We start from the raw sequence: 115,343 nt of genomic DNA on the forward strand, positions 1-115,343 counted from the left end.
CGGCCTTTGGCTATGTGGCGCTGTGGCCTTTGGGGACGGCATTCTTCTTTGCCTTCTACATGCTGGTGACGCGGGCGATGGCGGCCTACATGCACCCGGTGACGATGCAGATGCACACGTCGCTGGCGGGCGTGGTGATCTGCGTGCCGCTGATGTTCCTGTTCGACGGCACGGGATGGGCGCAGCTGGATCCGGTAATGCCGGGCGGGTGGAACTGGCTGTGGCTGGTCGGCGTGGGGTTCTGGGCCGGGGTCAGCCACATGTGCATGACCTATGCGCTGAAATTCGCGCCCTCGGCCACGCTGGCGCCGCTGCATTACACCGAGATCGTGGCGGCGGTGGCGCTGGGCTATCTGATCTTTGGCGATTTCCCCAACCCGCTGACATGGGCGGGGATCGCGGTGATCGTATCGTCGGGGCTGTACATCATCCACCGCGAGCGCATCAGCGCGCGGGCGAAGCGGCAAGCGGCTGCCAATCCGGCCCCAGAAGCGATCTGAGCGCGGCGTCGAGGCGCGCGCGCGGCAGGATGACCAGCATCCCGGGACCATCCATCGCGAGTGTGACCTGCGCGGCGGTGACGCGGTTCGAGGTGCCGATGATCCCGGCGGGGGTGAAGGCGAGCCCGTCGATCGGCCATTCGAGCCCGGTGCTGCGCCCGGTGACGGGGGCCATGGGAAAGAGCGACAGCCGGTCGCCGGGGCGCAGCGCCAGCGTCAGGCGGGCGGGCGCGTGGAAGATCACGTCGCGGGGGCCCAAGACGAGGCAGGGCCGGTCGGCATGACGGACGAGGCTGTTGAACACCGCCAGCCCGTGATCCACCCGCGCGCCGGTGAAGCCCAGCGCAAGGGTGAAGGGCGCCGCGACCGAGCGCAGCGCCTTGTCGAAATCGGTGGTCATCTGTTCGCGAATCGGGAACAGTCTTTCTGGCCCGAGGGCCGCCTGCGCGCGGGCTGAAATCGAATCGAAATCGCCCACCGCCGCCTCAGGCATGTAGCCTGCGGCGAGGGCGCGGTCGGCACCGCCATCGGCGGCAAGAATCCTTGGGGCGCGGGCGATTGCGAGGCGAAACTCGGCCTGCGACACAGGGCCGCCGCCCACGAGCGTGACCCCCGTGATGGATTGGACAATGGGGCCATTCATGGCGATACTGTTTTCCGAATTGAGGCAGTTCGAGCGTTCGTGGGCCATAATCAATCCTTCAAATTACCCCTATCTGTCCATCAAAACGATCAGGAACAGGGTAGATTGGCGGTATCGAACTGGCGGAAAGCGAGCATCCGATGAATGGTGCGAGTAAGATTCTCACGGTCTCCTATGGGACCTTCTCCTGTACCCTCGAGGGTTTCGACGATCCCTTCAACACGATGAAGGCGATTGCCGAGTATTTCCGCGATCTTGCGGCAGGGGACCGATACTTCGGGGCAGAGCCGCCCACGCCGGATGCCGCGATGCTGCATCAGATTGCCGAGCGCGAGATCCAGCGCCGGGTCGAGGCAAAGATTCAGGAAAACGGCGTGGTTCTGCGGGCCTCGGAGCAGGGGGCCGATATGCCTGCGCCGCAGGTTGCCGCGCCAGCCGTAGCCGAGCCGCCAGCGCCGCGGGTGACAATTCCGGCCGTGGTGGCAGAGGTGCCGGTGGCACCGGCGTCGACGGTTGCGCCGACGGTGGCGCCTGCTGTGGCCGCGGTGGCGGCGCCGGCAGCGGAATCGGTGGTGGAAAAGCTGTCGCGCCTGCGGTCGGAGATTGCCGCCCAGCCGGTTGTCGCCCCGGCGCAGACCGTGCCTGTGGTGAGCCTTGCGCTGCCCGCATATGGCGAGGATCAGGAGGCCGATACACTGGATGCGGGGGCGCTGGCCGATTTTCTGCCGGAGGATATGGGCGTGGGTTCGGCTGACCTGCGCGACGAGGCGGGTTATGCCGCAGCAGAGGCCGCAGACGATCTTTACGACGTGCCGGTGGTTGAGGATGCCCCTGTCGCCCAGATGCTGACCGAGGTGCCGATGGCGGCCGAGGAAGAGGCGATCCTTCTGGCCACGGTCGAAGATGCCGTGGCACCGCTGCCGATGGAGACGGCGGCGGATGAGGCTGCGGATGAGGCGGAAATCGACCTTTCCGCCGTGCTGGAAGGCGTGGCGGCCGAGGCCCCCGCTGCCCTGCTGGAGGATGCGGCCGAGGAGGCTGCGGTCGAGGATCTGTCCGAGACGTTGCGCGCCGCGCTGGCAGAAGGGCCAGCGTCCGAAGTGGTGCCCGAGGGGATGCCCGGGATGGCCACCGACGCCGAAGTGGCGCTGTCGGAGGCGCTTGCGGTGGATGCCTATGCGGCGCCCTATGAGGATGCACCCGCCGAGGGGATCGACACCGAGGCGCTACTGGCGCGGGTGACGCTTGCAGATGAGACACCTGCCCCGGCTGCGGCCGAGCTTACACCGGATGCGGACGACGTTTCGATCTGGGCCGAGACCGAGCTTGCCGATGCCGTGGAGATTGACCCGGCCCAAGGCGGCGCGGCGTCTGATGCGCCCGGGATGGACGAGGTGGCCGAGGCGGCCCCTGCCCCGGAGGCGGCGGTTGCCGAGCCTGTGCCCGGCATCGAGTTGCGCCCCGGCGCGGCAGAGAAGTTGCAGCGGGCGCGGGCGCGCGTGATCCGTATCCGCAGGGGTGATGATGCCGCCGTGGCGCTGGAACAGGCCGCCACGCGCAAGGATGAGAGCGCGGCGTCGGTGGCAGAGCCTGCCGCGATGGACGGGACGGCCCCCGAAATGTCTGCGGCGATGGTGGTGCCAGAGAAGGCGGTTGATCCGCTTGACCCCGCCGAAACCGCAGCGACGGCGCCGCTTCTGTCGCCCGAGGATGAGGCGGAACTGCAGCGCGAGCTTGCCGCCCTGCGCCGCAGCGAGGAAGAGCGCGATGCCGCAGAAGCGGCGGCGCTGGCCTATCAATCGGAAGGGCGGCGGGTGTTTGACGGCCCCTCTGCCGACGAGGCGCTGGGGCGGCTGATGCAGCAGACCGCGAGCGAGATGGAAGGCACCGAAACCAAGCGGCGCCAATCGGCGATCCAGCATCTGAAGGCGGCGGTGGCGGCGACGGTCGCTGACCGCAAGGTGACGGGCGAGAAGGCTGGCGAAACCGAGACGGTGTCGCGGCTGGCACGGTATCGCAACGATCTGGCGATGGCTGTGAAGGCCGCGCTGCCGGGGCGTGGTGCCGCAGCCGCGCCGCAGGGCGAGCGTCCGGCCCCGCTGGTTCTGGTATCCGAACAGCGGATCGACCGGCCGCGTCCGGCCGCTGCGCCGACCGCGACCGCCACGCCGATCCGCCCCCGGCGGGTGACACCGGCCGGGTTGGGCATGACGGCGGCAGCGGCGGGGATGGACCTGTCGGATGAAGATGAGGATGACGAGGACCTGTCGAACGTGTTCGATGACAGCAAGGGCTTTGTCGAATTCGTGGAACGTGTCGGCGCCACCGGGTTTGAGCAGATCCTCGAGGCTTCGGCGGCCTATATCGCGGGCATCGAGGGGCGTGCGCATTTCAGCCGCCCGCAGCTGATGCGGCATCTGACGGCGGTCATCCCGCCGGGATCGTTCCAGCGCGAGGATGGGTTGCGCAGCTTTGGCACGCTCCTGCGGGACGGCCGCATCGCCAAGGTGCGGCGCGGGCAGTTCACGCTGACCGAGGAATCGGCCTATCTGGCCGAGGCGCGCAAGCTGGCGCAGTAAGGGATAGAGGGCCGAGAGCTGCCACTCAGGCCCTAAAGGAAAGGCGGACCGGCAACGGTCCGCCTTTTTCTTTATCGGCGATCATTCGGGGCGGTCGGCGGATGGATCGTCCGGGTCGGGCTGGCCCACGCCGCGGAAGATGGCGCGGAAGGGCAGCGCCCAGAGGATGCCGAGGCCGATATAGACCAGAAGCTCCAGCCAGATGGGCGGGCGGTCGAACAGGCCCACCACGGTGACGGCCGCCACGATGTAGAGCGGCAGGCCGATCACGAGGATCAGCAGGGACAGGCGGCGGCGGGTCTTGTAGGCAAGCGCCATGCGGGGCCTTTCGTCAATCGGCGAAGGGGTCCGTCACGAGGATCGTGTCGTCCCGTTCGGGCGATGTGGAAAGTAGGGCGACCGGGCATTGGATCAATTCCTCGATCCGGCGCACATATTTGATGGCCGCCCCCGGCAGGTCGGCCCAGGACCGCGCGCCGGCGGTGGATTGGGACCAGCCTTCCATCTCTTCGTAGATCGGGGTCACGCGGGCCTGAAGGTTGGCGGCGGTGGGCAGGTAGTCGAGCCGTTCGCCATCCAGTTCATAGCCCGTGCAGATGCGCAGGGTTTCGAACCCGTCGAGCACGTCAAGTTTCGTGAGTGCGATGCCCGAGACGCCCGAGGTGGCGCAGGTCTGGCGCACGAGGACCGCGTCGAACCACCCGCAGCGGCGTTTGCGCCCGGTGACGGTGCCAAATTCGTGGCCGCGTTGCCCCAGGCGTTCTCCATCGGCATCGAAGAGTTCGGTCGGAAAGGGGCCTTCGCCCACGCGGGTGGTATAGGCCTTGACGATGCCCAGGACGAAATCCACCGCCGTCGGGCCAAGCCCGGTGCCGGTGGCGGCCATGCCCGCCAGCGTGTTGGAAGAGGTGACATAGGGGTAGGTGCCGAAATCCACATCAAGGAGCGAGCCCTGCGCGCCTTCGAAGAGGATGCGCTTGCCCGCGCGGCGGGCGTCGGTCAGCACCTTCCAGACGGGTTTGGCATAGGGCAGGATCTTCGGCGCGACTTCCATCAGTTGTGCCTTGAGGGCGCCTGCGTCGATCGCATCAAGGCCAAGTCCTGCGCGCAGCGCGTTGTGATGGGTGAGCAGGCGGCCGATGCGCAGATCGAGCGTCGCCTCATCGGCGAGGTCTGCCACGCGGATGCTGCGGCGGCCGACCTTGTCTTCATAGGCGGGGCCGATGCCGCGGCCGGTGGTGCCGATCTTGGCCACGCCCACCTGTCCTTCGCGGGCGCGGTCCAATTCGCCATGGACGGGCAGGATGAGGGGGGTGTTCTCGGCGATCAGCAGGTTGTCGGGGGTCACATCGACGCCCTGACCGCGCAGCTTTTCGATTTCGGACAGAAGCGCCCAAGGGTCGAGCACCACGCCGTTGCCGATGACCGACAGCTTGCCGCCGCGCACGATGCCCGAGGGCAGGAGCGACAGCTTATACACATTGCCGTCGATGACGAGGGTATGGCCCGCGTTGTGACCGCCCTGAAAGCGGGCGACGATATCGGCGCGCTCGGACAGCCAATCGACGATCTTGCCCTTGCCTTCGTCGCCCCATTGGGCGCCCACGACCACCACGTTTGCCATCGGGACTGTCCTTTTCGGTCCGGTGAAACCGTGCGTCCTATAGCGGGGTGTGGCGGGGATGGGAACGGGGAAATGGTCGTGCGGACTGTGGGGCGGCTCAAATTCGTTCGAACGAATTTGCAAATTTCTTCCAAGAATTTTGTGCCTTGCGGCAGGGCGCGCGGGGCGGCAGGGTGCGGGCATGTTCCTCTACATCACCCTTGGCACGAATGATCTGGCCCGCGCGATGCGCTTTTACGACCCAGTGCTGGGGGCGCTTGGGCTGTCGCGCCTGCGCACGCTGGAGGATGAGATCGGCTATGCCGCGCCGGGCGACAGCCGCTGCCGGCTGTGGGTGACGCGGCCCTTTGACGGGCGGCCCGCCACCGTGGGCAACGGGTCGATGCCCGCGCTGGTGGCCGCCACGCGGGCGGCGGTGGATGCCTTTCACCGCGCCGCGCTGGCCCATGGCGGGACGGATGAGGGTGCGCCGGGGCTGCGCCCCTTTGGCCCCTCTTTCTATGCCTGCTATGTGCGCGATCCCGACGGCAACAAGCTTTCGGCGGTTTGCGAGCGGCCGGAGCTCGCGTGACGCGCCTACTTGCGCCCTATCCGGCTTGCGCCTAGATAGGCGCGTCAGCCGAAGGAAGCGCCTGAATGGAAAATGTCGTCCTTACCGTCCACCTGATCCTTGCGCTTCTGCTGGTGGGTATCGTCCTGCTGCAGCGGTCCGAAGGCGGTGGTCTTGGCATGGGGGGCGGCAATTCCACTATGTCGGGCCGTGGGGCGACGACGGCGATGCAAAAGCTGACCTGGCTTCTGGCGGCGGCCTTCATCGTGACCTCGCTCACGCTGACGATCCTTGCCGCGCGGGGTGCGGATTCTGGTTCGGTGATTGATCAGATCGGGGCCGAACAGCCCGCCACGGACGCGCCGGGCGATCTGGCGCCGGGGGCGGACCTGCTGCCGCCCGCGCCCGCCGATGCGCCGCTGACGCCGCCGCCTGCGGATGCCCCGGCGACGCCGCCCGCCGCGAGCGAATAACCACCAGTAATTGTTAAAAGGGCAACGGAACCGGCTGCATCTTGCGGTGCCGTTGCATGGGTGGCCAAGCTGCGTTAAGGCTTGGGTCCCGTGATGATGCGATTCCCTACGGGCGAATCGTGTTGAAAGTGAACAGCACAATCGCGGGAGGTCCCCCATGGCGCGCTATATCTTTATCACCGGCGGCGTGGTGTCATCCCTTGGCAAGGGGCTGGCCTCGGCGGCGCTGGGGGCGCTGTTGCAGGCGCGCGGTTACACGGTGCGGTTGCGCAAGCTGGACCCCTATCTGAACGTCGATCCCGGCACGATGTCGCCCTTTGAACATGGCGAGGTTTTCGTCACCGATGACGGGGCCGAGACCGACCTTGACCTTGGCCATTATGAGCGGTTCACCGGCGTCAGCGCGCGGACGACCGACAGCATCTCATCGGGGCGCATCTATTCCAACGTGCTGGAGAAGGAGCGGCGGGGGGATTATCTGGGCAAGACCATTCAGGTCATTCCCCACGTCACCAACGAGATCAAGGATTTCCTGCGCATCGGCGATGCCGAGGTGGATTTCATGCTGTGCGAGATCGGCGGCACGGTGGGGGATATCGAAGGCCTGCCCTTCTTTGAGGCGATCCGCCAGTTCATCCATGAACGCCCGCGCGGGCAGTCGATCCTGATGCATCTGACGCTGCTGCCCTATCTGGCGGCGAGCGGGGAGTTGAAGACAAAGCCCACGCAACATTCGGTGAAGGAGTTGCAGTCGATCGGTCTGGCCCCCGATGTGCTGGTCTGCCGGTCGGAACATCCGATCCCGGAAAAGGAGCGCGAGAAGATCGCGCTGTTCTGCAATGTGCGGAAAGAGGCGGTGATCCCCGCCTATGACCTGCGGACGATCTATGAGGCGCCGCTTGCCTATCACCGGGCGGGGCTGGATCAGGCGGTGCTCGATGCCTTTGGCATCACGCCTGCGCCCAAGCCCAACCTCGCGCGGTGGGAGGATGTGATGGACCGCATCACCCATCCGGAGGGTGAGGTGCGGGTAGCCATCGTGGGCAAATACACGCAGCTTGAAGACGCCTATAAGTCGATCGCCGAGGCGCTGACGCATGGGGGGATGGCCAACCGCACCAAGGTGCGGGCGGAGTGGATCGACGCGGAGATTTTCGAGAGGGAGGACCCGGCGCCGTGGCTGGAGAATTTCCACGCGATCCTCGTGCCCGGCGGGTTTGGGGAACGGGGGACGGAAGGCAAGATCAAGGCCGCGCAATTCGCACGCGAGAAGAAGATCCCCTATCTGGGCATCTGTCTGGGGATGCAGATGGCGGTGATCGAGGCGGCGCGGAATCTGGTCGGGCTGGCCAATGCCGGGTCAGAGGAGTTTGACCATGAGGCGGGGGCCAAGCGCTTTACCCCGGTCGTGTATCACCTGAAGGAATGGGTGCAGGGCAACCATGTCGTCGCGCGCAAGGTGACGGATGACAAGGGCGGCACGATGCGGCTGGGGGCCTACACGGCGCATCTGAAGGACGGTTCGCGGGTCGCCTCGGTCTATGGCGAGGCGGTGATCGAAGAGCGGCACCGCCACCGCTATGAGGTGGACATCCAGTATCGCGACCAGCTTGAAAAGTGCGGGCTGATCTTTTCGGGCATGTCGCCCGATGGGCGGCTGCCCGAGATCGTGGAGGTGAAGAATCACCCCTGGTTCATCGGGGTGCAGTTCCACCCGGAATTGAAGTCCAAACCCTTTGCGCCCCATCCGCTCTTTGCCGATTTCGTGCGGGCGGCGGTTGAGGTGAGCCGGCTGGTGTAAGGCCGGGCGAAATCTGACGCAGATTTCGCGTCGTTTTCTGCACGCAGAAAACTCTGTCGGTCGGGTGGGATCCGGAATTTGCGTCAAGTTCCGTTGCGTTTTCTGTGTCAGAGAACGCCTTCCCAACGGCGGCGTTGCACAAGGGCGGGGTTCCGGGTTAGGCGGGGGGATGCTTTCCTATCAGCACAGCTATCACGCGGGGAATCTGGCCGATGTGCAGAAGCACGTGCTTCTGGCCTGGATGCTGGACTACCTGACGCAGAAGGACAAACCGCTGTCCTATGTCGAAACCCATTCGGGGCGCGGCCTTTACGATCTGGCGGGGCCAGAGGCGGAAAAGACCGGCGAGGCCGCGCAGGGCATCGCGCGGCTGGAGGCGGGGTTGCCCGCCGATCATCCCTACTGCCGGTCGCTGGCCGGGGTGCGGGCGCGCCATGGCGATCACGCCTATCCCGGGTCGCCCCTGCTGGCGGCGATGGGCCTGCGCGAAGGCGATGTGATGCATCTGGCCGAGCTTCACCCGCAGGAACATGCCGCGCTGACGGACCTGCTGGCGCCTTGGGGGGCGCATATCCAGAAGCGGGACGGGTTCGAGATGGCGCTTGCCGTCACACCGCCCACACCGCGCCGGGGGCTGATGCTGATTGATCCGTCCTATGAGGTGAAGGCGGATTACCAGACCATCCCCAAATTCATCGGGCAGGTGGCACGCAAGTGGAACGTGGGCATCATCGCGCTGTGGTATCCGATCCTGACCGATGCGCCCCATCGCCCGATGCTGGACGCGCTGATGGCCGCCCATCCCGGCGCGCTGCGGCACGAGGTGCGGTTTCCGCCCGTGCGGGCGGGCCATCGCATGGTGGGCAGCGGGTTCTGGGTGCTGAACCCGCCTTTCGGGATGGACGCGGAATCTGCGCGGCTGGATGCGCTTTTCAAGGGAGGCGCGGATGCTTGAGTTCCGGACGCTGGACGTGTTCACGACGCGGCCGTTCACGGGCAACCCGCTGGCGGTTGTGTTGGGGGCGGACGGCCTGACCACCGCGCAGATGCAGACCATCGCGCGGGAGTTCAACCTTTCGGAAACCATCTTCGTGATGGCCCCGCGCGATGCGGCCCACAGGGCGCGGGTGCGCATCTTCTTTCCCACGGCCGAAATTCCCTTTGCCGGACATCCGACCATCGGGTGCGCCTGCCTGTTGGCGGCGATGGATGCGGGCGCTGGGGATGCAGGGGCGGGAGACGCAGGGGCGGGGGATTTCGAGCGGCATCTGGTGCTGGAAGAGGAGGCCGGGCTGGTGCCGGTCACCGCCTGGCGCAGGGCGGGGGTGATGGAGGCGGAGTTCACCGCGCCGGTCATTCCGCATGCGGCGGAGGGTGCGGTGGCGGGGGACCTGCTGGCGCCCGCGCTGGGGCTGGCGCCGGGCGAGATCGGCTTTGGCGCGCATGGGCCGGGGGTCTGGCAGGGGGGACCGCGGTTCCTTTATGTGCCTGTCGCATCGCGGGCGGCACTGGCGCGGGCGCGACCGATCCAGCCGCATTGGGATGCGGTCATGGCGGCGGGAGGCGTGGACAGCGCCTATCTCTATACCCCCGGGGCGGGGTGCGATTATCAGGCGCGGATGTTTTCGCCCACCGCCGGGATCCCCGAGGACCCCGCCACGGGGTCTGCCACGGCGATCCTTGCGGCGCAGCTTCTGGTCAGCGGCGCGTTGGGCGAAGGCACGACGCGGCTGCATCTGCGCCAGGGGGTGGAGATGGGACGGCCGTCTGACCTGTTCCTGTCGGTCGATGCGGGCGGCGGGGTCATTTCGGCAGTGCGCATCCGTGGCGCGGCGGTGCCCCTGTCCGAGGGGCGGATCGCGGTGCCGGAGGCGTGACAGGCGGGCGGCTTGCCGACCGGCGCCATCCTGCCTATCCTCACCAGTATGTTGCAAGCGATCCTGCGCGCGCTGAGCGCCCCCGAACCCGCCCGTCTGCCTGAACCCGATGCCCGGCTTGCGCTGGCGGCCTTGCTGGTGCGGGTGGCAAAGACCGATGGCCTGTACTCCGCCGAAGAGGTGGAGCGGATCGACAGGGTGTTGATGTCGCATCACGGGATCGGACCTTTCGAGGTGAGCAAGCTGCGCGCCCAAGCGGAAGAATTCGAAACGCTGGCCCCCGATACGGTGCGCTTCACGCGCGCGCTGAAGGCGGCGACGGCGCTGGAGGATCGCGCCGCGCTGATGCAGGCGCTGTGGGCGGTGGCGCTGGCCGACGGGGTGCGGGACGCCGAGGAAGACCGCCTGCTGCGGATGGTGGCGTCGCTTTTGGGGCTGACGGATGTGGAGAACGGTCTGGCGCGGCAGCGGGCTGAGCGGGGCTGATCTGGCGAAGCTGATCGGGCGTTGATGCCGGGGGGGCGCGCGCCTGCGGCTTGACGGGCGCGGGCGGGGATGGTTTGGCAACGGCAACAGTCGTTTGCAGCATGGCGGATCCGCGATGACAGCTTTTTCCCCTTCTGGTGCGGCCATGCCCCTTGCCTCGTTGCCGATGTATGACCGGCCGGAGTTGCACGGGGCGACGGATCGCTATTGGGCGCTGATCCGGGAGGGGCTGGTCGCGCGGGGGATCGCCGCGCCGGCAGCGCTGTTGCGGAGTGACGCCCCCCTGATGACGCACTGGGAAAGCGCGGGGCTGATCCTGTCGCAGACCTGCGGGTTTCCCTATCGGGCGCGGCTGCATGGGCGGGTGCAACTGGTGGGAACGCCGGACTTCGGGAATGAGGGCTGCGCGCCGGGGTATTACCGTTCGGTTCTGATCGCGCGGGCGGATGATCCGCGCGGGGATTTCGCGGATTTCGACGGGGCGGCGCTGGCCTATAATGACGGGCTGTCGCAATCGGGCTGGGCGGCCGCGATCAATCAGGCGGCCGCACAGGGCATCCGGCTGCGTCCGGGGCCGGAGACGGGGGCGCATCGCGCCTCGATCCGGGCGGTGGCGGAGGGGCGGGCAGATCTGGCGGCGATCGACGCGCTGACCTGGGCCTTGGTGTCGGAATTCGAGGATGTGTCGGGCCTGCGCGTGATCGGGGCGACCGATCCCACCCCTGCCCTGCCCTATATCACGGCGCCCGGTCAGGATGCCGATGCCATTTTTGACGCCGTGGCCGGGGCCATCGCGGCGCTTGCCCCGGAGGATCGGGCGGCGCTGCGGCTGCGCGGGATCGTGCGGATCCCGGCTTCGGCCTATCTCGCTGTGCCTATCCCGCCCGCACCTGCGCAGATCGGGCAGGAAAACTGATCGAAACGGTGGCGACCCTGCGGAAAGCGCCCCGAAAGGCCGTTGCATTGCCCCGAATGATACGCATTACTCGCTGACCAACGCCCACCAGCACACCGAGCGCCGTGACCGCACCCAGCCCAGATACGCCCGTCATCCGCATCCGCAACCTGCACAAGAGCTATGGTCCGCTCGAAGTGCTGAAGGGGGTGGATCTGACCGCGCCGCGCGGGCATGTCGTATCGCTGATCGGGTCTTCGGGATCGGGGAAGTCCACGCTTTTGCGCTGCTGCAACATGCTGGAGGAAAGCCAGGACGGCGAGATCGAGTTCGAGGGCGAGGCCGTGCGCTGGAAGGGCACGGGCCATAACCGCCACCCCGCCGACAAGGCGCAGGTGATGCGGATGCGGACGAACCTTTCCATGGTGTTCCAGCAGTTCAACCTGTGGTCCCACATGACCATCCTGCAGAACGTGATGGAGGCGCCGGTGACGGTGTTGCATCGCGATCCGAAAGAGGTGGAGGAAAAGGCGCGCGCCTATCTGGCCAAGGTGGGGATCGTGGAGAAATGCGACGCATGGCCTGCGCAATTGTCGGGCGGGCAGCAGCAGCGCGCGGCGATTGCGCGCGCGCTGTGCATGGAGCCGCGCGCCCTGTTGTTCGATGAGCCGACCTCGGCGCTGGACCCGGAGCTGGAGCAGGAAGTGGTGAAGGTCATCAAGGCGCTGGCCGATGAGGGGCGCACGATGATCCTTGTCACGCATGACATGAAGCTTGCGGCGGATGTGTCCGATCACGTCATCTTTCTGCACAAGGGAAAGATCGAGGAAGAAGGCCCGCCGGACCGGCTGTTCGGAAACCCGCAGACCGAACGGCTGCGCGGATTCCTGTCTGCCACCGCCTGAGGCGGCACGAAAAAGATCAAACCATCCAACCAAGGGAGCTACGGATGAAGAAGATGATGCTTGCCACCGCGCTGATGGCGCTGACTGCGGGCGGCGCGCTGGCGCAGGACGTGGTGCGGATCGGCACCGAGGGCGCGTACGAGCCCTATAACTATATTGATCAGGCCACCGGCGAACTGACCGGCTATGAGATCGAGCTGGGCAACGAGCTGTGCAAGCGCGCCGGTCTGACCTGCGAATTCGTGCAGAATGCGTGGGATTCGATCATCCCCAACCTGCAGTCGGGCAACTACGACCTGATCATGGCGGGCATGTCGATCACGGATGAGCGTGACGAGGTGATCGACTTCACGCAGAACTACATCCCCCCGGCATCGTCGGCCTATCTGGCGCTGACGGCGGATGTGGCCGTGGGTGAAGGCGCGGTGGTTGCGGCGCAGACCGGCACCATTCAGGCGGGCTATGTGGCGGAGTCGGGCGCGACGCTGCTGGAATTCGCGACGCCGGATGAAACCGTGGCCGCCGTGCGCAACGGCGAGGCGGATGCGGTGTTCGCCGACAAGGACTATCTCGCCCCGATCGCGGCGGATTCGAATGGCGAACTGGTGCTTCTGGCCAATGAGGTGCAGCTGGGCGGCGGCGTGGGCATCGGCCTGCGGGAGACCGATACCGAGCTGAAGGAAAAGCTGAACGCGGCCATCCAGTCGATGAAGGATGACGGCACGCTGAACACCATGATCACCAAGTGGTTCGGCGACGAAGCCACCCTGTTCTGATCAGGCAGGGGCGGCCCGGTCGGGCCGCCCCGTTCCCCGATGTTTGAATATTGCGCCGATCCTTCGCAACTGTCGGGCCTGACCTGGCTGAGCTGCTACCTGACCACGGGGACGCATTTCAATTTCTACTGGTCTTTCGTGACCGTCCTGATGCTTTTGGCGATCACGGCGCCCGTCGCGCTGGCCTTCGGCTTTGGCGGCGCGATGGCGGCGCGGTCGCCCTTTCTGCCGGTATCACTGCTGGGGCGCGGCTATATCGCTGCGGTGCGGGGCGTGCCGGATATCGTGTATTTCCTGTTTTTCGTGATCGCGCTGGATCAGGGGCTGGAATGGGCCAAGCATCTGTTTGTCTGCGATGATCTGGGCCAGCCTGTCTGGAACGGCACCGAGTTCCGGGTCTGTCCGGCGGCGAAGGTGCCTTTGGCGACATCCTCGGCCATCTGGCATTCTGCCTATGCCTTTGCGGTGGCGGTCTTTACCTTTGCGCTGGTCTTCGGGGCCTTTGCGGCCAATGTCCTGTATGGCGCCATGCAGGCGGTGCCGCGCGCGCAGCTGGAGACGGCGGAGGCCTATGGCATGACGCCCCGGCAGGTGTTCCGCCGGGTGCTGGTGCCGCAGATGTGGGTCTATGCGCTGCCCGGCCTGTCGAACCTGTGGCTGATCCTGATCAAGGCGACGCCCTTGCTGTTCCTGCTGGGGATACAGGATATCGTCTATTGGGCGCGCGAATTGGGCAGCGCCAAGACGAGCGGGAACAACCCCTATCCGCATGGCGATTGGCGGGTGTTCTACTTCCTTGCGCTGCTGGTCTTCTACCTTGCTTTCACGCGGGTGTCCGAGGTGGTGCTGGCGCGGCTGACGCGGCGGCTGTCGCATGGGCAGGCGACGCTGGGCGGGGAACAGTTGCGGAAGGCCGGGGCATGACGATGACCTGTCTGGAAACCATTCAGGCCTATGGCTTGCGGTCGCTGGGGATCGGCGAGCGGTTGCTGCCGCGCGAGGATTTCACGCTGTGCCAGCATTTCACCCTGATCGGATCGGGGATGATCTGGAACATCTATTTCGGCGTGCTGGCGCTCTTCTTCGGCTTTTTCCTTGCCAATGCGCTGGCGCTGGCGAAGGCCAGCCGCAGCCCTTGGCTGCGCAAGCCTGCGGAATGGTTCATCTTCGTGTTCCGCGGATCGCCCTTGTTCATCCAGTTCTTTCTGGCCTACGAAATGCTGGTGCTGCTGCCCAAGGCGGGGATCAACGTCCTTGGCATCACCATCGAGACGGCCTGGACGACGCGCGCCTGGGCGGGCGCGCTGTTTGTGCTGTTCCTGAACACGGCGGCCTATTCGGCGGAGATCTTCTATGGCGCGCTGAAATCGGTGCCCAAGGGGGATGTGGAGGCGGCCGATGCCTATGGCATCACTGGATGGGCGCGGTTCCGGCGCGTGCTGTGGCCCACCATGCTGCGGCTGGGCTGGCCCGCCTATACGAATGAGGCGATCTTTCTGTTCCACGCGACGACGCTGGTGTTCTTTTCGGGCTTTCCGGCGTTCCAGCAGAAGGGTGATGCGCTGTATTACGCGAATTTCTTTGCCGACAAGACCTTCAACCCGTTCATCCCCTATCCGATCGTGGGGTTCTACTTCATCTGCCTGACTCTGCTGTTGATCTGGGTGTTCAACCGCATCAACCGGCATCTGAACCGGCATCTGCCATCGAACATCCGTGGCAGAATCCGCTTGCGCCCGCAGGTGATCAGATAGTAGCCTAGATTTGATCAAATTCCCCGGCACAAGGCCGGGTCCGCGAAAGACGCGGCGCGGGGCATGGGGCCCGGCGGACATGGGATCGAACACAGGGGAAGGACCGGGGCCGGGCATCTGCTCCCCCGCCTGAAAAAATGATGATGAAGGATTGGCTGAGAAAGCATCCGGACGTGCGCACCATCCGTGTCGCGGCGGCGGACCTCAATGGGCAGGCGCGGGGCAAGCGTGTGCCTGCGCGATTTGCCGAGAATGTCACGAAGAACGGGACGCGGTTTCCGTTTTCGGTGCTCAACCTCGACATCTGGGGGGAGGATATCGACGACAGCCCGCTGGTGTTCGAGCAGGGCGATCAGGATGGCGTGCTGAAACCCACCGAGCGCGGCTTCATGCCGATGCCGTGGCTAGAGGCGCCGACGGCGCTGCTGCCCATCTGGATGTTCCGCGAGAACGGCCAGCCCTATGAGGGCGATCCGCGCCATGCGCTGCGCCATGTGGTGGAGAAGTTCAAGGAACGCGGCCTGACGCCCGTGGTGGCGATGGAGTTGGAGTTCTTCCTGATCGACGACAGCGGCAAGACGCTGCAGGTGCCGCCGAGCCCCCGTTCGGGCAAGCGGCGGAAGGCGGCGGAGACACTGTCGATCCGGGCGCTGGATGCCTTTGATACCTTCTTCACCGATCTTTATGACGCCTGCGAGGCAATGGACATTCCGGCCGACACAACCACGTCGGAGACGGGCCTTGGCCAGTTCGAAGTGAACCTGATGCATTGCGATGATCCGCTGCGGGCGGCGGATGACGCGTGGCTGTTCAAGATGCTGGTGAAGGGGCTGGCGCGGCGGCACGGCTTTGCGGCAAGTTTCATGGCCAAGCCCTATCCGGAGTATTCCGGATCCGGTCTGCACACGCATTTCAGCCTGCTGGATGAAGACGGGCGGAACGTGTTCGATTCGGGCGGCCCCAATGGGACGGCGACGCTGAAGTCGGCGGTGGCGGGCTGCCTGAACGCGATGCACGATTCCACGCTGATCTTTGCGCCGCATCAGAACAGCTATGAACGGCTAGTCCCGGGCAAGCATGCGCCCACATCGATCTGCTGGGGGTATGAGAACCGCACGGGCGCGATCCGCATCCCGGCGGGCAATCCCGCATCGCGCCGGATCGAACATCGCGTGGCAGGGGGCGACGTGAACCCCTATCTGATGCTGGCCGCGATCCTTGGTGCGGCGCTGGACGGGATCACGCAGGCGATGGAGCCGCCGCCGCCGATCACCGGCAATGCCTATGCGATGGAGAACCTGCCGCAGATCCCGGCGACGTGGGAGGGCGCAATCGAAGCACTGGAGAAAAGCGCGATCGTGCCGCGTTTCATCCATCCGGAACTGATACGCAACCTGATCCAGACCAAGCGGCAGGAGTTGCATTACATCGGCGAGTTGAGCGACAGCGAACGGGTGGAACTGTACCTCGACACGGTCTGATCCGGGCGGGGCCTGAATTTTCGTAGGAAATTCGTAGGCCCCGCACTGGAAAGGGGGCAACAATTTTCCTGCGAAAAATCAGCCCCCTTGCCGAACGCGATCCTGCGGCACTAACCTTGACCACGGCAGAACAGGCGAACCACGATGCTGATCGGCATTCTACAGACAGGCCTCGCACCCGATGCCCTTGCCCCCGATATGGGGGATTACCCCGACATGTTCGCGCGCCTGCTGGACGGGCATGGATTTACCTTTCGGACCTGGAAGGTGGTGGAGGGCGCGTTTCCCCCGTCTGTCGATGCGGCGGATGGGTGGCTGATCACGGGATCGCGGCACGGCGTATACGAGGATCACCCGTGGATCCCGCCGCTGGAGGAGTTCATCCGTGCGGCCTTTGCCGCGCGGGTGCCGGTGGTGGGCATCTGCTTTGGCCATCAGATCGTGGCGCAGGCCATGGGTGGCAAGGTGGAGCGCTATGCCGGTGGCTGGGCCGTGGGGGCGACCGACTATGATTTCGGCGGCGAGACGTTGCGCCTGAATGCCTGGCATCGCGATCAGGTGGTGGAGGCGCCCGAAGGGGCGACGGTGATCGCGTCGAATGATTTCTGCGCCAACGCGGCCCTTCTTTACGATGACCGCGCCTTGACGGTGCAGGCCCATCCCGAATTTCGCCCCGAATTCGTCGATGGGTTGATGAAGACGCGGGGCAAGGGCGTGGTGCCGGACGCGGTGATGGCCGAGGCCGCCACCCGGCTGAGCCTGCCCCTGCAGGACAAGACGATGGCGGCCCGGATTGCCGCCTTTTTCAAGAAGCCGCGCGCCTGATGGCAGGGCGTGCGGGCAACCGCAAATCATAGTGTGACCCATGTCCAAATGGACCGAGAAACTGCCCGAAGCTGCGCGTGATTTCATTGGCGGCCGCCGGGTCGACGAAGTGGAATGCATCATCGCCGATATCGCGGGCGTGGCCCGGGGCAAGGCGATGCCGGCCTCGAAATTCGCCAAGCAGGCCAGCTATTTCCTGCCCAATTCCATCTTCCTGCAGACGATCACGGGGGAATGGGCCGACAATCCGTCGGGCGCCTTCACCGAGCCCGACATGATCCTTGTGCCGGATTTCAGCACGGCGACTGCGGCGCCATGGACGGCGGATGTGACGCTGCAGGTGATCCATGACGCGCAGGATCAGGCGGGCAATCCCGTGCCCACCGCGCCGCGCAACGTGCTGAAGCGGATCGTACAGCTTTACAACGCCGAAGGCTGGCAGCCCATTGTCGCGCCCGAGATGGAATTCTTCCTGGTCGCGCGCAACATCGACCCGAACATGCCGATCATCCCGCCGATGGGCCGGTCGGGCCGCCGCGCGGCGGGCAAGCAGGCCTATTCCATGAGCGCGGTGGATGAATACGGCAGGGTGATCGACGACATCTATGATTTCGCCGAAGCGCAGGGGTTCGAGATCGACGGCATCCTGCAGGAAGGCGGCGCCGGGCAGGTGGAGATCAACCTCGCCCATGGCGACCCGGTCAAGCTGGCCGACGAGATCTTTTTCTTCAAGCGGCTGATCCGCGAGGCGGCGCTGCGGCATGACTGCTTCGCCACCTTCATGGCCAAGCCCATCGAGGGGGAACCCGGATCGGCCATGCATATCCACCATTCGGTGGTGGACATGAAGACCGGCAAGAACATCTTTTCCGACAAGAAAGGTGGCGAGACGCCGGAATTCTTGCATTTCATCGCCGGGATGCAGACCCATCTGCCGGGCGCGGTGGCGCTGCTGGCGCCTTACGTCAACAGCTATCGCCGCTATGTCCCGGATTTCGCCGCGCCCATCAATCTGGAATGGGGCCGCGACAACCGTACCACAGGCCTGCGGGTGCCGATTTCGGGGCCGGAGGCGCGGCGGCTGGAAAACCGGCTGGCGGGCATGGATTGCAACCCCTATCTCGGGATCGCGGCGAGCCTTGCCTGCGGGTATCTGGGCCTGAAGGCGGGCAAGATGCCCCGCCCGGAATGTACGCAGGACGCCTATAACATGGAGACGGACCTGCCCTACAATCTGGGCGATGCGCTGGATCTGCTGGAGGAGGATGCCGCCCTGCGCGAGGCGCTGGGGGTGGAATTCTGCAATGTCTATGACAGCGTAAAGCGCAATGAATACAAAGAGTTTCTGCAGGTCATCAGCCCGTGGGAGCGTGAGCATCTGCTGCTGAACGTCTGATGCGGCTGAATCTTCTGCATGCCAATGACCGGGCGGGGGAGTATCCCCCGTCCTTTTATGCCGCCACGCGCGCCGAGTTCGCCCCCCTGCCCCCGCTACAGGGCGAGGTGCGGGCGGATGTCTGCGTCGTGGGGGCGGGCTATACCGGGCTGTCGGCGGCGCTGCATCTGGCGCAGCGCGGGTATCGGGTGGTGGTGCTTGAGGCGCATCGCGTGGGGTTCGGTGCCTCTGGCCGCAATGGCGGGCAGGTGGGCAGCGGGCAGCGGCTGGATCAGGAGGCGCTTGAGGCGACGGTCGGGCGGGATGACGCGCGGCGCCTCTGGGCGCTGGCGGAAGAGGCCAAGGGCATGGTGCGCGACCTGATCGCCACGCATGACATGCCGGTGCGCTATCATCCCGGCATCGCCCATGCCTGCTGGACGGCGGGCGAGGCGCGCGCCGCAGAGGCCTATGCCGAAAAGCTGCACCGCGATTATGGCTATGATCAGGTGCAGTCCCTGTCGCGTGACGAGATGGCGGCGCTGATCCCGTCGGGCGTGTTTGCCGGGGGCGAGGTGGACCGGGGCGCGGGGCATGTGCACCCGCTGAACTATGCTATCGGTCTGGCGCGGGCGGCGCAGGCGGCGGGGGCGGTGATCCATGAACGGTCAGAAGTGACGCAGATCACCCATGGGGCGCGGCCTGTGGTGCAGACGGCGGCAGGCCGGGTGACATGCGATCACCTGATCCTTGCCTGCAATGGCTATATGGGCGGGCTGGAGCCGCAGGTGGCGGCGCGGGTCATGCCCATCAACAATTTCATCCTGGCGACGGAACCCTTGGGCGACCGGGCGCGCGAGGTGCTAGCCGAACCCGTGGCGGTGGCGGATACCAAGTTCGTGGTGAATTACTGGCGCCTGTCCGAGGACAACCGCCTGCTGTTCGGCGGCGGCGAAAGCTATGGCTACCGCTTCCCCGACATCGTGAAGACGGTGAAGAAGCCGATGCTGGACATCTATCCCGGGCTGCGGGATGTGCGGATCGACTATGCCTGGGGCGGGACGCTGGCCATCACCATGACACGCAACCCCTGTTTCCTGCGGGTGGCGCCGAATGTCCTGTCGGCCTCGGGCTATTCGGGGCATGGGGTGGCGCTGGCCACGCTGGCCGGGCGGTTGCTTGCGGAAACGGTGGCGGGTCAATCGGAGCGGTTCGATCTGATGGGCCGTCTGCCCACCCCGCGCTTTCCCGGCGGGGCGCTGCTGCGCTGGCCGATACTGGTGCTTGCGATGACGTGGTTCTCGCTCCGCGACAGGTTGGGGTTCTAGGCGTTTCCTTTCGGCGAAATCCTGCGGATTGCAGGGGAAAACGTCACTGTCGTGAAGTTGTCACTGGAAATGTGGTCAGCGTCTCTTTACAGAAAAAGAGAAGAAGAGTTTCAGGAAAGGTGCAGGATGGCCCCGGACGGACAGACGCTCGCCCCCAATGTCTATGATGCGGAAGCGATCCCCGAGGCGGCCCGGATCGAGATTGACCGACTGCTGCGCAGTGGCGATCTGTTCCGCTACACCGCGCCCGAAAATGCCCCTGTCGCGCTGCTGGAAGCGGAGTTCGCCGCCCTACTGGGGGCACGCTACGCGCTGGCGGTTTCGTCCTGTTCGGCGGCGCTGTTCCTGTCGCTGAAGGCGCTGGATATGCCGCGCGGGGCGAAGGTTCTGATCCCGGCCTTCACCTTTGCCGCCGTGCCGTCATCGGTGGTTCATGCCGACTGCGTGCCGGTATTGGTGGAGGTCGGCGCGAATTACCGCGTGGACATGGCGGATTTCGAGGCGAAGCTGGATGATGCGCAGGCGGTGATGATCAGCCACATGCGCGGTCACACCTCTGACATGGATGCGATCATGGCCCTGTGCGAAGCGCGCGGCATCCCGGTGATCGAGGATGCGGCCCATTCGCTGGGGACCACTTGGAACGGGCGCAACATCGGCACGATCGGCAAGGTCGGCTGCTTCAGTTTCCAGTCCTACAAGCTGGTGAACGCGGGCGAAGGCGGGATCCTTGTGACCGACGATCCCGAACTGGCAGCGCGGGCGATCATCATGTCGGGCGCCTATGAGGAAAACTGGAAAAAGCATCCGGGCCTGTCGAACAGCTGCGCGCATTGGCAGAACAAGCTGCCGCTGTACAATCTGCGCATGCAGAACCTGTCGGCCGCGGTGATCCGGCCGCAACTGCCCGAAGTGGCCCGCCGCGTGACGCAGGGGCGGGCCAATCACGATTGGGTGGCGGCGCGGCTGAACACCAGCGCATGGATGCAGGTGCCCCCGGCCCTGCCGCAGGAACAGCGGGCGCCGGATTCGATCCAGTTCAACCTGACGGGCGACTGGACGGATGACGAGGCGCGGGCCTTCCAGAAGGCTGCGAAGCGGCGCGGCATTTCGGTCCAGGTGTTCGGCCTGTCGGAGGGCAATGCCCGGGCGTTCTGGAACTGGCAGTTCCTTGGCGAGCCGCCGGAACTGCCGCAGACGCGGGCCATGCTGATGCGCGCCTGCGACGTGCGCCTGCCCGCACGGTTGACCGAGCCGGAACTGGATTACATCGCCAGTGCGATCCTTGACGCCGCGCAAGAGGTGAAGGGCTGAGGCGAAGAATTTTCGACGAAAATTCTTCGGTGCGATCTTTCGCAGAAAGATCGGAAAATCCTTCTGCGAAGGATTTTCGGGCGGGGCAATTTTTTCCAGTGGAAAAAATTGGGGGCGCTAAAGGACCTTGAGCGTGTCGCCCAACCAGGGCCATGCCTGTTGGGCAGGGGTGACCACCTGCGCCTGCAGAAGCAGGCGGAGGCGGGCCGCCACCTCGGCCGGCATGTCGCGCAGCACCCCGGCCCGCGCATGCAGCGACAGCGTGCGTCCCAGCGGTTCGAAGGGAAGCGGGCGCAAGTCCACGGCATCCCGAAAGCGCGCGGCTTGGTGCAGGGCCAGCGGGGTGAGGATCGTCCACCCTGCCCCGCCTGCGACCATGGCGAGGATCGGGGCATAACTGTCGAGTTCGAAGCGCGTGCCGATGCGGATGTTCTGCCGCGCCAGATGCGCGGCAATCTGGCGCCCCATCAGGTGGCGGCTGGTGTAGTGGATCAGCGGCAGGCCGGCCAGTTCGCCTGCGCCCTTCGGCGCGATGGCGAGAAAGGGTTCGGCCAGCAGGGGATGCACCTCGCGCCAGCCTTCGGACAGATCCTGCGTGGCGTCGGCCGCCACCACGATATCCAGCGCGCGGGTGGAAAGACGCTCCAGCAGGTGATGGCTTGCCCCGGTTTCCAAGAGGAAGCGGCAGCCTTTCAGTTCCTCGGCCAGTTCCACCAGCAAGCGGGGCGTCACTTCGGCATCCAGATCCTCGATCATGCCCAGCCGCAGCGTGGTGAGACCGGAGAGATCGGACAACGCCAGTTCCGCCCGCGCCTCGGCCTCGGCGTTCAGGATGACCTGCGCGTGGCGCAGGAACATGGTTCCTGCGGGTGTCATGGTCATGGGGCGGGCACTGCGATCCAGAAGCGTGGTGCCAAGCGCGGTTTCCAGCGACGACAGTTGCTGGCTGATGGCGGAGGGGCTGACGCCGAGGCGCCGGGCGGCGGCGCTGATCGCGCCTTCCTCGGCTGCGGCGAGAAAGACCTCGATCCCCCAGAGCGTGACGCGACCCTGGACTTCGGTCATAGGTCGCGCCCCCTGCCCGTGTCAGAGGCGCGACAGCTTCTTCTGAAGCTCGGCCAGTTGCGACTTGATCTGGGCGAGTTCATCGTCCTTTGAGGCGGATTGGCCGTCGGCGCTGTCCTTTCCGGGGCCGGAGGCGCCCCAGCCGGGGATGCCGCCCATGAAGGCCTGAAGGAAGGCTTCCTGCTGCTTGCGCATCGCCTCGAACCCCGGCATCGCGGCCATGGGATTGGGGATGGCGGAGAGGTTTTCCAGCATCTTGGATTGCCCGTCGCGCAGCATCTCGAACGAGGCGGCGAGGAACTGCGGCACGACGGATTGCATCTCGGTCGTGTAGGAGCGGACCAGATCCGTCAGCACGTTAATGGGAAGGACATTCTCGCCCTTGGATTCGTGTTCGGCCACAATCTGCAAGAGATATTGGCGGGTCAGGTCGTCGCCAGATTTCAGATCGACGATCTGCACCTCGCGCCCGGCACGGATGAAGCCTGCGATGTCTTCCAGCGTGACGTAATCCGACGTCTCGGTGTTATAGAGTCGGCGGCTCGCGTAGCGCTTGATCAAGAGCGGCTTGTCACTGTCGGCCATGGGCCCCCTCCCCTTGCGTTTGCAGCCGCAGTGGCCGCAGTGCAGAGAAGCTTAGGCCATGAATTTTCAAAAAGAAAGGGCGGGCACAGGGCCCGCCCGATGGCGCCGATCCGACAGGGAGGAGGTAGAACGGCGCGCGAACCTTGCGGATTACTTCGCAGCCGCAGCAGCGGCCTTTTTCGCGGCCGTGGTCACCTCGGTGGTGGCCTTCTTGACGGCTGCGGTCGCGTCTTCCGAGAAGTCCTTGCCAGCGGCCAGCATCAGTTCGACCGTTTCCATCTGGACCTTCTTCGCCACTTCAGCAAAGGCGGCCATGTTCTCAGCGGCCATTTCGGCATAGGCCGAGGCGAAATCCGTCACGGATTTGGTGTATTCGGTCGGCTCGGTCTTGGCCTTGGACACATCGCCCAGCTTGGCGAGGGTGTCTTTGGTCCATTTTGCGGTGATCTCGGTCGATTTCTCAGCGGCTTCCAGAGCCACTTTCGACAGCTTTTCCGTCATCGCGGCCTGGGTCTTGAAGGCGTTCTGCATGGCCGACGAGTCGACGGGGAAAGAAGCCATCATGTCCTGCATGACTTTGGTGAAATCGGGGGTCTTGGTCATTTCCATCGCTCCTAGCGCTCCGGGCCGAAACCCGCTTTCGTGATGCAGCAGATATACATGCTGCAGCGCAGCATTTCAAGTATTTTTCTGCGGTGCAGCATGACGCGTGGGCAAGTTTTGGCGCAACCGGGAATTGCGCCGCAGATCAAGCGCTTGGCGTGGACAGCACGTAGGTGCCGGGGGCTGGGGCAAGGATTTCCGCGCCCGAATCGCCCGGAACCCGCGCCTTGATCTTCTTGCCGGATCGCTGCGCCAGCCAGTCTGCCCAGACCGGCCACCAGCTGCCCTTGGTGAAGCTGGCCCCGGCTTTCCAGTCTTCGGGCGCGCCTGCAAGGGGCGCGTCGCTGGTGTAGTGGCCGTACTTGTCCTTGGAGGGCGGGTTGATGATCCCCGCGATATGGCCGCTTTCGGCGAGGATGAAGGTCTTGTCCTTTGACCCCATCTGCTTCACCCCGTTAAAGCTGCCGCGCCAGTGGGCGATGTGGTCGGTCTCGCAGGCGACGGCGCAGAGCGGCACCTTGACATCCGACAGGTGGACCGGGCGGCCAAAGACGGGAAAGCCCGTGGTGGCGAAGCGGTCGCTCTGGCACAGGCCGCGCAGATATTCGACGGCCATCTTGGCGGGCAGGTTGGTGCCATCGCCATTCCAGTAGAGCAGATCAAAGGCGGGCGGCGCCTCGCCCATCATGTAGCTTTTGATGGCGGGCTGATAGATCAGGTCGTTCGATCGCAGGAAGCTGAAGGTGCGCGACATGAAAAAGCGCGACAGGATCCCGTCCTGCCCCGACTGCCGTTCGATCCCGTCGACGAAGTCGTCGTTGAGAAAGACCCCCACCTCGCCGGGGTCGGAAAAATCGGTGAGCGTGGTGAAAAGCGTGGCGGATTTTACGGATGCGTCGCCCGCCTTTTGCAGATGCGCCACAGAGAGCGACAGGGTGGTGCCGCCGATGCAGTAGCCCACGCAATTGACCTGCGCCTCGCCGGTGATGCGGCGCGTCTCGGCCATCGCGCGGAGGTATCCGTCGCGGATATAGTCATCCAGCCCCACGTCGCGATAGGTGGCATCGGGGTTGACCCAGGACACGACAAAGACGGTAAAGCCCTGATCCACCATCCATTTTATCAGGCTGTTGGCGGGTTTCAGATCGAGGATGTAGAACTTGTTGATCCAGGGCGGAAAGAACAGCAGCGGCGTCTGATAAACCTTGGCCGTGCTGGGCGTGTATTGGATCAGTTCGAACATGCGGTTGCGGTAGACCACCGCGCCGGGCGTGGTGGCGAGGTTCTGGCCCACCTGAAACGCCTCTTTGTCGGCCAGTGTCACCACCAGATCGCCGGAATTCGCCTCGATGTCGTGGACGAGGTTTTCAAGCCCCTTCACAAGGCTTTCGCCATCGGTTTCCACCGCCTTTTCCAGCGCATCGGGGTTCGTGCCGAGGAAATTGGTGGGCGAGAACATATCGACGATCTGGCGGGTGAAATATTCCACCCTGCGCCGGTCGGCGGGGTCGAGACTGTCCATGTCGCCCACCGCTTCGGTGATGGCGGCGGCGTTCATCAGGTATTGCTGTTTGAGGTAGTTGAAGAAGGGGTGGGTCTGCCACAGCGGATTGGCGAAGCGGCGGTCGGCGGGGGTGGGGTCTGGCGGGGCCTTCAATTCGCCCTTGGCCAGCACCTGCTGCGCCTCGACGTAATGCTTGAGGCTTTTGCCCCAGTAGTTGATCTGGTGTTCGAGGATCTTGGCCGGGTTCTGCATCATCTCGGCCAGATAGGCGGCGGCGGCTTTGACATAGACCTCTGACGAGGGGCCGTGCAGCGCGTTGTCCACCTGCCTGCGCTTGGCCATGGCGGCGACGAGACGCTGGGAAAGCGCTTCGACCTTGGCGAGGTTCTCGTTCAGCCTAACGAGACGTTCGCCCGTGCCGTTGTCTTCCGTTGTCATACGCCTAATTCCCCCCTATCCTCGCCGCTGTGCAGCATAGCCTTGCCGACCCGAGGGGGAAAGCTGCGAAATCGGGAGCAGGCCCCTTCCGGGCAAGGAGACGCACGTGCGGTACATGTTCACCTACGATATGATGGAAACGGCGCGCAACACCAACGAGTGGTTGGGCGCGACCGCACGGGCGATGGCCTCCTATCCCGCCTTCGCCCTGTCGATGAACCCGGTGCTGCCCCTTATGGCCGCCTGGGGCGAGGTGACGGAGCGGTCCTTCGGGCGGATGGTGGCCAAGCCCGACTGGGGCATCCGGTCGATCGTCGGGCCGGATGGGACGGATCATCTGGTCGATGTGAAGACGGTGGTCGAAAAGCCCTTCGGCAATCTGGTGCAGTTCTTCGTGCGCCGCCGGGCGCCGATGGCGCGCAAGATCATGCTGGTGGCGCCCATGTCGGGCCATTATGCCACGCTGCTGCGGTCCACGGTGGCATCGCTGCTTCCGGATGCGGATGTCTATGTCACCGACTGGCACAATGCGCGCGACATCCCCGTGTCGGCGGGCAAGTTCGATATCGAGGATTATACCCTTTACCTTGTGGATTTCATGCGGGCGCTGGGGCCCGAGGTGAACGTGATCGCCATCTGCCAACCCGCGCCGCTAACGCTGGCGGCGACGGCCTATCTGGCGGCCGAGGAACCGGCGGCGCAGCCGCGCAGCCTGACGCTGATCGGCGGGCCGATTGACCCGGATGCCGCCGCGACCGAGGTGACGGATTTCGGGCGCCGCGTGACCATGGGGCAGTTGGAGCAGACGGTGATCCAGCGCGTGGGGTTCAAGTACAAGGGTGCGGGGCGGCTGGTCTATCCCGGGCTGATGCAGCTGCAAAGCTTCATGTCGATGAACGCCGAGCGCCATTCCAAGGCCTTTGCCGAACAGATCATGCGCGTAGCGCGGGGCGAGGCATCGGATCACGATGCGCATAACCGCTTCTATGACGAATACCTCGCCGTGATGGACATGACGGCAGAGTTCTACCTGTCCACCGTCGAGCGCATCTTCAAGAACCGCGAGATCGCGAAGAACGAATTCACCGTTGCGGGCAAGGCTGTGGATATCGGGGCGATCACGCAGGTGGCGGTGATGACGGTGGAAGGCGCGAATGACGATATCAGCGCGCCGGGGCAATGCGTGGCGGCGTTGTCGCTGCTGACCGGGCTGCCCGATGCCAAGAAGGGCCAGCATCTGGAGCCGGGCGCGGGCCATTACGGGATCTTCGCGGGCAAGAGCTGGCGGTTGAACATCCGCCCCCTGGTGCTGAGCTTCATCGACGCCAACGCGGATGGCGCCAAGGCGCGCAAGCCCAAGGTCAGCTTGGCTTCTTCGCAGTAACGCGCAGCATCATCGGGCCGGCAAGGAACGTCTCGATCGCGGCGGTCACGGCTTCGGGCTGTTCCAGCGTGGGCAGGTGGCCTGCCCCTTGGATCACCGAAAGCTTGGCGAAGGGGGCCATCTGGGCGGCGAAATCCTGCCGCCGCGGGGGGACGAGGCGATCTTCGGCCCCGGCGATGACGAGGATGGGCAGATTGGCGCGGCGGAGCGTCTTTTGCTGATCGGGGCGGCGCTGCAGGGCGCGGGACTGGCGCAGGAAGACCCCTTCGCCCAAGGTCAGCGCCATGTCGCGCAGCAGCGCCATGATGTCGTCCCGCCATTCGCTGGGGGCGAGCGTGTCTTCGGGATATTCCTGCGCGACGACGGCCTTCAGGCGGCCTGCCTTGGCGGCCACGATGCGCGCCTCACGCGCGGCGGCGGTGGCCGGGGGTTCGGCGAGGGGGTCGGTGCTGATCAGCACGGCGCGGCTGGCGCGGCCCCGGTCCTGCCCAAGATCGCGGCGCAGGATATCCAGCGCCACATCGCCGCCAAGGCCATGCCCGATCAGGATGAACTTGGGCGGCGCGGCGGCGAGGATCGCATCGGACATCTGTTCCACCGTCTCGCCCTGCGTGGGCAGAGCGATGTGCAGGGGGTGGCGCGCGCCCAGATGCACGATCTGCGGCAGGAACATGCGCGCATCGCACAGAAGGCCCGGCAGGAAGAGGATGGGTTCGGTCACAGGCCGCGCGCCCAATCGGTGATAAGTGCGATGACCGGCTCTGTCTGGCCGGGGCTGAGGATGTCGCCTGCGATGACATGGGCGAAGGGATCGTCATCGCCCTGCATCGCGCGCGTCTCGGCGCGGGCGGGGCCGCCCCATGCGGCGATGACGGGCGGGATGCGGGCGGGGTCGATTACCCGATCCTCAGGGGCGTAGAGGAACAGCGCGGGCGTCTTGGCCTGCGACCAGTCGGTCGCGCGTGCGGCGCGGACGAGGCGAGCCATGGGGTAAAGCGCGGCGGTGGGATATTCGGTCGTCCAGTGCCGGGCCTGTTCGGCGTTGATCGGGGTGAAGGCGCGGCTCTCGCCCACCACGGCGGTGGCCCAGTGTTCGACGAAGGGCGCATCCAGCACCCATTGCGCCGGGGCGTGGATGCCGAAATTGGGCGAGATCAGCACCGTCCCGGCGAGCCCCCCGTTCAATTGCGGATCGGTCGCGGCGAGGGCCGCCAGCGTGGCGCCGGTGGAGGTACCGATCACGATCACCCGGTCGCCCAGACGGCGGCCGATGGCCATCGCCTCGGCCATGTCGAACAGCCAATCTTCGGCGCTGGCCATCCCCATGGCCGCGCCATCGCGCCCATGCCCGGCAAGGCGGGTGAAGAAGAGATTGGCCCCGAGGGCGCGCGCAACTTCCTCGGGCACAGGGCGGATTTCGGCGGGGCTGGCGGAAAAGCCGTGGACGTAGACGATGGCGAGGGGCGTCTTTTCCCCGGCCGCGCCCGCCCAGAGGATGCGTTTGCCATTACCGGGGCGGATGTCGGAAAACTGTTGTTCCCGGGTGGTGATCCAGCCTTCGACATCGGCGGGTATGTCGGCTTCGGAAAAGGCGATCGTGCGATCGACGCCCGTGCGCGGCGCAAGGGCCCACATTAGGCCGAGCCCGAGCAGAAGTGCCAGCAATCCCCGCCCGAGCCACTTTCCGAAGGACCGCATCACGCCGCACCGCTGACCTGTTCCACCGCCGCCGCGATCATGGCAAGGCATTGGGGCGTTGAAAAGCGGTGATCGGCCCCCTTGACCAGCGTGAGATGCAGGTCCGGGCTATCGGCGTGATCCATCAGGCGCAGGGCGACGGCGGGCGGCACGTCGGTATCGGCCGTGCCTTGCAGGATGCGCAGCGGAAACGGCAGCAAGAGCGGCGCGCGCAGGACAAGGTGGCGGCGGCCATCCTCGATCAGGCGGCGTGTGATCGGATAGCCCTGCGGGGAATAGTCGGACGGGATGGTGATCTGCCCGTCGCGCAGCAACGCGGCGCGCTGATCCGCAGTGAAGCCTTGCCACATGCTGTCTTCGGCAAAATCCGGGGCAGGGGCGATACCCACCATGCCGCGCACCCGTTCAGGCATCGCCCGCGCCACCAGAAGCGCGATCCAGCCCCCCATGGAGGAGCCGACCAGAACCTGCGGCCCGGTCGTCAGGTGGGTGATCGCGGCCATCGCATCTTCGGCCCAGTCGCCGATGCACCCCTCTTCGAACCGGCCGGAGGATTGTCCGTGGCCGGAATAGTCGAACCGCAGGAAGGGGCGATCCATGCGTTCGGCCCAGTCTTGCAGGTATTGCGCCTTGGTTCCGGTCATGTCGGACATGAAGCCGCCCAGAAACACCACGCCCGGCCCTGCCGCCCCCGCCCGGCGGTGATGGGCGATGCGGCGGCCCTGCGGGGTGGTCAAGAATTCGGTCATCGAGATCCTCCTGCGTCGGCCCCTTTCTTATCAGCGACAGGTCCGTGCCAGAAGCCCGCCCCCTGCCCGGCCCGCGCAACAGCGCGTGAGGCCAACCCTGTGCCATGGTTGACAAAGCCGCCCGCCCCGCGCAGGAAGGCGCGACATAACCCGCAACCGGGCGTTCCGTGGGCGCCAAACCGACGAGGGAGCCGCATATGGCCCAGATTTCCCTGACATTCCCCGATGGCAATATCCGCCAGTTCGACGCCGGCGTGACGCCCGCGCAGGTGGCCGCATCCATCGCGCCATCGCTGGCAAAGGCCGCGATTTCCGCGCAGGTCGATGGCCAGCATTGGGATCTGCAATGGCCGATCCATCAGGATGCCCGCCTGTCGATCAACACGATGAAGGATGACGGGCCGGCGCTGGAACTGATCCGGCATGATCTGGCCCATATCATGGCCCGCGCGGTGCAGGAGATCTGGCCCGATGTGAAGGTCACCATCGGCCCGGTCCGCGATCATGGCTGGTTCTATGACTTTGACCGGGCAGAGCCCTTCACGCCCGATGACCTTGGCCAGATCGAGGCCAAGATGAAACAGATCATCAACGCCCGCGATCCCGTGCGCACCGAAATCTGGAGCCGCGCCGATGCGCTGGCCTATTACGAGGAACGGGGCGAGCCCTATAAGGTGGAACTGGTCCACAAGATCCCCGAGGATCAGGACCTGCGGATGTACTGGCATGGCGATTGGCAGGACCTCTGCCGTGGCCCGCATTTCCAGCATACCGGGCAGGTTCCGGCAGATGCGTTCAAGCTGACGCATGTGGCGGGGGCCTATTGGCTGGGCGATGCCAGCCGCCCGATGCTGCAGCGCATCTATGGCGTGGCCTTCAAGAACCGCGACGATCTGAAGGCCCATATGACCATGCTGGAAGAGGCCGCCAAGCGCGACCACCGCAAGCTGGGCCGCGAGATGAACCTTTTCCACATGCAGGAAGAGGCTCCGGGCCAGATCTTCTGGCACCCCAATGGCTGGACCATCTACACCACGCTGCAGGATTACATGCGCCGCCAGCAGCGGCGGGATGGCTATGTCGAGGTGAACACGCCGCAGGTGGTGAACCGCAAGCTGTGGGAAGCCTCGGGTCATTGGGAGAACTACCGCGAGAACATGTTCATCGTGGAGGTGGACGAGGATGGCGCGCGGGAGAAGGTCGTCAACGCGCTGAAACCCATGAACTGCCCCTGCCATGTGCAGATCTTCAACGTGGGCCTGAAATCCTATCGCGATCTGCCGATCCGCATGGCGGAATTCGGATCCTGCGCGCGCTATGAACCGTCGGGCGCGCTACACGGGATCATGCGGGTGCGCGGCTTCACGCAGGATGACGCGCATATCTTCTGCCGTCTGGATCAGGTGGAGGCGGAGTCGAAGAAATTCATCGACTTCCTTGCCCGGGTCTATGCCGATCTGGGCTTTGACAAGTGGCGGATCAAGCTGTCCACGCGGCCGGAAAAGCGGGTGGGATCGGATGAGATCTGGGACAAGATGGAAGCCGCGCTGGCCAATGCGGTGACGGCGGCGGGCTATTCCTATGAACTGTTCCCGGGCGAAGGCGCGTTCTATGCGCCGAAGCTGGAGTTTGTGCTGACCGATGCCATCGGGCGGGATTGGCAGTGCGGGACGCTGCAGCTTGACCCCAACCTGCCCGAGCGTCTGGATGCCAGCTACATCGGCGAGGATGGCGCGAAGCACCGCCCCTTCATGCTGCACCGCGCCTGCCTTGGATCGTTCGAGCGGTTCATCGGCATCCTGATCGAGAACCATGCCGGGAAACTGCCCTTCTGGCTGGCGCCGCGGCAGGTGGTGGTGGCCTCCATCGTGTCGGATGCAGATCCTTTCGTGGAGGAAGTGGTGACGGCGCTGACCCTTGCCGGGGTGCGGGCCGAGGCGGACATGCGCAACGAGAAGATCAACTACAAGGTGCGCGAACATTCCGTGGGCAAGGTGCCCGTCATCCTTGCCATCGGGATGAAGGAGGTGGAGGAGCGCACGGTTTCCGTCCGCCGTCTGGGCGAGACACGGACCGAGACGATGCCGCTGGAGGCCATCGTGGCGGAACTGGCGGCCGACGCCCTGCCGCCCGATCTGCGCTGAACGGCGCGCGGCCCGCGCTGCAAGGGGGAAGATTTCCCCTTGCAGCGGTGATTCGCCCTGCGGCCACCCCCGGGCGTGAGAGGCAATTTCGCCCTTGTTTCATTGACTTGCCGCCCGAGTCGCGCGCCGGGATTCGGGCTTGATTTTAAATTGGGGTTTGGCATCATTTTCCGCAGTGACGACAGACTTTCGACCGCCTCCTGCGCAGAACAGGCAGCCGGACCTAGGAAGACCTGGCTGCACGGCCTGACGGCAATGACGCCGCGGGGAGGTAGTGAAAGGAGAATGCGGAATGCCGACAGGCACCGTGAAGTGGTTCAACACGACGAAGGGCTATGGGTTCATTGCGCCGGATGACGGTGGCAAGGATGTGTTCGTGCATATCTCGGCGGTCGAGCGGGCGGGGTTGAAGGGTCTGAACGACAACCAGAAGATCGGCTATGAACTGCAATCGGGCCGCGACGGGCGCGCCTCTGCCAGCGACCTGCGGCTGCTGTAACCCGATCAAGCCCCTGATATCGCAAGCGTTTCACAAGGCCCGCCAAGCGCGGGCCTTGTGCATGGACACGTGCATTACAGCAGTTTGGCCTGCACCGTTTCATCCCAGCCGAGATGCCAGTCGGCCCCGTTGCGGATCACCGGGCGCTTCATCACGGTGGGCTGGGCGGCGATCTGGGCCTCGGGGTCGGAGGCCTTGAGGAAATCGGTGAAGGAGCGGTAGGTGGTGGAGGATCTGTTGATCACCCGATCCCCGAATTCGGTAACGATTTCATCTATTTCCTGCGCAGTCAGGGGCGTGGCCCGGATGTCGCGGAAAGTCACGTCATGGCCTGCTGCCTGCAGCGCCTTGAGCGCCTTCTTGCAGGTGTCGCAGGTGGGAATACCGTAAAGGATCATGTTTTCGCCTGTTCCGTGAAGGTTGCAGCCGCGGGTGCAGCCGCGCAGTGCAGCAAAGTGTGCAGACGCACGGCCTGTTCGCCAAGTGTTAACCTGCGGTGGCGCGCGTGATGGCGACACCGGCCCAAGCCGACAGCGCCGTGAGAGCCGTGCCCCAGAGCGTATCGGTCAGCACCATCTGCCAGTGCCAGTCGCGCATGATGGCGTAGGAGGTGAATTCATAGGTGCCATAGGCCATGGCCCCGATGATCGCCGCGGGGATCAACACCGGCGCCCCCGTCTTCAGCGCGGGGAGCGAGACGAGGTAGACCAGCCCCGCCACATAGGCGAGGTAGAACAGCGCGGCCGGGACGATGCGGATGTTTTCCAGCATCAGGGGGCCGATGTGGCGGCTGAAGAGCGGCTTCATCACGAGGGTCAGCATGATCGCGTCGAGGATCAGGAAAACGGCGGCGGTGGAGAGATAGAGGGTAGCGATCTGCATGTCTGGGCGCTCCTGTTCGGACCACAGGTAGTGCGGGCGGGGGTGGGGGAAAGGGAAGATTAAGGTCAAGACCCAAGCATCCCGGGCGCGGGGTGTGCGCCGCCCCACCCGACAGGATGAAGGCGCGCAGGTCCCCCTCGGCCATCGCCTTGGCAGCAACCGCAACGGTCTGGCCATGCGGCGAGAACGGCCGATGCCAGCGGAAGGATGAATTTCCGCGACAGCCCGTGCGGCGGAGATTGGCGCCACGTTTGGCAGACCATCTTGGCGCGCGGCACCGTGGGGGGCGCCCCGGCGGGCTGAGACCATCCGCCACCCCTGAGTCCCGCCCGCCACACATCGCGCCCCCTGCATATGGGGCCGCAAAATCCCCCCTAGCCGAAACCTCGCCCCCGCCCCTATAGTTTGGGCCGAACCGGGGGAAACACCCCGGCATGAGGCAGGCGTAACCAACAACAAGCAAGGAGGGGGCCATGCGCTGCCCATTCTGCGGCAATATCGACACCCAGGTGAAGGACAGCCGTCCCGCCGAAGATCATGTCTCCATCCGCCGCCGGCGTTTCTGCCCGGCCTGCGGGGGGCGCTTCACCACCTATGAACGCGTGCAGCTGCGCGACCTTGTGGTGATCAAATCGAGCGGCAAGCGCGAGGATTTCGACCGCTCGAAACTCGAACGCTCCATCCGCATCGCGATGCAGAAGCGCCCCATCGACCCCGAGCGCATCGACCAGATGATTTCCGGCATCGTCCGCAGGCTGGAATCCCTCGGCGAGACCGACATCTCGTCCAAGGTGATCGGCGAGATCGTGATGGAAAGCCTCGCCCGGATCGACACCGTGGCCTATGTGCGCTTCGCCAGCGTTTACAAGAACTTCCAGGCGGCAGACGATTTCGACAAGTTCGTGAGCGAACTGCGCCCCGGCAGCGGGCCGGAAGAGTGACAGGCCGCATGTGACCGAGGATGAGGTCCATATGTCCCACGCCCTCGCGCTGGCGGGGCGGGGGCTGGGCCGCACATGGCCGAACCCGGCCGTGGGCTGCGTGATCGTGGCCGGGGGCCGTGTGGTCGGCCGTGGCTGGACCCAGCCGGGCGGCCGCCCCCATGCCGAACGCATGGCGCTGGCACAGGCGGGCGCGGCTGCCCGGGGCGCCACGGCCTATGTGTCGCTGGAACCCTGCGCCCATCATGGCCGCACCACACCCTGCGCCGAAGCGCTGATCACGGCGGGCGTGGCGCGGGTGGTGACCGCACAGACCGACCCGGATCCCCGCGTCTCGGGCCGTGGTCATGCCCTTTTGCGCGCGGCGGGCATTCCCGTCACCGAAGGCGTGCTGGAAACCCGGGCGCGGCAGCTTCAGGCGGGGTTCCTCAAGCGCATCACGCAAGGCCTGCCCTTCGTGACGCTGAAACTCGCCGCGACGCTGGATGGCCGCATCGCCACCGCCACGGGCGAAAGCCGCTGGATCACCGGGCCAGAGGCCCGCCGACGGGTGCATTTGATGCGGATGACGCATGACGCGGTGCTGACGTCTTCTGCCACCGCGCTGGCCGATGACCCGGAACTGACGGCGCGCGACATCGGCGCCACGCATCAGCCGCTGCGCCTGCTGGCCGACAGCGGCCTGAAAACCCCGGCCCACAGCCGCCTCGGCCGCAGCGCGCGCGATTGGCCCGTCTGGGTCATCCACGGCCCTGCGGCCCCGCACCCCGCCCGCACTGGCTGGGCCGCCACCGGCGCGCGGCTGATCGAAGCGCCCGCTGATGGCCGCCACCTGAACCTGACAGAGACCTTCCGCCTCCTCGCCGCAGAAGGGCTGACCCGCATCCTGATCGAAGCGGGCGGCCAATTCGCCGCCGCCCTGATCCGCGCGCGGCTGGTGGATGAGCTTGCCCTGTTTCAGGCGGGCTGCCTGATGGGGGGCGACGGGACCCCCGTTCTCGGTCCGCTCGGCCTTGAGGCCCTTGCCGATGCCCCGCGGCCCAGACGGATCGAATCCGCGACCCTCGGCCCCGATACCTTCACGCGCTGGTCCTTCTGACCTGCCGTTTCACCTTGGCCCAAATACCCATGCCCGGATTCCCATCCCCGGCCACAGGCCGCAAGACCGGGCGCGGAGGGGGGTGCGGGGGGACGGCTGTCCCCCCGCCCCGCGTCAGCCGCCAGCGCTCGGCGTCACCAATGGCCGGTGCTGGCCATGCTCTTCCACGGCTCCACCGGTTCCAGCGCGCCGCCCTTCTGGAGCAGTTCGATCGAGATGTTGTCGGGGCTGCGCACAAAGGCCATCCGCCCGTCCCGCGGCGGGCGGTTGATCACCACGCCATTGGCCTGCAGATGGGCGCAGGTGGCATGGATGTCGTCCACCTCATAGGCGAGATGCCCGAAATGGCGGCTGTCGGAGGGCAGACCGTCATCGCCATCCCAGTTATAGGTCAGTTCCACGGGACATTCGGGCTGGCGCGGAGGCGCCATGAAGACCAGCGTGAAGCGGCCCCCTTCATTGTCATAGCGCCGCGTCTCTTCCAGACCCAGAAGCCTGTAGAAGGCGATCGATTTTTCCAGATCCAGAACCCTGACCATCGTATGCAGATACCTGATGCCCATCGCATCCTCCTTTTCTTTCTGCCACAGTACACAGCCCGTCGCCCCGGGCGCCACCGCAAGATATAGTGCTGTGCGACTCATGAACCACGATCAGGCCCATGCAGCAATATCACGACGCGCTTCGCACCGTCCTTGCCCACGGCATCCCCTCCTCGGACCGGACGGGAACCGGCACGATCAGCCATTTCGGGCTGCAATCGCGCTACAGCCTTGCGGACGGCTTCCCCCTTGTGACCACCAAGAAGCTGCACATCAAGTCGATCATCCATGAACTGCTGTGGTTCCTGAAGGGTGACACCAATATCCGTTACCTCAACGACAACGGGGTGACGATCTGGGATGAATGGGCGGATGAGAGCGGCGATCTCGGCCCGGTCTATGGCCGGCAATGGCGCGATTTCGGGGGGGTGGACCAGATCGAGACGCTGATCGACATGATCCGCCGCAGCCCGGATTCGCGCCGTCTGATCGTCTCGGCCTGGAACCCGCCCGACGTGCCGCAAATGGCGCTGCCACCCTGCCATACGATGTGGCAGGTGCGTATCCTGGGCGGCAAGCTGCATCTGCAGCTTTACCAGCGCAGCGCGGACATGTTCCTCGGCGTGCCGTTCAACATCGCCTCCTATGCGCTGCTCCTTGTGATGCTGGCCCATGTCACGGGGTATGAGCCGGGGGATTTCGTCCATTCCATCGGCGATGCGCATATCTATTCCAACCATATGGAACAGGTGCAAACGCAGCTTTCCCGCGATCTCCGCCCCCTGCCCCGCCTGCGGATCACGCGGAAGGTGACCTCGCTTTTCGATTTCCGGTACGAGGATTTCGAGGTCACGGGTTATGACCCGCATCCCGCCATTAAGGCGCCGGTGGCAGTATGATCACCCTGATCGTCGCCCGCGCCCGCAACGGGGCCATCGGCCGGGGCAACACCATCCCGTGGCACGCGCCCGAAGACCTGGCCGCGTTTCAGCGCGAAACGACGGGGGGCGCGCTGATCATGGGGCGGCGGACGTGGGAAAGCCTGCCGTTACGCCCGCTCAAGAACCGGCTCAACATCGTGGTGACGTCCGACCCCGATCTGTGGGAAACCACCGCCCCCAGCCCGGAGGCCGCCATCGCCATGGCGCAGGCGGCGGGGCATACCCGGCTTTACGGCATCGGGGGCAGTGCGATCTATGCCGCGCTGCTGCCGCTGGCCCATCGTCTTTTGGTGACAGAGGTGGCGCTGGACATCCCGGATGCGGATGCCTTTTTCCCGGCCTTCGACGAAGGCGAATGGCGGGTCATTTTCGAGCGGCGGTTGCGGGACGACGGGCCTGCCTGCGTGCTGCGGGAATGGATGAGGTGACGCCCGGGGTCCGTTTGTCATGCGGGGCGAGACGCTGGAAATAGTCCTGCGGCGCAAGTGTTTGCAGGCGGTGCATGTAGCCCGTCATGTGCGGCAGCACATCAGCTTGGACCGGTTCCCGGAGCGGGCCGGAAGCCGGTTTCGTGACGCGCCGCCGGGTTGAGGTGGCGGTCGCCTTGTCCAGAGTGACGCGGGCGGCATCGCGTTCGGCCTTGATCTCTTCGAGCGGTCTTGACCGCTTCGGGGCAGCAGGACGCGGGGTCCCGCTGCCAATGAGGCGCGTCCACCTAGACGTGGATCAAGCCTTACTGATCGAGGAAGCTGCGCAGTTTGCGGCTTCTGCTTGGATGCTTAAGCTTGCGCAGCGCCTTTGCCTCGATCTGCCGGATCCGTTCCCGCGTCACGCTGAACTGCTGGCCCACCTCTTCCAGCGTGTGGTCGGTGTTCATCCCGATGCCGAAGCGCATCCGCAGGACGCGTTCCTCGCGCGGGGTGAGGGAGGCGAGGACGCGCGTCGTGGTTTCCTTCAGGTTTTCCTGAATGGCGCTGTCCAAAGGCAGGATGGCGTTCTTGTCTTCGATGAAATCGCCAAGCTGGCTGTCTTCCTCGTCCCCGATGGGGGTCTCGAGCGAGATGGGTTCCTTGGCGATCTTCATCACCTTGCGGACCTTCTCGAGCGGCATCTGCAGCTTTTCGGCCAGTTCCTCGGGCGTGGGTTCGCGGCCGATCTCGTGCAGCATCTGGCGGCCCGTCCGCACCAGCTTGTTGATCGTCTCGATCATGTGGACGGGGATGCGGATCGTGCGGGCCTGGTCGGCGATGGAGCGGGTGATGGCCTGGCGGATCCACCAGGTGGCGTAGGTCGAGAACTTGTAGCCGCGGCGGTATTCGAACTTGTCGACGGCCTTCATCAGGCCGATGTTGCCTTCCTGGATCAGGTCGAGGAATTGCAGGCCGCGGTTGGTGTACTTCTTGGCGATGGAGATGACGAGGCGGAGGTTCGCCTCGACCATTTCCTTCTTGGCCTGACGGGCCTCTTTCTCGCCCTTCTGGACCTGGTTCACGATGCGGCGGAATTCGGAGATGTCCACGCCGATATACTGGCCGACCTGCGCCATCTCGGCGCGCAGTTCTTCGACCTTGTCGCGCGATTTCTCCATCAGGGCCTGCCAGCCGCGGCCCGCCTTGGCGGCCATGCGGTCAAGCCAGGTGGGATCAAGCTCGTAGCCCTGATATTCGTCGATGAATTCGCGGCGGTTGATGCGGGCGGCATCGGCCAGCTTCACCATGCTGGAATTGATCGCCATGATCTTGCGGTTGATGCCGTAGAGCTGGTCGATCAGCGCCTCGATCCGGTTGTTGTGCAGATGCAGCGCGTTCACCAGCGTGACGATTTCGGACCGAAGCTTCTGATAGGCGGCCTCGTCGGCGGCGGAATAGCTGGTCTTTTCCGACAGGGTGGCCGACATGCGTCGATCCTGCATTTCGGCCAGCTTGGCGTAATCGCGGGCGATGATTTCCAGCGTTTCCAGAACCTTGGGTTTCAGCGCGGCTTCCATCGCGGCCAGCGACATGGCGCTGGCTTCGTCATCGTCATCCTCTTCCTCGGCGCGCAGGATGGGGTTGCCGTCGGCATCCAGTTCCGGCTCGGCGCTGCCGCCGCCGCTGCTGCGGCGCGGGGCGGCGGCGGCCATGTCCACCTCATCAAGCGCGGGGCCGTCCATTTCGTCATCGCCATCGAGCGAGCGGCCGAAAGTGGCCTCAAGGTCGATCACGTCGCGCAGAAGGATGTCTTCGTTCAGAAGTTCGTCACGCCAGATGGTGATGGCCTGGAATGTCAGCGGGCTTTCGCAAAGCCCGGCGATCATGGTGTTGCGGCCGGCCTCGATCCGCTTGGCGATGGCGATCTCGCCCTCGCGCGACAGAAGTTCGACAGACCCCATCTCGCGCAGATACATGCGGACCGGATCATCGGTGCGGTCGAGCGTTTCGGTCGTGGCGCCAACCACCGCGACTTCGCGCGAGGTGGAGGTTTCGACCAATTCGCCCGCAACCTCGCCTTCCTCAGCCTCGTCATCCTCGATGACGTTGATCCCCATTTCCGACAGCATCGACATCACGTCTTCGATCTGTTCGGAGGAGACCTGTTCCGGCGGAAGCACGGTGTTGAGCTGTTCATAAGTGATGTAGCCACGCTCGCGCGCGTCGGCGATCATCTTCTTGACCGCGGCCTGGCTCATGTCGAGCGAGACATCGGCTTCCTGCTCTTCGGGCTTCGCGTCGTCAGTGTCTTTGAGTGCCATGGGTGCTCCTCGGGCGCGGGGCGGATGCGAATCGTTCCGGATGCTTCGAATCAATAACGCGAATCACGGTGGGTGAAAGGGTGCGAACGGTGATTCTTTCGCAATCCTTGGGGATAGTCCGGGTCAGTTGCGGCGCGAGGGGCGATCGAAGCGGATGCTGTCGAACACTTTTCGCGCCTCTTCCAGTTCCTCCTTGTCAAGCGCAACGCCGTTGGCCGAGATGACCGCCTCGCCCGTCTTGGCCTGCGGGCCGCGATGCGCCTCGGCCCGGGCCTCGTTGGCCTTGGCGATGCGCCATGTCAGGCCTTCATCGACGACGCCTTCGATATCTTGCGCGGCCTCCTCGATCTCGCGCCGCCGTCCGCGTTCGGCCTGCAGGATGAAGAAATCCTGCGCGAGGGCAAACTCGGCGCGTTCACGATCGGCGGGGTCCAAGAGGGCGGGCGCATTACGCACATGGGGATGGGCGAGCAGCGCGTCAAGCGGGGCGGGCGCGGCGGCGGCGATCCGGGCGCGGGGATCGGGGTCATCGACATGGGCCAGCAGCAGATCGCGGAGAAGGGCGTGGCCGTCGCCGGTGCAGTCCAGCGTTTCCAGCGCGGTCTCAAAGCGGTGGATCAGCGCGGGATGGGCGATCAGCGTGGCGAGGATGACCGCCTCGCGCAGCGCCTCTTCCACGGCGGTGGCGGTGGTGGCGGCGGTGGCCAGCAGCGACTGGCGCGTGCTTGGCAGGGGCGCCACGGGCTGGAAGGCCATGCTGCGACCCCCTGCCGGACCTGCGCCCGGCTGGCGGGGTGTGTAAGGACGGAAGGGCTGGGCGTTCTGGCCAAACAGGTCCAGCCGGAGGCGTTTGATATCCTCGCCATAATGGGCGCGGATGGAGGGATCGGTGATGCGGCCCAGCGCGGCGCGCAGGGTCTTGTCGAGCGCGGCCTTGCGTTCGGGGCTGTCGAAGACCTTTCCCTCGGTCTCGCGCCGCCAGAGCAGGTTGACCATGGGCTGGGCGGCGTCGATCACCTTTTGCATCGCGGGCGCGCCCTGGGCGCGGATCAGATCGTCGGGGTCAAGCCCCTGGGGCAGGATGGCGAAGCGCAGGCCCTTGCCCGCCTCCAGCAGCGGCAGGGCAAGGTCGATCACCCGCAGCGCCGCGCGGATGCCCGCGGCATCACCATCCAGCGCGATGATCGGCTCGTCATGGATGCGCCACAGCAGGCGGAGCTGATCCTCGGTCACGGCGGTGCCAAGGGGGGCCACGGTGGCGCGAAAGCCCGCCTCGGACAGGGCGATCACGTCCATGTAGCCCTCGGCCACGATCAGGGGCTGGCCCTTGCCGGCCGCCTCGCGCGCGGGACCCTGATTGTAGAGGTTGCGCCCCTTGTCGAAGAGGTCGGTTTCCGGACCGTTGAGGTATTTGGCCCGCGCATTGGGATCCATCGCCCGCCCGCCCAGGCTGATGGCGCGGCCGCGCGCATCGCGGATGGGAAAGATGATGCGATCGCGGAAGCGGTCATAGGGCGCCCCACCCCGGCGCCCCGTGCCATCGTCATCGGGGCGGGCGCAAAGGCCCGCATCGACGATCAGATCGGGGGCGATGCCCTTTTGCGTCAGCGCCTGGAACAGGCCCTGACGGGCGTCGGGGGCGAAGCCGATCTCCCAGCGGTCCTGCGCGGCGGGGGGCAGGCCGCGACGATCCAGATAGGCGCGGGCGGCGGCGGCGGCCGAGGTCTTCAGCTGCAGGCGGAACCATTTCACCGCCTCTTCCATCACCTGCGCCAGCTGGGTGCGGCGGTCGGCCTTCTCAGCCGCCTTCGGGTCGCGCGCGGGCATCTGCATCCCGGCCTCGCGGGCGAGGATTTCCACCGCCTCCATGAAGCCGACATTGTCGTTTTCCTTGATGAAGGTGACCGCGTCGCCCTTCGCATGGCAGCCGAAGCAGTAATAGAAGCCCTTCCTGTCATCGACATGGAAGCTGGCCGATTTTTCCTGATGGAAGGGGCAAGGGGCCCACCAGTCGCCCTTGGCCATGTTGGACTTGCGCATGTCCCACGTGACCTTGCGCCCCACGACCTGCGAGAGCGAGACACGGGTGCGGAGTTCGTCGAGGAATCCGGGCGGCAGGGACATGATCCCTATATCGGGCGCGGGGCGGCGGCTGTCCAGTGATCAAGCGGGCGGCGCATCGGCGCAGGGGCCTTTTCCCGCCCGCGCTGCGGGGCCGGTTCAGGGGTCATTCCGCGCGCGTGAGGCTGCCCCTCCGGGCACGGAGGGCACTCGTTCCCAAGATCAAGTAGCCGGTCTTCATCTTGGCCCAAATACCCTGGGGTCCGGGGTGAAACCCCGGGGGCTGGTCCGGGGCGCAGGTGTCAGGCGGTCTGCGCCCGGGCGGCCAGAACCTCCAGCGCTTCGGTCAGTTCACCCCACGCCGTGCGCGCCATGGAGCGGAAGACCATGATCTCGAACGCGTCGGGCGCGGTGCGGGTGAGGATCGCCTGCATGTGGTTGAGCGGTGCGCGCACGGTCCGCAGGGGCGGAAAGGCCCCCAGCCGCAGGTCGAGCGGCACAGGGCGCATCAGGGTCGCTTCCGCCACAGGTCCGGTCAGGGTGAGGATGGCCCAGCCATCCGTCTGATCGGTGAGCGCCGCGTGATCGGCCAGCCCGTCCGGCGCAGGGGCGCCGATCAGGAAGGCCTGATCGCGCCCGGTCCAGATCAGGCGGGCCGCGCCTTGCCGCGTCTGGCCGTTCGGGGCCGGGAAGGCCAGACCCAAGGGCGCAAGCGCCGCGTTGACCCGGTCCATCCGCCCCGGATAGGGCGCGACGGATGTGATCGGCGCGGCGCTGCCTTCGGCGAGTGTGGTCTGCAGCCGCGTCACGGGGGCGTGGCCCGCAAGGGCCGACTTGGCAATGAGTTCAGGCACGGAGCTTTGCCCCCTCTTTGTCGTGGAACACCGGATCGGTGATCTCGGCCAGCACGTCGATCTTGCGCAGGTGATCGACCACACGGATCCGCGTGCCATGCCGTGCGCGGCCATCCTTGACGAAGGCCAGCGCCAGATGGGCCGACAGTGTGGGCGACCAGCAGACCGAGGTGATGTAACCCTGATCGGTTTCGCGATGAACCTTGTCACCGGGCGTGAAGAGATGGGCGCCCGCCGTCATCGCGGAACTGGCGCGCAGGCCGACGAGTTGCTCCCTGTCCGGCCCGATCATGCCGGGGCGGGCGGCCGCGGCCTTGCCGATGCAGTCTTTCTTGGCGCTCACCATCTTTTCCATGCCGATGTCGAAGGCGGTGGTGCGCCCGTGAATTTCGGCATGGGTGATGAAGCCCTTCTCGATCCGCAGGACGTTGAGCGCCTCCATCCCGTAGGGGCCGCCCCCCATGGTTTCCGCCCGCGCCACCAGATCGCGGAACAGCGCCTCGCCATAGCGGGTGGGGACGGCCAGTTCATAGCCCTCTTCCCCGCTGAAGGAGATGCGGAACAGCCGCGCGGGCGTGGACCCGAGGCTGACATCGGTGACCCCCATGAAGGGCAGGTCCGGCGCGGCACCCAGGAGCGTGGCAAGAAGGTCGCGCGCGCGCGGCCCGGCGATGGCGAATTGCGCCCAGGCTTCGGTGACAGAGAGGAAGCGCACATCCCAATCGGCGCAGAAGGCCTGATGCACGAAGTCGAGATGCCGCATCACAAGGCCCGCCGCGGCGGTGGTCGTCGTCATCAGGTAGCGATGCTCAGCCAGCCGGGCGGTGGTGCCGTCATCCAGCACATGGCCATCTTCGCGCAGCATCAGGCCATAGCGCACCCGGCCCACGGGCAGGGTGGAGAAGGTGTTGGTATAGACCAGATCGAGGAAGCGGGCAGCGTCGCGGCCCTGAATGTCGATCTTGCCGAGGGTGGACACATCGCTGACGCCCACGCTTTCGCGCACCATGGTGACTTCGCGGTTGCAGGCCTCGAGCCAGGTCTTCTCGCCGGGTTTGGGGAAATAGCTTGGCCTGTACCACAGCCCCGCCTCGATCATCGGCGCGCCGCGGTCACGGCTGGCCTGATCGGAGGTGAGGAAACGCTGTGGCGCAAAGCCAGCCCCCCGCCCGCCTGCCCCCATCGCGGCGATGGAGGTGGGCACGAAGGGCGGGCGGAAGGTCGTGGTCCCGGTCTGCGGGATGCCCCGCCCGGTGGCATCGGCCAGCACGGCCAGCGCGGCCACGTTGGAATTCTTGCCCTGATCGGGGGCCATGCCTTGGGTCGTGTAGCGCTTCATGTGTTCGACCGAACGGAAGTTTTCCTGCGCGGAGAGCTTCACATCCTTGGTCGTGACGTCATTGGCGAAATCGAGCCATTGGCGCCCCTCAACCCCCGGCGTCTGCCAGAAGGGGGTGATCGTATAGGGGGCATCCTCCGCCATGGGGAGCGCCATGTCCGGCGCCGGTCTGCCCAGCGCGGCCAGCGCTGTATGGGCAGCGGCCAGCCCGTCGCGGAAGGCGCCTGCGGTGGAGAAGGTGCCGTTGCAGGCCCCGGCCGGGGTGAGGCGCGGCACCGCGCCCTCGGCCGGGATGAAGGCCGCGATATCCTCGCGCCAGAGGGGGCGGCCGTTCATGTGGCAGGTCAGGTGGACAGTGGGGTTCCAGCCGCCCGACATGGCAAGGCAGTCGGTCTCGAGCGTGGCCGTGCCGCCAGCATGTCGGAAGGTGATCGCGGTCAGGCCAAGGTGGCCTGCCGTCCCGGTGATCTGGGCGTTCAGATAGACCGGGCAATCTTCCAGAGCGGTGGCATCGGGCCGGGTGTCGAGGATCGCCACCACCTTGACGCCCGCCGCCATCAGATCGCGGGCGGTGGCGCGGGCGGCATCGTTGTTGGCGATCAGGGTGATGCGGTTACCCGGCACCACGCCGTAGCGGTGCAGGTAGCTGCGCAGGGCGGAGGCCAGCATGATGCCCGGGCGGTCATTGTCGGGGAAGGCGATGGGGCGTTCCAGCGCGCCTGCGGCAAGCACCGTCTGCCCGGCCACGATCCGCCAGAAACATTCGCGCGGCAGGTGCGGGGCGGGGGCGCGGTGCAGGCCCACGCGTTCGAGCGCGCCATAGGTGCCGTCGTCATAGGCGCCGGTCACGGTGGTGCGGGGCATCAGGCGGACGTTGGGCATGGCCTTGAGATCGTCGAGCAGGGCCTCCACCCAGTCCGCGCCGGGCTGACCATCGACGCGGAGGTTGTCCGACACCAGCCGCCCGCCCATGCGGGCGTCTTCCTCGGCAAGGATGACGTCGGCACCGGCCTGTGCCGCCGTCCAGGCCGCCATCAGGCCCGCCGGACCCGAGCCGATCACCAAGAGGTCGCAAAAGGCCCAGGCCTTTTCATACTGCGCCTCGTCATGCCGGCCCGACAGGCTGCCCAAGCCCGCCGCGCGGCGGATGAGCGGCTCGTAGAGCTTTTCCCAGAACGGGCGCGGCCACATGAAGGTCTTGTAATAGAACCCCGCCGACAGGAAGGGGGCGGCCAGATTGTTGATGCCCAGAAGATCGAACTTCAGCGACGGAAACCGGTTCTGGCTGCGCGCCTGCAGGCCGTCGAACACCTCTTGCACGGTGGCGCGGACATTGGGCGTCTGCTGGTTGCCCTCGAGGATTTCCACCATCGCGTTCGGTTCTTCGGATCCTGCGGTCAGGATGCCGCGCGGGCGGTGGTACTTGAAGCTGCGCCCGACAAGGCGGACGTCGTTGGCCAGCAGGGCCGAGGCGAGCGTGTCGCCGCGATAGCCCTGATAGCTGCGCCCGTCGAAGGTGAAGGTGACGGGCGTGCTGCGGTCGATCAGACCCTTTCCCGCGAGCCTCATGCCGCACCGCCTTTGCGGTCGGCCACCGCTTCGACGGCGAGAATATCATGCGTCACCGTGTTGCGGGTGACGACCAGCCAGCTTGAACATCCCATGTCGTGATACCACAGATCGCGCGTCACCCCGGCAGGGTTGTCGCGGTTGTGCAGATAGTCATCCCAGGCCTGCGGGGCGGCGTCCGGCGCGGGGCGGTTCAGGTAATCCTCCGACCCGTAGTAATAGAATTCGCGGCGGTCGCGTTCGCCACACAGCGGACAGGTCAGGCGCATGGGCAGGTCTTTCCTTGCAGGCGGTGGTCGCAGGCGTCGCGGGCGCAAAGGGGCGCTGCCCCTCGGCCTTCAGCCTCACCCCGGGGTATTTGGGCCAAGATGAAGGGGGCAGGCTTCATCTTGGCAAAAATACCCCCGCCGGAGGCGCAGTTGGATGCGGGGCGCTGGCGACGGAATGGAAGCATGATCAGTGTAGGTTATGCTGGCTGCCCGTGCCTTCCTCGTCGAGGATATGGCCCGTGGCGAAGCGGTTGAGCTTGAAGCGCGCGGCGACGGGATGGCTTTCGCCGGTCGCCATGAGATGGGCCATGCACCAGCCCGAGGCGGGCACGGCCTTGAAGCCGCCGTAGTTCCAGCCGCAGTCGATGAACAGGCCATCGACATGGGTCTTGTCGATGATGGGCGATCCGTCGGGCGACATGTCCATGATGCCGCCCCAAGAGCGCAGCACCTTGGCCCGCCCGATCATGGGCATGAGCGTCATGCCCGCCTCCATCACATGCTCCACCATGGGCAGGTTCCCGCGGCTGGCATAGGAGGCGTAGAAATCGAGGTCACCGCCAAAGACGAGGCCGCCCTTGTCGGACTGGCTGATGTAGAAATGCCCCATGCCGAAGCTGACGACATGGTCGATCACGGGTTTGAGCCCTTCGGTGACGAAGGCCTGCAGGATGTGGGATTCAATCGGCAGGCGCATCCCGGCCATGGCGGCGACCTGGGATGACCGACCTGCGACCACGATCCCCACCTTCCGGGCCTTGATCGCGCCGCGCGTCGTCTGCACGCCCGTGACGCGGCCATTCTCGATGTCGACCCCCGTCACTTCGCAATTCTGGATCAGGTCCACGCCGCGCTTGTCGGCCGCCCGCGCATAGCCCCAGGCCACGGCATCGTGCCGCGCCGTACCGCCGCGCGGGTGGTAGAGCCCGCCATAGATCGGAAAGCGCGTCTGTTCGAAATCGAGATAGGGCAGCATCTCGCGCACGCCTTCGCGGTCCAGCAGGATCGCGTCATCGCCCTGATTGATCATGGAATTGCCGCGCCGGACGAAGGCATCGCGCTGGCCGTCGGAATGGAACAGGTTGATGAGGCCGCGCTGCGAGTGCATCACGTTGTAGTTGAGGTCGATCTCCAGCCCTTCCCAGAGCTTCATCGAATGGCTGTAGAATTCCGAATTGCCCTGCAGGAAATAGTTGGCGCGCACGATCGTGGTGTTGCGACCGATATTGCCAGAGCCGAGATAGCCCTTTTCCAGCACGGCGATGTTGGTCAGCCCGTGGTTCTTGGCGAGGTAATAGGCGGTGGACAGGCCATGGCCGCCGCCGCCGATGATGATGGCGTCATATTCGGCCTTGGGCGCCGGATCGCGCCATGCGGGTTTCCAGCCCTTGTTGCCGAAAAGCCCTTCGGTGATGACCTTTAGCCCGGAGTAGCGCATCCCACCTGTCCCGTTCGCGAAGCGCGCCCAGCAAAGCGCCGCGGGGCGGAGGATGCAACCCCCGCCCTGCGAAGCCATTGCCGCAGCCGACACCATCATGTCGCTTTTCGGACAGGCGGCCAGCGCCTTGTCAGAGCGCGAAACCGTGGCACAAGGTGGGGACACAGGGTGAGGCGTAGGGTGGGTGGTTCCGCGCCGCCCCGGCGCGGGTTCACCCACCGCCCCCCCGGATCACAGCCCCTTGGAGCGGTAGGTCTGGGCCACGCGACCAATCGACACGATATAGGCGGCCATGCGCAGGTCTTCGACATCCGGGCGGCTGTGCCAGACCTCGCGCATGGCCTGATAGGCGGTGCGCATCGTATCGTCGAGGCCGGAGCGGACAAGCTCCAGCTCCCCTGCCCCGCGCAGGTAGCTTTCCTTGAAGCCCGGCGACAGGGTCCAGCCCAGCCCCTTGTCGGCGGACAGCCGTTCCAGTTCGTCCACCAGCAGGTGGTGACGCGCCTCTTCGGCGCGGCGCTGCATGCGGCCAAAGCGGATGTGGGACAGGTTCTTGACCCATTCGAAATAGCTGACCGTCACGCCGCCTGCATTGGCATACATGTCGGGGATGATGACGGCGCCCTTGGCGCGCAGGATTTCATCGGCGCCGAAGGTGACGGGGCCATTCGCGGCCTCGACGATCAGGGGGGCCTGGATCCGGGGGGCGTTGCCCTTGTGGATCACGCCTTCTATGGCGGCGGGGATCAGGATGTCACAGGCCTGTTCCAGCACCGCGGCGCCGTCTTCGACATATTGCGCGCCCGCAAAACCCTTGAGCCCGCCGGTGGTGGAGAGGTGCTGGCGCACCGCTTCGACATCGAGCCCCGCATCGGCAAGCAGCGCGCCATCGCGTTCGATGATGGCGGTGATGCGGACGCCGTCCTCTTCCGACAGGAACTTGGCGGCGTGATAGCCCACATTGCCCAGGCCCTGCACGATCACGCGCTTGCCGTCGAGCTTGCCCGCAAGGCCCGCCTTGGCCACATCGGCCGGGTGGCGGAAGAATTCGCGCAGCGCGTATTGCACGCCCCGCCCCGTCGCCTCTACCCGGCCCTGGATGCCGCCGGCATGGGGCGGCTTGCCGGTGACGCAGGCCTTGGCGTTGATGTCGGTGGTGTTCATGCGGGCGTATTGATCGGCGATCCAGGCCATTTCGCGTTCGCCCGTGCCCATGTCGGGGGCGGGCACGTTCTGCGCCGGATGGATCAGATCGCGCTTGATGAGTTCATAGGCGAAGCGGCGGGTGATCTGTTCCAGTTCATGTTCGTCCCATTGCCGCGGGTCGATGCACAGGCCGCCTTTCGATCCGCCGAAGGGGGTTTCGACGAGCGCGCATTTGTAGGTCATGAGCGCGGCCAGCGCCTCGACCTCGTCCTGGCTGACGGAGAGGGCGTAGCGGATGCCGCCCTTGACGGGTTCCATATGTTCGGAATGGACCGAGCGGTAGCCGGTGAAGGTTTCGATCTTGCCGCGCAGGCGCACCCCGAACCGGACGGTGTAGGTCGAGTTGCAGACGCGGATCTTCTGCTCCAGCCCGGGGCTGAGATCCATCAGCCGCACCGCACGGTTGAACATCAGATCGACGGATTCCCGAAAGCTCGGTTCACCAGAATGTAGCATGCCTTCCTCCCTATCGCGCCGAAGAGGGGGGCGCGTCCCCAAGATCACGCTAGCACGGACCGGCAGGGTGCGCGCCAGAGGCAGAAACTACTCTGCCCTGTCCTTGACTACGGCCATGTGAAGCAAAGGGGCCGGTTCGCCCCGATCCTTGCGAAATTCAAGAATAATCGCGCCAATCTTTCCCAATCCTGCCGCAATCCTGCCCAGCCGGATGGTTAAGAAATGCCAACTTGGGGCGATGTCCAATCCGTTTGGATGGCCCCGGAAAGGGCGGCAAATGACGAAGCATCATATCCAGCGCCGGACCAGCGCCATTCTGGCAAGGGCAGCGGCCTGCGAATCAGCGGGCGGTGCGCTGCGCAGTGCGCGGAAAGCACTGTCTGCGGGATCGCCACAATCATGGCGGGATTTGGCCGAGTGTTTCGGCGGAATACCGCTCATACCGCCGAAAGTTAACGCTTCCTTGCAGGAAGTCGGGGCTTCCCGCACACCAAAGCGGGGGCAAGACGGAACGGCTGACCGGGCGACCGGACAGACGTGCAACGATAATGGGATCGGGTTTCATGCGTAGGATTGTCCTCTCACTTCTTGGTCGAACCCTGCTTCGGTTCCGCCGTGGCGAGGACGGCTCGCTGCTCGTCTTCGGTCTGTTCCTTTTTGCGACCTTCTTTTTGATGAGCGGCATGGCCGTCGATCTGATGCGGACGGAGAACCGCCGCACGGCGCTGTCGCAATCGCTGGACCGCTGCGCGCTGAATGCGGCCGCCCTGCGCCAGACGCTGGATCCGGCGACCGTGGTGCGCGATTGCGTGGATCGCGACGGCCTGCTGCCGCATCTGACCGAGGTGAAGGTCACCAACAGCGCCGGTCAGCGGTCGGTGGAGGTGAAGGGCGAAATCTCGCTTGAGACCATGTTCATGCATGCATCAGGCGTCGATGTGATCGACGTGAACGCCCGGTCCGTCGCCGAACAGCGCGCGACGAATATCGAGATCGTGCTGGTGCTGGACGTGTCGGGCTCGATGGAGGGCAGCAAGCTTTCATCGCTCAAGACTTCGGCGAAGAACTTTGTCAGCACGGTTCTGGCCAACAATACGAACCGCATCTCGATCGCGATCGTGCCGTATAACGGGCAGGTGAACCTTGGTTCGTCGCTGCGCACGAAGTTCAACGTGACCCATGCGTCGGGCCTGACAACCACCGTCAACGGTGACATGCGGACGGTGAACTGCGTCGACATGCCGTCGTCGGTTTACAACAACACCGGGATTTCCCGCACCCTGGCGATGCCCGCCACGGGATGGGCGGATGCGTTCACCTCGCTGAGCAGTTTCCCCACCACCCATTCCACGAATGGCCGCACACCCAACCAGGGCAACGTGTGGTGTCCGCCGTCTTCGGTGAACGTGGTGCGCCTGCAGGATGACAGCATTTCTGCCATGCATACCTATATCGACAACCTGGTCGCGATCGGTGCGACATCGATCAACGCGGGCATGAAATGGGGTGGTGCGCTGCTGGACCCGCAGTTCCGCACCGTAGTGAATGAATATGTCGATGCCGGCACGATCCCGCCGGAGTTCCGTGACCGCCCGTTCGACTATACCAAGCGGGACGCGCTGAAGATCGTCGTGCTGATGACCGACGGCGAAAACTTTGGCGATGTGCGGCTGAACGATGCGTACCGTGTGGGTGACTCGCCCATCTTCAAGGGGACGGATGGCAACTATTCCATCCAGTTCACCTCGGGTCGGCCTGCATCGGCCGGGGCCAACCAATTCTGGGTGCCGCATACCAATGATGGCGCGGGCCAGTGGCGTTCGACCGCGTGGAGCAGTGGCACGCGGATGACCTGGCAACAGGTCTGGCAGGAATTGAACGTCAGCTGGACGGCGTGGCATATGTATGCCCGGGCTCTTGGCACCAGCAGCTCCACCCGCAGCAGCCAGTACTCTACCTGGTACGGCAACTTCCGCACGCAGCGCGGTGATGACAAATCGACCCCTGCGATGGATGCCGAACTGCAGCAGATCTGCACCTTGACCAAGCAACAGGGTGTGCTGATCTACGGGATCGCCTTCTCGGCGCCCACGCGCGGCATCAATGCGGTGAAGGGCTGTGCCTCGTCGGACGGACATTTCTTCAACTCGACCAGCACGAACCAGCTTAACGCCGCCTTCCAGGCGATCGCCACGAACATCACGCAGCTGAGGCTTGTGAACTGATGCGCATGTCAAAGCTTTTCCATCGCTACAAGCGGGACGAGGACGGAACGTCTACCGTCGAATTCGTGATCCTGGTGCCGTTGCTGTTTTCGATCTTCGTGGCAACGCTGGAGATCGGCATGATGATGTCGCGCTGGTCGAGCATCGACCGCGCCGCCGACATGGTGATCCGGTCGCTGCGACTGGGCCAGTATGCGAACCCCAATGCCGAACTGCTGCGCCGCGAAATCTGCAACCGTGTCTTCCTGGTAGAGAACTGCTTTGAGAACACGGCCGTGGACATCCGCGAGATCAACCGCGCGACATTCGTCATGCCCGATGAGGACGAACCCTGCGTGACCCGCGATGACGAGGTGATCCAGCCGGTTACGCAGATCACGCCGGGCCAGCAGAACGACCTGATGCTGATCCGCGTCTGCGTGACGGTGGATGCGATGTTCCCGACCTCAAGCTCGGCCCTGCCGATCCAGCTTGATGCGCAGGGCGGTTATGCGCTGTCCATCGCGTCTGTCTATGTGAACGAACCGAGCTGAGGAGGGCAGAACCATGAAGATGTTGTTGTCTTCCGCGAAGGAAAGCATCAAGGGCGCGCTGCGCCGTTTCGGGACGGATACATCGGGCACGCTGCTGGCGGAGACGATGTTCATCGTGCCGGTGATGGCCATGGGGATGACGGGCTTTTTCGCTTTCTGGGACGCCTATCAGACCCAGAACCGCGTGCAGAAGGGCGCCTATGCCGTATCGGACATGCTGTCGCGCGAGATGATCCCCGCGACGCCGGCCTTCCTGACGGGTCTGGAACGGACGCTGGAATATCTGATCGGCGAAGATGCCCGGATCCGCGTGACCAGCATCCGGCGGGTGTCGGACGGTCCTTTGGGATTGAAGGGGCTGGATGTGCTGTGGTCCTTTTCGCCGGCCAATGTGATGCCGCCGCTGACCGAGACCGCGCTAAACCAGATCGAGGGTGATATCCCCATGATGGCCATAGGGTCGAACATGGTGGTCTTCGAGGTTGTGGTCCCCTACAGCCCGGTCACCGAAATCCTTGAGATCGACACGATCAACGAGACGGTGGCGATGCGCCCGCGCTTCCTGCCGACGCTCTGCCTGACAGGGGTGTCCTGCTGAGGCGCGGGGGACGCCGTTCTTCGAAAGACGCACATAGGTTCTGCGAGGGGCGGCGTTGTCCGCCCCTTTTGCATGCCCTACCTTCCATGTGTCCGTGTAGCAGGAGGCCCGAATGTCCATCCGTCCCGTCGTTCAGGAAGACCGCGCCCAGCCGACCTATGAGGGGGCGGGGGTGCATCTGCACCGCGCCTTCGGCTTTGGCGACCCAAGCCGGATGGACCCGTTCCTTCTGTTCGACGACTTCCGCAACGAAGACCCGCGCGATTACATGCGCGGCTTTCCCTGGCACCCTCACCGGGGGATCGAGACGATCACCTATGTGCTGGCGGGTGCCGTGGAGCATGGCGACAGTCTGGGCAATCACGGCCTGCTGAAGGGCGGCGATGTGCAATGGATGACCGCAGGGTCGGGTATCCTGCATCAGGAGATGCCGCGCGGAAATGCGAAGGGGCAGATGCACGGGTTCCAGCTGTGGGCGAACCTTCCGTCCAGCCTGAAGATGACGGCGCCGCGCTATCAGGACGTGAAAGGCAAGGACATCCCAGAAATCATGGATGATGACGGCACCGTGGTGAAGGTGATCGTCGGGTCCTTCTGGGGCAAGACCGGCCCCGTGGACGGGATCGCCGCTGATCCGCAATATCTGGATATCTACGTCCCGCCCCATCGGAAGAAGACCTTCAAGGTCGATACCTATCGCCACGCCTTCGCCTATGTCTTCGAGGGGAAGGGCGATTTCCGCGATGCCAGCCGCCCGCGCGGCGTGCTGTTGGAGAAAGAGGTGATGGGTCAGGAGGTGAACATCCGCGACATGTCGGGTGACCGCACGCTGATCCAGTTCGGCACAGGCGACGAGGTGACGGTGCAGGCCGGGCCGGATGGCATCCGCTTCCTGCTGATTTCCGGCGCGCCGATCCAGGAACCCGTGGCCTGGCACGGGCCGATCGTGATGAACACGCAGGCCGAGATCCGGCAGGCGATGGCCGATCTGAAGAACGGCACCTTCATCCGGCCCGCGCATTGAACGGGGGGCGGGCGCGGGCCTTGGCTTCCGCGCCCGGACGGGGATAGGATATGGCCTGCCGTCTGGAGCCTGATGTGATGCGCCACCGCCCTGCCCTAAGCCTTGCCCGCCCCGCGCTCTGCGCGGTGGCGCTTGCCGCGCTCGCAGGATGCACGGAGCCGGGCTTTCTGCGGCAGGCCGAACCCGCGCCGACGCCCGCGCTTCTGCCCATCGAAGAGCTGCTGACAGGCGACAGCGCGCGGCTTGACGCCGAAGCGGCGGCCGCGCTTTCGGCGCGCGGGGCGGCCCTGCGGACACGGGCGCAGGCCACACCGTGACGCTGCCCGGCAGCGGCGCGTTGCAAGCCCGTGCCTGACAGGCTAAGGGGCAGGATGCCCGACAGCTTTATGGAGAACCCCATGCCCGCGCCCCTTCGCCTTGGTCTTGCCGGTCTGGGAACCGTGGGCATCGGCGTGGTGAAGATCGTGCAGAAACATGCCGATCTGATCGCCCTGCGCGCGGGCCGCCCGGTGGTGATCACCGCCGTTTCGGCCCGGGACCGCGGCCGCAACCGGGATGCTGATCTGTCCGGCTATGCGTGGGAAAACGATCCCGTTGCACTGGCGCGGCGCGACGATGTGGATGTGTTCGTCGAGGTGATGGGGGGCCATGAGGGCCCGGCCAAGGCCGCGACCGAGGCCGCGATCGCGGCGGGCAAGGATGTGGTTACGGCCAACAAGGCCCTGTTGGCCCATCACGGGCAGGCCCTCGCCCTTGCAGCGGAAGCGGCGGGCCGGGTGATCCGCTTCGAGGCCGCCGTCGCCGGTGGAATCCCGGTGATCAAGGCCCTGACCGAGGGGCTGGCCGGAAACCGGATGCGCCGCGTGATGGGCGTGATGAACGGGACGTGCAACTACATCCTGACCCGGATGCAGAACGCCGGTCTGCCCTATGAGACGGTGTTCGAAGAAGCGCGGCAGCTGGGTTATCTGGAGGCCGACCCGAACCTCGATGTGGGCGGCATCGACGCGGGCCACAAGCTTTCGCTGCTGGCCGCCATCGCCTTTGGCACCAAGGTCAGCTTTGACCATGTCGAACTGGAGGGGATCGGCAACGTGTCGATCGAAGATATCCGGATGGCCGACGACATGGGCTATCACATCAAGCTTCTGGGCGTGGCGCAGATGACGGGGCGGGGGCTGGAGCAGCGGATGACGCCCTGCCTCGTGCCGGCCGACAGCCCGCTGGGGCAGTTGCAGGGCGGCACCAACATGGTCGTTCTGGAAGGCGACAGCGTGGGCCAGATCGTGCTGCGCGGCCCTGGCGCGGGCGAGGGACCGACCGCCAGCGCGGTGATGGGCGACGTGATCGACATCGCGCGCGGTCTGCGGCTTTCGACTTTCGGACAGCCGGCGGCAACGCTGGTCGATCCGGTCCCGGCCAAGGCGGCGACACCGGCCCCTTACTACCTGCGGATGACGCTGCTCGACAAACCCGGCGCTCTGGCCAAGGTGGCCACCTGTCTGGGCGAGGCCGGCATCTCGATTGACCAGATGCGCCAGATCAATCAGGCTGGCGAGGCCGATGACAAGGCGATCGTCCTGATCGTGACGCACAAGGCCGCCCCTGCCGACATCGCCTATGCCCTTTCGCGCTTTGCAGAGACAGGCGTGGTGATGGGCGCGCCGGTCGCGATCCGCATCGAGGAAGTCTGACGCCGGGCAGAAAACTTTTCGACGAATAGTTTTCCCAAGCTGCAAATTTTCCGGCGGAAAATTTGCCCACTGGCCCCGTCGGGGGCCAGTGTTGAGAAAATTCTTCGTCGAAGAATTTTCGTCCCGTCAGCTGACCCGACGGAGGCGCATCCCATGAAGAGGCCCGTTGTTAGCGTGACCATGCTTGCCCCGGCCTGCCCCCTTCGATAACCAAAGCGCAAGGGGACAGCCGCAGGGAGCGCAAGAGCATGGCCGACAAGCAGGAATTCGAGGATCGCCTCCTCTCGCTCGGGCTCGCCCGGGTGTCGGAGGCGGCGGCTCTGGCCAGTGCGCAGCTGATCGGACGGGGCGATGAGAAGGCAGCTGATCAGGCCGCCGTTAACGCGATGCGCGACCAGCTGAACCTGCTTGAAATCGCAGGCGTTGTCGTGATCGGCGAGGGCGAGCGGGACGAGGCGCCGATGCTCTATATCGGCGAAAAGGTCGGCACGGGGAACGGCCCCGCTGTCGACATCGCACTGGACCCTCTGGAAGGCACGACGCTGACGGCGAAGGACATGCCGAACGCGCTGACGGTGATCGCCATGGCCCCGCGCGGCACGCTGCTGCATGCGCCGGATGTCTACATGGAAAAGCTGGCCATCGGCCCTGGCTACAAGCCCGGCACCGTCACCATGTCGATGAGTCCGGGCGAGCGCGTCTCGGCCCTGGCTGCTGCGAAGGGTTGTTCGACCGAGGACATCACCGTCTGCGTGCTGGAACGCCCGCGGCATGAGGAGATGATCAAGGAAATCCGTGCAACCGGCGCGTCGATCCGGCTGATCACTGATGGCGACGTGGCGGGGGTGATGCATTGTGCAGAACCCGAGGTGACGGGCATCGACATGTATATGGGATCGGGCGGCGCGCCCGAGGGGGTGCTGGCGGCGGCGGCGCTGAAATGCATGGGCGGGCAGTTCTTTGGCAAGCTCCTGTTCCGCAACGAGGATGAGCGCGCACGCGCGAAGAAGGCCGGGATCACCAATTTCGACCGTGTCTATACGCGCGATGATCTGGTGCGGGGCGATGTGATCTTTGCCGCGACCGGGGTGACGAGCGGATCGCTTCTGGCGGGGATCAAGCGTGAGCCGGGCTGGGTGACGACCGAGACGATCCTGATGCGGTCCAAGACCGGATCGGTCCGCCGGGTGAGCTATCGCAGCCCGGTGAAGTGACCGGGCTTTCAGCTTGGCGCGCGGGACTTGCGGCCTTGCCGGCTTTGCGACAGGTAAGGCGGAATGATGCAACGCGCCTTTCTGAATGTCGAAACCTCGCTGACCGGGCGGCGGTGGATTGGCCCCACCGCCGACGAAGATCGTCTGGCCGAGGCCATGGCGCAGGTGACGCGCCTGCCGCTTGCCCTTTGCCACACGCTGGTGAAGCGCGGGGTCGCGCCTGAGGATTGCGCGGCCTATCTTGATCCGCTGGTGCGTGACCTGCTGCCCGATCCCCTGTCCTTGCGTGACATGGGGCCTGCCGCCGCGCGGTTCCTGCGGGCGCTGAAGGGGCGCGAACGGATCGCGGTCTTTGCCGATTACGATGTGGATGGGGGGTCTTCGGCGGCCCTGCTCATGGTCTGGCTGCGGGCGATGGGACATGGCGCCACGCTTTATATCCCCGACCGGATCGACGAAGGCTATGGGCCGAATGTGCCTGCCATGGCGACCCTGGCAGAAGGCCACCGTCTGATCGTCTGCGTCGATTGCGGGACCCTGTCGCATGAGCCCATCGCGGCGGCAGTTGCGAAGGGCGCGGATGTCGTGGTGCTGGATCACCATCTGGGGGGCGAAGTGCTGCCGCCCGCGCTGGCAGTGGTCAATCCCAACCGGCAGGATGAGGACGGCACGCTGGGCCATCTCTGCGCGGCGGCGGTGGTGTTCCTGATGCTGGTCGAAGCGAACCGGCAGCTGCGCGCCGAAGGCGTGCAGGGGCCGAACCTGATCGACCTGCTGGATCTGGTGGCGCTGGCGACGGTGGCGGATGTGGCGCCGCTGATCGGGGTGAACCGGGCGCTGGTGCGGCAGGGGCTGCGGGTGATGGCCCGGCGCGAGCGGGTGGGTCTGCGCGCGCTGGCCGATATCGCGCGGATGGATGCGGCCCCCAACACCTATGCGCTGGGCTTCCTGCTGGGGCCGCGGGTCAATGCGGGAGGGCGGATCGGCGCGGCGGATCTGGGGGCGCGGCTTCTGTTCACCGAGGATGAGGCCGAGGCGCAGGCGCTGGCGGCGCGGCTGGACGAGCTGAATACCGAGCGGCGCGAGATCGAGATGCGCGTGCGTGACGCGGCGCTGGCGCAGGCCGAGGCGCGCGGTCTGGATGCGCCGCTGGTCTGGGCGGCAGGCGAAGGATGGCATCCGGGCGTGGTGGGCATCGTGGCCAGCCGGTTGAAGGAGGCGACGAACCGCCCTGCGGTGGTCATCGGGCTGGATGGCGGGGTTGGCAAGGGATCGGGGCGGTCGATTTCGGGCGTTGATCTGGGGGCTTCGGTGCATCGGCTGGCGGCGGAGGGGCTGTTGATCAAGGGCGGCGGGCATCGCATGGCGGCCGGGCTGACCGTGGCCGAGGACCGGCTGGAAGAGGCGATGGCGCGGCTGTCCGATCTGCTGGCGCGGCAGGGCGCGGGAACGGCCGGCCCGGCGGACCTGCGGCTGGATGGTCTGCTGATGCCCGGCGCCGCCGACCGCGATCTGGTGGACCGGCTGGAAGAGGCCGGGCCCTTCGGCGCGGCCTCGCCCGCGCCGCGCTTTGCCTTTGCCGGGATGGCCGTGAGCGCGCGGCGGATCGGGGAAAATCACCTGCGGGTCACCTTTGGGGACGGATCGGGGGTAAAGCTGGATGGCGTCGCCTTCGGGGCCTTTGACGGCCCGCTCGGCCCGGCGCTGCTGGAAGGGGGGCATCAGCGGTTCCATCTGGCGGGGCGGCTGGAGTTGAACCAGTGGAACGGCAAGACCAAGGTGCAGTTGCGACTGGAAGACGCGGCGCGGGCCTGACCGGGCCTGCGTGGATGAGAGTGACGGGCAAGGACAATTTTCCCCTTGCGAGTCACCCTGCCCGGCTTTAGACAGCCGCCCACCGACAGTGGCCCGTTCGTCTATCGGTTAGGACACCAGGTTTTCAACCTGGGAAGAGGGGTTCGACTCCCCTACGGGCTGCCACTTTCCCAAAAGATGAACAGGGTTGATCGCGGGCGTCGCCCCATACGGTTTGCCGTCGGCGTCCACCAAGGCCCCGTTCCGCCCTGTTTTGCGGCGCGCGGCAGAGACATGTGAGCGGTTGCACAACAGGTTTCACACGAAACGGCGCTTTACTTGGTCGATTATGCCGGCGAGTTCCCCTATCTCCCGCAGCAAGGCCCCGTCGATGGGGCGGCATGAGATGGACAGGAGCGGGTCAGATGACCGAACCGGACGGCAAGGTATTTCGCGATGCGATGCGTGGCTTTGTGGGCCATTGCAGCCTTATCACTGTGGGCGAGGGGGACGAGGCGACGGGGCTTGTCGTGACATCGGCCACGTCGCTTTCGGCGGAGCCGCCGCTGCTTTTGGCCTGCGTGAACCGATCCGCGTCGAGCCATCCGCTGTTCGCCCGCTATGGCCATTTCGGGTGGAGTGCGCTGGGCGCCGTGCATCAGCCGGTGGCGGAACGCTTTTCGGGCTTTGGCGGTGTGCGCGGCCCGGCGCGGTATGAAGGGGCGGAGTGGGAAACCGCGGTGACGGGGGCGCGGCTGTTGAAAGGGGCGCCTGCGGCCTTTGATTGCACCTTGGAAGAGATGATCGACCGGGCCACCCATTCCATCCTAATCGGGCGGGTGCGGGCGATCCGCACCACCGCCGGTGCCGGGGCGCTGCTGTACTGGAACGGGGCCTATCGGGTGATGGAAAGCTGAGATACGACGGCGGCCCCCCCTGCCCCGGCGCCGTGCCCCGAACCAGCCGTGGCAATTGGGTATTTGGGCCAAGATGAAGCGGTAGCCGGATCCCGGGGAGGGGCAGGTCAGGGCGGGGTGTGACCCATGCGTTGGGCAAGGCCCGCGGCGCGGACTATATCGGCCACCTGCATCAGCGGCTTGGACAGGGGCGAGGTGCGGCGCCAGACCATGCCGATCCGGCGCGAGGGTTGGGTGCCGTTGAAGCGGGCGATGGCGACATGGGCCGATCGGGTTTCCACGGCCACGGCCATTTCGGGGATCAGCGTGACGCCGATTCCTGCGCCCACCATCTGCACCAGCGTGGAGAGCGAACTGCCATCCAGCAATTCGCGGGGCGCGGCCTGCCCGGCATAGCAGAAGGAAAGGGCCTGATCGCGGAAGCAATGCCCCTCTTCCAGCAGCAAAAGCCGCATCTCGCGCAGGGTTTCGGGATTGGGGACCGGCTTTTCGGCATCCGCACCGGGGCGGACGAGGACGAAATCCTCGGCGAAAAGGTCAACCTCGGTCAGGGCGGGTTCCGAGACGGGAAGGGCCACGATGGCGGTGTCGAGCCGCCCCTCTTCGAGTTCGCGGATCAGTTTCGGCGTGACGGTTTCGCGCAGGTGGATGTCGAGATCGGGGTTGGCTTCGGTCAGCCGCGCGATGATGGCCGGCAGGAGATAGGGCGCGATCGTCGGGATCACCCCGATGCGCAGGCGCCCCGACAGGCTGCCGCGCGCCGCGCGCGCCATGTCGGACAGTTCATCGACACTGCGCAGGATGTCGCGGGCGCGATGCAGCACCTCTTCGCCAAAATTGGTGAGCCGGACCTGCCGCGCGCCGCGTTCCACGAGATCGGAGCCCAGCACCTCTTCCATCTCGCGGATCTGCATCGACAGGGCGGGTTGCGAAATGGAACAGGCCTCGGCGGCGCGGCCGAAATGGCCGTGGCGGGCAAGGGCATCGAAATAGCGCAACTGGCGGAGCGTCAGGTTTATCATAACGTGAACTTATCATGACAATCAGAAAATCCAACTTAAACTAATCAGGCAGGAGTGTTAGAACGATTCCATTCCGGCAGGTTCCCTTGCGGCCCATGGGTCATCCCGTGGGGCAGCCGCACCTGCCTCCAGCTGCAACGAGATGGAGAGCGAAATGGACGGAAACGACGTTGGCAAATGCCCCGTGGTGCACGGCGGCCAGACGACCACCGGCAAGACGGTGATGGATTGGTGGCCCAAGGCGCTGAACCTCGACATCCTGCATCAGCATGACACGAAGTCCAATCCTCTCAAGGGTTTCAGCTATCGTGACGAGGTCAAGAAGCTGGATTTCGACGCGATCAAGCGCGATGTGCACGCGCTGATGACTGACAGCCAGGACTGGTGGCCGGCGGATTGGGGCCATTACGGCGGCCTGATGATCCGCATGGCGTGGCATTCGGCCGGCACCTACCGCGTGGCCGATGGCCGGGGCGGCGCGGGCACGGGCAACCATCGTTTTGCGCCCCTGAACAGCTGGCCGGACAACGCCAACCTCGACAAGGCCCGCCGCCTGCTGTGGCCGATCAAGAAGAAATACGGCAACCGCATCAGCTGGGCCGACCTGATGATCCTTGCGGGCACGGTCGCCTATGAGAGCATGGGGTTGAAGACCTATGGCTTCGCCTTTGGACGCGAGGATATCTGGGCGCCCGAGAAGGACGTCTACTGGGGGTCGGAGACCGAGTGGCTGGCGCCGTCGGAGAACCGCTATGCCGACCTGAACGATCCCAGCACGCTGGAGAACCCGCTGGCCGCCGTTCACATGGGCCTGATCTATGTGAACCCCGAAGGCGTGAACGGCCAGCCGGACCCGATGAAGACGGCGGGGATGATCCGCGAAACCTTTGCCCGGATGGCGATGAATGACGAGGAAACCGTCGCGCTGACCGCCGGGGGCCATACCGTGGGCAAGGCCCATGGCAATGGGCGTGCCGAAAACCTTGGCCCGTCGCCGGAAGGGGCGGATATCGCCGAAGCGGGCCTGGGCTGGATGAACCACACCACCCGCAGCGTGGGCCGCGACACCGTGACATCGGGCATCGAAGGCGCATGGACCACCCATCCGACGCAGTGGGACAACGGCTATTTCCACCTGCTTTTGAACCATGACTGGAAGCTGGTGAAATCGCCGGCCGGTGCGTGGCAGTATGAACCCGTCGGGATCAAGGAAGAGGACAAGCCGGTGGATGTGGAAGATCCGTCCATCCGCCGAATGCCGATGATGACCGATGCCGATATGGCGATGAAGGTCGATCCGGCCTATCGCGCGATCTCGGAGAAGTTCTATGCCGATCCGGCCTATTTTTCGGAAACCTTTGCGCGGGCGTGGTTCAAGCTGACCCATCGCGACATGGGGCCGCGGGTGCGCTACATCGGGCCGGATGTACCGAAGGAAGATCTGATCTGGCAGGATCCGGTGCCGACAGGCAACGCCGCCTATGACGTGGCGGCGGTGAAGGCCAAGATCGCGGCGGCGGGTCTGTCGGTGGCCGACATGGTTGCCACCGCATGGGACAGCGCCCGCACCTTCCGCCAGTCCGACTATCGGGGCGGCGCGAATGGCGCGCGCATCCGGCTTGCGCCGCAGAAGGATTGGGAAGGCAACGAGCCTGCCCGTCTGGCGCGCGTGCTGGCGGTGCTGGAGCCGATCGCGGCCGCCACCGGCGCGTCGCTGGCCGATGTGATCGTGCTGGCGGGCAATCTGGGCATCGAGCAGGCCGCCAAGGCAGCGGGTGTTTCGGTGACGGTGCCTTTCGCGCCGGGCCGGGGCGATGCGTCGCAGGAGATGACGGATGTCGAGGCCTTTGCCGTGCTGGAGCCTGTCGCCGACGGCTTCCGCAACTGGGTGAAGAAGGACTTTGCCGTTCAGCCGGAAGAGCTGCTTCTGGACCGCGCACAGCTGATGGGCCTGACCGCGCCGGAGATGACGGTCCTTCTGGGCGGCCTGCGGGTGATCGGTGCCAACGCCGGCGGCAGCGCCCATGGCGTGTTCACCGACCGTCCGGGTGCGTTGACGAATGACTTCTTCGTCACGCTGACCGACATGGCCTACAAGTGGGTGCCGACGGGGCGGAACAGCTATAACATCGTGGACCGGGCGACGGGTGCGGTAAAGCACACCGCCACGCGGGTCGATCTGGTGTTCGGGTCCAACTCGGTGCTGCGCGCCTATGCCGAGGTCTATGCGCAAGACGACAACCGCGACAAGTTCGTGCAGGACTTCGTTGCCGCCTGGACCAAGGTGATGAACGCCGATCGCTACGATCTGGCGGCCTGATCGGCATCCGCTGATGAGCCAAGGCGCCCCGGGTCATGCCGGGGCGCCTTTTTCAATCCATGGCTGTAGTCACATTGCCGGTTTGCAGGCCGATGCCAGCGGCAAGACGGCGGGGGGCCTGTTCGAACACCATCACCCAGCGCGCCGGATTGTCGGGGTTCTGCATGGAGATGAAGGTGTATCCGGTGCGCGCCCAAGGCAGGATCCGATCGGTTACATTATCCAGCACGTAATCGCCTGCCTCGGTCCGCAGGATCAGGACGGCGTGGGGGCTGTCGCGCCGGTCAAGAACGACGGCGATGAGCAGGCTGCGTGCCGGAACGCCCGCCGCGATCAGCGCCTGCTTCTTGTAGAGGACATAATCTTCGCAATCGCCGCCAAGATCGCCGGGCAGGGACCAATGCTCGGCCCGGCCATATTGCGCCTGATCCGATATGGCCGGGATGGTGGCGTTGGCCTTTCGGTTGATGTCGGCCGCCACGTCCAGAAGCGCGCCCTCGGTGGCGTTGGCGGCCAGTTTGCCCGCGCAGGCCCAGGGGTAGGTCTGGCAAAGCTTTGCCGCACCGTCGGGGGCGGGTGCTGTCTGCTTGGCGGGGAGGAAGGGCGGAACACCCCCTTCGCTTGCAGCGGAAGGCGCGCCGGTGGCAAGCACAAGGCACAAGGCTGCAGACGCGGTGCAGAGCAGGCGCATGGCAAAAGATCCCCGAGCAGGAGGTGGCGTGTTCGATGCCCCGGTGGCGTATCCCGCACGCATCGTTTCCAAACCATGTCACAATGGCGGCAAGCCTGTCCCGTTGCTGCGGAATTGGTGGCGAATATCCGCCCGCGCGCAACGCCGCGGGGCGTTGATCCTGCGCGGGGTGGTTCGGCCATGATCCGGCGCCGTCATTCCACCGCCATGTCCGGCCCCCAGAGAAAGGCCCGCCCGCGCCCGGCGCGCTTTGCCACGTAAAGCGCCGCATCGGCCTGCGCCAGAAGCCGTGTCATATCCGCGCCGTCGGCCGTGGAGGACAGGACAACCCCGGCGCTGGCCCCGATCCGGGCCTGCGCATCGGCATAGTCGATCGGTTCGGACAGGCGGGCGATGATCCGCTCCACCCGCGTCAGGGCGGCGGCGGGATCGGTCAGTCCCGGCATCAGGATCACGAACTCATCCCCGCCGATGCGCGCGACGGTATCGCCTTTGCGGCTTTCCTCGCGCAGGATCCGGGCGACGACGAGCAGCACATGATCACCCGCGGCATGGCCCATCTCGTCATTCACCTGCTTGAACAGGTCGAGGTCCAGATGCACCAGCGCGAAATCGGGGTCAGCCACCACCTCGGCGGCAAGGTCCAATCCGCGCCGGTTGCGCAGGCCTGTCAGCGCATCGGTCAGGGCCTGCTCTTCGGCCACCACCTTGTCGCCCTGAAGCCGGGCGTTCAGCGCGCGCAACTCATCCAGCACGGCGGTTTTCGCCTCATACAGGTAGAGCAGTTCGACGGTGAGATCGGTCGGCGCGAAATCCGCCTCGGTCAAGGCGAAGCGACGGACGGCTTCGACCACGCCGATCCCGAAGGACAGGTTGACCAGCGCCCCCTCCCCCGGCCCCATCGGCACGGCCAGACCTCGAAAGGCCAGATCGGCCCGACCGCGCGCACCCAGTTGCAGACGCGCCCCGCTTGTGGCGAGAAGGCCGGGAACCGTGGCAGCCCCGGCCTCGTGTCGGAGATCGAAGTGATCTGCAAAGCGCGCACCGACAAGCCCCCCTTCGCCCATCAAACGGTTCAGCGTGGCCCCGGCCGACAGGATCAGCCCGTCGTGATCAAGGGCAAGGTGCATGGGCATCAGCCGCAGCAGGGCTTCGGGGCAGAGTTCGAACGGAAAGGTCGTCACAGCGCCCCCAGCACGAAAGCGCGCCCTTCGCCATGGGTGGCGTCGAGCAGCCGGATTGTCAGAACGGCCGCGCCATCGGTATCCATCCCCTCCGGCTCCAGCAGGACGAGTGCGCCGTAATCGTCGGCCATCGCCCGCAACAGACCCAGCGCGACCGGCCCGGCCCCGATGAAACCGGGCGCGATGGACAGGCGGAAAAGGTCTGCCGCCGGGTGTTCCAGCCGCAGGTCCGGCAAGGCCAGTTCCGGCAGGGCGAGGCGCGCGCGGGCAGGCAGATCTTCGAGCGACTGGAGAAAATCGTGGAAACTGATGCCGCCAAAGCGCAGAAGCCGCCGCACGGCGGCACGGGAGGGGTGCGATACGAGATAGGTTCCCAGATCTTCCAGCAGGTCGTCGCGCCCGCGGTTCAGCCGGACCGATGCCGCCGCCAGCAGGTGATGCGTCAGGTCGGCCGGATAGTCGAGCAGGGGTTCGAACCCGCGCGGCGACAGTCCGGCCGCCCGCGCGACATCGCACCAGACGCCCATGCCCCAGACATCCCGCAAGAAACACTGGATCGCCCTGTTGATCAGTACGTTCATCGCCCATCCGGCCCCGACCTGTTCCGCCTAGGGACTATCGCCGAATCGTATCAACAAACCCTTACGGCAGCAGCAAAAGGCCCCCCGCGGCCCCCAGCATGTTCAGAGGGGTGGGCGCGACTGGGGCCGGCGCGTCCTGCAGGGCGGCGATCAGCGCCTCGCCCTCGGCCTGATCGGGCAGGAGGCCCGACATCGCCGCGACTGACCGGCGCTGCACTTCGCCCGCGCGCATCCCCAGCCCTTCATAGCGGATGAAACCCGACGCCTCGCGCAGCAGCACCAGCGCCTCTTCGCCCGGTTCATCCGGCCAGAGGTCGGCCACCACGAAGACGCAGCCCGGCCGATCCCATCCCGGCAGATCGGTGCGGCAGGCATCAATCCAGCTTTGCAATTCCATGGCCGGGATGGCCGCAAGCAGCATGTCCCGCGTGGCGGTGGCGGTGGCGGGTTGCAGGGGCATGACCTGACGCAGGTCGGCCAGCAGCGCCTCGGCCTGTTGGGTGGCGACGGCGGGATCGCCGCTCTCGACGCGCCCGGCGGCATGCGCGGCGAGACGGTCTGCCAATGCGGTCTGCTCCGGTTCCAGCGCCAGCGTGGCCAGCCTGTCCAGCGCCACAGCGCCCGGGCGCCCCCACGCCTCGAGCGCGGCGAGATCGAGTTCAGGCACAGGCAGGCGGCCGGATTCGAAGCGCGCCATCTGCGAACGGGTGGAAATCGCCTCGGCGTTCAGCGCGGGCGTCAGCCACAGCGCGGCAAAGGCCATCCCCGCCGCGGCCATGGCCACATTCGCGCGGCGCACCTGATGCCGCCAGCGCGCGCCCGACAAGGCGGCGCGCAGGTACAAAAGCGCATAACCCGCCGCCAGAACAACGAGCAACGCCCCGAACAGCCGCCCGGGCGTCCAGCCATGCTGATCGACGCGCAGCCACAATGCCCAGCCCGCCAGGGCCACCGGCAGCGGCAGAAGAACGGCCATCACCCGCGCGGCGCGCGGGATCACCGCGCCGATGGGTGCGGTGGCGTCGTCCCGTTCGACCACTGCGCTGATCAGCGTGACCGCCCCTGCCGCCAGAACGAGCAGCGTGACGGTGGCAGAAATCCCTTCGGGAAGGGCGGACAGGCCCTGAACGGGCAGCGCCACGAGGAAGACCGCCATGACAATCAGCAGGGGCAGCGCCAGAAGGCGCAAAAGGCGCAAGACCAGATCCGGCGAGAGGAGATCGACATTTTCGGTGGCCACGGCGATGCCCACCCCCAGTGCGACGCCTGTCACGATCCCAGGCAGCGGCCCACCTTCGGCCATCAGCCAATCCAGAACCCCAAGCCCGACAAGCCCCAAGAGCGCATCGGCCAGCCAGATCAGCCCCCAGATCAACCCGGCGAAGAGCCAGCCCAGCATCACGCGGACCACGATCAGCCAGCTTTCGGTGAACAGCGCCGCGTAGTTCCGCCACCCCGGCCCCGCCGCCACGATCAGGAAGGGCAAGGCCAAGGCAGACAAGACAAAGGCCGCGACGAAAGAGAGCGCCGCGAACTGGAATTCGGCCACGCCAGCGTAGCGCAGCGATGCGAGAAGCAGAAGCATCGCCACGGCCGCCGCCAGTGGCGCGGCCCCAGCCATGGCCCTGCGCAGTGTGAGAGGCCCCGCCATCGCCAGCGTCCCCCCGAAGAAGACCACCGCGAGCGCGCTGAGGAAGAAGATCACACGGTCGGGCAGATCCCCGCGCAGGCCCAATTGGCCAAGAAGCCATAGCGAGAGCCCCGCCACGGCCCCGATCAGCGCCAGCCGACCGCGCCTTTGCATCTGATCTTCCATCCACCCGACCCCTCTGGAGGGCGACCCGACTCCGCAGGTCTTCCCGGTATCAGGCTAACCTGCGGGCATCCGTGGGAAAAGGGCAAAGCGATCACCGGGGTGGGCAGTCGTTGCCGGGCGCGTGTCCGAAGGGCGCGTGTCTGGTGGATCAGAAATCCGTGGGCGCGCCGCCCTCTTGCTTGCGGCGGGCGACGAAGCGGCGCAGTTCCTCTTGCGCGGTGGCGTCCATGGCGGGTGCCTCGAATTCATCAAGGATCTGCTTGTAGATCCGGTGGGCGCGTTCGGGTGTCCAGACCGAACCATCCTGCTGCCACGCCTCGTAGTTGCGCCAGTCGCTGACGAAGGGCGCGTAGAAGGCCGTGGAATAGCGTTCCTGCGTGTGCTGGCAGCCGAAGTAATGCCCGCCTGCGCCCACTTCGCGGATTGCATCGAAGGCCAGATCATCCTCGTCCGTGGCGAAGGTCACCTCTTCGAAATAGCGCTGGATCATCTGCAGCACTTCGCAATCCATCACGAATTTCTCGGGGCTGGCGATCAGGCCGCCTTCCAGCCATCCGGCGGCGTGATAGACCATGTTCGTGCGGCTTTGCACGGCGGCCCAGAGGCTGTTTGACGTCTCCCACATCGCCTGCCCGTCCGGGATGTTTGCCGCGCAGACGCCCGACGACCGCAGGGGCAGCTTGTAAAAGCGCACCAGTTGCCCGGTCATCTGCGTGGCGCGCATGTATTCCGGCGTGCCGAAGGCGGGCGCGCCGGATTTCATATCGACGTTCGAGGTGAAGGTGCCGATCGCCACGGGGCAGCCGGGCGCGATGTATTGCAGAAGGGCGATGGCGGCCAGCGCCTCGGCCAGCGACAGGGCCACGGCGCCCGCCATCGTCACCGGGGCCATCGCGCCCGCAAGCGTGAAGGGCGTGACCACCACGGGCTGCCCCCGCTTGGCCAGACGCATCGCGCCATCGAGCATCGGGAAATCGTGCTTGAGCGGGCTGACCGAGTTGATGTTGGTATACATCCGCGGCTTGGCGCGGAATTCCTCTTCCGTCAGGCCGCCCGCGATGCGCGTCATCTCCATCACGTCTTCCACCCGCTCTGCCCCGAGCGAATAGGCGTGGACGACCTTGTCGGTCAGTGTGAGCTTTTCATAAAGGCAGTCGAGGTGACGCACCGACGGGTGGATGTCGATGGGTTCGACAGGATAGCCGCCCGCGATGTGGATGCAGTTGAAATACTGCGTCAGCTTCATGAATTCCTTGAACGTCTCGAAATCGCCCGAGCGTTTGCCACGCTCCAGATCCCACGCGTTGGGGGGAGAGGAGACGTTGACGAAGACCATGTGCTTGCCGCCGATGATCAGCTCGCGGTCGGGATTGCGCGGGGTGATGGTGAATTCGGACGGCGCATGCGACAGCATCTCCATCACGAAGGGTTCGTCCATCCGCACGTTGGTGCCATCGACCTTGCAGCCCGCACGCTTCAGATGCGCCACGGCATCGGGATTCAGGAATTCGATCCCGATGTCCCTGAGGATGCGCATCGCCGTCTTGTGGATGCGCTGCACGCCATCGGCATCCAGCGGTTCCACCGGCGCGTCGGGGTTGACGGGGATGCGCCACGGCATCTGGTCGATGACCGCCGTTCCGGCCCGCTGCTTGTTGCCTGCACGTCCCCCGGCGCGGCGTTTGCGTGGCTCTTCGTTCATGGCACCCTCCGTCGGGCGAACCGGCCCGCTTTTCGCCAACATGACGAAGCGGCGCGGCAAAGGACACTCTGCCGACGACGCGGTTATGTCGTTTTTTGCAGGCGCCCTGCGGCGCGCTGTGACGAAAGGGCGGTGGGCGCCGCCGCAGCGGCGCGCAAATCAGGCGGACAGACCGTCGATCCACGCCGCGAGATGGCCGATGTCGGGCAGCACGGCATCGGCATGGGGGGCAAGGTCTGCCGCGCCGGCAATGCCGGTGAGCACGGCCACGACCCGCATGCCGGCGGCGCGACCGGCTTCCAGATCGTGGCGGCTGTCACCCACCATCACCACCCGCTCCGGCGCAAGCCCAAGCTGGCGCGCGAAGGCCGCGCACATGCCCGGGCCCGGCTTTGGCCCGTGGCCGCTGTCGTAGCCCGCCACATAGTCAAACAGGGCAGAGATGCCATGCGCGGCCAGATGGGCGTGTGCGGTCACCTCGACGTCGTTGGTGGCCAACCCGATCTTGAGCCCGCGGTTGCGCAGATCGCCCAGAACGGCAGGCAGGTCCACCGCGGGCAGCATGGGCGCGCCTTCGGCCATGCGGTTCATGCGATCTTCCAGATCCTTGGCCTGCGACCCCGGCACCTGTGCAGCCAAGGCTGCGGCGATTTCGGCCGAAGTTCCTGCGATCACAACGCTGTCCGGCGCGAAACGCTGGGCGACAGGATCAAAGCCGATGGCCGCCCCCAGTTGCGCGGCGGGAAGCCCCGTTTCCTTGGCCAAGACCTCGACCAGCCGCAGCGCCCAGGCGCCCCAGCTGGCGCGGAAATCGAACAGGGTTCCGTCCTTGTCGAAGATCACGCCGTCAATCACGCCCCGCACTCCCTGCCCTGTTGCCGTTCCGCCCGCCATCCATGCCCGCCTTCGCGGGCGCTGGCAATCATGTCCAATGCAGCGCCTGCCCGCCGGGCAGGGCCGCGCGCGCCTGCATCGGCATGGCATAGGCGAGCCCCGCCGCATCGCAGAAGGCGATGATGCGCGCATCCTCTTGCAGCAGGAAATCCAGCACGGCGGCCAGGAATTCGGGCCGTCCCGCCGCCTCGGCCACCGCGACGGGCGTGGCACCCGTGGCGCCAAGAAAAGCGCCGAACATGTCGTCTTGACCCGCCAGCCAGCCCAGCGCCTGCAGGGCCAGAGTTTCCGCCGCCTCGACCTTCATCGCCGCTCCTTCCAGTTTTCTTCAACTTGCATCCGCTTTGGAAAGATTCCGTTAACACCTTGGTAACGGTTCCTGAACCACACTGCACCGCAGCGTAGCAGGGACCGACCGTCAAGACACGCCATGGCAGGCAAGATATTGATCGTAGATGACGTGGCGACGAACCGCATCGTTCTGAAGGTGCGGCTCGGGGCTGTGTTTCATGAAACCTTCATCGCTGCTGACGGCGCAGGCGCCTTGCGGCAGGTGCGGGAGCGGCGGCCCGATCTTCTGCTTCTTGATCTTGAACTGCCGGACATGGACGGGATCGCCGTGCTGCACGCCCTGCGCGCCGATCCGACCAGCCGCGACCTGCCCGTGATCGTCCATACCGCGACGACCAATCCCGAGGCGCGGCTGGCCGCGCTGCGCGCCGGGGCCGATGACGTGATCGCAAAACCCGCCGATGACCAGCTTTTGCTGGCGCGCATCCGCAGTTTGTTGCGGCGGCGCGATCCGACCGAGGCCGGGCAAGGGCCGCTCTTGACCCTGCAGGAACAGGCGGCGCCTTTCGATTGGCCCGGCATTGTTGCGCTGACGGCCTTTCGGCCCGAGGCCGGCCCGCGCCTGCGCCGCGCCCTTACCCCGCTGGTGCCGCATCGGCTTACGCTGTTCGGGCGGGCGGCTGCACTGGGCGGTGACGCCGCTGCAGGCGGCGGTGATGCGGGTCTGTCCGGGCAGCCGGATGCCTATCTGATCGACGGGACCGGCGACAGCGCCGGTGCCGCCTTTGGCATGCTGTCAGAGCTTCGCGCCGATCCCGACAGCCGCCATGCGGGGATCGCCCTCTTGACCGACGGGGCGGCGGGCGCGGCCATGGCCTTTGATCTGGGCGCGGATGATGCCATCAGCCCGGATGTGCCGGATGCCGAACTTGCCCTGCGGCTGAGCGTTCTGGTGGCACGGACGCGGGCCGAGGCGAACCGCCGCGCGTCACTGCGTGACAATATCCGCCTTGCGATGACCGATCCCCTGACCGGGCTATTCAACCGCCGCTACGCCCTGCGGCGCATGGGCGAGATGTCGGTGCTGGCGGTGGACAGCGGCGCCGGGCCCGCAGTGATGGTCATTGATATCGACCGTTTCAAAGAGGTGAATGACCGCCACGGCCATGCCGCGGGCGACGCTGTTCTGGTGGAGGTGGCGGCCCGGCTGTCGGCCGGGCTGGCGCCGGGCGACCTGATCGCCCGGATCGGGGGGGAAGAGTTCCTGATCGCCCTGCCGAACCGGGACATTCGCGAAGCGCAGGCGCAGGCGCATGCCCTGTGCGCGGCGATCCATGACCGGCCCATCCCGCTGCCCGGCGGGGATCAGGTCGGGCTTACGATTTCGATCGGGCTGGCCATGGCCCGACCGGGTAGCCTGCCGGACGAGGCGATCGACCGCGCGGACCGGGCGCTGCTGGCGGCCAAGATGCAGGGCCGCAATCGCGTGATCGTCGGTCGGTCCGCCGCGTGATCGGTCAGGGCGCGTCCGCGCCATTGGCCGGTCGTCCCTGACCTCCGCCCCGGCGCAGGCGCTGTTCCAGACGATCGGCAAAGGCTGCGCGTTCCTCTGGCGACATCATGGCCAGACGTTCGATCAGGAGTTCGCGGCCGATCTCGATCCGGCGCGCCATGCGGCCCTGCTGGCTGTCCATCACCGCCTGAAGCGTGGCCGCGTCGAAGGGTTCGCGCCTGAGCACCCCGAGCAGGGTTTCCAAATCCGCCCGGATCTCTTGGCGGATTTCGCGCATCTCGGGCGCACGGGCCACGAATTCGCGGCGCAGCGCCTCGCGGTCACGGGGTGAGAGTGCCTCGGTGAAGGGGCCGAAATCCAGGTCGCGCACCACCCGCCCCCGGGGATCACCATCGCGCAGAAGCGCCCCGGCCACGACGCCCACCACCAGCAGGTTGAGGGCAACCGACAGCGCCAGCGCGATGCGCAGGCCCTTGCCAGACCGGGCGGGCGGGGAGGCGGGCGGGGGTGCGGCTGGGGTGGAAGTCGTCTGTGTCATGTCGCTCATGGTTCAGTTCCCGACGAGAAAGCCGTCAACACTGGGGACAAGTTCCACCGTCTCCAGCGGGGAGCCCAGCATCGCATCCTCCAGCGTTGCAAGGTTGCTGGGCTGGGCAAAGCCGATGAGCAGGCCCGCTGCCGCCGCCGTTCCCATGCCCGCCAAGGCCCCTGCCCCGCCGAACAGCGCTGCCAGCCGCGACCACAGCCCCCCCGCCGCCGCGGCAGGCGGGCGCATCAGGGGTGCAGTGTGCGGGCGTGGCTGCGCATCCAGACCATCGGCCAGAACCCGATCCAGCAGCGCCGCCGAGGGGCGCACCGGCATGTGGCGGGCCGTGGCAAAGAGATCTTCGAGATCATCTTGCGCGCGCATCGGATCAATCCTCGTCTTCATAGCCCAACTCCTCGCGCCGTCCGGCCAGAATGGCCGACAGCGCCCGTTTTCCGCGGGCGGTCAGACTTTCGACCGCCTCCACGCCAATGTCCATCACCGCCGCGATTTCGGGGTTGGTGAGGCCCTCGATATGGCGCAGCACGACCGCCTGTCGCTGCCGGTCGGGCAGCGCATCTAGCGCGGCCTGCAGCGCGGCCATGCGGTCGGCCTCGATCATCCCGGCCACGGCGCCGGGGCCGCCATCGGCCATCTCGGGCGCGGCCTCGAGCGCGGTCACGGGGCGGCGCTTGCGGCTGCGCAGCCGATCGGTGCACAGATTGGTGACCACACGGTAGAGCCATGTTGTCACCTGCGCCTCGCCGCTGCGCCAGCCCGGGGCGGCACGCCAAAGCCGCAGCATCGCCTCCTGCGCCACATCCTCGGCCTCGGCCGCGTCGCCCAGAAGCCGCGCCGCATAGCCAAGCGCGCGCGGCACCAGACGCAGCGTGAGAGCCCGCGCCGCTGCCGGATCGCCCGCAGCGTAACGGTCCAGCAGGGCCGCATCGGTGTGTTGCGCCAGTTGCTCCAGCTGCATGTCGCGGGGCATGTCCATCCTGCATCGGGCCTGCATCGGATCCCGGATCGGGATTATCGCGTCCGATCCTGTCCTGCAAACCCCGCGCGCCCTTGGGACAAGGCGCGCGGGGTGCGGTGTCATCAATCGCGCGGGAACCAGCCGCCGTGATCGCCGCGGCCATGGCCGTGACCGCGGCCCTTGCCGTGGTTTTCGCGCATCTCGGCCATGCGTTCGCGGGCTGCCTGCACCTCGGCCTCGGTCAGCGCACCGTCGCCATCGGTATCGGCGCGACCGAAGAGCCGTTCGGGACCCGGCGGCGTTGCCAGTTCCGCCACGGTCAACAGCCCGTCCCCATCCGCATCATGACGCTCGATCATGCGGGTGGCCATCCTGTCGGCCCGCGCCTGCATCCGTGCCATATGCATCGCCGACAGTTCCGCCGCCGACAGCTTGCCATCCTGATCGGTATCGACGCCGGTCACGCGAGCGGCGCGGAAGGCCTCCATCTCGGCGGCGGTGATCTTGCCGTCCTTGTCGGCATCGAGCGTGGCGAAATCAAATCCGCCGATATCCATATCGGGGGCCATCTCTGCCTGATCGGCGGCCGGGGCTTCGGCCTCTTGTGCCCGCACGGCGGTGGACAGGGCCGCGCCCGTCACGGCCACGACCGCGAGAATAGACAGCATGCTGCGTGTCATCATCATCTTGTTCGGCATTTCACCGGTCTCCTGGTGATTGGGGGCAGGCCAATCCTGCCGCCCTTCTGATCCTTCAAACGCTGGAAGGCGCGGTTTCCGTCGCGGGGCGCGAGACAAACCTTGCGCGGATTTCCGCGGCCGCCCCGGTCTGTGGCGATCTGTCCCCTCCCACCGCGCGGTTCGGAAGAGTAGGAACAGACGTCCCGCGCAGCCCCGCGCGGGATCGCCCCACCGCTCAATCCACAGGATCGCCAGATGCCCGACGGACAGTTTCCGAAAGATGACCTGCGCGACGACCTGCCGGAGGAGCGCCCGCTGCGCCCGGCCGTGATGCGCGGCTGGCGGCGGCGCTGCCCCTGCTGCGGATCCGGGCCGCTGCTGCGCGGGTATCTGACCGTGCGGGAAAGCTGCCCTGTCTGTGGCGAGGCGTTGCATCACCAGCGCGCCGATGACGGCCCGGCCTATCTGACGATCCTGATCGTGGGGCATGTGCTGGGGCCGCTGATGCTGTGGGTCTTTACGCGGTGGCGGCCCGATCCGCTGGTGCTGGCCAGCATCTTCTCGGTTGGCACGGTGGCGATGTCGCTTTACCTTCTGCCCCGGCTGAAGGGGGCCTTGGTGGCGCTGCAATGGGCGAAACGGATGCACGGGTTCGGGGGCAAGGCGTGACAGGACCGGGGCCGGACGCGGAACCGATCCGCCCGGCCGCGACGACCGTGCTGCTGCGCCGCACCGACACGGGGCCGCAGGTCCTGATGGGGCAGCGCGGTGCGGGGGCGGTGTTCATGCCGTCCAAATACGTCTTTCCCGGCGGCGGGGTAGACCCCGCCGATCATCAGGCCCTGACGCCTGGCCTTTTGGGGGAACCCTGCCTGTCGCGGCTGGCGCAGCACCTGCCCGATGGCGCGCCCCCGCCCGCGGCATTGGCCGCGGCCGCCCTGCGCGAACTGTCCGAAGAGACGGGGCTATCCCTTGCCCCGACCGCCGAACCGGCACTGCGCTTCATATTCCGCGCCATCACGCCGCCGGGCCGGTCGCGCCGGTTCGATGCGCGCTTCTTCCTGATCGAGGCCAGCCGCATCGCAGGCGATCCCGAGGATTTCAGCGCCGCCTCGGACGAGCTGTCGCATCTGCACTGGATCGGAACCGATGCGGCGCGCGCGCTCGACCTGCCCTTCATCACCGAGGTGGTGCTGGCCGAGATCGGCGCATTGGCCGCCGGCCGCCCGGATCAGGGTGTGCCCTTCTTCGACAATTCCGGCCCCGTTCCGACCTTTCGCAGGCTGGCCTGAGCGCAGGGCTTACACCGCCACCGGCTCCAGCAGCGCCGCATCATCGCTGCGCCGCAGATGCCATGCGGCGGGCGGGGCGATGCGCGCCCGTTCGCGCGTCAGATGCCAGACCTGGCCCGGGTCCTTCTGCAGCGTCGATGGCGCAGGCAGGGGGCGCATCCGCCAGCGGCTTTCCACCCCGGGCGCGCCCCCCTCGCCCGCCGTCAGCAGGATGCCCAAAGGCGCGGTGCCATGGCCTGAATGATGCGTCACCTCTGCCCCCGCTTCGGCGGCCAGATGCAGCCGCCGCACCGGCGTGAGCGCGGGCAGGGTGGGCAGTTCGGCCACCACCAGCGGCACCGCACCGCAGCGCAGCGCCTCTTCCATCGCCCAGAGCGCCTCTTCCACCCGCCGCACCCGGACCGCGATGATCCGCCCCGGATCGGCAAAACGCGCCACCCCGTCGGGAAACAGCCGCTCCATCTGCCAGCTGGGGCTGATCCAGATCACCGGCCCCGTCCCTGCCCCCATCACCTGAACCGCCAGTGCCACCCGCGCCGGACCGCAGAATTCATGCACCCGTCCGCGTGCAATCCCGATGCCCGCCGCCGCCCCGCCGGGCATCGGCTGCATCCCCCGCGGGCGCGGGCCATGGCTGGACAGGATCGGCAGACTCATGCTTCACAAGCTACCTTGTTCACCATATGTTCTCAAGCCCGCCCCTTGCCCCTGCCGGTCACAGGGCTAGGCTTCCCCGGCGCGACCAGAAGGAAGAGATGATGCAAACGACCCGCCTCGGCACCAGTGACCTGACCGTATCCCGGCTCTGCCTCGGCACCATGACATGGGGCAGCCAGAACAGCGAAGCCGAAGGTCATGCCCAGATGGATATGGCGCTCGATCATGGCTGCACCTTCTGGGACACGGCCGAGATGTACCCCGTGAACCCCGTCAGCGCCGAAACCGCCGGCCGCACGGAAGAGATCATGGGCACATGGTTGGCCTCGCGCGGCGGGCGCGACCGGCTGGTGATCGCGACCAAGATCACCGGCGAGGGGCAAAAGGCCGTGCGCGATGGCGCCCCCATCACCGGCGCCAGCTTCCGCGCCGCCGTGGAAGGGTCGCTCCGCCGCCTGCAGACGGATGTGATCGACCTCTATCAGCTGCACTGGCCCAACCGGGGCAGCTATCACTTCCGCCAGATCTGGGGCTATGATCCCCGCCCGCTCGACCGGGCCGAGGTCACCGATCACATGCTCGACATCCTGCGCACCGCCGATGACCTGATCCGTGCGGGCAAGTTGCGCCACATCGCGCTGTCCAATGAATCCGTCTGGGGCACGGCGCGCTGGCTGCATCTGGCCGAGCTTCACAACCTGCCGCGCGTGATCAGCGTGCAGAACGAATACTCGCTTCTCTGCCGCCAGTTCGACAGCGACTGGGCCGAACTCTCGGTGGCCGAAAACCTGCCGCTTCTGGCCTTCTCGCCGCTCGCCACGGGCCTGCTGACGGGGAAATATGCCGGCGACGTGATCCCCGAAGGATCGCGCCGCAGCGTGAACCCGCAATTGGGCGGCCGCATCACGCCGCGCGTCTTCCCGGCTGTCGCCGCCTATATGGGCATCGCCACGCGGCACGGGCTGGACCCGGCACAGATGGCCATTGCCTTCTGCCTGCAGCGGCCATTCCCCTGCATCCCGATCTTCGGGGCCACCACACTCGACCAGCTGCGCGTGGCCCTTGGCGCCGCCGAGGTGACCCTGTCCGACGCGGTGCTGGCCGAGATCGACCTCGCGCATCGCGACCATCCCCAGCCCTATTGACGCGCCCGCCCTGCGGCGATTCCCCGCAAGCCACAGCGGCCCGGCAAGGCGGAAGGGGGATGGGGCCTTTCTCGCTGCCCCCTTCATCTTGGCAAAAAATACCCCGGGGGTCCGGGGGCTGGCCCCCGGTCGCGGTCTGCCGATTGTGACCCGGGCAAAGGGATGCGGGCTTGCAACCACGCGCGGCTTCTGCCCTTCTGCCGCCATGCCATCGCAGGATCCCTGATGCGCCGTGCCATGCTCACCTTCCTCCTCGCCCTGCCCTTGCTGGCGGCCTGTCAGTTGTCGCTGCCGGGAAGCGATCGCCGCGCGGCGCCCACGGCAGATGTGACGGGCGGCACGATCACGACGACATCGCTCGATGCCGCCCCTGCGCCGTCGGATCTGGATCCTTCCGCGCCGGATCCCGCCATCGCGACGGAGCGCCCGGCCGCGGCAGAGGCAGAGGTCACAGCGGATGCGCCCCCGGGCGAACCGCCCGCAGACGCGGCCGGGGCGCCGCCCGGGGATGCGGTGCCACCCGCACCCGTGGTGACCAAATCACCCAGCCAGATCGCCTGCGAAGACGATGACGGCATCTGGGCGCGGGCCGGATCGGGGGGTGGCATGGCCTGCGTGCGGACCACCCGCGATGCGGGCCGGCAATGCAGCAGCAAGACCGACTGCCAAGGGGAATGTCTGGCACGATCGCGCACCTGTGCGCCGGTCCAGCCCCTGTTCGGCTGCAACGCGGTGTTGATGGACAACGGGGCGGAGGTCAATCTGTGCATCGAATGATCCTGCCCCCGATCCTGGTGCTGATCCTGCTGCCGATCCTGCTGCTGGCGGCTTGCGCACCACAGGCAACGCGGATCGACGGGTTCCGCAGCAAGGGGCCGATCTATTCCAACGCGGTGCTGGATCTGACCGCGCTCGCCGGGCGCTGGACGCAGGTTGCGGCTTTCTCTGCCACCGGCGCAGCGGGCTGCGCGCCCGGCGCGGCAGACTTCACGGCGGCACCCGGCGGGCTGGTGCTGTCTGGGCGACTTTGCCTGAACGGGGAAAGCCTGTCCTATCGCGGACCGATGGCCTTTACCGGCCCTGGGCGGCTGACCCCGGCCGCCCGCGCGCCCCAACCGCTGGATCGCGAATGGTGGGTGCTCTGGGCCGATACGGACCTGCGCACGGTGGTGATCGGCACCCCGGATGGCAGCTTCGGCTTCATCCTGAACCGTGGCGGCGCCTTGCCTGCGGATCGCCTCGTCGCTGCGCGCGAGATCCTTGACTGGAACGGCTATGACATCGGACGGCTGGCCCTGTTCCGCTAGCGCCTGCGGCACGGCCGGGCCTGATGCGGCATCCGTCCTATGCCCTGGACGCGCGCGGCGCGCCGTCAGCGGTCAGCGCAGAACCCGATCCCGCAGCGTTTCGAGATGGGCCGGCACGTCACGGGCGCTGAAGGCGGCTTCCTTCACCAGCCAGTCGAAATGCTGGCTGATCTGTTCCACGCGGGCGGTATCGCGAAACGCAAGGTAATGGCGGCCGAGATAGACCACGGCGAGAAGCGGCCCGAACACCGTCACGGGCGACGAGAACACCCGCTGCGCGTCGAATAGATATAGCCGCAACGATGGGTAAAGCTGCCGCGTCAGGTGGATCAGACGATCCATCTGTTCGGCGCGCGTCCGTGCGGGCAGCCCCTCGTAATAGCCCGTCCCATCGGCAAAGGCGGTCAGCTCGTGCAGGGGCAGCGCGATTTCATAGTCGGAGCGGGCGCTGCGCATCCATTGCAAGCGATCCTCGAAGGCACCCAGCGCCTGTTCCGCCGTCCGGCCGAGTTGGGGGCGGTATTCCCATTCCACCATGGCGCGGGTCTTCAGCATGTCGGGCAGGGTCGCGGGCACATGCCGGATCTTGTATCCGGCCGCTTCGCGATGCCAGTTGAAGATCGCCTCGTCCATCAGAGCGCGGGGGGCCTCGGTCACCGTCAAGCTGGTGGCGAGCAGATCGGCGATGGGCTCCGGACGCCCCGTCAGGCCCAGCAGCCAATCGGCGGAAATGCCAAGGACCTGCGCGCAATCCGCCGCAAGCTGGGCGTTCGGCAGGCGCGTCCCCGGAGCCAGCAGTTGCGACAGGGTGGAACGGTCCACCCCCACCGCGCGGGCCAGCGCGGCCCGCGTCACGCCCCGATCAGCCATCGCCTCGGCCAGCCGGGCGCGGAAGAGTTCGGCCCGGTCGCGCTTGTCCAATTTGGTCTGCATTGGTGATTTTTCCCACCAAAATTGAGAAAACGTTTCCAATCTTCCGAATTCTACACCCGCCTTGCAAGTGCTAGCGTTCCTGCAAGCAGAACAACACCTTGGAAGTCCCCGTCATCTTGCGCGCCCGTGCTCCCGCCGTCGAATGGCCGACGCTTCTGTTGCTGATTGCCACCTATGGCGTCTGGGCCATCGGAACCACCGCTGCCTTTCACCTGCATCCCGCCTTGGGGATCGTGATCACCGGGATCAGCATCGCGCAGTTTTCGTCGCTGCAGCATGAGATATTGCATGGCCATCCGTTCCGGTCGCGCCGCGTGAACGAGGCGCTGGCCTTTCCAGCGCTGACGCTGACCGTGCCCTATGGCCGCTTTCGCGACACCCACCTTGCCCATCACCATGATCCGGTCCTGACCGATCCCTATGATGACCCGGAGTCGAACTATCTCGATCCGGTTGTCTGGGCGCGCGTGCCGGGGTGGCTGCAATGCATCTACCGCATCAACAACACGCTGGCCGGACGGGTGGTGGTTGGATCGCTGCTGGGCAACATCCGCTGGCTGGTCATCGAATGGGGCGGCATCCGGCGCAATCTGCCGGGGCTACGGCGCGACTGGGCGCTGCATCTGGCCGGTCTGGTGCCGGTGGTGGCCTGGCTGTGGATGGCCGCAATGCCGTGGTGGGGCTATCTTCTGGCGGCCTGGCTGGGCCACGCCTTGCTCAAGATCCGCACCTTCCTTGAACACCGCGCGCATGAGATGGCCCGCGCCCGGACCGTGGTGGTCGAGGATCGCGGCCCGCTCGCCCTGCTGTTTCTGAACAACAATCTGCATGTCGTGCATCACATGCATCCGCAGGTGCCGTGGTATCGGCTTCCCGCGCTCTATGCCGCGAACCGCGACCATTACCTGCGTCGCAACGAGGGGTATCTCTACCGCTCCTACATGGATGTGTTCCGGACGCATTTCTTCCGGGCCAAGGACCCTGTTCCGCATCCCTTGATGCCGGGACCAGAGACAGAGGGTGCCGCAGACAAGGTACAGGCGGCCTGACACGGCGCGCGGGCGGGAAAAAACCCGCCGGTCGGCCCGGGGCCTTTGCTTGGGTCTGGCCCTTGTCCCGGCTGCACGCTAAACAGCGCGCGCATCGGGACGAAAGGCGCATCCATGGCACGGATTCTGATCACCTCCGCCATCCCTTACATCAACGGGATCAAGCATCTGGGCAACCTCGTGGGCAGCCAGCTGCCCGCCGATCTGTTCGCCCGCTACATGCGCGCCCGGGGGCATGAGGTGATGTTCATCTGCGCCACCGACGAACACGGCACCCCGGCCGAGCTTGCCGCCGCCAAGGCGGGCAAACCGGTCGAGGTCTATTGCGCCGAGATGCACGCCGTTCAGGCGGATCTCGCGCGCGGCTTCCGGCTGTCTTTCGATCATTTCGGGCGGTCCTCCAGCCAGCGCAACCACCGGCTGACGCAGCATTTCGCCGGCCGTCTGGCCGAAAACGGCCTGATTGCGGAAGTGTCGGAAAAGCAGGTCTTTTCCATCGACGACAACCGCTTCCTGCCCGACCGCTACATCACCGGCACCTGCCCCAATTGCGGGTATGAGGCGGCACGCGGCGACCAGTGCGAGAATTGCACCAAGCAGCTTGATCCGACCGACCTGATCAACCCCCGCTCTTCCATCTCCGGTTCCACCAACCTCGAGGTGCGGGAAACCAAACACCTCTACCTGCGCCAGCGCGCCCTAAAAGACAAGCTGGAGGCATGGATCGACAGCAAGACCGACTGGCCGATCCTGACCACCTCCATCGCCAAGAAATGGCTGAATGACGGTGATGGCTTGCAGGATCGCGGCATCACCCGCGATCTCTACTGGGGCATCCCGGTGAAGAAGGGCAGCGAAGACTGGCCCGGCATGGAAGGCAAGGTCTTCTATGTCTGGTTCGATGCCCCCATCGAATATATCGCAGGCACCGCCGAATGGGCCGATGCCAACGGTCTGCCCGATGCCGCATGGGAACGCTGGTGGCGCACCGACAAGGGCGCCGCGGACGTGACCTATTATCAGTTCATGGGCAAGGACAACGTCCCTTTCCACACCCTGTCCTTCCCCGCCACCATCCTCGGGTCGGGCGAGCCGTGGAAGCTGGTGGATTACCTCAAATCCTTCAATTACCTCAATTATGACGGCGGCCAATTCTCCACCAGCCAAGGTCGGGGCGTCTTCATGGATCAGGCCCTGTCGATCCTGCCCGCCGATTACTGGCGCTGGTGGCTTCTGTCGCATGCGCCCGAAAACTCTGACAGCGAGTTCACATGGGACAATTTCCAGGCATCGGTGAACAAGGACCTCGCCGATGTGCTGGGCAATTTCGTCAGCCGCGTGACGAAGTTCGCCAAATCCAAACTCGGCGAAACCATTCCGGCGGGCGGGGATTTCGGCCCGGCTGAGGCGGCCCTGATCACCGATCTCAGCACCCGCATCCGCGACTACGAAACCCTGATGGCGCAGATGGAGGTCCGCAAGGCCGCCGCCGAACTGCGTGCGATCTGGGTGATCGGCAACGAATACCTGCAATCCGCCGCCCCCTGGTCCGCCGTCAAGACCGATCCCGCGCGGGCCGAGGCGATCGTGCGCCTCTCGCTTAACCTGATCCGCGTCTATGCGATCCTGTCGCAGCCCTTCATCCCGGACGCCGCCGCCACCATGATGCAGGCGATGGGGTCCGACGATTGGTCATGGCCCGAAGACGTGCCCGCCGCGCTCAACGCCCTGCCGGCCGGGCATCACTTCACCGTCCCCGAAAACCTCTTCCGCAAGATCACGGATGAGGAACGGGCAGACTGGCAGCAGAAGTTCTCGGGCGTCCGGACCTGACATCCGGCTTCATCTTGGCCCAAATACCCTCAGGGGGAGGCGCCCCTGCGGGGCGACGGGGGCGGAACGCCCCCCGGCGGAGCCGACGCGGCAGCGGAGGCGACACAAAAGGAATGCGGGCCGGAACGGCCCGCGCAATTCTGGCAACAGGAGCGTGACATGACCCTCTCGACCACCCAATTCGGCAGAACCGGCCACACCGTCACCCGCATCGGCTTTGGCGCCTGGGCCATCGGCGGCAGCTGGGGCGACGTGTCCGAGGCCGAGGCGAAAGCCACGCTTGAAGCCGCGCTCGACGCGGGCATGACCTTCATCGACACCGCGGATGTCTATGGCGATGGCCGCTCTGAACGCATCATCCGCGACGTGCTCAAGGCGCGCGGCGGCGCCCGCCCCTTTGTCGCGACCAAGGCGGGCCGGCGCCTGTTGCCCCACATCGCCGCGGGCTACACGACCCAAAACATCGAAGCCTTCATCGACCGCAGCCTGACGAACCTCGGGCTTGATTGCCTCGACCTCGTGCAGCTTCACTGCCCGCCGACCGAGGTCTATTACACCCCCGCCCTGTTCGACGGGCTGGAAGCCCTGAAAGCCAAGGGCAAGATCGCCCAATGGGGTGTCTCGGTCGAAAAGGTGGAAGAGGCGCTCAAGGCCATCGAATATCCGGGCTGCGCCTCGGTCCAGATCATCTACAACCTCTTCCGCCAGCGTCCCGCCAGCCTGTTCTTCCGTGAGGCAAAGGCGCGCGGCGTGGCCACCATCATCCGCGTCCCGCTCGCCTCTGGCATGCTCACGGGAAAGATGACCGCCGCCAGCACCTTCGCCGCCGACGATCATCGCAATTTCAACCGCAATGGCGAGGCGTTTGACGTGGGCGAAACCTTCTCGGGCGTGCCCTATGACGTGGCCCTGCAAGCGGTGGAGGAGTTGCGCCCCCTCGTGCCCCAGGGTGCGAGCATGGCGCAATTCGCCCTGCGCTGGATCCTGATGGAAGAGGCCGCGACCGTGGTGATCCCGGGGGCGCGCACGCCTGCACAAAGCATCGCCAATGCGGGGGCGGATGCCCTTGCCCCCCTGCCCGTGGCCACGATGGAGGCCTGCCGCGACGTCTATGCCCGCCTGATCGCGCCGCATGTCCACCAGCGCTGGTAGCGCGGGACTGCGGCCGGCCCGGCCCTGCGACATCCACAGGTCACGCGGCCCTAAAGGCCCATCTCCCGCGCCTTGAGCGCCGCTTCGACCCGGTTTCTAACCTGCAGCTTCTGCAGGATGTTGGTCATGTAATGCTTGACGGTCTTTTCCTGCAGGTCCAACTCGCGCGCGATCTCCTTGTTCGATCGCCCGGTCGCGACCAGGCGCAGGATCTCGGCCTCGCGCGGGACCAGCGCCTCGGCTTCGGGCACCTCGCGCGGGCCGCGCCCTTGCATGGAGGCAAGCACGCGGGCGGCGAGCGCGGGCGGAACGTAGGATCCGCCCGTGGCCACACCTTGCAGCACCTCGACCAGTTCCGCAGCCGAGACACCCTTGAGCACATAGCCGCGCGCCCCGGCGCGCAGGGCTTCCAGCAGATCGTCATCCGCCTCGGATATGGTGAGCATGACGATCTTGATCGCGGGGAAGCGGGCCGAGATGGTGGCGGCGGCCTTCAGGCCGGACCCTGGCATCGACACATCCAGCAGCACGATGTCGGGCATATGCGCCTCGACCTTTGCGACAGCCTCCAGAGCGTCGCCCGCCTGCCCCACGACGACGAAGGCACCGCTTTCCACAAGCGACAGAACCACCCCTTCGCGCAGGAGGGGATGGTCATCGGCCACGACGATCTGGATGGGTTCGGTCATGCCATCCCGTCCAGTGCCAGCCGGATCGTCAGGCGCGCGCCCTTGCCCGGCGCGGCATTGACCTGAAAACTGCCGCCGATGCTTTCCACACGTTCCCGCAAACCGGCAAGCCCGATGCCCCTTGCGTTGCGACCCCAGACCCGGCCATTGAAGCCCGGCCCATCGTCGGCGACGAACACGATCAGACGCCCGGCCTGCTGGTGGCATCCGACCCGCACCGGGGCCCCCGCCGCGTGGCGGAAGGCGTTCATCAGCCCTTCCTGCACGAAGCGGTAGACGCAGATCAGGATCGGATGCGCCGGGGCAAGATCCGGCCACGGCCCGCCCGTCAGATCGCGTTCAACCGTGGTGCCTGTCCGCCGCTCATGCGCACCGATGGCCCGTTCCAGTGTCTGGGGGATGGACAGCCCTTCCAGTTCCGGCAGGGTCAGCCCCCGGCACAGGTCGCGCACATCATGCAGGGCGGCATCTAGAACCTCGCGCAGCGCCAGCGCCTCGGGGTCGTCCGCCGCGACCGATGCGCGGCGCACCAGCGCATCAAGCCGCAGCGAGGCCAGCGCAAGCGCCTGCGCCGGGCCGTCATGCAGTTCCGCGCTGATCCGGCGCATCTGGCGTTCGTTCATCTCGCTCACCCGCTGCGCCGCCCCCTGCACCCGCGTGCGCAGCGCCGCGTTCAGGGCCGAGACGCGGGCAAGATCATCAAGCCGTCCGGCCAGCGCGCGGTTCTGCGCGGCAATCGTATGGCTGCCCGCGCGCACGATCCCGAACAGCGCCGCGAAGGTCGCGGCCGTCACCGCGATCATCATCGCCCAGGCACGCGCCTTGGCCGCCCAAAGGTCGGCCTGCAGTTCTGACGCCACCAGATAGAATTCCGCCACCGCGATAACTTCGCCCGTCACGATCGAATGGATCGGGTTGTAGACCTCGAACAGCGGAACCCCGGTTTCACGTTCGGCCGCGCTTTCATCCCCCTCAAGCTCATCGAAGCTGGCCGAAAGCTCCCCCTGCCAGGCGTCGCGCAAGGCCGCATCTTCGGCAAAGCGCTGCCCGATCAGACCGCTGTCGCTGGCAAAGGCGATCAGCCCGCCCTCGCGCCAGATCTTCACGGATCGCACGCGGTCGGCGAGGGGTTCGCTTTCCAGCAAGACGCGCATCCGGTTCAGCGTTTCGTCCGTGAAGGCCTGACGTTCGGCAAGCTCCTGCGACAGGGGGGCGATGAAACTTTCCATATAGACCGCGCTGGAGATCGCCGCATTGCGGACAACGCCGGTTTCGATGGACTCCGTGACCACCTCGCCCATGGCGAACATGCCGATCAGGCTGACAAGGCTGCCGACGATCGCGAAGCGATGATGCAGGGGCCGCGCCGCAAAGCGGCTGCGCAAGGACGGGCGCCGGGCGCTGCGGGCATCCGCGCCGGACGGCGCGAGGGGGGACGTCTCATGCAGGGTCATGCGCGAAGGATGGCCGAGAACAGGCCTTCACGCCAGCATTCAGACAGGTCGATCAGACCTTGGTCTGATGCGGTTTCGGGCTGTGGTCGCACACCCTTTGGAGGAGGTCCGGCACGGGTAGCCCCGCGCCGCGGTTTCAGACTTCATCGCCATATCGGGCACTGTCGCCCGACGGGAGAAGTCTGATGATGATGAGTTCCTATCGCGGCATGGCCGCAGCAACCCTGACGCTGGCCCTTTCCGTTGCGGTGGCCCCCCTGCCCGCGGCCGCACATATGGGTGATGGCGCCCCGGCGACGAAACAGGCGATCGCCACCGCGCCCGCATCGCCCGAAGCGGGTGTTGAAATGGCCCGCCGCGGGCGCGGTGCCGATGATGGCCCCGGCCATGTGCGCGGCGGCGGCAAGGGGCGTGGGCGCGGCGCCGATGACGGCCCCAACCACACCTGACAGGGGCGTGCCAGGGGGCGCCGCACGAACAGGCGAACCCTACAGCCGCCACAGACCAGTATGCCCGGGCCTTGCCCGGGCATACTGCAAATCATCCCGGCCAAGGGCGCCCGATCAGGCGCCTTCGGGCAGCACCCGCACCGCGCCCTTGTCGGCCGATGCCGCGAACAGCGCATAGGCCTTCAGCGCCGTGGTCACCTTGCGCGGCCGCGGTTTGGCAGGCTTCCAGCCCAGCTTGTCCTGTTCCGCGCGACGGGCGGCCAGTTCGGCATCCGAGATGCGCAGGTTGATCGTGCGGCTGGGGATGTCGATGTCGATCATGTCGCCGTCACGCACCAGCCCAATCGCCCCACCCGACGCGGCCTCGGGCGAGGCGTGGCCGATCGACAACCCCGACGTCCCGCCCGAGAAACGGCCATCCGTCAGCAGCGCGCAGACCTTCCCCAGACCCTTCGATTTCAGGTAGCTGGTGGGATAAAGCATCTCTTGCATCCCCGGCCCGCCCTTGGGGCCTTCGTAGCGGATCACCACCACATCGCCGGCCTTCACCTCGTTGTTGAGGATGCCCGCCACCGCGTCATTCTGCGATTCGTAGACTTTCGCAGGGCCAGAGAAGACAAAGATCGACTCATCCACCCCGGCGGTCTTCACGATGCAGCCGTCCAGCGCGATGTTGCCTTTCAGCACGGCCAGACCGCCCTCTTTGGTAAAGGCATGTTCCGCCGACCGGATCACGCCCTTTTCACGGTCGAGGTCCAGTTCGGCATAGCGCTTGTCCTGGCTGAAGGCGGTGGCCGAACGCACATTGCCCGGCGCGGCCTTGAAGAAATGGCGCACGCTTTCGTGGTTCGTGCGGCTGATGTCCCAGTGATCCAGCGCGGCCCCCATCGTGGGGGAATGGACCGTCACGCAATCGCGGTGCAGAAGGCCCGCGTTATCCAACTGGCCCAGGATCGCCATGATGCCCCCGGCGCGGTGGACATCCTCCATATGGACATCCTGTTTGGCCGGGGCGACCTTGCACAGACAGGGGACCTTGCGCGACAGGGTGTCGATGTCATCCTGATTGAAGTCGATCCCGCCTTCATGCGCGGCGGCAAGGATGTGCAGGATCGTATTGGTCGAACCGCCCATCGCGATATCCAGCGCCATCGCGTTTTCAAAGGCCTTCTTGTTCGCCACGTTGCGCGGCAGGATGCTTTCGTCGTTCTGTTCATAGTAGCGCTTGGCCAGATCGACGATCAGATGCCCCGCCTCGACGAACAGCCGCTTGCGGTCGCCATGGGTGGCAAGGGTCGATCCATTGCCGGGCAGCGACAGGCCCAGCGCCTCGGTCAGGCAGTTCATCGAATTGGCGGTAAACATGCCGCTGCAGGATCCGCAGGTCGGGCAGGCGGCCTTTTCGATCTCTTCCACCTCGGCATCCGAATATTTCTCGTCCGCCGCGACGACCATCGCATCCACGAGATCCAGCGCGATTTCCTTGCCCTTGATGATCGCCTTGCCCGCTTCCATCGGCCCACCAGACACGAAGACGGCAGGGATGTTCAGCCGCATCGCGGCCATCAGCATGCCGGGGGTGATCTTGTCGCAGTTGGAAATGCAGACCATCGCATCGGCGCAATGGGCGTTGACCATGTATTCCACGCTGTCGGCGATGATTTCGCGCGAGGGCAGCGAATAGAGCATCCCGTCATGGCCCATGGCGATGCCGTCATCCACCGCGATGGTGTTGAACTCTTTCGCCACGCCCCCCGCAGCCTCGACCTCGCGCGCGACCATCTGGCCCAAGTCCTTCAGGTGGACATGGCCGGGCACGAACTGGGTGAAGCTGTTCACAATGGCGATGATCGGCTTGCCGAAATCGCCGTCCTTCATGCCTGTCGCGCGCCAGAGGCCACGGGCACCGGCCATGTTGCGGCCATGGGTGGTGGTGCGGGAACGGTAGACGGGCATGGCATCTCCTTGGTCTGGCGTATCGGGCCGACATGGCACTCGTGCCACGTCGGGTCAAGGCGCGGGCCTGCTAAAGAAGCCCGCGAGAGGCAAGATTGCGCATCAGGGCGCCCGCGCCGAAGGTCCATTCCGGGGCCTCGGTCGACAAGCGCACGGTATTGGTCAGCGATCCCAGTTCGGCGGCGGAGATCGTCACCACGTCGCCAAGATGATGGGTGAACCCCTGCCCCGGCGCATCCCGATCAAGGACCGGGGCGAACATCGTGCCGCAGTAAAGGACAAAGCCATCGGGATACTGATGATGCCGCCCGCGCGCCTGCGCCACCAGATCGGCCGGATCGCGGCTGATCTCGGACATGGAGGATTGCCCTTCCAGAACAAAGCCGTCCTCGCCCTGCACGGTCAGGGACAGTTCCATCCGGCGCACATCCTCGATCGAGAAGCTGTCGTCGAAGACGCGGATGAAGGGGCCAAGGCTGGCGGCGGCGTTGTTGTCCTTGGCCTTGCCCAAGAGCAGCGCCGACCGCCCCTCGACATCGCGGAGGTTGACGTCATTGCCCAGCGTGGCGCCCACGATGCGGCCTGACGAATCCACCGCCAGCACCACCTCGGGTTCGGGGTTGTTCCACTGGCTGATGGGGTGCAGCCCGACGCTCGCCCCCCAGCCGACGGCGGCCATGGCCTGTGCCTTGGTGAAGACCTCGGCATCCGGGCCGATCCCCACCTCGAGATATTGCGACCACAACCCTTCCTTCTGCAGCAGGCGTTTCACCTCGGCCGCCTCGTCCGATCCGGGGACAAGGTCGCGCAGGCTGTCGCCGATCACCTCGGCCACGCGGGCGCGGATCGCTTCGGCCCGGGCAGGATCGCCACCGGCGCGTTCCTCGATCACGCGTTCGACCATGGAACGCGCAAATGTCACGCCGCAGGCTTTCACCGCCTGCAGGTCCACCGGGGCGATCAGGCGCGTGATCCCGCCCGTCGCCTCGACCGATGCCTGTGCAAGCCCGTCCAGTGACCCGATCACCTCGCCCGGGATGGATTCCACGAAACCGGGGATGTCTTCCTGTTCAAGAAGATCGCGCATGGTGGGCGCCTCGCGGGTCGTGATATCCACAACATCCGCACCGCGCACCGTCACCACTGCCGGGCCGATCCCCCGCCGCCACGCGCGGCCGACGAACATGCCCCCTTCCGGCAGGTTCAACATTCCTTCCCCCCGAACTCCCCCAGTCGTTGCCGCCCTTTCTGCGCAGGGTCGGCGCGAAGGGCAGGCGCAGGAGGTTTATCGCCCCAACCTGCGCCCGGCAAGCCACAGAAGGTGCATTTCCGCGGCAGATTTAGCGGGTGCGGGGACGGCCCTAGCCGTTGGGAAGCAGGTAGTCGGCGTCCCGGCTTTCCGCCATCACCGTGCGGCCATTCGGCAGATCATTTCCATCCAGTTTCCACGCGATTTCGTCCGCCGTCAGGTTGTAATGCATCCAGCGCGCCGCAAGCCGGGCGCGCAGGACAGCTTCGGGCACGTCCACCAGAACCGCCACATCGAAAAGCGGGCGCAGCCGCGACCAGGGCGACCGCCCCAGCAGCAGATAATTGCCCTCGACGATGATCACCGGAACGGCCGCCGGGATCAGGCGCGCCCCGGCGCGGGCGATCTCGATATCGCGGTCAAAGACCGGCACGGCGACGAAATCCTCGTCCCGCGCCCGGATGCGGTGCAGCGTATGATACAGGCCCCCGACATCGAATGTGTCGGGTGCGCCCTTGCGGGGGCGCAGGCCGGCGGGGACCAGATGCAGATCGTCATAGTGATACCCATCCATCGGCAGCACCGCCGCCATGTCGGGGGCATTCGCGTTCAAACGCGCGGCCAGGGTTTCGGCCACGGTGGACTTGCCCGATCCCGGCGCCCCGGCCAGCGCCGCGATGACGCGTCGGCCCCCCGCGGCGCGGTCGGCCAGCAGATCGGCAAGGGCGGCGATGTCGATGGTTGGGGTGGTCACCTTGCACCTCGGGTCAGGGATGATGACCGGGCTTATAGCGCGGCTGTCGGTCTTGCGCACCCCCGCCCTCGGGAAAGGCCATCCGTTCCGGCCCCGGGTGGCTTTGCCTTAGTGGACCGGCTCACCCAGACGGCATTGCAGCAAAGCCACGAATTTTTCGCGGAACTCGGGCGTGCCGGAGAGGATCGTCATCACCTCATTGGCGCCCCACTGGCCCACATCAATCCGCCCGGTGCGCGACCATTCTCCGATAAGCGCCTGAAGTTCCGTCAATTCACGATCATACATCGGTGCGTTCTGCCCTTTTCTTGTTGTCATGCCGGAATAGCGGGGATGGGCTGGCGGAACAATTCGACTGAAGTCCCGCCGCAGGGTGCAAAAGGGGCCGCGCGGCGGGGCCTTCGTCCCATGGGGCGATAGGAAGGCCCATATCCCGCGCGCGGGCAAGGCGCGGTGGCGGGGTCACGAAGGCCCCGGCCGGGCGGGCAAGCCCGGCCTCAAGCAGGGCCGTGAAGGCCGCGACCCCCGCGCGCCGCCCCTCGGGCGAAAAGAAATCACCCCGCACATGCAGCGCCGCCGCCATCAGACGCACCAGCGCCGAAACCCCCGCCGGATCAGGCCGTTCCGGCCTCTGCCAAAAGGCATCAAGGCTGCCCTGATGGGTCAGACCCGGCATGTCATAGGTCGCAATCCCAAGGCATTTGACCGGGCAACCCGCCTGCAGGGCATGCAGGCCCACCGTGCTGTTGATCACCACACAGCCCGCCGCGCGCGACAAAAGCGCCGCAAGGTCGCCGCCGTCGAGGAACAAGACCCTGTCGCCATGTCCCTCTGCCGCCGCCACCTGCCGCGTCAGCCGCGCCCAAGGCACGCGCCCGTTCTCCATCGGATGCAGCTTCACGACCAGCGCCGCGTCGGGCGCCGCATGGGCTGCGTGCGAACGGATGACCTGCTGCAGGAAGGCGCGCGGATCGCCAAAGGCGGAATTGGCGCGGAGCTGGTAATCACCCGCCATCTGCAGGGCCAGAATGTGGAACGGTCGCGCCCCCCCGGTCAGCCGGGCGACCAGACGCCGCGCCGGGCCCGCCGCCCGTGCCGCCGCCAGATGGCGCGGCAGATAGGACAGATACTCCACCAACGGATGATCCACCCGATCCGGCCGGAAACGGGGGTAAAGCGGCCACAGGACCGCGTTGCCCAGATGATAGGCCATTTCCTGCACGGCCTCTTGCCAGAAGGGGTGGCGGAAGCGGCGCGTCATGTCTGGTTCGGGAAAACCCGCCGCCTTCTGGCACACCACCGACAGATCGTCGGGGAAATGGCTGAAGGCCGATTGCCCCCCCTCTTCCACCAGAATCCAGTCCGGGCGCAGATAGCCGAACTCATGCGAGACGCAGACCACGCCAAGACGCCGCGCCGCCCGCTGCGCGGCGACGTGATAGGGATGGCGATCCGCGAAATAGATCAGATGCGTCGTCCCCTGGGCGCGCATCCGTGCTTCGATCCATCCCTCCCAATCGGCGAGGCTGCCGCGATAGCTTTCGCAGTCGGGCCCGTGCCAGAACAGCCAGTCGCCGAAACACAGGTTCACGCGGCGCACGGCATGGCCGCGCGCCGCCAGCGCCCGGCCCAGATCGCGCGCGAAGGCCGAAGGATGGCCCTGCAGGAACATCACGCGCATGGCCATCAGCCCCATCCCCATTGCATCCGGGCCAAGGCTGTGGTCTGCCATCGGACGATGCGCCGCGCGCGCGTTGCCGAAGGTGTTTTCCAGTGCCCGATCTTGTTCGTATCCGGCAGTCCGCTGCCCCAAAACCCATCCGGCTTGCGCTTCACCTGTTCGATCTTGCCGCCTATGAGGTGCTGTACAGGTTTTCGCCCGTGCGGCGGAAACGGTTCTTCAACGGGGGCTATCTGCCCCTCTCCCCCGATCTGCAGAGCGTGCCGGAACTGCAGGACGAGGCGGCGGCCGCGATGATGTATCACCTGCTGCTCTGCGACATGGTGGCGGGGCTGTCGCCCGATCCCGAGGCGATCCTTGATGTCGGATGCGGGCAGGGCGGGGGCCTTCTCTATGCGCATCGGCTGTTCCCGAATGCGCGGCTGCTGGGCACCGATCGCAATGGCACGGCCACCCGCATGGCGCGCCGTCTTCTGGATCGCACGGGCCTCGCCACCCTGCGCAAGGGCGGGGGCGATACCATCGCCTTCGCCGACCGCACGGCGGATTTTGTGCTCAGCGTCGGGGCGCCCACCTATTTCGGCCTGTCCCGCTATGTGGCCGAAGCGGCCCGCGTCTGCCGCCCCGGCGGGATCATCGCCTTTTCGGGCGGCTACAGGCAGGGCGATCACGCGGTGATCGAGGCCGAGTCGCGCGCTGCTGCACGGGATCAGGGCCTGCTGTTTCATGCCTATGCCAACATCACACCGCACACCTTTGCCGCGCTTGAGGCCGACATCCCGCGCCGCGCCGCCGAACTGGCCCGCGTGCCTTGGCCGTTCCGCGCCTATGGCTGGAAATGGGCCGACATGCCGGGCAGCGCGGAATACGAGGAATATGCCACAGGCCGCCGCGCGGATTTCGCCTGCGTCTTGCGCAAACCCTGACGTCACCGCCTAGTCCCTTGCCTGCCCGAATTCGCGCGCCCAATGCGCGCGATCCCGCAACGCGGGAAGCCGGTCGCGCCAACGCATCGCGGCCTTCTGCCGCGTCAGCCCGTAGCGCAGCGAAAGCCAAAGCGCGCGCGCCAGAAGGCGCAGGAACAGACCCTTGCGCGGAAGCATCACAAGACAGCGCCGCCCCTGCGGCTCCAGCGCCAGAAGATAGGGCGCGCCTCCGATGGCGAGCGGATCGGGGGCGCCGATCTGCAGCGTCGTGATCTGCCGGGGGCGCAGCCCGATCAGGATCCGCAGCGTCAGCAGGGCGGCCGATGTCACGGTCAGCGGGCGCGACGCGGCCACGTCATAGGCCGCGGGCTGGCGCATCCCCGCCACCTCGGGAACCTGCCGCCGATCCGGCATCGGCAAGACCTTCATCGCTTCGACCAGACGGCGGTGACGGGCGGCCCCGTTCGGGCGCAAGGCCACATCCGGGCCGCCAAGGAAATCGGCCACCGCCATGAGGCTGGCCGCAGCGGCACGGTAGCGGTGGACCAGCAGGTGGTGCATGGCCCAGCCCAGAACCTGCAACGCCCCGGGCGGCGGCGCCAGGGACGGATGTGAGGCGGCGGTGATCAGACCGTTGCGCAGATCGTAATACTGCACCATGCCCACATGCTTGTACCGCACCGAGGCATGCCAGACCCCCAGCCCGGGCAGCGGCACTGTCGGCACGCCTGACGCGCGCAGCCGCAGGCCATACTCGATGTCGTCGCCCCGCAGGAAGATGGGCGTCGGCAAACCACAGGCGCGTATCGCCCGCAGGGGGATCAGGCTGAACCACCACCCGTTGTAATGCACGTCGGGACAGCGGTCCCAGAATTGCAGCGCCCCGGGCGCTGCCAGATCAAGATGGCTTCCCTCCATCCGGGGCAGCCAGTTTTCACCCAGCCGCCCCCATGCCTCTTGCAGGCGGGCCGGGCATTCCAGCTCGATCGCCTGCCCGCCCACCACCACATCGGCGGCGGCATGGGCCGCAAAGGCCGCCGCACGCGCGATGATGCGCGGGTCCAACAGGATATCGTCATCCATCAGCAGCAGATGCGTGGGCGCCTCTGGGGCCTCCATCGCCTCGACCATGGCGCGGGCAAAGCCGCCGCAGCCGCCCAGATTGGGTTGCTCCACGACGTGGAACAAGGGGCGGTCCAGCAAGGTGCGAAGGCCCTCGCCGCGGAAGGCGGGTCCGTGGTTCACGACATGGACGCGCAGGAGATCGGGCATCACGGTCGCCAGATCGGCCAGCGCGCGCGCGGTCGGTTCAAACAGCGCCTCGCGGTCATGGGTCACGATCCCCACGGCCAGCCGCACCTCGCGCGCGGGCGGGCGGTCAGAGACAAAGGCGATCTCGGCAATCCGCGCTTCCGACAGCGCTTCGACAGACAGGCTCAGCCTTACGGCATCGGCGGCCATCGCCTCGTCCCAGATCCAGCGGAGGCTCACCTCCACGTCGCCGGGATGATCCCAGACGGCAAGCCGCCGCGTCCGCCCGCCGGGAAAATGACCCACCAGCCGCAACCGCAGCGCCCCGTTCGCCCGGCAGGTGATGCCCACGCGCCGGATCCCCGCCCGCGCCCGCCAGAAATCGAGGAAGAAGGCGTTGAAAAAGGTATCACCCTCCAACCGTCCGCCCGGCGAAAGGTGCAGGCTGCCCCGTCGCCCAAGGCGGACGCGGCTGGACGGGCCGAGATACAGCTCATTCGGCGCGCCCGGCATGGGGGAAAGCAGCACCTGCAGCCGATGCAGGCCCGCACGCCGGGCCGTCGATGGCGTTGGCGTGGCCAGGGGATCGGCAAACGTGCCCCTCGCTGACCCGGTATCGCGCAGAAGGTCTGCCTGATCGTCGGGATCCAGCAGCATCGGATGGTACAGTTCGCCCGAGGCATCCGCCATCATTACCCCCTGCCCCCTGTGGTACAGGCCAGCGGCCCGTGCCTCCGCACCGGGTTGGCCACAGGGCGGCGCAGGTAGCAGGCCGCGCCCATCACAAAGCCACCAATCCGGGCGGCAGCGCCGTGCCAAAGCCTTCCCGGCGCAGCTGTTCCAGCGCATCCGCCGTAAGGGCGACCGCCTGCCGGATGTCTGCCTCGCTGTGCAGGGCGCTCAGAAAAAAGCGCAGACGTGCGGCCCGCATTGGCACGGCAGGGAACATGACCGGCATCACATTCACCCCGCGTTGCAGCAGCCGTTCCGACAGTTTGGCCGCAAGCAGCGTGTCGCCCACCATCACCGGGACGATGCCGAACGGCCCGGCATTGCCCGTATCCAGCCCGGCTTCGCGTGCGGCGGTCAGGAAGAGGGCGGCGTTTTCCTGCAGGCGCGTGGCGCGACCGGGTTCCACAGCCAGCAGGTCCAGCGCGCACAGCGCCGCCGCTGCAAGCGCCGGGGCAAGCGCGACCGAATAGACAAACCCCGACGCATGGCCGCGCAGCACATCAATTAGCGCCTGAGTGCCCGCAATATAGCCCCCGGTCGCGGCAAGGGTCTTTGACAGGGTCCCCATCCAGATGTCGACCTTGCCTCGATCAATCCCCTCCAGCGCGAAACTGCCCACCCCTCCCGGCCCGACACAGCCCAGCGCGTGCGCCTCATCCACCATGAGCCAGCAGCCGAAGCGTTCCTTCAGCGCGATCAGCGCGCCAAGGGGCGGCGCATCGCCATCCATGGAGAACAGCCCTTCGGTCACGATCAGCGCATGGCGATACTGCGCCCGGTTCTCGATCAGCAACGCCTCGAGCGCGGCCATGTCGTTATGGGCAAAGGCCCGCCGCGCCGCACCCGAAAGCTTCATGCCGATCTGGATCGAGTTGTGGCAGAGCGTGTCATAAAGGATCAGATCGCCCTCGCCCATCAGATGACCGATGGTCGAGACATTGGTGGAATGGCCACTGACAAAGGTCAGCGCGGCGGCAGCGCCATAGTGGCGCGCCAGCGCCGCCTCGAGCGCGTCATGCACCGGGCGGCAGCCCGCCACCAGCCGACTGCCCGAGGGCGAGGTGCCGTAGCGGTCGATCGCCGCCTTCGCGGCCTCGGCCACGCGGGGATCGGCGTTCAGCCCGCAATAATCATAGGACGCGAAATTGAGCAGATCGCGCCCGTCGATCCGGGTCTGCGCCGCGGCATGCCCGTCATGCAGCCGGAAAAAGGGGTTCTCCACCCCGATCAGCGCCCCGGCGCGGCGCATCCGTTCCATCTCCTGATGTTCGGGAAGCTGGGAAAAGGACGGGGCGGGTGCGGCGTTCGCCTCTCCCCGCCGCGTCTGGCGGCGCAGGGCCGCCGCACGCGCTGCGGCAACGGCGTCCGATCGTGCGTCGCCCGTCATTCCGCCGCCTCCGCCGGGGCGGCGACATGGTCTTGCGCCACCGACAGGTGCTGGACGGCCAGACGCACCTCTTCGGTCGCCTCCGCAGGTGCGGCCCCCGCTCCGCCATGCAGGTGTCGCACGATGCGCGCGGCAATCTCCTCGATGCTCAGCGCATCGGACACAAGGCTGACGGGCACGTCGTCACCCAGCGACTCCTGCAGGGTCAGGCCAAGCTCCACCCCCATCAGCGAGTCGATCCCAAGATCCGCGACAGGACGCCCCGGAACGACGGCCTTTTCGGGAACCTGCAGGATATGGGCAATCCGGCCCACCAGCCATGCGGTCAGCCGCGCCTCGGCACGGTCCTGCGTCATCGCGACAAGCGCCGCGCGCAAGTCATCGTCGGATGCCTCACCCTCGGCCCGTTTGCCCAAGGCTTTCAACAGGCCAAAGGCCGGTTCGGCGATGGTGCGCAGTGTGACGGACACCGCGTTCCAGCCCATGGGCGAGATATGGACCACCGGATCCACCGTCAGGCCCAGCGCCAGCAGGCGATCCAGCGCCCGCGTCACCTGAACCCCGGTGAAATCCAGCCCGCCCGACATGCGGCGAACCAGGGCGGCCGTGTCGCGGTCGCGCGTCAGATAACCCACATCGGAGATCGCCCCCCAGCCCACGGCCAGTGCCGGCAGGCCAGCCGCACGCCGTTGCCGGGCGATGCCCTCCAGATAGCCGTTCGCGGCGACATAGGCGGATTGACCGTGGTTCCCGATCAACGTGGCCATGGACGAGAACAGGACAAAGTAATCCAGCCCATCCTGCCGCGTCAGCCGGTCAAGATGCGCAGCACCGGCCACCTTGGCGGGCAGAACACGCGCCAGCACGGCATCTGTCAGCGCCGCCATCGGCATGTCTTCCAACACCATCGCGGAATGGATCACGCCCGCCAGCGGGCGCAGGTCTGCCAAGGCGGCCTCCAACGCGGCGGGATCGGCCACGTCGCAAGCCACGGCCCAGACCTCTGCCCCCTTGTTGCGCCACCGCCGGAAAGCGGCCTCTGCCTCGGGCGACAGATCCGCGCGGCGGCCCATCAGGGCCACGCGACGCGCCCCGCCCTCGATCAGCCACTCCGCCACTTCCAGACCAAGGCCGCCCAAGCCGCCAATCACCAGATGCGTCCGCTCGGGGCAGAGCGGTGCGCGCCCGGTCGGGATATCCTGCATTTGAACCGCCTCGGGCGCGGGCGGGGTGATCAGCACCTTGCCCACATGCCCGGATTTCTGCATCAGGCGGAAGGCCGACACCGCCTCGGCCGGGCCGAAGGCGCGGTAGGGCAAGGGGCGCAGGGCGCCACTGGCGAAGGCGTCCATCACCTCGGCAAAGACCCGCGCGGCCAGATCCGGGCGCGCGGCCATGACCTGATCCACGTCGATGCCGTGATAGCTGATATTCTCCTTCAGCGGCCGCATCCCCATGGCGGTGTTGCCATAGAAATCCTGCTTGCCCAGTTCGAGGAACCGCCCGAAGGGCGCAAGGCAGGCAAGGCTGCGCTCCATCGCGGCACCTGCCAGCCCGTTCAGCACGGCATCCACGCCGCGCCCCCCGGTCAGTTCGCATACCTCATCCGCAAAGCCCAGCGATCGGCTGTCGAGGACATGCTCCACCCCTTCGGCCCGCAAGAGCGACCGCTTCACCCCGGAACCTGCCGTCGCGATTACGCGCAGGCCCAGATGCCGGGCGATCTGGATCGCGGCCAGGCCGACACCGCCCGCCCCACCATGGATCAGCACCCATTCCCCGGCCCGCAGATTGCCCAGCGTCACCAGCGCGTACCACGCGGTGAAGAACGCAACCGGCACGGTCGCCGCCGCCTCGGCCTGCATCCCATCAGGCAGGCGCGCGGCAATATCCGCGCGCACCACGACATGCGAGGCAAAGGAAGACGGGCCAAAGGTCAGGACCGTGTCACCGACAGCAAGGCCTTCCACACCGGGGCCGCAGCGCGAGACCACGCCCGCACATTCGATGCCGATGGTCGGCCCGGCAAAGCCGCGCTCCAGCGCCTCTTCCGGCAGAAGGCCCATGGTCCACATCACGTCGCGGTAGTTCAGCCCCGTCGCGGTGACGGTGACCTCTACCTCGCCCGGTCCCGGCTCCTGCCGCGGCACCACCTCCCAGCGCAGGTCATCCAGTCCGCCCACCGCAGGCGCGACGAGCACCGCCCGCATCGGCGCAGGGGGTGGCAAGGAACCCTGCGTCACACCCTGCGTGACGCGCAGCACCGCGTCCCCATCGGCCCGCAGGATGACCTCGGTTTCCGCTGACTGAGCTGCCACCCGCGCGGCGATGCGGTCCCCCACCTCTTGCGCGGCTAGGGCGGGATCCGGGTCCACCCGCAACAGGGAAAGTGTCGGATTTTCGTTCGCCGCCGAACGGAGAAACGCCCAAAGCGCCGTCTGCGCCGGGTCATGACTTGCGTCCGATCGCCCGGTCCCCCCCGAGACGACACAGATCAACTGCCCATCCCGTGCAGTGGTCTGCGCCACCACATCACGCAGCATCAGGATCCGCCGGGACAGCATGGCCACGGCATCCTCTCCTGTCGCTACCGGCGGGAAGGTGCAGATCACCCTGCCCTGCCCGTCTTGGACCACCCGATCCTGCCGCTGCACCCAACTGTCGGCGATCAGGGCGGCCAGATCTGGCAGCGCGTCAGACGCCGCGCGCGCCGCATTTTCCGGCGCGGCCAGGATCAGCACATTGGCCAAGCCGCAGCCATCGGGAAGGGCGTCGGCCTGCAGCGCGCCAAGACCCAGCCGGGCCACCATATCGGCCCACTCTTCCCGCGCCCACCGCCGCGAGATGGGACCATCCGGCATATGGAACGACGTGAACCAATCCGGGTCGCTCCCATACACCAGATCGGCGAAATCGGATGGCCCGGGCTCCAAAGCGACAAGCCGCCCTGCGGGCGCAAGCGCCGAGTGCAGCAGGGTAAGCAAGGCTTCGGGGCGGGCCGCGGCTCCGATCATGCCATCCGACAGGATCAGGTCGAACGGGCCAGCCGCGCGCATGGCATCAGGCTCTGCCGCGATGCTGCGCACGCGGTCTTGCGCCAGCACGCTGCCCTCTGACGCGCCGGACAGGGCAATCTCGGCGAATGTCGCGCGATCCGGCCCGATGGCCGCCAGCAGCGCGGGAAGCAGGCGGGCAGTACTGTCCGTGACCTCTGCGATCCGGACCATACGCCCCGCGGGCAGGGCCGCAACCACATCGCATACAGCCTGCACCATGGCCAGCCGCCGTCTGCGGCAGTAGACCGACCCCTCTTCCAGATTTTCGATCGCGGCACGCCCGAAGATGCCTTCCGGCAAAGGCAGGGCGTCCGCATCCGTGCGCGCCAGCAGGGGCAGTTGGGCCACAAGATGCGCCAGAACGGCCCGTTCAGGCCCGAGTTCAGGCCCTTTCTCGCCCAGCCACGCCATCAAGGGCGCGGGGTCTGCCGTCCGTGCTGCGTCGGTCAGGCGCCAGCCGCCATCGGTGGCGACCACCATGTCGGACCGCAGCGCGATGCCGATCAATCCGGCAAGATAGGGGCTTGCAGCGGGGGCGGGCAGAAACCCGCCCGGGGCCAGATCACGCAGCGTGACGGCTGCCAAGGCCTGCGCAACGGCCTCGACCAGAAAGATCCCGTCATCGTCGGGTCGAAGCTCGGGCTGTTCTGCCACCCGCTGCGGGGCAGGCGCAGCAAGCACACCTGCCGTTTCCGGCAGGGCGATCTGGCGAAACGCATGCTGGACAAGGCTCACCTCGCGGATCAGCCGAACCGCCTGAAAGCGCACCTGTTCCATCCGGGCGACCCTTTGCCCTTGCCGATTGAACAGGGTGAAATCGGCCAGCACCGACCGGCTGCCCTGTCGCAGCACGCGCAACCTGCCGCTCGCGATCTTTTCATGCGGCAGGTCCAGAACCATGCGCGCGATCCGCACCGGCACGAAGGCCAGCCCGCCCCGCTCGGCAAGGGTTCCCTCCAGCGCGGCGATCAGGCCATGGAACACCGCATCCGCACCGCAGACATCGAGAAGCGTCGCATGGCCGGGCGTCAGTTCAAGCGCGTTTTCCCGCAGCAGAACCTCCACCTCGCCCGGTGCGATCACGCGCGCCCGTTCCACGAGCGCAAAGCCCGGCCCATAGTCCAGCCCGATGCGCCGCGCCGCGACATAGGTCCGCTCGCCCAGCAGATCGCGCGGATCGGCGGCAGGATCGGGCGCCGAGGCCATGGTCGCCTCCGCCTCGGCCGCCCGGAAGAACCGCGCCTGCACATGCAGGCGATAGCTGCCTTCGTCGCCCTTTGCACGTCCGCCGATGGTCAGCCGTGACTGATCCGGCAGGGCACGCACCTGTACTTCGGTCAGCGATTGCCGCGCCAGCACAAGCGGCGCCAGAAGATCGACATCGCGCAGTTCCAGCCGGTGCGTGCCAAGCACCGATGACGCCGCCGCCAGCGCCATTTCCGTCAGCATCGTGCCGGGAACCACCACGCGCCCACCGACGCGATGATCGGCCACGACAGGGCGCATGTGCGCATCCATATCGGAAAACCAGACGCGCGCATCCACCCCTTCCTCGCGGCCCAGTAAGGGATGCTGCACCGCGCTGTCGCCCAGCCGGTTCAGGATGCCCGGCGTGCGGTCGATGCGCACCTCTACCGGGTTCCACGGATAGGTGGGCAGATCTGCCCGCATCCCGCGCGGGCGCGGCAGAACCCGGTTGCCATCCAGCCGCAGGCCCTGGACCACGGCCCGCGCGAGGATCCGATCCACCGGGTTGATGCCGATCCCTTCATCGCTGCGATCCAGCGTCGGCAGGATCGCGCCCCCCTCCGCCGGAAGACATCCCGCCATATAGGCCTGCAGCACGGGTGATGGCCCGATCTCGACAAAGGCCTGCAAACCCATGTCGCGCAGCGTGGCCATGGCCGTGACAAAGGCCACCGGGCGGCGGACGTTCTCGCACCAATAGCCGCTGTCCAACGCCTCGCCCTCGGTCCTCTGCCCCGTGACAGATGACACGAAGGGGATTTGCGCCCGACCGGGGGACAGGTCTGCAAGCCCCGCGCGCAGGGCAACCGCCACGCTGTCCACGGCGCTGCTGTGATAGGGATAGTCGATGGCCAGCCGCACCGCAGGCCAGCGCAGGCTGCGCCGGGCGTGGCGCAGGAAGGCGTCCAGCTCCCCGGCCTCGCCCACGACCGACACGCTGCGCGGGCTGTTTTCGGCCGCGATCTCAAGCCCACCGCCGAAACGGGCGATGGCCTCGGCCACATCGGGGGCCGGGGCCTGCACGGCGGCCATCGTCCCCCGCCCGCGCAGTTTCTGCAAAGCCGTGCTGCGGCGATGGATCACCCTCAGCGCCTGATCGAGCGTCAGCGCCCCGCTCGCACAGGCTGCTGCAACCTCACCCCCGGAATGGCCCATGACGGCGGCAGGGCGCAGCCCCCGCGCCCCAAGCGCCCAGACCAGCGCCATCTGATCGGCGAACAACAGCGGCTGGGCCACCTCGGCATCGCGCAACTGCTCGTCCAGGTCGCCCGCCCGCATCCGTGCGATGATCGACCAGCCCGCCACCGCCCGAAAGGCGCGGTCGATCCGCCGCAGACCCCGCGCATAGTCGGGATCGCGCGCCATCGCCACCAGACCCATGCCAGAATACTGCGACCCGTTGCCGGAAAAGACGAACGCCGCAGGTGCATCGCGCAGCGCGCTGCTTGCGGTCACAAGGCGCGGGTCCCCGTTGCCGGACGCCCCGTCGACCAGTGCAGCCGCGGCCGCTTCGGGATCATCGCAGATCAGCGCCGCACGCTGGGGCAGACGCCCGCGATAGGCCGCAGCCTCGGCGCAAAGCTCGCGCAGGCCCGCGCGGCCCGCCTCGGCGGCGACGAGGGGCTGCCAGTTGCGCATGGACCGGCGCAGCGCCTCTTCTCCCGTCGCGCTTAAAAACAGGATCGGCGCATCCGTGCCGCCTGCCGTCAAGGGCGGGCGCACCGATGGCTGCACACTTTCAAGGATGGCATGGGCATTGGCCCCGCCGAACCCGAAGGAGCTGACCCCGGCGAAAAGCGGGCCTTCTGCAAGCGTCACATGATCCTGCGCCACGGCGAGGTTCAGATCGGCAAAGGGGATGCCCGGGTTCAGTTCGGATGCGTGCAAGGTGGCGGGGAACTGCCGCCGCTCCATCGCGACGAGCGCCTTCAGCAGGCCTGCCACACCGGATGCAGGTTCCAGATGCCCGATGTTCGACTTCACCGATCCGATGGGCAGCGGGGCGGTGCGCGCCTGTCCGAGCACGCGGCCCAGCGCTGATGCCTCGACGGGATCACCCGCAAGCGTGCCGGTCCCATGCGCCTCGACAAAGGCAAGCGCGGCGGGATCAATACCGCAGCGATCGTAAACCCGCCGCAACAGCGCCGCCTGACCATCTGCCGACGGCAGGGCCACGTTCAGCGTGCGCCCGTCGGTGTTCGTCTCCACCCCCACGAGCGCGGCATAGGCCCGGCGCGGCCCCAGCGCGGCGGCCGTCTTGCGTTCCAGAACAAAGGCAACCGCGCCTTCGGCCCGCACATACCCATCCGCCCGCGCCGAAAACGGCTGGCAGCGCCCCACCGGCGACAGCATCCGCGCGGCCGAGAAACCCACATAATGGATCGGGTCAAGGATGGCGTTCACGCCCGCCACGATCGCGGTGTCAACCTCGCCCCGCAGCAGGGCTTCTTCGGCCAGACGCAGCGCCACGATCGACGAGGAGCAGGCGGTATCCACCGTGATCGACGGGCCGCGCAGGTCCAGCGCATGCGAGATGCGGTTGGAGACAAGCGCCAGCGTGTTGCCGGTCATCAGATAGCTGTCAGTAACCGCCGCATCCTGCGCCAGACGCGCCGCATGGGCCATGGCCGAACAGCCCACGAAGACGCCCACATTCTTGCCTGCAAGCCCATCGGGCGGCAGACCGGCATCTTCCAGCGCCTCCCACGCGACCTGCAGAAGAAGGCGTTGCTGCGGGTCCATCTGCCCTGCCTCGCGCGGGGAAATGCCGAAGGCTGCCGAATCAAAGCACCACAGATCCGGAACGATCCCGGCCGCGAAGGTATAGGTCTTGCCTTTGGTTCCCGGCACGGGATGCAGAAAGTACTCATGCACCCAGCGGTCCCGCGGCACCTCGGTGACCGCATCGCCGCGCGCGAAAAGCAATTCTGAAAACTGCGCGACGTTTGCCGCACCGGGAAGGCGGCAGGAACGTCCGGTGATGAAAATCCGTCGGACCAAGGGCACTCACATTTCCGGCACATGCCGGATCACTTGTTACAAGTCGCGGCCACCACAAGAACCGCGACAGAATTAGTTAGCGGAGGATAGCGCGCCGGGTCAATGTTTCGAGAAGCGGGTTGCTGATTTCTTCATTCTGTACCAAAGCTGTGCACAAGAGGCGCCCTTTTTTTTGCCGCCGTCGAGAGTGAGACAGTAACCAGTGACCGCCGGATCGCCCCTGTCCAGCGTTGAAACCGCGCGCAGCCCGTCCTTCCGCACCTGCCTGCGGATCCAGATCCGCACGATCTTTGCCCTGATCCTGCGCGAAACGCGCGTGCGCTATGGGCGGTCGCGCATGGGGTATGCCTGGGCCTTCATCGAACCCATCCTGATCGTCGCCTTCATTTCGCTTGCCATATCGGGGATCATCGGGCGCCGCGCGCTTTCTTATGAATTTGGCATTTTCTACGCGCTCGGGGTGGTGAATTTTCAGTTCTTCCGCCACGCCTGCATCTTCATCGGCCAGTCGATCGAGGCGAATGCCCCGCTGTTCAACTATCCGGCGGTTCACGAAGTCGACGCCGCCCTTGCGCGGATCATCCTTGAAGCGGCGACTTATCTTGTCATCAACCTTGCGATCTTCCTTTTCATCGTCCTTGTCTTCGGGGCCACCTGGCCTGCCCATCCCGAAGCGATGATCATCGCCTTTCTGGGCCTTGCAATGCTGGCCTTTGGCGTGGGCCTGAACCTGGCCGCGCTGCAGCGCCGTTTCGAGATGACGTTGCAGATCTACGGCCTTGTGACGGCGCCGCTGCTGCTGCTTTCCGCGGTCATCTTCTCGCTTGAGAATGTCAGCCCCGAATATCGCGCGATCCTGATCTGGAACCCCGTCGTCCACGGGGTCGAAGGCGCACGCATGGGTTACTACACCAGTTACGGCGAAACCTATGTCAGCTTTGGCTATCTGTACTTCGTCGGCCTGACTGCCGTGGCGCTGGGACTGTTCCAGGTGCTTCTCACGCGCCGGGGCATGCGATGATCCGGCTGATCGACGTGACCAAGACCTATCGGATGCAGGGCGGCGGGCGGCGCTGGGTTCTCAACGGCGTCACGGTGACGCTGCCGCGTCGCAACATCGGGATCCTTGGCCGGAACGGGGCGGGAAAATCCACGCTTCTGCGCATGATCTCGGGCATCGTCGATCCCGACCGTGGCCGCATCCATCGCGATGTGCGGGTGTCATGGCCCATCGGTTTTCGCGGCAGCTTCCAGAAACAGCTCACCGGGTTGGAGAATGTGCGTTTTGTCGCGCGCCTCTACGGGATGGACGAACGCGAGGTGATCCGCAAGGTCGCCGACTTTGCCGAACTTGGCCCCTTCCTGTTGCAGCCCGTTCGCACCTATTCCTCGGGCATGAACGCGCGGCTTGCCTTCGGGCTGTCCATGGCCATTCCGTTCGACACCTATCTTGTCGATGAATTGATGAGCGTGGGCGATGCGAACTTCAAGCAGAAGTCGCGCGACAGCTTCGAAGCGCTTCTCAAGGATTCCCGGATCATCATGGCCTCTCATTCCATGGGTGCGCTGCGCAGCTATTGCGACAGCGCGCTTCTGATCGACAACGGGCGCGTCATCTTCTTCGATGACCTGGCCGATGGCATCGAGGCCTATTTCGACATCAACGGAATCCCCAAGGACAAGCAGGGCCGACGGCACCGCCGGAACGCGGCGGAATGGAGTTTTGACAGTGACGACTGACGACATGGACACGCCCTCGCCCTCGCGCCGCAAGACGGCTGGTCGCACCGGCCCGAAGACGGGCGGCGGGCCGCGCGCCACCGCAGCGCGCAGCAAAGGCGCCGGCAAGGGAACAGGAACCCCGCGGCGCGCCGCCGCGCAGGCCGCGACGGGGACAGCGGCCAAGCGGCCGCGATCTGCGGCGAAGGCTTCGGCAACCACCGCGTCCAAGGGACGCGCGCGTCCGCGCGCAGGCGCGGCGGAAGCCAGGGCATCAACCGGGCGTGTCCGGCGCGACGGACCCGCGCCATCGCCCGATGAGACCGGCCTCGCGCCAAGCCCCAATGCCGGCGAACCGCCGTCAGGCGCCATACCCCCCTTGTCCGCGCCCGATCCGGCACCGGCCGAACCCCAGCCCGAACCGACCGCCCCCGCCCCACGGGACGCGGCGGTTTTCTCTGCCGGTCCGGTCGATCTGCTGACCGCAGAAGAAGAGCGGATGTTCAGCCGCACGACGCGCTGGTCTTTTGTGTTTCTGGTTCTGTTGCCGTTCATCGCCGCGGCGGGTTATCTCAGCTTCTTCGCGGCGGATCGCTATGCCGTGGAAGTGAAGTTCGCCGTCCGATCGCCCACCGGCCTGCCTTCAACCGATCTCATCGGTATGGTGACGGGCGGCGCGGCCGCGACAACGCGGTCGGATGCCTATATGGTGGTGGAATACCTGCAAAGCCGCCAGTTCCTTGACGAGGTGTCAACCCGGCTCGATCTGCCCGTGATCTATGCCACCGATCTGGCCGATCCCCTGATGCGGCTTGAACGCGACGCCAGCAAGGAGGATCAGGTGGGCTACCTCGAGCGTGTCCTGCATCCCAGCTATGATGCGACCGCTGAGATCATCACGGTGGAGGCGCAGGCCTTCACCCCGAATGATGCCCTCCGGGTCGCCTCTGCGGTGCTCGACACGGCCGAGGCGATGGTCAACCGCCTGTCCGAACAGGCCCGCAGCGACACCGTGCGTCTGGCCGAGGCCGAGCTTGCCCGCGCCGAGGCCGCCCTCAAGGCGCAGCGCGCCGCCATCGCGGCCTTCCGCGAAAACGAGCAGAGCATCGACCCCAACCAGACCGTCGCCACGCAGGAAAACGTCCTGCGCGATCTGCAAAGCCAACTGGCAACCGCGCAGGCGGAAATGCGCAGCCTGCGTGCCTTCCTGTCCTCAGACGCCCCGAGCATCCGCGTTCTGGGCAGCAGAATTGCCTCGATCGAAAACCAGATCGCGCAAGAGCGCGCCAACCTTGGGCGGGGCCGCACCGACGGCGCCGCGCCTGCAGCGCCCTCAGAGACCGATGCCGATACGCTGAACTCTGCCGTCTCGCTTTACGAAGCCCTAGCCGTGGATCTTGAATTTCACGAACGCACCTATGTTTCGGCTTTGTCATCGCTCGAGGCTGCGCGGCTGGAGGCGGACCGCCAGCAGCGCTATCTCGCCGCGGTCGTCCTGCCATCCCTGCCTGAGTCACCCACCTATCCCCGCGTTTTCCTGTCGCTCGCGCTGGTCTTTTCTGTCTGCTTCTTCACCTGGGGGATCGTGTCGATGTTCATCCATGTGATCCGCGAACACATGCGGTGAAGCGGCGCGCGAAGGCGGGGCGGGCAGCCGGTTCAGCAGCCGCCGCTCGCGCCATTGCAGAAAAGGCAACAGGATGGGTGCCAGCCACCACATCAGGCCGACCGGCAGGCTTGGCAAGACGACATAGCGGCCGCGATCCATCCCGCGGATCAGCGCTTGCGCCACCGCTGTGGCGGTCATCCGTGCCGCACCCCCCGCCATGCGCGCGGTGACCGGCGACCGTTCGCGTTCCTCGCGCTGCAGCATGGGCGTGTCGGTATCCGGGGGCAGGCACAGCGTGACGGTGATGCCCTGCCCCGCCAGTTCCACGCGCAGGATATCGGCAAGGCCCCGCAGCGCGAATTTTGCCGGCGCATAGGCGGCATAGCCATAGATCCCGATGATTCCCCCCGCCGATCCAAGCAGGCCGATCGCCGCCCCGCGCGCCAGATGCGGGGTCACGGCGCGCACCACCCAGAGGCTGCCGAAATAGTTCACCTCCATCCCGCGCCGATGCGCCGCATCGGACAGGGCCATCGTCTCGCCCAGATCCACGGACCCGGTCGACAGCACCACACGCTGCGGCGCGCCAAGATCACGGATCGCGGCAGAGACCGCGCGCGTCACGGCCTCGGAATCGGACACGTCCACGGCATAAAGACCAACCACGGTTCCCGGCACCGTCTGTCGGATCAGGTCTGCCGCTGCTTGGAGCCTTGCGGCGTCGCGGGCGAAGAGGCCGATCCGGCCGTAGTCCTGTGCCAGAAGCATGGCAACCGCCAGCCCGATCCCGCTGGATCCGCCCGTGACAAAGGCGCATCCCGCCCGAACCCTGTCGCCCATACCCGGCCTCGCTTGCACGCCTACAACACAAGCACCGCAACACCCCACCTCGGCTGGACAGGACTTGGCGCTTCGTTTACCAATCCGGGCATACTAGTAGCCGGAATGTAACGATCAATGCCAGTCGCCCTGCACGGACAACCGCACGATCCAGATGCAGGGAATTGGCCGCGCGCCACCCGCGCCGCTTTTGCAAACCCGTCCCGACGCAGCGCACTGCTGGGCATGGTGGCCCTGCTTGCCGCCTGCGGCTTGCCGCAGCAGGGGCCGCGCACGCCTGCCATCGTCGATGGCGCGACCGACAGCCGCTATGTGCTTATTGATGTCGACGCTGCCAGCGTGCAACGCCTCGGCCATCCCTTGCGCCGCGGCCTGCGCGGCCTTGGAACGACGGCGGCAAGCCAGCCTTCCCAATCGGTGGGCATTGGCGATGTCCTTGACATCCGCATCCTTGAGGCAGGCAGCGGCGGCCTCTTTGCGCAGGCCAATGGCGGCGCAGGCGGAACCGAATTTCCGGGGATCGTGGTCAATCGCGAAGGGCGCATCTCGTTGCCCTATGTGGGATCCATCGCCGTGTCGGGGCAAAGCCCGACCCAGATCGAAGATCGAATCGTCAATGCCCTGCGCGGCAAGGCGATCGAACCGCAGGCGCTGGTGCGTGTCGCCGCGACCGATGGCGACATGCTGACGCTTGCAGGGGATGTCACCAATCCCGGCCCCTTCAAGATCAGCCTGCGCGGCAGCCGCCTGTCCGAGGCGATCGCGGGCGCGGGCGGCAGCCGTTTTCCCGCGCATGAGACGCGGGTCTCCCTCATCCGGGACGGCCGACGCGCCGACGCGCAGCTTGACAACATCCTGCTGGACCCGCGCAGCGACATCGCGATGCAGCGTGGCGATCTGGTGGTGCTCACGCATGAGCCGCCGCGCTACACGCTGACGGGTGCAGTGGGGCGCCCGGGCACCTTCACCCTGCCCGGCACCGAATATTCGGTGCTCGAGGCCGTCGCCGCCGCCGGCGGGCCAAATGACAACCGCGCCGATGCCTCTGGCGTCTATCTGTTCCGATACGAACCGCGCGATCGTCTTGCCACAGTCGGAAAATCCGCGCTCGCCACCGGTCAGGCCACCTCGGCCGGTGTGCCTACGGTCTATCGCTTCGACATGTCCAAACCGGACATGCAGTTCTATGCGCGCAGTTTCCTCTTGGCCGATGGCGATGCGCTCTACGTCTCGAATGCGGGTTCGGTGCAGCTGGACAAGATCCTTGGCCTGTTCGACCTCGGCCTGACGGCCGCGAACAGGGTGGAGAACGTCACCCAGTAAGGCCGCCATCGCCGCGCGCGGATCGCAGAAAGGGCTTGTTTCGGCGGCACTTACTGCGATAGTCGGGCAGTGTAGTTAGTGATGGTTCGGGTAATGAGTACAAGTTGCCTCATGGTCGGGGCTGGTCTTTCGGGCGCTGTGATCGGGCGGCGGCTGGCCGAGCAAGGCCACAAGATTACGGTGATGGATGGCCGCCCCCATATCGGCGGCAACTGCCACACCGAGCGCGACACCGAAACGGGTGTCCTCGTGCATCTCTACGGCCCCCATATCTTCCATACCGACGACGAAGAGGTGTGGGCCTATGTCAACCGCTTCGCCACCTTTCGCCCCTACAAGAACCGGGTAAAGACCACGACGCGCGGCGCGGTCTACTCGCTGCCTATCAACCTGCACACGATCAACCAGTTCTTCGGCCAGACCCTGCGCCCGGAAGAGGCGCGCCGCTTCATCGAAGCCAAGGCCGACACCACGATCAGCGATCCGCAGACCTTTGAAGAGCAGGCCCTGCGCTTTGTCGGCCGCGATCTCTATGAGGCGTTCTTTCAGGGCTACACGATCAAGCAATGGGGCTGTTCGCCGACCGAGCTTCCGGCAAGCATCCTCAAACGGCTGCCGGTGCGGTTCAACTATGATGACAACTATTTCTTCCACCGCTTTCAGGGGATGCCGGAGGAAGGCTATACAGCCATGATCGCCCGCATCCTCGATCATCCGAACATCACGGTCCATCTTGAGGCGACCGTGACGCGGGACCGGGCCGCCGCCTTTGATCATGTGTTCTACTCCGGCCCCATCGACGGCTGGTTCGATTTCAGGCTGGGTCGGCTTGGCTATCGCACGCTGGATTTCGAACGCTTCTCGCACAAGGGCGATTGGCAGGGCTGCGCGGTGATGAATTACGGCGATGTGGATGTGCCCTGGACGCGCATCACCGAACACAAGCATTTCGCCCCTTGGGAAAGCCACGACGGCTCTGTCCTGTACCGCGAATATTCGCGGGCCTGCGGGCCGGATGACATCCCCTATTACCCGATCCGTCAGGTCGCCGAGAAATCGCTGCTGGCCGAATATGTCGCACTCGCCCGGGCCGAGGAGAATGTCACCTTCACGGGCAGGCTGGGCACCTATCGCTATCTCGACATGGACGTGACGATCCGCGAGGCGCTCGATTGCGCGGCGGCCTATCTGCGCGCGGTCGGCGATGGCGGCGCCATGCCTGCCTTCACGGTCAATCCGCTTTAAGGGGGGGCAGGTACGGGGCGCGACGGCGCGGCCCCCATGGCCTTCATCCGCCGGACCGCGCCTCTGACAGCCGCGACGCGACGGGCGGCATCGGTCAAAACCTGCAACGACAGACGAGTATCATGCGAGTCATCTGCCATATCGGGCATCACAAGACGGGGACGACGACGCTACAGGCCTTCCTGTCGCAGAACTTTGCCGCCCTGATCAAGGCAGGCACCCTCTATCCCTGGACGGAAAGCGAAGGCGCCGCGCTAGCCCTGTCGCAGACGCTCCACCCTGCGGGATGGTCGCGCCCCCTGTTGCCCATCAATTTCCGCGAGGCCCACAACGCGCTTGCCTTCCGGATGCTGGCCGACACGCTGCCGAAATGGAAAGTGCCGCCCTATCACCGGATGCTGCCCCATTCCCGGCAGATGCTGCTGTCGGTCCGCAACCAGATCAACACCCTGGCCCCTTCGACCGTCGTGCTGTGCTCGGAGGTGATGTCGCATTTCGGTCTGGTCGCGCCGGAGCAGATCACCCGCCTGCGCGACGAAGCCTTCCCTGACGCCAAGGACATCCGCCTCTGGTGCACCTTGCGCCGCCCGGATGAACAGCTTGTCTCATGGCACGGTCAGCAGGTGCGCTTTGGACAGTCCCCGCCGCCGCTGTCGGATGTGGAGCGCGGCCTCAAACTTGACAGCCTGCATGTCGATTATCGCGGGGTGATAGAGCCATGGCTGCAAAGGCTTGGCGGGGCGACCCCGGTCCTGCGGCCCTATCGCGAAACACTGGCCGAGGGCGGCTCGGTCGAGGATTTCCTGCGCCATTCCGGCGCCACGGTTCCGCGCGGCCTTGCCAGCGCCCCCACGCTCAACATCAGCCGCAAGCCGGGGATCGTGCTGCTCTTGCGACAGGCGAACGCCGCCTTGCCTGCCCCGCTTGCCCAGGAACTTGCCGACTGGCTTGACGGGAAAGGGGCGAACCTGACGCTCGCCTCGACATCCGACGTCGAATTCCTCGGCCCGGACGCCCGCCACCGTTTGGCCGAGCGGTTCCGGCCCATTCACGATTGGCTGTCCGAGGTCACGGGTCGCCCTGCCTTTTTCACCGATCTGGATCGGATGACGGCCTGCAACCCGATGTCAGAGGATGCCGCGCTGCGCCAGCTTCTGGATCAGCTTCGCCCGTCGTTCACCGACGACATCCGCTCGCCTCAGATCCGCGATTTCCTGAAGGGCCTGCGCCATGCCGCATGATGTGTTTGCCGCCGGGGATGCCCGGCCCTCCGCCATCGCCGAACCATCGGCCACGGTCCTGCAGGCCTTGCTCTGGCCGGAACCGGGGATCATCACGGAACACGCGCTCTTCTACCGGCTGGGCGGAAAATCCGCCTTCAACGATGCAGGCAACGACATCCAGTTCGAGCCGGGCGGTCATGCCAGTTTTGACACAGCCGCGAACCTGTTCAACATCGGCAAATGGTGGCGCTCTACCGGGATCGAGGATCTGCGCCTGCATCTGCGCGGGGCCGGGCGCTTCGAGCTGGTGGTGTTTCAGGTGCTGCCCGAACGATCCTGGGAACAACTGGCCCACCGTGTCGTCACGCTTGCGCCGGACTGCGAGATTGACCTGTCGCATTTCAGGCGTCTCAAGGTTGCGGGGCTTTTGTACTTCACGCTGACCGCGCTGGAGGCAGGGCATCTTGCCGGGGCAAGCTGGATCACGCGGCAGCCGCCCCGCCGCCTGCCCCGCATCGCCCTGTCGATCACCACCTTCCGGCGCGAAGCTGCCGTCCGTCGGACTGTTGAACGCTTTGACGACTTCATGGCCAGATCGCCGCTCGCAGGGTATCTGCACCTTATCGTGGTGGACAACGGGCAAAGCGCGGGCATCGCACCCCGGCCCCATGTCACCCCGATCGCGAATGAAAATCTCGGCGGCTCGGGTGGCTTCGCGCGCGGCCTGACCGAGGCAGAGGCCCGCGGCTTCACCCACTGCATCTTCATGGATGATGACGCCTCGATCACTCTGGGCGCAGTGGAACGGGTCTGGGCCTTTCTCGCCTATGCCCTCGACGAAGGAACGGCCGTTTCCGGCGGTCTGGCCATGGCCAATCACCGCTGGTCGATCTGGGAAAACGGCGCCACCTTCGATCGGCGGTGCCGCCCGCAATGGCTCGGCACAGACATGCGCGATTTCGGCCAGATCACGCATATGGAAATCGCCACAACCCGCCGCTCGCCAGATAACTTCTACGGTGGCTGGTGGTTCTTTGCCTTTCCCATCGCGGGGCTGCGCTATCGCCCCTTCCCCTTCTTCGTGCGCGGCGACGATGTCAGCTTCTCCATCGCGAATGGCTTCGACATCGTCACCCTGCCCGGCGTCATCTGTTTTCAGGACGAAGATTTCGCCGACAAGGAAAGCCTGCAGACCCTCTACCTCGACCTGCGCAGCCATCTCGTGCATCACCTTGCCCTGCCCGGGTTGGATATCGGGCGCAAGGCAACGGTCGGCATCGCCTTTGATTTCTTCATGCGCAGCCTGCTGCAATGCCATTACGAAACGCTGGAGGCGCTCAACCTCGCGGTTGAGGATGTCATGCAGGGACCTGCGTTCTTCGCCGCCAATGCCGACATGTCCGCCCGCCGCAGCGCCCTGTCCGCCATCCGAAAGGTAGAAAGCTGGCAACCGTTGGCGGGCGACCCGCCGCCGGCTCGGTTCCGGGTCAACCTCCACGGGCCGGGCTTTCGGGCCCGCCTCTGGCGCCGCCTGCTCAACCTGTCGCTGAACGGCTATCTGTTGCCCTTCTTCGGGCGCTGGGGAAATGAGGTGACGCTGCGCTCTGGCCAACGCGGGGATGTGGGCGCGCATTGGGGCGCGGCGCGTATCACCTATGTCAGCGCGGACGGAACCAAAACCTTCACCGTCCGCCATTCGAAGCGTGTGGCGCTGCCGCAGGTTCTGCGCATGATCCGTAACCTGCGCACCCTGTCCCGCCGCTATGACCGGATCAAGGCGGATTGGCGCACGGGCTATGACGCGCTGGCCACACAGGGGTTCTGGGCGCAGCAATTCGCCGCCACGGATGGGCCGGCTGACCCTGAGACAGGAGGCAGCAGATGACCGCGCGCTGGTCCCTCGTCTCTACCATGCATGGCTTGCCCGAGACGATCCTTCCCTGCGTGGCCCATCACCTGCAGACCGATGCGGAGAAACTCTATATCTATCTCGATGCGCCCAATCCACCGGTCGAGGCGGCGCTGGCCGATCATCCGCGTTGCATCGTGACGGTCTGTGATGATGACTATTGGGCAGCCCGGCCCAAGGGCCGTCCGGCAGGGGTGGTGCGCAGGCAACTGGTCAACCTGCGCCACGCAAAGCGCAGGGCAGAATCTGACTGGCTGGTCCATGTCGACAGTGACGAGTTTCTGGTCCCGACCGACCCGGCCACCCCCTTCAGCCTGTCACGAGAACTGGCCCTTGTGCCATCCCATCATGACTGGGCGCGCATCGCCCCGATGGAACGGGTGCTGCTGCCCGGGCAGGACCAGCAGACGATCTTCGACGGCGTCTTCCGCGCCCAGACCGAAGACCGCGTCCTGATTGCCGCAGCCTACCGGGACGCGGCCATGTTTTTGCAGAATGGCCTGTCCGGGCACAGCCGCGGCAAGATCGCCTTCCGGCGGACCACGCAACTGGCCTTGGGGTTGCATGACCTGTCCGCGCGGAAAGGGCCCGAAGCGACGGACGAAAGCGCCCCGGAAGACCTGCCCCCGTTCACCGCGCTAAAGGCCACGCGTCTTTTGCATTTCGAAGGCTGGACCGCCCTGCACTGGACGTCAAAGCTTCTGCGTTTCGTCGAAGCCGGCCGGACGACCGGTCATAATCGCGGCAGGCGGGCGGCTGTGAATTTCATGGCGACCGAGCCAGACGGTCATGCACGTCTTGCCCTGTTCGACCGTGTGCAGCGGCTTTCGGAAACGGGTCTCGATCTGCTGTCGCGCGAAGGTGTCTTGCGGACGGCACCCTTTGCGGTGGCTGGACAGGTCATCGAAACATTCCCAAAGGTGGCGCTGAACTTTTCTGCGGCAGCGTTCGACGCCCATCTGCGCCTGGCAGATGCCGATTTCATGCAAAGGAACGGCCTTTAGGGACGCCGCGGTCTAGACCAGCGCCCCCGAACCCGTTTCACGGTCCTGCCTTTTCCGCCGACGTGGCGCGCGCGGCGGGCTCGCGGCGCCCTGCGTTGCTTTCCCGTGCAGCCGCGCGATCCGCCGCTCCAGCAGAAAGCCTGGCCAGGCCTCATTCGCGTGATCGAGCATGTCATTCATCTGCGCGGCCAGCACAGCCACGGCACGCAGCGTGGTGCTGTCGAAATGGTCTTTCGGGTCATGGGATTGCGCCACTGGCACAGCCTCATCGACAGCACGATCCAACTCGTCCTGCATCAAGGGTCTGCTGCCAAAGAACCGCGCGTCCAGATCGCGCGCATCGCTGCGATAGGTGGCGCGAATGCGTTCGGCCAGCGTCTTGTGCAGCATCAGCCGGGTGCCGGGCGCCGAGCGGCCCGGCATCGCGGCCAAGGCAGGCGCGATCTGCCAGCCCATGGCATGGCGCAGTTTCCGATCGCGCGCGGCAAGCTGATCCTGAACCAGCCTGACCAGAAGCAGGTCCTCCAGACACAAGGATTCGTTTGATGCGGGAACGGATTGAATGCGGACAGGGCGGTCCGCGCCGAATGCAGTCTCGACAAAGTCTTGCAGGACCGATCCCCCCGTCAGTTCCGACCGGATCATCGGCCGCAGCAGGAAATGCCCGGAAAACACCGTATCCCAACGTGTCAGCCGGGGCATGTAAATAAACCGCCCGTTCCTGACGACCTTGGCAAAGAAATCCTCGGGCGTGCCGGCGAACAGGCCCAGTTTCACATTCTCGGCGAAGCTGGACAGGATCCGCGCAGCATGGGGGCGGACATAGCAGATCACCGAATGATCCGTGACATGTGGCAACAGGAACCGCTGCAAGACCGTATGTGCCGCGACCGGATCCGCGCCTTCGAACTCCTCTCCCGACAGCACGGCAACGTCGAAATCCCCGCGCCGCAGGGCGTCGGAGATTTGCGGCAAACCCGGAAAAGCCGCTGATCCCGGCAGGGTCCGGCCCTTTGTCACGAACGAGTCGAAATGCCGGGTCAGATAGTTATGCGCCATCCGCCCAGGATAGAGGATACGCCCCGACACAAGGCTGACCCGGCCTGTAGCAAAGGCCTCTTGTATCGTTGTCGATCCAGTCTTGTGATGCCCGATATGGAACACCAGCTTTCGGTCCAACGCACCGGACGACATCGTCACCCTCACACCATCAACGCAGCACACAGACGCAACACTGACCATCTCTGCGCGGTCAAGACAAGTCGCCATCTGCGGAAATTTTGCAGGCAGTGTGGGCCCTAGCGTCCTACGAATTCAAAGGCAAACCGTGTGGCCGCACCCTCGGGCGGGGGCGGAAAGGGGGCAGCGCGCCGGATATGGTCCATCGCCACCTGATCCAGCGCCAAGGAGCCCGAGGATGACACCACCGCCACCCGGCGCAGCCCGCCATCCGCCCCGATCTCGAACCCCACGGTGACCACCCCGCGCTCAGGCGCCTTCTGCCGCCGCAGCTTCGCGATCTGGCGCATCACCCGGTCGCCATAGCGCGCGGCCTCCTGCCCGCCTGCCACACGCCGCTCTTGCGCGGGCCGCGCCGCCTGGTTCGACCCTGCGGGTTGCGCCGGTGCGGCAAGGGCGGTTTCCTGCGCTGCGGGTGCGGGTTCTGCAGCAGGCGCAGGGGCGGCGTCCGCCCGCTGCCGCTCGGGTCGCGGCTCCTCTTCGGCCGGGCGATCCGGCCGCGCCATCGGGCGCGGGCTTTGCGCCAAGGCGGGGGGGGCCTCGGCCACCTCTGGCGGGGGTGGAGGCGGGGCCGTCGCGGCCATCACCGGCGGCTGATCGGCGATGGGAAGCTGTGGCATCGGCTCCAATGACGGCACGGGCGGCGTGTGCAGGGGCGGCGCATCGTTCAGAACGGGCGGCGCCAGCACCGGCGCCGCCTCGGCCTGTGGCGCAACCGGCGCTTCGGGCGCGGTCATCGCGGCCACATCAGGCGGCGCCGAGGGCAGCACCGCCGACATCGGCACCACGCCGACCGACAGGTCCAGCGCCACAGCCTCGACCGGCCCGTCCCCCTCAGGCCCCGGCGCGGCACGAAGCGCCGCCGTTGCCGCCCCGGCGAACAGGGCGGCTGACAGCATCGCCGCCGCGCCCCAGCCTGCCAGATCATGCCGCCGGTCAAACGCGCCAATCATCCGCCTGCCGCCTCCTTGCCCACAAGCGCCACCTTCATCCAGCCCGCTGCCCGCAGCGCATCCAGCAGTTCCATCATCTGCGCATAGGGCAGCGCGGCATCCCCCCGGACCAGCACCGTCCGCGTTCGATCACCTTCGCTCGCCGTCTCCAAGGCGGCGGCCAGCCCGTCGCGCGGAACTTCCGCATCGCCCACCGACCACGCCCCTTCCGCCGACACGGTCAGCCAGACCGGCTCGGCAGGGCGTTCCTGCGGGGTTGCGGAACTGGTGGGCAGGTTCACCGGCACATCCACCGTGGACAGGGGGGCCGCCACCATGAACACGATCAAGAGGACCAGCATCACGTCGATAAAGGGCGTGACGTTGATCTCGGCCGCCACATCGTCCTCGTCGCCTTCGCGCGGCAGCCCCCCGCTCATGCGCCGACCCTCCGCTCTGCCTCGCGCCGGTCAAGATCGCGGCCGAGCAGCACCTCGAGCATGACCGCCACATCGGCCATGGCCTGCCGCAGGCCCGCGATGCGCCGCTGCACGCCGTTGTAGACGATGACCGCCGGAATGGCCGCCACAAGCCCGAACCCCGTCACCAAAAGCGCCTCGGCAATGCCCGGCGCCACCACGGCAAGGTTCGTCGTGCCTTCGGCACTGATGGCAAGGAAGGATGACATGATCCCCCAGACCGTGCCGAACAGCCCGATG

103 protein-coding genes and 1 tRNA gene (2 of these 104 cut by a window edge) are annotated in these 115,343 nt (G+C 66.2%); 55 read left to right on the plus strand and 49 right to left on the minus strand.

The features are described 5' to 3' along the window. Positions 1-500, plus strand: partial view of a DMT family transporter gene (locus tag GU920_RS02225; protein WP_161765346.1) — the 3' portion only. Its footprint begins 442 nt before the window's first position; 500 of the gene's 942 nt are visible here — the last part of the coding sequence; its start codon lies beyond the left edge, outside the window; the stop codon is at positions 498-500. On the opposite strand, the gene GU920_RS02230 is transcribed toward GU920_RS02225, so the two are convergent. Then, positions 445-1,143, minus strand: coding sequence for a thiamine diphosphokinase (locus GU920_RS02230; RefSeq protein ID WP_161766484.1), 699 nt, complete (start codon positions 1,141-1,143; stop codon positions 445-447). The genes GU920_RS02225 and GU920_RS02230 overlap by 56 nt on opposite strands. Before the next feature lie 140 nt (positions 1,144-1,283). On the opposite strand from GU920_RS02230, the gene GU920_RS02235 reads away from it, so the two are divergent. Continuing rightward, positions 1,284-3,722 (plus strand): hypothetical protein, encoded by a 2,439-nt coding sequence (locus GU920_RS02235; RefSeq protein WP_161765347.1) that lies wholly within the window; start codon positions 1,284-1,286, stop codon positions 3,720-3,722. An 81-nt stretch (positions 3,723-3,803) separates the two neighbouring features. Here GU920_RS02235 and GU920_RS02240 read toward each other — a convergent pair whose 3' ends face one another. After that, a complete protein-coding gene (locus GU920_RS02240) occupies positions 3,804-4,040 on the minus strand; it encodes a DUF2842 domain-containing protein (RefSeq protein ID WP_161765348.1) in 237 nt (78 codons plus the stop codon). Between the two features lie 13 nt (positions 4,041-4,053). Next, positions 4,054-5,346, minus strand: a complete 1,293-nt coding sequence (locus GU920_RS02245; protein ID WP_161765349.1) for an adenylosuccinate synthase — start codon at positions 5,344-5,346, stop codon at positions 4,054-4,056. Positions 5,347-5,527: 181 nt separating this feature from the next. Between GU920_RS02245 and GU920_RS02250 the strand changes: the two genes are divergently transcribed. The 16 genes from GU920_RS02250 (at position 5,528) to GU920_RS02325 (ending at position 21,186) form a co-directional block, all read left to right on the plus strand. Continuing rightward, positions 5,528-5,917, plus strand: coding sequence for a VOC family protein (locus GU920_RS02250; RefSeq protein ID WP_161765350.1), 390 nt, complete (start codon positions 5,528-5,530; stop codon positions 5,915-5,917). A gap of 65 nt (positions 5,918-5,982) precedes the next feature. After that, positions 5,983-6,369, plus strand: coding sequence for a preprotein translocase subunit SecG (secG, locus tag GU920_RS02255; protein WP_161765351.1), 387 nt, complete (start codon positions 5,983-5,985; stop codon positions 6,367-6,369). A 157-nt stretch (positions 6,370-6,526) separates the two neighbouring features. Next, positions 6,527-8,170 carry a CTP synthase gene (locus GU920_RS02260; protein WP_161765352.1) on the plus strand — a complete coding sequence of 548 codons (1,644 nt, stop codon included), beginning with the start codon at positions 6,527-6,529 and terminating at the stop codon, positions 8,168-8,170. Positions 8,171-8,339: 169 nt separating this feature from the next. After that, the gene (locus GU920_RS02265) at positions 8,340-9,125 is read left to right on the plus strand and encodes a 23S rRNA (adenine(2030)-N(6))-methyltransferase RlmJ (protein ID WP_161765353.1); all 786 of its coding nucleotides are present in this window, start codon (positions 8,340-8,342) and stop codon (positions 9,123-9,125) included. After that, entirely contained in the window at positions 9,118-10,047 is a 930-nt protein-coding gene (locus tag GU920_RS02270; protein ID WP_161765354.1) for a PhzF family phenazine biosynthesis protein, read from the plus strand. The genes GU920_RS02265 and GU920_RS02270 overlap by 8 nt, the downstream gene beginning before the upstream one ends. Positions 10,048-10,095: 48 nt before the next feature. After that, entirely contained in the window at positions 10,096-10,533 is a 438-nt protein-coding gene (locus tag GU920_RS02275) for a tellurite resistance TerB family protein (protein ID WP_161765355.1), read from the plus strand. Positions 10,534-10,678: 145 nt separating this feature from the next. Next, positions 10,679-11,449, plus strand: a complete 771-nt coding sequence (locus GU920_RS02280; RefSeq protein ID WP_161765356.1) for a phosphate/phosphite/phosphonate ABC transporter substrate-binding protein — start codon at positions 10,679-10,681, stop codon at positions 11,447-11,449. 104 nt (positions 11,450-11,553) lie between these two features. Next, complete coding sequence (locus GU920_RS02285) at positions 11,554-12,333, plus strand: ABC transporter ATP-binding protein (RefSeq protein ID WP_161765357.1); 780 nt, start codon at positions 11,554-11,556, stop codon at positions 12,331-12,333. A gap of 44 nt (positions 12,334-12,377) precedes the next feature. Then, the gene (locus GU920_RS02290) at positions 12,378-13,109 is read left to right on the plus strand and encodes a transporter substrate-binding domain-containing protein (protein WP_161765358.1); all 732 of its coding nucleotides are present in this window, start codon (positions 12,378-12,380) and stop codon (positions 13,107-13,109) included. A 39-nt stretch (positions 13,110-13,148) separates the two neighbouring features. Next, positions 13,149-14,033: an ABC transporter permease gene (locus tag GU920_RS02295; RefSeq protein WP_161765359.1), complete on the plus strand. Its 885-nt coding sequence runs from the start codon at positions 13,149-13,151 to the stop codon at positions 14,031-14,033. Positions 14,034-14,035: 2 nt separating this feature from the next. Beyond that, complete coding sequence (locus GU920_RS02300; protein WP_161766485.1) at positions 14,036-14,863, plus strand: ABC transporter permease; 828 nt, start codon at positions 14,036-14,038, stop codon at positions 14,861-14,863. Between the two features lie 143 nt (positions 14,864-15,006). Beyond that, a complete protein-coding gene (locus tag GU920_RS02305) occupies positions 15,007-16,344 on the plus strand; it encodes a glutamine synthetase family protein (protein WP_161766486.1) in 1,338 nt (445 codons plus the stop codon). Positions 16,345-16,488: 144 nt separating this feature from the next. Continuing rightward, positions 16,489-17,169 (plus strand): type 1 glutamine amidotransferase, encoded by a 681-nt coding sequence (locus GU920_RS02310; RefSeq protein WP_161765360.1) that lies wholly within the window; start codon positions 16,489-16,491, stop codon positions 17,167-17,169. Positions 17,170-17,209: 40 nt separating this feature from the next. After that, positions 17,210-18,565 carry a glutamine synthetase family protein gene (locus GU920_RS02315; RefSeq protein WP_161765361.1) on the plus strand — a complete coding sequence of 452 codons (1,356 nt, stop codon included), beginning with the start codon at positions 17,210-17,212 and terminating at the stop codon, positions 18,563-18,565. 5 nt (positions 18,566-18,570) lie between these two features. Next, positions 18,571-19,872 carry an NAD(P)/FAD-dependent oxidoreductase gene (locus tag GU920_RS02320; protein WP_235933123.1) on the plus strand — a complete coding sequence of 434 codons (1,302 nt, stop codon included), beginning with the start codon at positions 18,571-18,573 and terminating at the stop codon, positions 19,870-19,872. 126 nt (positions 19,873-19,998) lie between these two features. Further along, positions 19,999-21,186 (plus strand): DegT/DnrJ/EryC1/StrS family aminotransferase, encoded by a 1,188-nt coding sequence (locus tag GU920_RS02325; protein ID WP_161765363.1) that lies wholly within the window; start codon positions 19,999-20,001, stop codon positions 21,184-21,186. A gap of 117 nt (positions 21,187-21,303) precedes the next feature. Here the strand turns inward: GU920_RS02325 and GU920_RS02330 are convergent, their stop codons facing one another. From GU920_RS02330 to phaC, 4 genes are all read right to left on the minus strand, one after another. Further along, positions 21,304-22,251, minus strand: coding sequence for a LysR family transcriptional regulator (locus GU920_RS02330; protein WP_161765364.1), 948 nt, complete (start codon positions 22,249-22,251; stop codon positions 21,304-21,306). A 21-nt stretch (positions 22,252-22,272) separates the two neighbouring features. Then, a complete protein-coding gene (gene phaR, locus GU920_RS02335; RefSeq protein ID WP_161765365.1) occupies positions 22,273-22,836 on the minus strand; it encodes a polyhydroxyalkanoate synthesis repressor PhaR in 564 nt (187 codons plus the stop codon). A 150-nt stretch (positions 22,837-22,986) separates the two neighbouring features. After that, a complete protein-coding gene (locus GU920_RS02340; RefSeq protein ID WP_161765366.1) occupies positions 22,987-23,439 on the minus strand; it encodes a Phasin in 453 nt (150 codons plus the stop codon). A 145-nt stretch (positions 23,440-23,584) separates the two neighbouring features. Further along, positions 23,585-25,381 carry a class I poly(R)-hydroxyalkanoic acid synthase gene (gene phaC / locus GU920_RS02345; protein WP_161765367.1) on the minus strand — a complete coding sequence of 599 codons (1,797 nt, stop codon included), beginning with the start codon at positions 25,379-25,381 and terminating at the stop codon, positions 23,585-23,587. A gap of 106 nt (positions 25,382-25,487) precedes the next feature. On the opposite strand from phaC, the gene phaZ reads away from it, so the two are divergent. After that, positions 25,488-26,765 (plus strand): polyhydroxyalkanoate depolymerase, encoded by a 1,278-nt coding sequence (phaZ, locus tag GU920_RS02350; RefSeq protein WP_161765368.1) that lies wholly within the window; start codon positions 25,488-25,490, stop codon positions 26,763-26,765. Here phaZ and GU920_RS02355 read toward each other — a convergent pair. From GU920_RS02355 to GU920_RS02365, 3 genes are read right to left on the minus strand one after another with little or no spacing between them, the layout of a single operon-like run. Beyond that, complete coding sequence (locus GU920_RS02355) at positions 26,743-27,486, minus strand: alpha/beta fold hydrolase (RefSeq protein WP_161765369.1); 744 nt, start codon at positions 27,484-27,486, stop codon at positions 26,743-26,745. The genes phaZ and GU920_RS02355 overlap by 23 nt on opposite strands. Continuing rightward, entirely contained in the window at positions 27,483-28,463 is a 981-nt protein-coding gene (locus GU920_RS02360; protein WP_161765370.1) for an alpha/beta hydrolase, read from the minus strand. Before GU920_RS02360 ends, GU920_RS02355 begins: the two co-directional genes overlap by 4 nt. Continuing rightward, entirely contained in the window at positions 28,463-29,212 is a 750-nt protein-coding gene (locus GU920_RS02365; protein WP_161765371.1) for an alpha/beta fold hydrolase, read from the minus strand. The genes GU920_RS02360 and GU920_RS02365 overlap by 1 nt, the downstream gene beginning before the upstream one ends. Before the next feature lie 197 nt (positions 29,213-29,409). Here GU920_RS02365 and thrS point away from each other — a divergent pair, with 197 nt between their 5' ends. Both thrS and GU920_RS02375 read left to right on the plus strand, forming a co-directional pair. Beyond that, on the plus strand, positions 29,410-31,356 hold the full coding sequence (gene thrS, locus GU920_RS02370) for a threonine--tRNA ligase (protein WP_161765372.1): 1,947 nt from the start codon (positions 29,410-29,412) through the stop codon (positions 31,354-31,356). Between the two features lie 292 nt (positions 31,357-31,648). Continuing rightward, on the plus strand, positions 31,649-31,855 hold the full coding sequence (locus GU920_RS02375) for a cold-shock protein (protein WP_161765373.1): 207 nt from the start codon (positions 31,649-31,651) through the stop codon (positions 31,853-31,855). Between the two features lie 74 nt (positions 31,856-31,929). On the opposite strand, the gene GU920_RS02380 is transcribed toward GU920_RS02375, so the two are convergent. Further along, on the minus strand, positions 31,930-32,253 hold the full coding sequence (locus tag GU920_RS02380) for an arsenate reductase family protein (RefSeq protein WP_161765374.1): 324 nt from the start codon (positions 32,251-32,253) through the stop codon (positions 31,930-31,932). Positions 32,254-32,341: 88 nt separating this feature from the next. Continuing rightward, entirely contained in the window at positions 32,342-32,737 is a 396-nt protein-coding gene (locus tag GU920_RS02385; RefSeq protein WP_161765375.1) for a DUF2177 family protein, read from the minus strand. Between the two features lie 473 nt (positions 32,738-33,210). Between GU920_RS02385 and nrdR the strand changes: the two genes are divergently transcribed. Together nrdR and ribD are read left to right on the plus strand one after the other, a co-directional pair. Beyond that, positions 33,211-33,678, plus strand: a complete 468-nt coding sequence (nrdR, locus tag GU920_RS02390) for a transcriptional regulator NrdR (protein ID WP_161765376.1) — start codon at positions 33,211-33,213, stop codon at positions 33,676-33,678. A 10-nt stretch (positions 33,679-33,688) separates the two neighbouring features. Continuing rightward, positions 33,689-34,777 (plus strand): bifunctional diaminohydroxyphosphoribosylaminopyrimidine deaminase/5-amino-6-(5-phosphoribosylamino)uracil reductase RibD, encoded by a 1,089-nt coding sequence (gene ribD / locus GU920_RS02395; protein WP_328799223.1) that lies wholly within the window; start codon positions 33,689-33,691, stop codon positions 34,775-34,777. 134 nt (positions 34,778-34,911) lie between these two features. On the opposite strand, the gene GU920_RS02400 is transcribed toward ribD, so the two are convergent. Further along, a complete protein-coding gene (locus GU920_RS02400; RefSeq protein ID WP_161765378.1) occupies positions 34,912-35,340 on the minus strand; it encodes a VOC family protein in 429 nt (142 codons plus the stop codon). A 98-nt stretch (positions 35,341-35,438) separates the two neighbouring features. On the opposite strand from GU920_RS02400, the gene GU920_RS02405 reads away from it, so the two are divergent. Together GU920_RS02405 and GU920_RS02410 are read left to right on the plus strand one after the other, a co-directional pair. Then, entirely contained in the window at positions 35,439-36,218 is a 780-nt protein-coding gene (locus GU920_RS02405) for a thymidylate synthase (protein WP_161765379.1), read from the plus strand. Next, positions 36,215-36,688 (plus strand): dihydrofolate reductase, encoded by a 474-nt coding sequence (locus GU920_RS02410; protein WP_161765380.1) that lies wholly within the window; start codon positions 36,215-36,217, stop codon positions 36,686-36,688. The genes GU920_RS02405 and GU920_RS02410 overlap by 4 nt, the downstream gene beginning before the upstream one ends. Positions 36,689-36,993: 305 nt before the next feature. Here GU920_RS02410 and rpoD read toward each other — a convergent pair whose 3' ends face one another. The 7 genes from rpoD to GU920_RS02445 all read right to left on the minus strand — a co-directional run bounded on the left by rpoD (position 36,994) and on the right by GU920_RS02445 (position 48,183). Further along, entirely contained in the window at positions 36,994-38,991 is a 1,998-nt protein-coding gene (rpoD, locus tag GU920_RS02415; RefSeq protein WP_161765381.1) for an RNA polymerase sigma factor RpoD, read from the minus strand. A gap of 123 nt (positions 38,992-39,114) precedes the next feature. After that, the gene (gene dnaG, locus GU920_RS02420; protein WP_161765382.1) at positions 39,115-41,115 is read right to left on the minus strand and encodes a DNA primase; all 2,001 of its coding nucleotides are present in this window, start codon (positions 41,113-41,115) and stop codon (positions 39,115-39,117) included. 239 nt (positions 41,116-41,354) lie between these two features. Then, on the minus strand, positions 41,355-41,906 hold the full coding sequence (locus tag GU920_RS02425) for a sarcosine oxidase subunit gamma (RefSeq protein ID WP_328799224.1): 552 nt from the start codon (positions 41,904-41,906) through the stop codon (positions 41,355-41,357). Next, entirely contained in the window at positions 41,899-44,814 is a 2,916-nt protein-coding gene (locus GU920_RS02430; RefSeq protein WP_161765384.1) for a sarcosine oxidase subunit alpha family protein, read from the minus strand. Before GU920_RS02430 ends, GU920_RS02425 begins: the two co-directional genes overlap by 8 nt. Next, a complete protein-coding gene (locus tag GU920_RS02435; protein WP_161765385.1) occupies positions 44,811-45,083 on the minus strand; it encodes a sarcosine oxidase subunit delta in 273 nt (90 codons plus the stop codon). Before GU920_RS02435 ends, GU920_RS02430 begins: the two co-directional genes overlap by 4 nt. A 187-nt stretch (positions 45,084-45,270) precedes the next feature. Continuing rightward, positions 45,271-46,521 carry a sarcosine oxidase subunit beta family protein gene (locus GU920_RS02440; RefSeq protein WP_161765386.1) on the minus strand — a complete coding sequence of 417 codons (1,251 nt, stop codon included), beginning with the start codon at positions 46,519-46,521 and terminating at the stop codon, positions 45,271-45,273. 231 nt (positions 46,522-46,752) lie between these two features. Then, a complete protein-coding gene (locus tag GU920_RS02445) occupies positions 46,753-48,183 on the minus strand; it encodes a Glu/Leu/Phe/Val family dehydrogenase (protein ID WP_161765387.1) in 1,431 nt (476 codons plus the stop codon). Between the two features lie 563 nt (positions 48,184-48,746). Between GU920_RS02445 and GU920_RS02450 the strand changes: the two genes are divergently transcribed. The 10 genes from GU920_RS02450 (at position 48,747) to GU920_RS02495 (ending at position 58,182) form a co-directional block, all read left to right on the plus strand. Continuing rightward, positions 48,747-50,408: a VWA domain-containing protein gene (locus GU920_RS02450; RefSeq protein ID WP_161765388.1), complete on the plus strand. Its 1,662-nt coding sequence runs from the start codon at positions 48,747-48,749 to the stop codon at positions 50,406-50,408. Between the two features lie 5 nt (positions 50,409-50,413). Continuing rightward, positions 50,414-50,941: a TadE/TadG family type IV pilus assembly protein gene (locus tag GU920_RS02455; protein WP_161765389.1), complete on the plus strand. Its 528-nt coding sequence runs from the start codon at positions 50,414-50,416 to the stop codon at positions 50,939-50,941. A 13-nt stretch (positions 50,942-50,954) separates the two neighbouring features. Then, entirely contained in the window at positions 50,955-51,539 is a 585-nt protein-coding gene (locus tag GU920_RS02460) for a TadE/TadG family type IV pilus assembly protein (RefSeq protein WP_161765390.1), read from the plus strand. 112 nt (positions 51,540-51,651) lie between these two features. Then, the gene (locus GU920_RS02465; protein WP_161765391.1) at positions 51,652-52,563 is read left to right on the plus strand and encodes a pirin family protein; all 912 of its coding nucleotides are present in this window, start codon (positions 51,652-51,654) and stop codon (positions 52,561-52,563) included. A gap of 50 nt (positions 52,564-52,613) precedes the next feature. Next, positions 52,614-52,880, plus strand: a complete 267-nt coding sequence (locus tag GU920_RS02470; RefSeq protein WP_235932999.1) for a hypothetical protein — start codon at positions 52,614-52,616, stop codon at positions 52,878-52,880. Positions 52,881-52,961: 81 nt separating this feature from the next. Beyond that, positions 52,962-54,257, plus strand: coding sequence for a homoserine dehydrogenase (locus tag GU920_RS02475; protein ID WP_161765392.1), 1,296 nt, complete (start codon positions 52,962-52,964; stop codon positions 54,255-54,257). Between the two features lie 248 nt (positions 54,258-54,505). Further along, complete coding sequence (glpX, locus tag GU920_RS02480; RefSeq protein ID WP_161765393.1) at positions 54,506-55,471, plus strand: class II fructose-bisphosphatase; 966 nt, start codon at positions 54,506-54,508, stop codon at positions 55,469-55,471. Between the two features lie 66 nt (positions 55,472-55,537). Further along, entirely contained in the window at positions 55,538-57,286 is a 1,749-nt protein-coding gene (gene recJ, locus GU920_RS02485) for a single-stranded-DNA-specific exonuclease RecJ (RefSeq protein WP_161766488.1), read from the plus strand. 90 nt (positions 57,287-57,376) lie between these two features. Next, positions 57,377-57,451, plus strand: a tRNA-Glu gene (locus GU920_RS02490). Between the two features lie 239 nt (positions 57,452-57,690). Next, entirely contained in the window at positions 57,691-58,182 is a 492-nt protein-coding gene (locus GU920_RS02495; protein ID WP_161765394.1) for a flavin reductase family protein, read from the plus strand. Positions 58,183-58,289: 107 nt separating this feature from the next. Here the strand turns inward: GU920_RS02495 and GU920_RS02500 are convergent, their stop codons facing one another. Next, the gene (locus tag GU920_RS02500; protein ID WP_161765395.1) at positions 58,290-59,204 is read right to left on the minus strand and encodes a LysR substrate-binding domain-containing protein; all 915 of its coding nucleotides are present in this window, start codon (positions 59,202-59,204) and stop codon (positions 58,290-58,292) included. Between the two features lie 154 nt (positions 59,205-59,358). On the opposite strand from GU920_RS02500, the gene katG reads away from it, so the two are divergent. After that, a complete protein-coding gene (katG, locus tag GU920_RS02505; protein WP_161765396.1) occupies positions 59,359-61,524 on the plus strand; it encodes a catalase/peroxidase HPI in 2,166 nt (721 codons plus the stop codon). A gap of 52 nt (positions 61,525-61,576) precedes the next feature. Here the strand turns inward: katG and GU920_RS02510 are convergent, their stop codons facing one another. The 7 genes from GU920_RS02510 to GU920_RS02540 form a co-directional block, all read right to left on the minus strand. Continuing rightward, entirely contained in the window at positions 61,577-62,176 is a 600-nt protein-coding gene (locus tag GU920_RS02510; RefSeq protein WP_328799240.1) for a transglutaminase-like cysteine peptidase, read from the minus strand. 233 nt (positions 62,177-62,409) lie between these two features. Then, a complete protein-coding gene (locus tag GU920_RS02515; protein ID WP_328799225.1) occupies positions 62,410-63,399 on the minus strand; it encodes a GGDEF domain-containing protein in 990 nt (329 codons plus the stop codon). After that, entirely contained in the window at positions 63,396-63,980 is a 585-nt protein-coding gene (locus GU920_RS02520) for a heme NO-binding domain-containing protein (protein WP_161765398.1), read from the minus strand. The genes GU920_RS02515 and GU920_RS02520 overlap by 4 nt, the downstream gene beginning before the upstream one ends. 61 nt (positions 63,981-64,041) lie before the next feature. Continuing rightward, positions 64,042-65,796, minus strand: a complete 1,755-nt coding sequence (locus tag GU920_RS02525; protein WP_161765399.1) for a DUF4153 domain-containing protein — start codon at positions 65,794-65,796, stop codon at positions 64,042-64,044. Between the two features lie 148 nt (positions 65,797-65,944). Further along, positions 65,945-67,498, minus strand: coding sequence for a trimethylamine methyltransferase family protein (locus GU920_RS02530; RefSeq protein ID WP_161765400.1), 1,554 nt, complete (start codon positions 67,496-67,498; stop codon positions 65,945-65,947). 159 nt (positions 67,499-67,657) lie between these two features. After that, positions 67,658-68,353 carry an HAD family hydrolase gene (locus tag GU920_RS02535; RefSeq protein ID WP_161765401.1) on the minus strand — a complete coding sequence of 232 codons (696 nt, stop codon included), beginning with the start codon at positions 68,351-68,353 and terminating at the stop codon, positions 67,658-67,660. Positions 68,354-68,420: 67 nt separating this feature from the next. Then, on the minus strand, positions 68,421-68,699 hold the full coding sequence (locus GU920_RS02540; RefSeq protein WP_161765402.1) for a DUF3572 domain-containing protein: 279 nt from the start codon (positions 68,697-68,699) through the stop codon (positions 68,421-68,423). A gap of 123 nt (positions 68,700-68,822) precedes the next feature. Here GU920_RS02540 and GU920_RS02545 point away from each other — a divergent pair, with 123 nt between their 5' ends. Next, positions 68,823-70,196, plus strand: a complete 1,374-nt coding sequence (locus GU920_RS02545) for a diguanylate cyclase (RefSeq protein WP_161765403.1) — start codon at positions 68,823-68,825, stop codon at positions 70,194-70,196. Between the two features lie 4 nt (positions 70,197-70,200). Here the strand turns inward: GU920_RS02545 and GU920_RS02550 are convergent, their stop codons facing one another. From GU920_RS02550 to GU920_RS02565, 4 genes are all read right to left on the minus strand, one after another. Beyond that, on the minus strand, positions 70,201-70,734 hold the full coding sequence (locus GU920_RS02550; protein ID WP_161765404.1) for a periplasmic heavy metal sensor: 534 nt from the start codon (positions 70,732-70,734) through the stop codon (positions 70,201-70,203). Between the two features lie 12 nt (positions 70,735-70,746). After that, a complete protein-coding gene (locus GU920_RS02555; RefSeq protein ID WP_235933003.1) occupies positions 70,747-71,127 on the minus strand; it encodes a dihydroorotate dehydrogenase in 381 nt (126 codons plus the stop codon). Continuing rightward, complete coding sequence (locus GU920_RS02560) at positions 71,111-71,713, minus strand: RNA polymerase sigma factor (protein WP_394351523.1); 603 nt, start codon at positions 71,711-71,713, stop codon at positions 71,111-71,113. Before GU920_RS02560 ends, GU920_RS02555 begins: the two co-directional genes overlap by 17 nt. 110 nt (positions 71,714-71,823) lie before the next feature. Further along, positions 71,824-72,369 carry an EF-hand domain-containing protein gene (locus tag GU920_RS02565; RefSeq protein ID WP_235933006.1) on the minus strand — a complete coding sequence of 182 codons (546 nt, stop codon included), beginning with the start codon at positions 72,367-72,369 and terminating at the stop codon, positions 71,824-71,826. 267 nt (positions 72,370-72,636) lie between these two features. On the opposite strand from GU920_RS02565, the gene GU920_RS02570 reads away from it, so the two are divergent. Together GU920_RS02570 and GU920_RS02575 are read left to right on the plus strand one after the other, a co-directional pair. Then, positions 72,637-73,050: a DUF983 domain-containing protein gene (locus GU920_RS02570; RefSeq protein ID WP_161765406.1), complete on the plus strand. Its 414-nt coding sequence runs from the start codon at positions 72,637-72,639 to the stop codon at positions 73,048-73,050. Further along, positions 73,011-73,673 carry an NUDIX hydrolase gene (locus GU920_RS02575; RefSeq protein WP_161765407.1) on the plus strand — a complete coding sequence of 221 codons (663 nt, stop codon included), beginning with the start codon at positions 73,011-73,013 and terminating at the stop codon, positions 73,671-73,673. The genes GU920_RS02570 and GU920_RS02575 overlap by 40 nt, the downstream gene beginning before the upstream one ends. Positions 73,674-73,682: 9 nt before the next feature. Here the strand turns inward: GU920_RS02575 and GU920_RS02580 are convergent, their stop codons facing one another. Next, a complete protein-coding gene (locus tag GU920_RS02580) occupies positions 73,683-74,330 on the minus strand; it encodes an ImuA family protein (protein WP_161765408.1) in 648 nt (215 codons plus the stop codon). Positions 74,331-74,431: 101 nt separating this feature from the next. On the opposite strand from GU920_RS02580, the gene GU920_RS02585 reads away from it, so the two are divergent. The 3 genes from GU920_RS02585 to GU920_RS02595 all read left to right on the plus strand — a co-directional run bounded on the left by GU920_RS02585 (position 74,432) and on the right by GU920_RS02595 (position 76,782). Beyond that, entirely contained in the window at positions 74,432-75,475 is a 1,044-nt protein-coding gene (locus tag GU920_RS02585; protein ID WP_161766492.1) for an aldo/keto reductase, read from the plus strand. Between the two features lie 225 nt (positions 75,476-75,700). Beyond that, positions 75,701-76,252: a hypothetical protein gene (locus GU920_RS02590; protein WP_161765409.1), complete on the plus strand. Its 552-nt coding sequence runs from the start codon at positions 75,701-75,703 to the stop codon at positions 76,250-76,252. Then, the gene (locus GU920_RS02595; protein WP_161765410.1) at positions 76,249-76,782 is read left to right on the plus strand and encodes a lipocalin family protein; all 534 of its coding nucleotides are present in this window, start codon (positions 76,249-76,251) and stop codon (positions 76,780-76,782) included. The genes GU920_RS02590 and GU920_RS02595 overlap by 4 nt, the downstream gene beginning before the upstream one ends. Positions 76,783-76,854: 72 nt before the next feature. On the opposite strand, the gene GU920_RS02600 is transcribed toward GU920_RS02595, so the two are convergent. Beyond that, positions 76,855-77,715, minus strand: a complete 861-nt coding sequence (locus tag GU920_RS02600) for a helix-turn-helix domain-containing protein (RefSeq protein WP_161765411.1) — start codon at positions 77,713-77,715, stop codon at positions 76,855-76,857. A gap of 116 nt (positions 77,716-77,831) precedes the next feature. Between GU920_RS02600 and GU920_RS02605 the strand changes: the two genes are divergently transcribed. The 3 genes from GU920_RS02605 (at position 77,832) to GU920_RS02615 (ending at position 81,749) form a co-directional block, all read left to right on the plus strand. Next, positions 77,832-78,764 carry a fatty acid desaturase gene (locus tag GU920_RS02605; RefSeq protein WP_161765412.1) on the plus strand — a complete coding sequence of 311 codons (933 nt, stop codon included), beginning with the start codon at positions 77,832-77,834 and terminating at the stop codon, positions 78,762-78,764. 114 nt (positions 78,765-78,878) lie between these two features. Next, a complete protein-coding gene (gene metG / locus GU920_RS02610; protein ID WP_161765413.1) occupies positions 78,879-80,597 on the plus strand; it encodes a methionine--tRNA ligase in 1,719 nt (572 codons plus the stop codon). 159 nt (positions 80,598-80,756) lie between these two features. Next, positions 80,757-81,749, plus strand: a complete 993-nt coding sequence (locus GU920_RS02615; RefSeq protein ID WP_161765414.1) for an aldo/keto reductase — start codon at positions 80,757-80,759, stop codon at positions 81,747-81,749. 50 nt (positions 81,750-81,799) lie between these two features. On the opposite strand, the gene GU920_RS02620 is transcribed toward GU920_RS02615, so the two are convergent. Both GU920_RS02620 and GU920_RS02625 read right to left on the minus strand, forming a co-directional pair. Further along, the gene (locus GU920_RS02620; RefSeq protein ID WP_161765415.1) at positions 81,800-82,438 is read right to left on the minus strand and encodes a response regulator; all 639 of its coding nucleotides are present in this window, start codon (positions 82,436-82,438) and stop codon (positions 81,800-81,802) included. Continuing rightward, positions 82,435-83,892, minus strand: a complete 1,458-nt coding sequence (locus tag GU920_RS02625; protein WP_161765416.1) for a sensor histidine kinase — start codon at positions 83,890-83,892, stop codon at positions 82,435-82,437. The genes GU920_RS02620 and GU920_RS02625 overlap by 4 nt, the downstream gene beginning before the upstream one ends. A gap of 185 nt (positions 83,893-84,077) precedes the next feature. Between GU920_RS02625 and GU920_RS02630 the strand changes: the two genes are divergently transcribed. Beyond that, on the plus strand, positions 84,078-84,341 hold the full coding sequence (locus GU920_RS02630) for a hypothetical protein (protein ID WP_161765417.1): 264 nt from the start codon (positions 84,078-84,080) through the stop codon (positions 84,339-84,341). Between the two features lie 114 nt (positions 84,342-84,455). Here GU920_RS02630 and ilvD read toward each other — a convergent pair whose 3' ends face one another. The 5 genes from ilvD to GU920_RS02655 form a co-directional block, all read right to left on the minus strand. Continuing rightward, the gene (gene ilvD, locus GU920_RS02635; protein ID WP_161765418.1) at positions 84,456-86,297 is read right to left on the minus strand and encodes a dihydroxy-acid dehydratase; all 1,842 of its coding nucleotides are present in this window, start codon (positions 86,295-86,297) and stop codon (positions 84,456-84,458) included. Positions 86,298-86,367: 70 nt separating this feature from the next. After that, positions 86,368-87,483, minus strand: a complete 1,116-nt coding sequence (locus GU920_RS02640) for a fumarylacetoacetate hydrolase family protein (protein ID WP_235933007.1) — start codon at positions 87,481-87,483, stop codon at positions 86,368-86,370. A 175-nt stretch (positions 87,484-87,658) separates the two neighbouring features. Beyond that, complete coding sequence (locus GU920_RS02645; protein ID WP_161765420.1) at positions 87,659-88,300, minus strand: nucleoside/nucleotide kinase family protein; 642 nt, start codon at positions 88,298-88,300, stop codon at positions 87,659-87,661. Positions 88,301-88,408: 108 nt separating this feature from the next. Then, positions 88,409-88,588 carry a hypothetical protein gene (locus tag GU920_RS02650; protein WP_161765421.1) on the minus strand — a complete coding sequence of 60 codons (180 nt, stop codon included), beginning with the start codon at positions 88,586-88,588 and terminating at the stop codon, positions 88,409-88,411. Beyond that, entirely contained in the window at positions 88,581-90,032 is a 1,452-nt protein-coding gene (locus tag GU920_RS02655) for a capsule biosynthesis protein (protein WP_161765422.1), read from the minus strand. The genes GU920_RS02650 and GU920_RS02655 overlap by 8 nt, the downstream gene beginning before the upstream one ends. Before the next feature lie 41 nt (positions 90,033-90,073). On the opposite strand from GU920_RS02655, the gene GU920_RS02660 reads away from it, so the two are divergent. Further along, on the plus strand, positions 90,074-90,907 hold the full coding sequence (locus tag GU920_RS02660) for a class I SAM-dependent methyltransferase (protein WP_161765423.1): 834 nt from the start codon (positions 90,074-90,076) through the stop codon (positions 90,905-90,907). Positions 90,908-90,916: 9 nt separating this feature from the next. On the opposite strand, the gene GU920_RS02665 is transcribed toward GU920_RS02660, so the two are convergent. The 3 genes from GU920_RS02665 to GU920_RS02675 form a co-directional block, all read right to left on the minus strand. Next, positions 90,917-92,848, minus strand: coding sequence for a glycosyltransferase (locus tag GU920_RS02665; RefSeq protein WP_235933009.1), 1,932 nt, complete (start codon positions 92,846-92,848; stop codon positions 90,917-90,919). A gap of 91 nt (positions 92,849-92,939) precedes the next feature. Beyond that, positions 92,940-94,277 (minus strand): aminotransferase class I/II-fold pyridoxal phosphate-dependent enzyme, encoded by a 1,338-nt coding sequence (locus GU920_RS02670; protein WP_161765425.1) that lies wholly within the window; start codon positions 94,275-94,277, stop codon positions 92,940-92,942. Next, positions 94,274-101,587, minus strand: coding sequence for a type I polyketide synthase (locus tag GU920_RS02675; protein ID WP_161765426.1), 7,314 nt, complete (start codon positions 101,585-101,587; stop codon positions 94,274-94,276). Before GU920_RS02675 ends, GU920_RS02670 begins: the two co-directional genes overlap by 4 nt. 196 nt (positions 101,588-101,783) lie before the next feature. Here GU920_RS02675 and GU920_RS02680 point away from each other — a divergent pair, with 196 nt between their 5' ends. The 3 genes from GU920_RS02680 to GU920_RS02690 all read left to right on the plus strand — a co-directional run bounded on the left by GU920_RS02680 (position 101,784) and on the right by GU920_RS02690 (position 104,927). Further along, the gene (locus GU920_RS02680) at positions 101,784-102,602 is read left to right on the plus strand and encodes an ABC transporter permease (protein WP_161765427.1); all 819 of its coding nucleotides are present in this window, start codon (positions 101,784-101,786) and stop codon (positions 102,600-102,602) included. Then, the gene (locus tag GU920_RS02685; protein ID WP_161765428.1) at positions 102,599-103,321 is read left to right on the plus strand and encodes an ABC transporter ATP-binding protein; all 723 of its coding nucleotides are present in this window, start codon (positions 102,599-102,601) and stop codon (positions 103,319-103,321) included. The genes GU920_RS02680 and GU920_RS02685 overlap by 4 nt, the downstream gene beginning before the upstream one ends. A 358-nt stretch (positions 103,322-103,679) precedes the next feature. Continuing rightward, complete coding sequence (locus tag GU920_RS02690) at positions 103,680-104,927, plus strand: hypothetical protein (RefSeq protein WP_161765429.1); 1,248 nt, start codon at positions 103,680-103,682, stop codon at positions 104,925-104,927. On the opposite strand, the gene GU920_RS02695 is transcribed toward GU920_RS02690, so the two are convergent. Continuing rightward, the gene (locus GU920_RS02695) at positions 104,814-105,749 is read right to left on the minus strand and encodes an SDR family NAD(P)-dependent oxidoreductase (RefSeq protein WP_161765430.1); all 936 of its coding nucleotides are present in this window, start codon (positions 105,747-105,749) and stop codon (positions 104,814-104,816) included. The genes GU920_RS02690 and GU920_RS02695 overlap by 114 nt on opposite strands. A gap of 225 nt (positions 105,750-105,974) precedes the next feature. On the opposite strand from GU920_RS02695, the gene GU920_RS02700 reads away from it, so the two are divergent. The 5 genes from GU920_RS02700 to GU920_RS02720 all read left to right on the plus strand — a co-directional run bounded on the left by GU920_RS02700 (position 105,975) and on the right by GU920_RS02720 (position 112,453). Beyond that, a complete protein-coding gene (locus tag GU920_RS02700; RefSeq protein WP_161765431.1) occupies positions 105,975-107,072 on the plus strand; it encodes a polysaccharide biosynthesis/export family protein in 1,098 nt (365 codons plus the stop codon). Positions 107,073-107,165: 93 nt separating this feature from the next. After that, a complete protein-coding gene (gene glf, locus GU920_RS02705) occupies positions 107,166-108,317 on the plus strand; it encodes a UDP-galactopyranose mutase (RefSeq protein WP_235933011.1) in 1,152 nt (383 codons plus the stop codon). A gap of 122 nt (positions 108,318-108,439) precedes the next feature. After that, positions 108,440-109,558, plus strand: a complete 1,119-nt coding sequence (locus GU920_RS02710; protein WP_161765432.1) for a hypothetical protein — start codon at positions 108,440-108,442, stop codon at positions 109,556-109,558. After that, entirely contained in the window at positions 109,548-111,425 is a 1,878-nt protein-coding gene (locus GU920_RS02715) for a glycosyltransferase (protein WP_161765433.1), read from the plus strand. Before GU920_RS02710 ends, GU920_RS02715 begins: the two co-directional genes overlap by 11 nt. After that, positions 111,422-112,453, plus strand: coding sequence for a glycosyltransferase family 2 protein (locus GU920_RS02720; RefSeq protein WP_161765434.1), 1,032 nt, complete (start codon positions 111,422-111,424; stop codon positions 112,451-112,453). The genes GU920_RS02715 and GU920_RS02720 overlap by 4 nt, the downstream gene beginning before the upstream one ends. A 12-nt stretch (positions 112,454-112,465) precedes the next feature. Here the strand turns inward: GU920_RS02720 and GU920_RS02725 are convergent, their stop codons facing one another. From GU920_RS02725 to exbB, 4 genes are all read right to left on the minus strand, one after another. After that, positions 112,466-113,653, minus strand: coding sequence for a hypothetical protein (locus tag GU920_RS02725; RefSeq protein ID WP_161765435.1), 1,188 nt, complete (start codon positions 113,651-113,653; stop codon positions 112,466-112,468). A 98-nt stretch (positions 113,654-113,751) separates the two neighbouring features. Beyond that, complete coding sequence (locus tag GU920_RS02730; RefSeq protein ID WP_235933013.1) at positions 113,752-114,645, minus strand: energy transducer TonB; 894 nt, start codon at positions 114,643-114,645, stop codon at positions 113,752-113,754. Next, a complete protein-coding gene (locus GU920_RS02735) occupies positions 114,642-115,064 on the minus strand; it encodes a biopolymer transporter ExbD (protein WP_161765436.1) in 423 nt (140 codons plus the stop codon). Before GU920_RS02735 ends, GU920_RS02730 begins: the two co-directional genes overlap by 4 nt. Beyond that, positions 115,061-115,343, minus strand: the final stretch of a protein-coding gene (gene exbB / locus GU920_RS02740; RefSeq protein WP_161765437.1) for a tonB-system energizer ExbB. The gene runs 536 nt beyond the window's last position; 283 of the gene's 819 nt are visible here — the last part of the coding sequence; its start codon lies beyond the right edge, outside the window — the gene reads right to left on this strand; its stop codon occupies positions 115,061-115,063. The genes GU920_RS02735 and exbB overlap by 4 nt, the downstream gene beginning before the upstream one ends.

The organism is Paragemmobacter ruber (genome assembly GCF_009908315.1).
GTDB lineage: Bacteria > Pseudomonadota > Alphaproteobacteria > Rhodobacterales > Rhodobacteraceae > Paragemmobacter > Paragemmobacter ruber.

Excerpts from the sequence above, each read along its gene's own strand:
- GU920_RS02695 (WP_161765430.1), bottom strand. The coding sequence starts at position 105,749 with ATGGGCGACAGGGTTCGGGCGGGATGCGCCTTTGTCACGGGCGGATCC.
- nrdR (WP_161765376.1), top strand. The coding sequence starts at position 33,211 with ATGCGCTGCCCATTCTGCGGCAATATCGACACCCAGGTGAAGGACAGC.
- GU920_RS02290 (WP_161765358.1), top strand. The coding sequence starts at position 12,378 with ATGAAGAAGATGATGCTTGCCACCGCGCTGATGGCGCTGACTGCGGGC.
- GU920_RS02340 (WP_161765366.1), bottom strand. The coding sequence starts at position 23,439 with ATGACCAAGACCCCCGATTTCACCAAAGTCATGCAGGACATGATGGCT.
- GU920_RS02405 (WP_161765379.1), top strand. The coding sequence starts at position 35,439 with ATGCAGCAATATCACGACGCGCTTCGCACCGTCCTTGCCCACGGCATC.
- GU920_RS02540 (WP_161765402.1), bottom strand. The coding sequence starts at position 68,699 with ATGAAGGTCGAGGCGGCGGAAACTCTGGCCCTGCAGGCGCTGGGCTGG.
- GU920_RS02700 (WP_161765431.1), top strand. The coding sequence starts at position 105,975 with ATGGTGGCCCTGCTTGCCGCCTGCGGCTTGCCGCAGCAGGGGCCGCGC.
- GU920_RS02665 (WP_235933009.1), bottom strand. The coding sequence starts at position 92,848 with ATGGCGGATGCCTCGGGCGAACTGTACCATCCGATGCTGCTGGATCCC.
- GU920_RS02530 (WP_161765400.1), bottom strand. The coding sequence starts at position 67,498 with ATGAACGAAGAGCCACGCAAACGCCGCGCCGGGGGACGTGCAGGCAAC.
- GU920_RS02305 (WP_161766486.1), top strand. The coding sequence starts at position 15,007 with ATGAAGGATTGGCTGAGAAAGCATCCGGACGTGCGCACCATCCGTGTC.
- katG (WP_161765396.1), top strand. The coding sequence starts at position 59,359 with ATGGACGGAAACGACGTTGGCAAATGCCCCGTGGTGCACGGCGGCCAG.
- GU920_RS02590 (WP_161765409.1), top strand. The coding sequence starts at position 75,701 with ATGCGCCGTGCCATGCTCACCTTCCTCCTCGCCCTGCCCTTGCTGGCG.
- GU920_RS02310 (WP_161765360.1), top strand. The coding sequence starts at position 16,489 with ATGCTGATCGGCATTCTACAGACAGGCCTCGCACCCGATGCCCTTGCC.
- GU920_RS02625 (WP_161765416.1), bottom strand. The coding sequence starts at position 83,892 with ATGACCCTGCATGAGACGTCCCCCCTCGCGCCGTCCGGCGCGGATGCC.
- GU920_RS02710 (WP_161765432.1), top strand. The coding sequence starts at position 108,440 with ATGCGAGTCATCTGCCATATCGGGCATCACAAGACGGGGACGACGACG.
- secG (WP_161765351.1), top strand. The coding sequence starts at position 5,983 with ATGGAAAATGTCGTCCTTACCGTCCACCTGATCCTTGCGCTTCTGCTG.
- GU920_RS02570 (WP_161765406.1), top strand. The coding sequence starts at position 72,637 with ATGCCCGACGGACAGTTTCCGAAAGATGACCTGCGCGACGACCTGCCG.
- rpoD (WP_161765381.1), bottom strand. The coding sequence starts at position 38,991 with ATGGCACTCAAAGACACTGACGACGCGAAGCCCGAAGAGCAGGAAGCC.
- GU920_RS02585 (WP_161766492.1), top strand. The coding sequence starts at position 74,432 with ATGCAAACGACCCGCCTCGGCACCAGTGACCTGACCGTATCCCGGCTC.
- GU920_RS02595 (WP_161765410.1), top strand. The coding sequence starts at position 76,249 with ATGATCCTGCCCCCGATCCTGGTGCTGATCCTGCTGCCGATCCTGCTG.
- GU920_RS02550 (WP_161765404.1), bottom strand. The coding sequence starts at position 70,734 with ATGACACAGACGACTTCCACCCCAGCCGCACCCCCGCCCGCCTCCCCG.
- GU920_RS02280 (WP_161765356.1), top strand. The coding sequence starts at position 10,679 with ATGCCCCTTGCCTCGTTGCCGATGTATGACCGGCCGGAGTTGCACGGG.
- glpX (WP_161765393.1), top strand. The coding sequence starts at position 54,506 with ATGGCCGACAAGCAGGAATTCGAGGATCGCCTCCTCTCGCTCGGGCTC.
- GU920_RS02560 (WP_394351523.1), bottom strand. The coding sequence starts at position 71,713 with ATGCCCCGCGACATGCAGCTGGAGCAACTGGCGCAACACACCGATGCG.
- GU920_RS02495 (WP_161765394.1), top strand. The coding sequence starts at position 57,691 with ATGACCGAACCGGACGGCAAGGTATTTCGCGATGCGATGCGTGGCTTT.
- GU920_RS02575 (WP_161765407.1), top strand. The coding sequence starts at position 73,011 with ATGGGCGAAACGGATGCACGGGTTCGGGGGCAAGGCGTGACAGGACCG.
- metG (WP_161765413.1), top strand. The coding sequence starts at position 78,879 with ATGGCACGGATTCTGATCACCTCCGCCATCCCTTACATCAACGGGATC.
- GU920_RS02400 (WP_161765378.1), bottom strand. The coding sequence starts at position 35,340 with ATGGGCATCAGGTATCTGCATACGATGGTCAGGGTTCTGGATCTGGAA.
- GU920_RS02230 (WP_161766484.1), bottom strand. The coding sequence starts at position 1,143 with ATGAATGGCCCCATTGTCCAATCCATCACGGGGGTCACGCTCGTGGGC.
- GU920_RS02265 (WP_161765353.1), top strand. The coding sequence starts at position 8,340 with ATGCTTTCCTATCAGCACAGCTATCACGCGGGGAATCTGGCCGATGTG.
- GU920_RS02445 (WP_161765387.1), bottom strand. The coding sequence starts at position 48,183 with ATGCTACATTCTGGTGAACCGAGCTTTCGGGAATCCGTCGATCTGATG.
- GU920_RS02655 (WP_161765422.1), bottom strand. The coding sequence starts at position 90,032 with ATGGCAGACCACAGCCTTGGCCCGGATGCAATGGGGATGGGGCTGATG.
- thrS (WP_161765372.1), top strand. The coding sequence starts at position 29,410 with ATGGCCCAGATTTCCCTGACATTCCCCGATGGCAATATCCGCCAGTTC.
- GU920_RS02640 (WP_235933007.1), bottom strand. The coding sequence starts at position 87,483 with ATGTTCGTCGGCCGCGCGTGGCGGCGGGGGATCGGCCCGGCAGTGGTG.
- recJ (WP_161766488.1), top strand. The coding sequence starts at position 55,538 with ATGCAACGCGCCTTTCTGAATGTCGAAACCTCGCTGACCGGGCGGCGG.
- GU920_RS02295 (WP_161765359.1), top strand. The coding sequence starts at position 13,149 with ATGTTTGAATATTGCGCCGATCCTTCGCAACTGTCGGGCCTGACCTGG.
- GU920_RS02235 (WP_161765347.1), top strand. The coding sequence starts at position 1,284 with ATGAATGGTGCGAGTAAGATTCTCACGGTCTCCTATGGGACCTTCTCC.
- GU920_RS02615 (WP_161765414.1), top strand. The coding sequence starts at position 80,757 with ATGACCCTCTCGACCACCCAATTCGGCAGAACCGGCCACACCGTCACC.
- GU920_RS02650 (WP_161765421.1), bottom strand. The coding sequence starts at position 88,588 with ATGTATGATCGTGAATTGACGGAACTTCAGGCGCTTATCGGAGAATGG.
- GU920_RS02250 (WP_161765350.1), top strand. The coding sequence starts at position 5,528 with ATGTTCCTCTACATCACCCTTGGCACGAATGATCTGGCCCGCGCGATG.
- phaR (WP_161765365.1), bottom strand. The coding sequence starts at position 22,836 with ATGGCCGACAGTGACAAGCCGCTCTTGATCAAGCGCTACGCGAGCCGC.
- phaC (WP_161765367.1), bottom strand. The coding sequence starts at position 25,381 with ATGACAACGGAAGACAACGGCACGGGCGAACGTCTCGTTAGGCTGAAC.
- GU920_RS02315 (WP_161765361.1), top strand. The coding sequence starts at position 17,210 with ATGTCCAAATGGACCGAGAAACTGCCCGAAGCTGCGCGTGATTTCATT.
- GU920_RS02465 (WP_161765391.1), top strand. The coding sequence starts at position 51,652 with ATGTCCATCCGTCCCGTCGTTCAGGAAGACCGCGCCCAGCCGACCTAT.
- GU920_RS02500 (WP_161765395.1), bottom strand. The coding sequence starts at position 59,204 with ATGATAAACCTGACGCTCCGCCAGTTGCGCTATTTCGATGCCCTTGCC.
- GU920_RS02525 (WP_161765399.1), bottom strand. The coding sequence starts at position 65,796 with ATGGAAGATCAGATGCAAAGGCGCGGTCGGCTGGCGCTGATCGGGGCC.
- GU920_RS02715 (WP_161765433.1), top strand. The coding sequence starts at position 109,548 with ATGCCGCATGATGTGTTTGCCGCCGGGGATGCCCGGCCCTCCGCCATC.
- GU920_RS02470 (WP_235932999.1), top strand. The coding sequence starts at position 52,614 with ATGGCCTGCCGTCTGGAGCCTGATGTGATGCGCCACCGCCCTGCCCTA.
- GU920_RS02385 (WP_161765375.1), bottom strand. The coding sequence starts at position 32,737 with ATGCAGATCGCTACCCTCTATCTCTCCACCGCCGCCGTTTTCCTGATC.
- GU920_RS02580 (WP_161765408.1), bottom strand. The coding sequence starts at position 74,330 with ATGAGTCTGCCGATCCTGTCCAGCCATGGCCCGCGCCCGCGGGGGATG.
- GU920_RS02360 (WP_161765370.1), bottom strand. The coding sequence starts at position 28,463 with ATGCGGTCCTTCGGAAAGTGGCTCGGGCGGGGATTGCTGGCACTTCTG.
- GU920_RS02620 (WP_161765415.1), bottom strand. The coding sequence starts at position 82,438 with ATGACCGAACCCATCCAGATCGTCGTGGCCGATGACCATCCCCTCCTG.
- GU920_RS02380 (WP_161765374.1), bottom strand. The coding sequence starts at position 32,253 with ATGATCCTTTACGGTATTCCCACCTGCGACACCTGCAAGAAGGCGCTC.
- GU920_RS02410 (WP_161765380.1), top strand. The coding sequence starts at position 36,215 with ATGATCACCCTGATCGTCGCCCGCGCCCGCAACGGGGCCATCGGCCGG.
- dnaG (WP_161765382.1), bottom strand. The coding sequence starts at position 41,115 with ATGTCCCTGCCGCCCGGATTCCTCGACGAACTCCGCACCCGTGTCTCG.
- GU920_RS02440 (WP_161765386.1), bottom strand. The coding sequence starts at position 46,521 with ATGCGCTACTCCGGGCTAAAGGTCATCACCGAAGGGCTTTTCGGCAAC.
- GU920_RS02455 (WP_161765389.1), top strand. The coding sequence starts at position 50,414 with ATGTCAAAGCTTTTCCATCGCTACAAGCGGGACGAGGACGGAACGTCT.
- GU920_RS02430 (WP_161765384.1), bottom strand. The coding sequence starts at position 44,814 with ATGAGGCTCGCGGGAAAGGGTCTGATCGACCGCAGCACGCCCGTCACC.
- GU920_RS02685 (WP_161765428.1), top strand. The coding sequence starts at position 102,599 with ATGATCCGGCTGATCGACGTGACCAAGACCTATCGGATGCAGGGCGGC.
- GU920_RS02565 (WP_235933006.1), bottom strand. The coding sequence starts at position 72,369 with ATGCTGTCTATTCTCGCGGTCGTGGCCGTGACGGGCGCGGCCCTGTCC.
- GU920_RS02435 (WP_161765385.1), bottom strand. The coding sequence starts at position 45,083 with ATGCGCCTGACCTGTCCGCTGTGTGGCGAACGCGACCGCCGCGAATTC.
- GU920_RS02630 (WP_161765417.1), top strand. The coding sequence starts at position 84,078 with ATGATGATGAGTTCCTATCGCGGCATGGCCGCAGCAACCCTGACGCTG.
- GU920_RS02300 (WP_161766485.1), top strand. The coding sequence starts at position 14,036 with ATGACCTGTCTGGAAACCATTCAGGCCTATGGCTTGCGGTCGCTGGGG.
- GU920_RS02475 (WP_161765392.1), top strand. The coding sequence starts at position 52,962 with ATGCCCGCGCCCCTTCGCCTTGGTCTTGCCGGTCTGGGAACCGTGGGC.
- GU920_RS02450 (WP_161765388.1), top strand. The coding sequence starts at position 48,747 with ATGCGTAGGATTGTCCTCTCACTTCTTGGTCGAACCCTGCTTCGGTTC.
- GU920_RS02325 (WP_161765363.1), top strand. The coding sequence starts at position 19,999 with ATGGCCCCGGACGGACAGACGCTCGCCCCCAATGTCTATGATGCGGAA.
- GU920_RS02670 (WP_161765425.1), bottom strand. The coding sequence starts at position 94,277 with ATGACGGGCGACGCACGATCGGACGCCGTTGCCGCAGCGCGTGCGGCG.
- GU920_RS02735 (WP_161765436.1), bottom strand. The coding sequence starts at position 115,064 with ATGAGCGGGGGGCTGCCGCGCGAAGGCGACGAGGACGATGTGGCGGCC.
- GU920_RS02555 (WP_235933003.1), bottom strand. The coding sequence starts at position 71,127 with ATGAAGACGAGGATTGATCCGATGCGCGCGCAAGATGATCTCGAAGAT.
- glf (WP_235933011.1), top strand. The coding sequence starts at position 107,166 with ATGAGTACAAGTTGCCTCATGGTCGGGGCTGGTCTTTCGGGCGCTGTG.
- GU920_RS02375 (WP_161765373.1), top strand. The coding sequence starts at position 31,649 with ATGCCGACAGGCACCGTGAAGTGGTTCAACACGACGAAGGGCTATGGG.
- GU920_RS02720 (WP_161765434.1), top strand. The coding sequence starts at position 111,422 with ATGACCGCGCGCTGGTCCCTCGTCTCTACCATGCATGGCTTGCCCGAG.
- GU920_RS02545 (WP_161765403.1), top strand. The coding sequence starts at position 68,823 with ATGGCAGGCAAGATATTGATCGTAGATGACGTGGCGACGAACCGCATC.
- GU920_RS02245 (WP_161765349.1), bottom strand. The coding sequence starts at position 5,346 with ATGGCAAACGTGGTGGTCGTGGGCGCCCAATGGGGCGACGAAGGCAAG.
- GU920_RS02460 (WP_161765390.1), top strand. The coding sequence starts at position 50,955 with ATGAAGATGTTGTTGTCTTCCGCGAAGGAAAGCATCAAGGGCGCGCTG.
- GU920_RS02240 (WP_161765348.1), bottom strand. The coding sequence starts at position 4,040 with ATGGCGCTTGCCTACAAGACCCGCCGCCGCCTGTCCCTGCTGATCCTC.
- GU920_RS02520 (WP_161765398.1), bottom strand. The coding sequence starts at position 63,980 with ATGAACGTACTGATCAACAGGGCGATCCAGTGTTTCTTGCGGGATGTC.
- ilvD (WP_161765418.1), bottom strand. The coding sequence starts at position 86,297 with ATGCCCGTCTACCGTTCCCGCACCACCACCCATGGCCGCAACATGGCC.
- GU920_RS02730 (WP_235933013.1), bottom strand. The coding sequence starts at position 114,645 with ATGATTGGCGCGTTTGACCGGCGGCATGATCTGGCAGGCTGGGGCGCG.
- GU920_RS02275 (WP_161765355.1), top strand. The coding sequence starts at position 10,096 with ATGTTGCAAGCGATCCTGCGCGCGCTGAGCGCCCCCGAACCCGCCCGT.
- GU920_RS02330 (WP_161765364.1), bottom strand. The coding sequence starts at position 22,251 with ATGACCGAAGTCCAGGGTCGCGTCACGCTCTGGGGGATCGAGGTCTTT.
- GU920_RS02600 (WP_161765411.1), bottom strand. The coding sequence starts at position 77,715 with ATGCAGACCAAATTGGACAAGCGCGACCGGGCCGAACTCTTCCGCGCC.
- GU920_RS02270 (WP_161765354.1), top strand. The coding sequence starts at position 9,118 with ATGCTTGAGTTCCGGACGCTGGACGTGTTCACGACGCGGCCGTTCACG.
- GU920_RS02365 (WP_161765371.1), bottom strand. The coding sequence starts at position 29,212 with ATGACCGAATTCTTGACCACCCCGCAGGGCCGCCGCATCGCCCATCAC.
- GU920_RS02260 (WP_161765352.1), top strand. The coding sequence starts at position 6,527 with ATGGCGCGCTATATCTTTATCACCGGCGGCGTGGTGTCATCCCTTGGC.